Origin of the sequence: Rhodopseudomonas pseudopalustris (assembly GCF_900110435.1) — a bacterium.
Lineage (GTDB): Bacteria > Pseudomonadota > Alphaproteobacteria > Rhizobiales > Xanthobacteraceae > Rhodopseudomonas > Rhodopseudomonas pseudopalustris.
In genome coordinates this window covers 56,471-170,358 of record NZ_FODT01000009.1, presented here as the reverse complement: position 1 = coordinate 170,358, position 113,888 = coordinate 56,471, and the positions used below count along the sequence as shown (strand labels likewise).

The window sequence follows — 113,888 nt, the reverse complement described above, 5'->3', positions numbered from 1 at the left end:
CGGGCAGGTTCAGGATCACCATCCGATCTGCGGTTCGGAAGTCGATCGGTACCGAGCCGCGCAGCACCGGATGGCCGTCGTCGACCATGGCGGTGCTCTGCAGTCGGCCGATGGTCTGGTTGCGGTCGGTGTGCAACTCGATCTGGGCGTCGCGGCCGAGCGCGGCGAAGGCCGAGGCGGGCAACCGGATCTCGAACTCCACCGCGGGTTTGGAACCGTTGAGACCGAGATAGTCCAGCGCCGCGTGCCGCATGTCGTAGGCGACGAAGCAAACGAGCCCGATCACGACACTGATCGTCGCGCCATCCCTGAGGATGTCGCGCGTGGTGCGCTCGCGGCGGCTGAAATACAGTTTGAGCGCGATCGCCAGAGCAAGCGCAGCGGCGGCGCCAGCCAATGCCGAGGTTGTGAGACCGGCCGCGCCGTCCGGGGCGTCCGAGGTCAGCCCGAACAACTGCACGGCTGCGCTCACGACAGCGGTGACGCCGCCGCCCATCGTCTCGATCACAGCCGTCACACCCGCCCAAAAATACGACATGACACCGTTACTCGGCTCGAATGGACCGGAACCTCGTCAGGCGTGGGTCTCCGATGCAGCCATGCAGGTTCAAACCGGCCGATCGATTGTCATGATGGGGTGCGGTCGCTATAGCGAAGCAGGCCAATCAGGGGAGGGCTCCGCCATGTCGGTCCAGATGGTGCTGCTGCCGGTGTTCGTCCTGATCGGGCTGACCTTCGCGCTGATGTTAGGCACCTTCGCCGCCCGCACCAAGGCAATCGCCTCCGGCCAGACCAAAATGCGGGACGTCGCGCTCGGCCAGCAGGCGTGGCCGGACCGCGTCACCCAGTTCGGCAATTGCTTGCGCAACCAGTTCGAGCTGCCGGTGCTGTTCTATCTGCTGATTGCGCTGGCGCTGCCGTTGCGGCACGTCGATCTGGTGATGGTGCTGCTGTCCTGGGTGTTCGTGGTCGCGCGCTTCGCCCATGCCGGCGTCTTCGTCACCTCGAACGACATCCGGCGCCGCGGCCCGGTGTGGCTGGCAGGAGCGCTGGTGCTGATGGCGATGTGGATCTACTTCGCCCTGCGTATCCTGCTGCTGATCTGACCGCTGATTGCTACTCGAACTGAAAGATCTGAATGACCCCCGCCGCACGGCTGTCCGCAGCCATCGACCTGATCGCCACCATCGACGGCCAGCGGATTCCCGCCGCCAAGGCCCTGAAGGAATGGGGGACCGCGCATCGCTACGCCGGCTCCGGCGATCGTGCTGCGATCGCCGGCCTGGTCTGGGACGTGCTGCGCCGCCGCGCCTCCAGCGCCTTCATCATGGACGACGACAGCGCGCGCTCGCGCGTCCTCGGGATGCTCAAGGTCGAGCGCGCCATGACGCCTGACGCGATCGCGGCGCTGTGCGACGGCGGCCGGTTTTCGCCGCAGCCATTGTCCGACGTCGAGCATGCCGCCTTGTCCGGGCGCACGCTGGACGGCGCGCCGCCGCACGTCGCTGGCGATTATCCCGAATGGCTCGACGGCGCCTTCATCGAAATGTTCGGCGACGACCGCGTGGCGGAGGCCACCGCCATGGCGAGCCGGGCGCCGCTCGATCTGCGGGTCAATACGCTGAGGGCGAAGCGGGAGAAGGTTCTGGCGTCGTTGGCGCATCTCGGCGCCAGCGAGACGCCGTGGTCGCCGCTGGGGCTGCGGATCGAACTCGGCGCCGACGCCCGCAATCCGGGCGTGCAGGCCGAGCAGGACTTCATCAAGGGTGCGGTCGAGGTCCAGGACGAGGGCTCGCAGCTCGCGACGCTGCTGTCGGCCGCAAAGCCCGGCGAGCAGGTGATCGACCTCTGCGCCGGCGCCGGCGGCAAGACCCTGGCGCTGGCGGCGATGATGCAGGGCAAGGGGCGGCTGATCGCGACCGACTCCGACAAGCGCCAGCTCGCGCCGATCCACGAGCGGCTGTCGCGCGCCGGCGTGCATAATTGCGATATCCGCGCCCCGAAGGGGCCGGCCGACCCGCTGGCCGACATCCACGCCTCCGCCGATCTGGTGCTGGTCGACGCGCCGTGCACCGGCACCGGCACCTGGCGGCGCAACCCGGACGCGAAATGGCGGATGCGGCCGGGCGCGCTGGAAATCCGGCTGAAGGACCAGGCCGAGGTGCTGGCCCGGGCCGCCACTTTGGTGAAGCCGGGGGGGCGGATCGCCTATGTCACCTGTTCGGTGCTGCCGGCGGAGAATGGCGGGCAGGTCAAGGCCTTCGTCGCCGGCCACCCGGAGTTTGCCGTGACCCCGCCCGCCGAGGTCGCCGCCGCGTTGTGGGACAAGGCTGAGGATTTCCTGGCCGCCACCCGGACCACGCCCGAGGGCCTGCTGATGACCCCGCTGCGGACCGGCACCGACGGGTTCTTTGTGAGCGTGCTGCGCAAATCGGGCGCTTGATAGCCGTCACCTTGAGGGGAGAGCGCTGAGCGCCTTGCGCACGGCTGGAGCCTCGAAGGGCGACGGCGTCGCGGGCTCGGGGCGCAGGCCAGCATCCGTCGAGGCCGCCGCTTCGCGGCGGCGCCTCAGGACGACGGGGTGAACGAGGCTGGCAATGGATGTCGGCCGCTGCGCCTGTTTTTCCCGGTTGCGAGCCGGGCTGCGGTCGCGTATCTGCTGCCCATGACAGCCCCCAGCACATTCTCCGCTTCCGCCGCCGATTCCTCGCCGCACGTCGCCGCGATCCACGAAAAAATCCTGATCGTCGATTTCGGCTCGCAGGTCACGCAATTGATCGCCCGCCGCGTCCGCGAGGAGGGGGTCTATTCCGAGATCGTACCGTTCCAGAAGGCCGAAGCCGCCTTCGCCGAGATGAAGCCGAAGGCCGTGATCCTGTCCGGCGGGCCGGCCTCGGTGCTGGACGCCGACGCGCCCAAGGCGCCGATGGCGATCCTTCAGGCCGGCGTCCCGGTGCTCGGCATCTGCTACGGCGAGCAGACCATGGCGGCGCAGCTCGGCGGCACCGTCGAGGGCGGGCATCATCGTGAATTCGGCCGCGCCACGATCGAGATCACCGACGACTGCGCGCTGTTCGACGGCGTCTGGCAGAAGGGCGGCCAGTACGACGTCTGGATGAGCCACGGCGACCGCGTCACCAAACTGCCCGAGGGCTTCCGCGGCGTCGCCAAGGCGGCGGGCTCGCCGATCGCGGTGATCGCCGACGATTCGCGCAAGTTCTACGCGATGCAGTTTCATCCCGAGGTGGTGCATACGCCGGACGGCGCGAAAATCCTGCGCAACTTCGTCCGCAAGGTGGCGGGCCTTACCGGCGACTGGACGATGCGCGCCTTCCGCGAGGAGGCGGTCGAGAAGATCCGCGCTCAGGTCGGGCAGGGCAAGGTGATCTGCGGCCTGTCCGGCGGCGTCGACTCGGCGGTCGCCGCGGTGCTGATCCACGAGGCGATCGGCGATCAGCTCACTTGCGTGTTCGTCGATCACGGGTTGCTGCGCAAGGACGAGGGCAAGTCCGTCGTCGACCTGTTCCGCCACCACTACAACATCCCGCTGGTGCATGTGGACGCGGCTGATACGTTCCTCGGCGCGCTCAAAGGCGTCACCGACCCGGAGCAGAAGCGCAAGATCATCGGCAAATTGTTCATCGACGTGTTCGACGCCGAGGCCAAGGTGGTCGGCGGCGCGGATTTTCTGGCGCAGGGCACGCTGTATCCCGACGTGATCGAGAGCGTGTCGTTCACCGGCGGGCCTTCGGTGACGATCAAGTCGCACCACAATGTCGGCGGTCTGCCCGAACGCATGAACATGAAGCTGGTCGAACCCTTGCGCGAATTGTTCAAGGACGAGGTCCGCGCGCTCGGCCGCGAGCTCGGCCTGCCGGACGTGTTCGTCGGCCGCCATCCGTTCCCGGGTCCCGGGCTGGCGATCCGCTGCCCCGGCGAGATCACCTCGGAAAAGCTGGAGATTCTGCGCAACGCCGACGCGATCTATATCGATCAGATCCGCAAGGCCGGTCTGTACGACACGATCTGGCAGGCGTTCGCGGTGCTGCTGCCGGTGAAGACCGTCGGCGTGATGGGCGACGGCCGCACCTACGAATACGTCGTCGGGCTGCGCGCCGTGACCTCGACCGACGGCATGACCGCCGACTTCTACGCCTTCGACATGAACTTCCTCGGCGCCACCGCCACCCGCATCATCAACGAGGTCAAGGGCGTCAACCGCGTAGTCTACGACATCACGAGCAAGCCGCCGGGGACGATCGAGTGGGAATAATTTTTGCCCATCCGAGGCTATCCGAAACTACGCCAGAATACGACGTAACCACCTGAAAAACAAAAATATTTCAGCCGAGACCTATCGAGAGCTATCGGTGGGCATCAAACGCGTCTGTCGTGCCCGCTGACGGACCCTGCCCCCGTTGATCATCCGGAAAATCGAAAGTACCGTCATAGCGACCGAGGCTAATGACGGTACTTTTTTCAGCCTAACACGCTGAACATAAACAGATATTCCCGTCAAAAGCCTTCAAAAACCGCGTGACGGTACTTTTCCGCGAGGAGGCCCAGAATGTTGACGGATGCGGCACTCAAGTGCCTGAAACCAAAAGCCAAAATGTACAAGGTGACCGATCGTGACGGCATGTATGTGCGTGTCGCGCCGACAGGCGGCATCTCGTTCAGGCTCGACTATCGGCTGAACGGCAGGCGGGAGACCGTCCATCTCGGCAAGTACGCCCGAGATGGGATCTCGCTCGCCCGGGCGCGGGAATTGTGCCTGGACGCGAAACGCATGATTGCCGAGGGGCAGTCCCCCGCCATCGAGAAGCAGCGGGAGAAGCGCCGGATCAAGGAGGCCAAGAGCTTCGGCGAGTTCGGCGAGAAGTGGCTGACGGGCGCGCCCATGGCGGACAGTACGCGCGCCATGCGCCGCGCCATATTCGAGCGTGAACTCAAGCCGGTCTGGCAGAACCGTTTGCTGACCGAAATCACGCCTGATGACCTGCGCGCCCACTGCGCCAAGATCGTGGAACGGGGCGCGCCCGCGACGGCCATCCATGTGCGGGATATCCTGAAGCAGATCTACGCCTTCGCCATCCTCCACGGCGAGAAGGTCGCGAACCCGGCCGATGACGTTGGTCCGGCTTCGATTGCCACGTTCACGCCCAAGGACCGGGCGCTTTCGCCGACCGAGATCCGCATCATGCTCAAGCAACTGGAGCATGTCGCGACGCTGCCGACGATCCGGCTCGGCATGAAGCTCTACCTCCTCACCATGGTCCGGAAGAGCGAACTGCAGGACGCGGTCTGGGATGAAGTCGATTTCGAAAACGCCGTCTGGACGATCCCGAAGGAGCGCATGAAGCGATCGAAGCCGCACAACGTCTACCTGTGCCGGCAGACCCTCGACATCATGATCGCGCTCAAGACCTGCGCCGGTAATTCCCGGTATCTGCTGCCTTCCCGCTACGATGCGGATGCGCCGATGTCGCGGGCGACCTTCAACCGGGTCACTTACGCTGTCGTCGAACAGGCCAAGAAGGAGGGGCTGCCGCTGGAGCCGTTCACCGTGCATGACCTGCGCCGCACGGGCTCGACGCTCCTCAATGAGCTGGGCTTCAACCGCGACTGGATCGAAAAGTGCCTGGCGCACGAGGACGGGCGTTCATCACGCGGCGTCTACAACAAGGCCGAATACGAGGTTCAGCGTCGCCACATGATGCAGGAATGGGCCGACACCGTCGATGCCTGGGTCGAGGGGCGGAAGTATGTTCCGACGCTGCTGCCGACAATCATGCCGTCTATCGCGCTCGATCCTGCCCTTTGACTGGGCGGGACTTGCGCTTGGTGACATCGGGATGCTGTGCGCGAGGGATTGGCTTCGCGCGCCGCGCCAGCAACCAGGCGTGGACCTCGGCGAGGTCCCAGACGATGCAGCGCGGCGACAGCGCGAAGCGGCGTGGGAATTCGCCGCGCTGCTCCATCTCGTAGATTGTGCTGTCAGCCAGGGGCACCATCTCGCGCAGTTGGTGCCGCCGGATGGTCTTCCTGATCTCCAAAGGCTCGCTCTGACCCATACCCAATCTCCTCAGCGGCTGTCGCTGGCGATTGAGAACGATAGGTGCCGATGCCGGAAGTCCCTCCCGAGTGGCGTGCGGCAATTTCGGGCTCTGGCGTAGAAATCGGCGGGTCATTTTCAGTCCTGACAGCGCGGCCGGACATCCGTCAGCCCACAGAATCTGCACGACTCGCCGCACGCGTTCCGCGCCTTAATTGCGCTGTTCAGATCACGCACCATTTACTGCTTGCACCGGCGAGATGCGATCCGGAAGTCCGCTAGCGACGTAGCAACAGTCGATGTGTGACACTTAAGGATTTCGTGGGCGGCGGTAGCGAGGAGACGGAGAAGACCCATAATCTGATCGGAACAGTTCTCGGGGGCTGACGGGGCTACGTTTGCAAAGACCTTTGCATCTTGGGGAACCATCGTGCCGAGATCGAAGATCGAGCTGCGCCATGTGCGCTACATCATCGCCGCCGCGGAAAGCGGCAGCTTCCGGCGCGCGGCGCAAGATCTCGGTGTCGAGCAGTCGGCGATCAGCCGCCGCATCCGGGATGTCGAGGATGAGATCGGCGCACAGCTGTTCCGCCGTCATCCTGCCGGCGTCGACCTGACGGACATCGGCAAACAATTCCTGAATCAGGCCGCCCCTGGGGCTCGCCAGATCGGATCGGCGCTCGACGGCGCAAGAACGGTGGCGAACAGAGGACGGCATCTTCGGATCGGCGTGTTCGGGCCTCTGACCATGGGCTTTCTGTCTGAGCTCTTCGGGGCCTTTCGGGGTGACCGCCCGGGGGTCAAGCTGCGGTTCAGCGAGGGCAGCTGTCCCGAACTTATCGCGGCCGTGCGGCGGGGGCAGCTTGATGTCGGTGTCGTCGCCGAAGCTTCGCCCGGGAAGGGCTTTGACGTGACGCATTTGTGGGCCGAGCCCGTGTACGCGGCATTGCCGGACGGCGACCCACTCGCCGATCAGAAGGCGCTCCGTTGGGATGACCTGCGTGATCGGCACTTTGTGGTGACTGATTTACCGACCGGCGATTTCGCGAAGGGTTACCTGATGCGAAACCTCCAGACTTCGCCCGGAGACCTCCAGATCGAGCAATTGTCCGTCACTCGGGAATCTCTGATGCAGATCGTCGCGCATGGGGACGGCGTCACCATCGCAGGTAGCGCGCATGTACGTCACGGAGTGCCAGGCATCACTTTTCGCCTGATCGAGGATGCAGTTCTCCGCTATGGTGCTGTCCACCCGCGAGGGGCGCTCAATCGGAACCTCGAGCGCCTGCTGGCGCTGGCAAAGTCTTTCTCGGAGCGAGATGACGCTTGGTTCGCCCGGCAACGGCTCATGCGCCCTGAGCATCGGCGCGTGCCGCACGTTGACTGCCATCGCGGCGCGCGCGGGCGAACCCCCGATCGGTTGCAATGAAGCGCTCGAGCATGGGCACAATCAGCTTCATCGGGTCGCCGATGGTCTGGCCTTGTTCGCGGCCGAGTGCTGCGGCGTAGGCGACGAGGTCCCGATGCAGCGGCGCAGGGAGTTCAATCGTCACCTTGACCGGCTTGTCGTCGATGATCGGGCCGAGCTTCAGCTTGGTCATCACAACCCTCCATAAGGTTCGAGCACGAGGTCGCGGGTGACGATGACGCGCACGGGGAACCCCGGTCTGATCGTCAGGGTCGGCGCGACATTGAGTTGCCGACGGATGATCTGCTGCCCTGCATCGTTGATGGTGTCCTGCCCGCCGTTGCGGATCGCCCGGAGCAGCCGATCCTGATCGTCAACGGCGAGTTCGGCGCCGACCGACAGCAGTGTCGACAGGCCGGCAGCCTTGGCGAGATCCCACCAGTGATAGTCGACGCCATCCTGGAGACCCGCATAGCCTTGCGCGTCGGCTCCGGGTTGACGTTCCAGGACGATCGAACGGCCATTCGGGAGGATGAGCCGCTTCCAGACGAGCAGCACCCGGCGCTGACCGAAGCCGACATCGTTGCTGTACTCGCCGATCAGCCGCGTGCCCTGTGGGACGAGCAGGATGCGCCCGGTCGGGCTGTCGTAGACATGCTCCGTGACCTGCGCAGTGATCTGGCCCGGCAGGTCGGATCGGATGCCGGTGATGAGGGCCGCGGCGATGACGGCGCCGGTCTGAAGCACATAGGGCGACGCCGGACCCATCACGCGATCTGGCGAGACCGTGCGGCGGTCCACGCCCGCATTCAGGAACGCGAGCTGGCGATCCTGCGCCGTCGCTGCCCCCGGCTGGCCCGGAAGACCTAGCCCAGAGAGGCTCGGGCTGCCTGGTCCGCCAGCTGTCGCAATCGGAGCTGCGACGCGCGCCTCCGTCTGAAAGAAGACGCGGCTCGTTAGGGCAGCTTCTTCTTCCGCGCGCCTGCGCTGCTCAACCGGATCGACGGTGGGCGCTGCCGCCATCGGCGGCGTGACGGGCTGGCCACGATTCTGCGCATCGAGGATGGGTCGCCCCAGATCTCCGGGCAGCGGAGGCCCGAGCACCGGGCCGGTGTAGTCGCGTGGCAGGCCGGCAAGCCCGTCCGCGGTTCGCCGATTTTGCGTGGAGTAAAGCTCCTCACTGCCAGGGCCGATACTGCGCGTCTGAAGCGCATAGATGAGCGCGCCACCGACCCCGAGGGCGGCGACGAGACTGATACCGCCCAGCACCTTTCGCGACAGTCGGGTGACCCGGGGCGGTTCGGCGCGCAGCCGCATGGGCGCAGCGGCATCGTCGGGCGGTGTGCCGACCAGCGGTGCGTCGGCTTCGTTGGGCGTGTCGCGCTCGCTCATGACGCGGGCCTCCCATCGGTGCGAACGATCCGGACCGTCTGCTGGCGCTCGCCACTGCCGAGACGGAGCTCGGCGGCGCCGAACAGGCGGTCGACGATCAGTATGTTCTGGTGGATCCTGCTGTTGGCGATCTGCGGTTCGCCATCTGCGCCGATGACGAAGAGCGGCGGCATCTCGCCCTGAACGATCCCACGCGGGAACTCGACATAGACGCGGCGCCCGTCGTCGTAGACCGAGATTGGCCGCCACGGCGGCGTGTCGCCCGTGAGGCCGTAGCGATAGTTCCGTGCCGCAACGGCCGGGAGCACTGGCGTAGCGGGCACTGCCTGTCTCTGCGAGGCGGGCGGCTGGGGATAGGCCCAAGCGACGGCCGGCATATAAGGGCGTTCGCCCGAGCGCAGCTCGATCATGTAGATGCGACGGTCGGTGGTCACGACCAGATTGGTCGTGATATCTGGCCGTGTCGGCTTCACGAGAACATGGACGCGGCGAGTGATCCCCGAGCCGCTCTCGGTGTCGCCGATGATCCAGCGCGCTGTGTCGCCCGCAGCGATCGGGCCGGCGCCGGTCAGGCTCTCGCCTGGTTCCAGCGCGATGTTGGTGATCTGCCCGGGAGCGGCATAGACCTGATAGAGCGCGCCCTCGCTCCAGGGATAGATCTGGATCGAGTTGTAATACCCCTCGCGGCGTGGTTCGACGCGCGCGGCGGCGTTGGCATTCTCCACGCGGCCCGCCGGCGTCCCTGCGGCAGCGCCACCGCGCGCGGGTGTCCAGGCGGGCGGTGTGTGAAGCGGCCTTGGTGGCGCCTCCGTGACGGCAGCCGGCACAGGGGGAAGCGGCGGCACATCGGCGTCGTAGCTGACCTGTGGCGGCCGGTTGGTCGCGCAGCCGGCCAGCGCCAATCCGGAGATCAGCAAAAGCGCAGAGCCGGATAGACGGAAGCTGCGGCTCGCGGATCGGCGGAGATGATCTCTCATTGCCCCATCTCCCGAGACCAGTTGATGGCGTTGACGTAGATTCCGAGCGGATTGGCCCGCAGCCGCTCTGCGTCGCGTGGGGGTTGGATCACGATGGTCAGGATGGCTGTCCAGCGTTGTGTCGTGGAGAGCTGGCCGTTCTCGTATTGGCGTTCGGTCCAGGCGACGCGGAAGCTGTCAGGCGACGCGCGGATAACGCTCGACACTTCGATCGACACCTGCTGCTTCCCGACGCGGGTGAACGGATCGTTGGCGCGGGCGAAGTCATTGAGGGCCGCCGCGCCGCGATCGGTCGTGAACTCGTAGGCGCGCAGCCAATTCTGCCGCACGACGATGGCGTCGGCCGGGATCGAGCGGACCTGCTCGATGAACCGCGCCAGATGCCAGGCCACCTGCGGGTCGGTGGGGCGGTAGTCGGCCTGCGCTGGCGCGACCGCCTGCGCCTGGCCGAGATTGTCGACCTGCACCACCCACGGGACGATGGTCCCGCGCGCCGACTGCCAGACCAGCGCGGCAGCGAAGCCGGCGGAGAGGATCAGGCAGCCGAAGGCCATGAGCCGCCAGTTTCGGGCCTGGACACGCGCTGAGCCGATTCGATCATCCCAGATCTGCGCCGCGCGCTGATACGGCGTCTCGGGCCCGGGCGTCTTTCCATAGTGGGTTGCGGGTCGCTTGAAGAAGCTCATGTGCGGTCGCCTCCGGAGAGATTGATGGAAGAGCCGCCGCCGTGGCTGTCGCCCGATCGGATCGCGTGTGCCGCGAGCGTGACGCCGTGGCTCATGGTCTGCCCACGTCGCATGCGCTGCGCCCAAGCCGGCGGGCTGGCGGCAGAGCCTGTGGCTGCCGGTGCGGCCGAACCGGCATCATTCGCGACCGTTCCCATGCTCGAGGAACCGCCGGTGGCTCCGAAGCCGCTTTTGACGCCGTCGGCGAAGCTCGAGCGAACGCTTTGCGCGGCCCGGCGCAGCGGAGAGGCTGCCGCGCCGCCGGCCGCTCGTGCGACGCCGCCGAGGCCCGACGCGACGCCGGCAGCGCCCGACTGGCCGAGGGAACCGAGACTGTAGGCAGCAGAGGCGGCTCCCGCCGCGGTGGCTCCACCGCGCATGGCGGCGGCGCCGCCGGAAATGGCGCTCGCGCCACCGCGCAGGGCGAGCCCGGCCGCGCCGCCGGCAGCCATGGCTGCGCCGCCCGCGACGAGGCCGGTGCCGATGGCGGAGCCTGCGCCGAGTTGCGGGCCGCCGGAAACGATGCCGTTGGCGATACCCGGACCGAATATGCCGAGACCGAGAAGCGACAGCGCCGCCAATACGACGGCCATCGCGTCGTCGATGGTCGGTGGCTGACCGCCGAATCCTGCCGTGAACTGACTGAACAGAGTCGAGCCGATGCCGATGATGACGGCGAGCACCAGTACCTTGATCCCTGACGAGATGACGTTTCCCAGCACGCGCTCGGCCATGAAGGCGGTCTTCCCGAACAGGCCGAACGGGATCAGGACAAAGCCGGCCAGGGTGGTCAGCTTGAATTCGATCAGCGTGATGAAGAGCTGGATGGCGAGGATGAAGAAGGCGAGCAGCACCAGCGCCCAGGCGAAGAGCAGGCAGGCGATCTGGATGAAGTTTTCGAAGAAGGCGATCCAGCCCATCAGGTTTGAGATGGATTCGAGCAGCGGCCTCGCCGCATCGAGACCCGTCTGCGCGACCCGGCCCGGGCGCATCAGGTCCTGGATGGAAAACCCGGTGCCAGACGCCTGAAGTCCGAGGCCGGCGAAGCTTTCGAAGACGATCCGCGCGAGGTTGTTCCAGTTGCCGATGATGTAGGCGAAGACGCCCACAAACAGCGTCTTCTTCACAAGGCGTGCGATGATGTCGCCGTCCGCGCCCCAGCTCCAGAACAGGGCGGCCAGCGTGACGTCGATGACGATCAGCGTCGTCGCGATGAACGCCACCTCGCCGCCGAGCAGGCCGAATCCGCTGTCGATGTAGGAGGTGAAGACCCCGAGGAAATTGTCGATGACGCCGCTGCCGCCCATGGCTCACCGCCCTTCGTCGGCGCGTCGCGGCGCGGTGCGGGTGCCAAGGAAACGGTCGCGGGTTTCGGCCCAGATGCGCAGACACTCGCCGTCCCTTGCGGCGGCTTCCCCCATCTGCTGGCACCGACGCTGGCCCTCGCGCAGCGGGTCCGGCGCCTCCTCAAGCACGGGCGTCGGCCGAGCCGCTGGCCTTTCCTCTTTCCGGGTCATCTCGATCGCCGTTGCCGTGATCGCGACGGAGACGAAGATGATTGCGCCCAGGCGGGCCAGCGTCTTGCCGTCCATCCTGCTGTCCTCAGTTGCCGTTCGGGAACATCCGGGCGTTGCCGGGCTGATAGCCGGAGCCGGGCGTCAAGAACCGGCGGCGCTGTTCACGGCCTTGTTCGGCGGCTGCGGCTCGCTCGGCATCGACAAGCGCCTGCGCTCGGCCGTTCGCAGCGACCACAGCGACCAGGTCTGCGAGTTGCTGCGCCTGCAATGCGAGCAACTGGTTGCCGGCCTGGGTTGCCTGAAGCGCGCCGGTCGCACCCTGGCTCTGCCCGACCAGAGCCGCCATCTCGGCGCGGTTGGTGTCGATATTGCCGACGACACCGGCCTGCACGCGCAGCGCGTCCTGAAGGCCGCCGACCGTGTTCTGCCAGCGCGATCGTGCATCGGAGACGAGACGCTGATCCGAAGTGGACAGCGAGATGTTGCTGTACTGGCTCTGAAAGGCTTGGTCGATCTGCTGCACGTCGAAGGCGATGCGCTGTGCCTGACCCAGAAGCGCTTGCGTGCGCTGCACCGATTGCTGGAGCTGCTGAAGCGAGGAATAGGGCAGGCTCGCGAGATTGCGGGCCTGGTTGATCAGCATCTGCGCTTCGTTCTGGAGGCTCTGGATCTGGTTGTTGATCTGCTCGAGCGCCCGCGCGGCCGATAGGACATTCTGGACGTAGTTGGTCGGATCATAAACGACCCACTGCGCCGCTGCCGGGGTCACGAACACGGGCGAGAAGGCGACGGGCAGCGACAGGATGGTTGCGGCGAACAGCGCCGCGCGAGAGCGTCGGATCATCATGGCTTGGGCTCCAGGTTGGTGAGATCGGGAATGAGGTCGGCGGCCCATCCGACATCGCGGGCGCGCAGCCAGGCGGACAGGAAGCCGTCGCGGCCATGCTCGGCGAGGATCGCCTCGATGGCGGCCTGATCAGTTTTCGAGGATGCCGCGCAGAGCGCGAGGGCGACTTCGGAGAGCCCCAACTCGAACAGCCGGTTGCCGCGCCGCGACTGGCAGTAATAGTCGCGCTTGGGTGTGGCCCGGCTGAGGATCTCGATCTGGCGGTCGTTCAAGCCGAAGCGCCGGTAGATCGTGGTGATCTGGGGTTCGATCGCGCGTTCGTTCGGCAGCAAAAGGCGCGTCTGGCAGCTTTCGATGATGGCCGGAGCGATCGCGCTCCCATCGATGTCGGCCAGCGATTGCGTGGCGAAGACGACCGACGCGTTCTTCTTGCGCAGCGTCTTCAGCCATTCGCGCAGTTGCGCCGCGAAGCCTTCATCGTCGAGCGCGAGCCAGCCTTCGTCGACGATCAGGAGCGTGGGCCGTCCATCCAGACGGTCGCCGATCCGATGGAAGAGATAGGCGAGGACCGCCGGCGCCGCGCCGCCGCCGATCAGCCCCTCGGTTTCAAAGGCCTGGACCGCAGCTTCCCCTAGCTGCTCGCCTTCGGCGTCCAGCAGCCGTCCGTAGGCACCGCCGACGCAAAAGGGGCGCAGCGCTTGCTTGAGATCGTTCGACTGGAGGAGGACGGCGAGGCCCGTCAGCGTGCGCTCTGTGATCGGCGCGGACGCCAGCGAGGTCAGCGCCGTCCAGAGATGTTCTTTCACTTCCGGCGTGATCGTGACGCTCTCGCGGGCAAGGATGGCGGCAATCCAGTCGGCTGCCCAGGCACGCTCATGGGTCTCGTGAACGCGTGCGAGTGGCTGGAGGGAGACCGACGACGCGGCGCCGTCCGTCAGGCTGCCACCGAGGTCGTGCCAATCGCCTCCCATGGCGAGCGCGGCCGCGCGAATGGAGCCGCCGAAGTCGAAGGCGAAGACTTGGCTGCCCGGATAGCGCCGGAACTGAAGTGCGATGAGCGCGAGCAGCACGGACTTGCCCGCGCCTGTCGGCCCGACGACCAGTGTGTGGCCGACGTCGCCGACATGCAGCGAAAAGCGGAACGGCGTGCTCCCTTCGGTCTTGCCGTACAGCAGCGGCGGCGCTCCGAAATGCTCGTCCCGTTCCGGCCCGGCCCAGACCGCCGAGAGCGGAATCATGTGGGCGAGGTTTAGAGTGGAGATCGGTGGCTGGCGGACGTTGGCGTAGACATGGCCGGGCAGCGAACCGAGCCAGGCATCGACGGCATTGATGGTCTCGGACATCGCGGTGAAGTCGCGGCCCTGGATCACCTTTTCCACGAGGCGCAACTTCTCGTCGGCGGTGCGCGGATCGGCGTCCCAGACTGTGACCGTGGCGGTCACATAGGCCTGACCGGCATAGTCGGCCCCAAGCTCCTGCAGGGCCATGTCGGCATCGGCGGCCTTGTTCGCAGCGTCCGTATCGACGAGTGCGGAGGCCTCGTTGGTCATTACCTCCTTCAGGATTGCGGCGATCGACTTGCGCTTGGCGAACCACTGCCGCCGGATGCGCGTCAGCAGTTTCGTGGCGTCCGTCTTGTCGAGGAGGATCGCCCGCGTGGACCAGCGATAGGGAAAGGCGAGCCGGTTGAGATCGTCGAGAATCCCTGGCGTCGTCGCCGTCGGAAAGCCGTTGATCGTCAGCACGCGCAGATGAGCGGCGCCGAGCCGTGGCTCGAGGCCGCCGGTCAACGGCTCAACGGCGAGAAGCGCATCGAGGTAGATCGGCGTTTCGGGCACGCGGACGCGGTGGCGCTTCGTCGAGACGGTCGAGTGCAGGTAAGTCAGGGTCTCGGCGTCATCGAGCCACCGGCATTCCGGCATGAAGCCATCGACGAGCTGGAGGACGCGGTTTGTGCGGTCAATGAAGGCCGCGAGGGCTTCATGGGGATCGACGCCGGACTGTTGGCGACCCTCGTAGAGCCAGGTTTCCGCCCGCGCGGCGTCCTCGGCAGGCGGGAGATAGAGAAAGGTCAAGAAGTAGCTCGACTCGTAATGCGCGTCCGCTTCCTCGAAGTCGGCCTTGCGCTCCGCATCAACGAGGGCGGAGGCGGCGTCCGCGAAGCGGCTTGCCGGATAGGAGGCGGCTTCGTGGCGCTGCGCTTCGACGAAGATCGCCCAGCCCGAGCCCAGACGCCGGAAGGCGTTGTTGAGGCGACTGGCGACTGCCACCAGTTCGGCGGCCACAGCAGAGTCGAGATCGGGACCACGAAAGCGCGCGGTGCGCTGGAAGCTGCCGTCCTTGTTCAGCACGACCCCTTCGCCGACCAGCGCCGCCCAGGGCAGGAAATCTGCAAGGCGGGTCGCGGTTCGGCGATATTCGGCGAGGTTCATCATGGCCACGCCTCACACCGAGAGATGGCCCGGAATGCGCAGATGCCGGCGGCCCACTTCGACAAAGAGCGGATCGCGCTTTGCTGCCCAAACGGCGGCGAAATGGCCGATCGCCCAGATGAGGAGACCAACCAGCCATAGCCGCAATCCGAGACCGACAGCGCCGGCGAGTGTGCCGTTCATGATGGCGATGCTGCGCGGTGCGCCGCCCAGCAGGATCTGCTCGGTCAGCGCGCGGTGGACCGGAACCGAGAAGCCCGCGACTTCATCGGGATGATGCAGGAGGCCCGCCATCAGACGAGCGCCCCGCCGCCGAACGAGAAGAACGACAGGAAGAAGCTGGACGCCGCGAAGGCGATCGACAGGCCGAAGACGATCTGGATGAGGCGCCGAAATCCTCCGCTCGTGTCGCCGAACGCCAGCGTCAGGCCGGTGACGATGATGATGATCACCGCGATGATCTTGGCGACCGGCCCCTCGATCGACTGCAGGATGGACTGCAGCGGCGCTTCCCAGGGCATCGAGGAGCCGGATGCATGGGCGGCGGGCGCCAGAAGAAAGCTCAGGGTCAGCGCCGTGGCGGCGGTTGCGAGGCGCTGATGGCCGCGCGCGATAGGTTGGATCATGCGGGTTCTCCTTGTGGGTCGGGAGGCTGGGTTGCGGGGGAAAGGCGGTAGTCGGTGTCCGTCCCGAGCCCTTCGACGCGCGCGAGTTCGGCGAGACGCCGCGCTGCGCCGCGGCCGGAGAGCACGGCCACCAGATCGATGGTCTCGGCGATCAGCGCCCGGGGGACGGTGACGACAGCTTCCTGGATGAGCTGCTCGAGGCGGCGCAGCGCACCGAGCGCGGTGCCCGCGTGGATCGTGCCGATCCCGCCGGGATGGCCGGTGCCCCAGGCCTTCAGGAGATCGAGCGCCTCAGCCCCACGCACCTCGCCGATCGGGATCCGATCCGGCCGCAGCCGCAGCGAGGAGCGCACCAGGTCGGACAGGGTCGCGACGCCGTCCTTGGTGCGCATGGCGATGATGTTCTGCGCCCTGCATTGCAGCTCGCGGGTGTCTTCGATGACGATGACGCGGTCGGTTGTCTTCGCGACCTCGGCCAGCAGGGCATTGGTCAGCGTGGTCTTGCCGGTGCTGGTTCCGCCGGCAACGAGGACGTTGGCGCGCGCTGCGACCGCCTGCCGGAGGATGGCGGCCTGGTCGGCCGTCATGATGCCCGCGGCGACATAGTCGTCGAGCGTGAAGACGGCGACGGCAGGCTTGCGAATCGCAAAGACCGGAGCCGTCACGACCGGCGGCAGCAGGCCTTCGAAGCGCTCGCCGGTTTCGGGCAGTTCAGCCGAGACACGCGGCCGTCGGTCATGCACCTCGGCACCGACATGATGGGCGACGAGGCGGATGATGCGTTCGCCATCGGCGGCCGAAAGTCGTTCCCCCGTATCGGACAGGCCGTCAGAGAGCCGGTCGACCCAGAGCCGCCCATCGGGGTTGAGCATGACCTCGACGATCGCGGGGTCTTCCAGGAATCGGGCGACCGCAGGCCCCAGCGCGGTGCGCAGCATGCGTGCACCGCGTGAGGCTGCTTCCGATTGCTGATGGTTGACCGCCACGTCGTCCCCGTTCGCTTGCGGGCCCGCGCGATGCGCGGCCCTGGATCGGGGATGAGTAAGAAAGGCAGGAATTGGGGCGTTGCAACAACGCTCAGGGGGTCATCGTACTGTGGCGAAGAAAGACAGGTGATCGGCGGACTGGCGTCGAGCCGCGGCAGCATCTGAGACTCCCGACCGGCGCGTTTTCCCGAGCGGGAATAATTCAGACCTAGGAGCTACCCCGAGGCGCAAGCTTTCCCGAGCGGGAAATTCTTATAGACATTCTTCAGAAATCCATGATACTTTCCCGTTCGGTAAATATCATGGCCAGACGCAACCTCACCACCGCCGAGATCGGCGACATTGTCCGGACAACCCGCAAGGCCGCTGGCCTGCGGCAGGACGAGCTTGCCGGCGCAGCTGGCGTCGGCCTGCGCTTCATCGTCGATCTCGAAGCGGGCAAGCCGACCGCGCAGATCGGCAAGACACTTCAGGTCCTAGCCGCGTTGGGCTGCTCGCTCGATATCACACCGCCGCCCGATCCCAAAGGAGCGCGGAAGGGATGACGCGCACCCTCGATATCTGGTGGGACGGGCGCCTGGTGGGTCAGCTGACGCAGGACAAGCATGGTGAACTCGGCTTCGCCTATGCGCGGGCTTGGCTCGACGACGAGGCGGCGCAGCCCTTGTCAGCCTCACTGCCAAAGCGGACGGAGCCGTTCAGTCGTCGCGAGTGCCGCCCATTTTTCGGCGGTCTCTTGCCGGAGGAAAGCCAGCGCGACGCCGCGGCTCAGGCACTCGGCGTGTCGCGCGCCAATGATTTCGCCCTTCTTGATCGCCTCGGCGGCGATGTGGCGGGCGCGCTCCAGCTTCTGCCGCCCGGCGAAGGTCCGACCGCTCCTGCCCCCGATCAACGGCCAATCCCGCTTGACGATGAGGGCCTGATCCGGGTGCTGGACGCGCTGCCCGTCCGCCCATTGCTCGCGGGCGAGGAAGGCTTGCGGCTCTCTCTCGCTGGCGCCCAATCGAAGGTGCCGGTGGTTCTGGTGGAAGGCGCAGTGGCGTTGCCTGCTCCGGGCCAGCCCACGACGCATATTCTCAAGCCCCCGATATCCCGCTTCGCGGCCACGACCGAGAACGAGGCCTTCGTGATGCGCCTTGCTGCCGCCATCGGCCTCGATGTCGCGCCGGTAGAAGCCCGCATCGTTCAGGATCGAACGTTTCTGCTGGTCCAGCGCTATGACCGCCTCATTGGCGACGATGGCTTTGTGCGCCGCATCCATCAGGAGGATTTCTGCCAGGCGCTCGGCGTGCCACCGGAGACCAAATATGCGAGCGAAGGCGGGCCGACCTTCAAGGATTGCTTCGCGCTGCTCCGCCGCGTCGCCGCAAGGCCCGCTGTCGATGTGCTGAAGCTTCTCGATGCGGTGATCTTAAATGTGATCGCCGGGAACGCCGACGCACACGGCAAGAATTTTTCGATCCTCTACGGCGACGAAGGCCCACGCCTAGCCCCGCTGTATGATTTGCTTGCGACAGTTGCCTATCCCGATCTCTCGCCGAAATTTGCCATGAAGATCGGGAAACGAGCGACGCTTGCCGAACTGGATGCGAAGGGGTGGGCAGCGTTCGCGGCGGACACAGGTCTCGGTCTGCCGCTGATACGACGACGGGTTGCGGAGATCAGCAAAGAGGTCCTCGAGAAAGCAGCCGCAGTCGCAGAGGAACTTTCGCGCCCTGAGTTGGACCGAACGGCTATCGAGCAGTTTGCCAACATGATCCGTGACCGCGCCGATCGCTGTGCTTTGACGATCGCGGGAGCCATGCGATGACGCGGTCGATAAAGAGCCGCCCATCGTCGGTTAAACCCGGGGAGTAATACGCGCTGCGGTACGGATATCGGCGATCTGGATGCCAAGAGCCTGCAGATTTTGACGCATATCGTTGAAAACCGGTTGCTCGGCGTCTGGATCACTGATGGTCACGATCACTGTGAAGGGCACGCCTTCTTCGGGCATGACCTCGCCCGCGCGCGTCAAGTATTCAACGAAGAGACGCCAGTTCGACGAGGGACCCACGCCCTGAGGGAAGGTTTTCGCCAAGACCTTTACCGGGCTCCATTTGAGGTCATGTTCGATGCGCTCCGCCTCAATCGGAGGAGCCTCCCGCCGTGACGGGAGATAAAGTGGTTCAAGCCGTCCTTTCCACCCGCCATTGGCTTGTTCCTGCTGGAGGACAGCGTTGATGTTGACCCGAACGAACTCCGATCCAAAACGGGCGTCGAGCGGGGGGGTGGAGACGAGCGTGATCTTTGCTCGACCACGGCACTTGCCTTCGGGGCCGACCAGTGACGCCGGCCATTGGAAACGGAAGTTGATCTGTTGGTCACGTTGGATGCGCGATGCGAAAACTAGAGTAATCGTGTGGTCGCCCGTTTCCAGGATGCGATCGGCCGAAGGCGGCATTCCGAATCCGACCATATGTTTGGCGATAGGCGCCAGCGCCTTGTCCTGCAAAAGGGTCGGCATTTCGGCATGGTGAACAAGCAGACCGATCAGGGTTTCACGAGAGACCTCGCCCTCAATAGCGTGATCCAGGACAGCGGCGGTCTTCGCGGCAAGGGGCGCGGCATAGCTAGTTCCGCAGCCATCGACGATGGTGCCGTCGGGCAGGATCGAGAAGAGCCCGTGGCCAAGTTTAGGGTGCTGGGACCCTGCGCCACCGATGTGAGCCAAGTCGGGCTTAACACCTGCGCGCAGTCCGGGGCCACGTCGGCTGTAGCGCGTCGGAGCGAACGGAAGGCATCCATCATGGCCTGGCGGGTTGAGAGCTCCCACAGCGACGTTGCGCGCGCTCTCGGCCGGCGTAAGGAGGCCGTCGTTGCGTGCGGTGGCAAGGTTGCCGAGCGCCGCCGTGGCGTCAGCAGGCCATTCAGGGCGCAGGTCTTGCGGTTGTATGTTGCCAGCTGAAATGAAAACGATGGCGTTGTTGCTCTCAGCGATCTGGTCAAGCCGCGCTGCGTGGGGACTGTAACGATCTGGTGCCGCAGGCTGAAGGATGTTCAGGCTCATGTTGAACACGCGCACCCCATGTCGAGCGCGAGCGTCCGAAATGGCTGTCTCCATTTCGTCGAAGAATTGCGGCAAGCCATCGGGATAATAGGACGCAAAAGCTCCGGCTTTGCGTTCGTTCGGGAAGACTGCAACGTCGACCAACTCCGCGCCGTCGGGCTCGGGGCAAATCTCCGCGCCGTTAAGCGCGCCGCCCAGTGCGGCCAATCCGCCGATGAACGTCCCATGCGCAAGGTCGGTATCTTCCTCTGCGAGAACGTCCCACCGGTCGATGATCCAGTCTGACAGTGCTTCGCCGATTCCGCCGTCGATGATCCCAAGCCGGGGATGACTGCGGCGGCTGTCTCGGACGGGAATAGTGACATCGGTAGGCCGTGCGCGGGCGACTGCCGTGCTGGGTCTTGCGGCCCGCACGACGATGCCAGGAAGTTCGATCCGGCGCACAAGCGGATGGCTGTCAAGGAAGGCGAGCAGCCGGAGGTGTCGACCCACGTCGGGATTGAATGCGGCAAGCTCGCGCCGCCGTTCGCTGACCGGGGCATCATTCAGCCGCAGAACCGGCTGATCTCCGGACTGATCCAGTCGGACAGAGAGGATCGGCTGTTTGTGGCGACGGTTCGGCAAACGCTCGACGACGAGGCCGCGATCTAGTGCGGCGAAGCCGGCAACGAAGCTCTCGACTAGGCGCCGATGGCTCAGGTCGAGGCGGTCCCACTCCGAGCGCGGCGGCGGGCTATCAAACAGCTCGACTTGATAGCTGCTGCCCGTCATCGGATTGGAGAGCCACGCTACAGCCTCATCGACCGAGAAGCTGCGCCGATCACTTGGCCCATAGAGTTCGATCCGGTCGATGGCACCGACCTCGCTCTTTCGGGCAGACGGATAAGGTTCGTCCTTCTGCTTTTGCTCGTTGAAGCGCATTTCGGTGTGGGTTTCGGCCTTGGCAATCTCTGCTGCCACCTGGCGCAGCGTGCCAGGCCGGGCTTCGACGAGCATAACTCCGAGATCTCCGCCGCCAACTACAGGGGTGCGATCGTGCCGAAACAGGCTGGCGATCGGGCGATGGCTTTTAGCCCAAGCCTCACGACGAAGAATAACCTTCACGAAGCCGATATCGCCCTGTGCTTGCGCGCTGAGAACGCCAGCAATCGTGTCGATTTGGCCCATCAGCGCGGCGCGATGGGCGGTGAACTCCGCATCGCGGTGGGCAAAGAAGTCCTTCCGACCGCCTCCACCACCAGCGTCACGCGCTTCCTCATAGTTTTCAGGATTGAGGACGATCTGGATGGGACTAGCCATTTAGCGTCTCCGCCTCGCCAGACTTGGCCGCGCGGCCGAGCTGACGACTGACCGTCGATTTGTCCTTGCCGGCAATCTCACCGATGTCGGCCATTGAGAAGCCGAGGATCGGATCATCCCGCATCGCCCGAAACAGATTGCTGGAGTCGTCGAATAGCAACGCGCGGCGTTCGCTTTGGACCCGAGCCGCGTTCAACGTGGCGAATTGGCGAAGCGTATCGAGTAGCCCGCGCTTGTCCTCCTCACGAACGGTGGTGGCCTTCTTGTATGTGCGCACGAGAGACTCGATCTCAGCGCCAGTCGAACCTTCAGTAAACCATGCGATTAGGCGCAAGTGGATGTCCGGGGCCTTTACTGGTGGCATGAAATGCGCGGCGATCGCCTTTCGCATCTCGAAGTCCGGCTTGGGAATCTCAAGCTGAACCTCGAAACGCCGCCAGACGGCGGTGTCCAAGAGCTTCGGGTGATTGGTGATGCCAATCGTGAAGCCGACATCGCGGCGCGTATCGAGATTCTGCAGAAGTGCGTTTACGACACGCTTGATCTCGCCAACCTCCTGGGGATCGTCACGAACTTTCGCGATCGCGTCGAATTCGTCGAGTAGAAGGATGCAGCGGTGACGGTTCGCGAAGGCGAACAAGTTTCCGATATTGCGCGCGGTCGTGCCGAGGAACGACGAAACGAGCCCGTCCAGCTTCACCAGCACGACGGGGAGATCGAGCTGTTGCGCGATCCAAAGCGCCAGCCTTGTCTTTCCCGTCCCTGGAGCTCCGTAAACAAGGCAGGTTTTGGACGGCCGAATGTTGATCTCTGATAGTGCGTCGAAGTTGGCCCATTCTTCGATAACTGTCTCGATGGCACGACTGACGGTCGAGTTGAAGAGCGGCGCGGTCGGTTGAATGTCCGCCGGGAAGATAATCTCCGCCAACGGTGCGGCTGTTTCACGGTCGACCGGAACAGGCGTGTTCCGTGTCAGCGGCTCACCCGAGATCTGCGCCTTGGAGCGTTCGATCCGGCTTGGCGAAAGCTCCTTCGTCCGATCAGCGGTCGTGAGGATGCTGGTCAGAGCAGCGGACTGCTTCGCCTCCCCATCCTTAGCCAAAGCGTCGCGAAGTCGCTCGATCTGCTTACGTAGGGCAGGTGAAGCGTCGGCCATTGCCGCGCGACATAGGGCCTGAATGATCGAGAAGTGGTCCATTGGTGATTCCTGGCGGCGCGATGCGCTATCTCATTAAGATGATGCGTATAGGCCCTTTTCTGGTGCGCGTCAAGCGCGTTTGATGCGTCCAGCGCGCTATTTGTTGCATTGAAAGGCCGCGACGTTGCGTCTATGTCGGCCTCTCGCGGCGGCTAAGTGTGGAATTTCCTCTTCAATGATCGGGATCATTTGCACCGGCCACGTCTTGTGGGATCTCCCGAAGGAAACTCTGGCCCTTCTGCAGGCGCCGCCCCAGCGTTTCGATAAAGCCTTCGTAGCGCTCCCGCCCTTTGGCCTGTGCTGACGCCTGAGCATCATTCGGCAAGGGCGGCGTGATCGTCAGCCAGAACCGGACGAACAGGGCGAGTGTCTCTGCGGTGACGCCGAGGTCGCGCTCCAAGCGCTGGACCTGGCGCGACAGGCGATCGAGGCGGCGCGCGAACGCGGCCTCGCGCTTGTCCGCGCCATCAGGTGACAGGAATGACGCAACCGCCGCTTCGACGATCGCGGAGCGGGAGAGCTTCTTGCGGTCGGCGAGATCGGCGATCTGGCGGAGCATCTCGGGCGGGAAATAAACGTTCATCCGGTCGCGCATGGTTGCCTCACAGTTCGATGCCGTCATTGGGATCGAGCGCGACCTGTCTCGCCACGCCGCGCATCTGCTGGCGCAGCGCCTGACGCTGCCGCGCCGCGTCTTCCGGCTCATCGTCCAGCATGATGGAAAACTCGTCGGCCGCGGCAGGTCCGGTCGTCTCCTTGGCGATCGCGACATGGTCGGGCAGTTCGGGCTCGCGCCGCAGACCGCCATTGGCAGCGTCTTCCGCCTTGTCGAGCTCAGCCGCGAGCAATGCGTCGGGCCGCTGCGGTTTCAACTCGGACCAGGCGTCCCTTCGGGCCGAACGCCCGCATTTCGCCGGGTCGGGTGACGGCAGGATGCGCTCCTTGAAGCGGCGATCCTCGAAGTAACGGGCCTTCTTGGCTCGGATGGGATGGACACCGGCGGCCATCACGATTTCATCCGTCGCCGGTAGCTGCATCACCTCGCCAGGGGTAAGGAGCGGCCGCGCCGTCTCCGAGCGCGAGACCATCAGATGACCGAGCCAGGGGCTGAGCCGATGCCCGGCATAGTTCCGCATCGCCTTCATCTCGGTCGCCGTACCGAGGGCGTCGCTCACGCGCTTGGCGGTGCGCTCGTCATTGGTGGCGAAGCTCACGCGCACATGGCAGTTGTCGAGGATCGCATTGTTCGGGCCATAGGCCTTTTCGATCTGGTTCAATGACTGGGCTATGAGGAACGACTTCAGGCCGTAGCCCGCCATGAAGGCGAGCGCGCTCTCAAAGAAGTCGAGGCGGCCGAGAGCTGGAAACTCGTCGAGCATCATCAGCACACGATGCCGCCGGTCTCGCGCATGCAGATCCTCGGTCAGGCGTCGGCCGATCTGGTTGAGCACGAGCCGGATCAACGGCTTCGTCCGGGAGATGTCGGATGGCGGAACCACAAGGTAGAGCGTTGCTGGCTTCTCATCGGCGATGAGGTCGGCGATCCGCCAGTCGCAGCGGCGCGTCACCTCCGCCACCACCGGATCGCGGTAGAGGCCCAGGAAGGACATGGCGGTGGACAGGACGCCCGAGCGCTCGTTGTCGCTCTTGTTGAGGAGTTCGCGCGCTGTCGACGCCACGACGGGATGAGGGCCGCCAAGGCCGAGATGGGGCGTCGTCATCATCGCCTTCAGCGTGGCTTCGATCGGACGGCGCGGATCCGACAGGAAGGCGGCTACACCGGCGAGCGTCTTCTCCTCTTCCGCGTACAGCACATGCAGGATGGCACCGACGAGCAAAGAATGGCTCGTCTTCTCCCAGTGATTGCGCTTGTCGAGTGAGCCCTCGGGGTCGACGAGAACGTCGGCGACGTTTTGCACGTCGCGAACTACCCACTCTCCCCGTCGCACTTCCAGGAGCGGATTGTAGGCGGCCGACTTGGCGTTGGTGGGATCGAACAGCAGGACGCGGCCGTGCCTCGCGCGGAAGCCGGCGGTCAGCTGCCAGTTCTCGCCCTTGATATCGTGGACGATGGCGGAGCCCGGCCAGGTGAGGAGCGTCGGGACAACGAGACCGACACCCTTGCCCGATCGGGTTGGTGCGAAGCACAGGACATGCTCGGGTCCATCATGTCGGAGATAGGCGTCGCCTAGCTTTCCGAGGACGACGCCATCGGGTCCGAGCAGTCCTGCCGCCTTCACCTCCCGGATTTCAGCCCAGCGGGCCGAGCCGTAGGTCTCGACATTCTTCGCCTCACGGGCGCGCCATACCGACATTGCGATGGCGACGGCGATGGAGATGAAGCCGCCTGAGGCGGCGATCATAGCGCCTTCAACAAAGATCGGCGGGGCATAGGCGTCGTAGAAGTACCACCACCAGAAGAAGGCGGGTGGATAGTAGACCGGCCAACCCGCCAGCTCGAACCACGGCGTGCCGAGCTGCGCCTGAAAACCGAGCCGCCAGGCGGTCCATTGGGTCGCGCCCCAGGTCGTGAGCAGCACGATGAGGAACACGGTGGTGATCTGGCCCCAGAGGATTTTCGTCGCAGACATCGGCGGCGGTCCTTTCTTCCTTGTTGGCTAGAGGGCGAGCCCACGCTTGCGGCCGAGGCCCCATTCGATGCCGCCGCCATCCTTCACGGCGCCGGCGACATGCTGGCCGAGCTTGCGTTCGATCTCGCGGGACCAGGGCACGAGCTGGAAGCCGAGACCGTTGTCGATCATCGCGAACCGGCCGGAGGAGAGGTCGAGACGCTGGCGATAGATGCCCGCGACCTGATCACCGGCGGTCTGCTTCATGTGCGCAAGGCCGGTCTCGGCGGAGAGGCGCGCCCCGACCGCATCCAGTTCGCGCCGCCGCAGCGTGGCGAGGAGGTCGCGTTGCAGGATGATCCGCTGGCCTTGGCGTCGACCGAGGCCTTGGTCGGCGAGATGCTCGGCCCGTGCCTGCAGGGCTTCGCGCACCTCTCGCCCGAAGCCTCCCATCGACAGCGGCATGGGGTCCGCCTCCACAAGCCGATGGTCCAGCCAGGTGGCCCCCGGCGCCTTGATCTGCTGGCCGAGTTCGAGGTCTGACCGGTGGGCGAGAACAAGCGTCGGGCGCGCCTCATCGGCTCGGCCAAAGCGCCGAACCTCCACGATGCCGCCGATCGCAGGCGCATGCTCGAAGGCCTCGACACCGCGGAACCGGACATGGTGGGCGCGGCCGTCGGTGCCGTCGATCACCGCATAGGCTTCGCCCGTCAGCTCGTCGTGCAGGCCGCGATCGACCAGCCGCCCGATGATCGGCGCCTGTCCGCTGCCGCCTTCGATGACATAGTCGGCGACAGCGCGATCCTCACCGCGCTCGGCGAAGGCGCGGTGCATGGTCTTGATGATGTCCCCGCGAAGCCCGAGGTCGCGCAAATTGCGTTCGGCGTCGAGCCCGACCATCCACTCGCCGGGGCTGGCGGATGACGCGAGGCCCATCTTCTCTAGGTGCTGGAGCCGCCCGATCATGAGCCGGCGGGTCTGGGGATCAGTGGCGCCGGATTGCTCGGGACGAAGATCGATGAAGCCGGTCTCGTCGGCGGCGATGCGAATCTCGACATCGAGGCGCGTCCAGCGCTCGGCCGTGATTTCGCGCTCGAGCGCCGTCTTGATCTCGTGCTCCGGCTTCGGGCCGAGTTCGATCGACACAAGATCCTCGGCCCGGGATCGCAAGCCGCGGCTGATGTAGTCGCGTGAGATGACGAGGTCGGTGCCCTGGGCGTCAACGCCTCGCACCAGCAGGTGGACGTGGGGATTGTCGGTGTTCCAGTGATCGACCGCAACCCAATCGAGCCGGGTCCCGAGGTCGGCTTCCATTTGGCGCGCGAGGTCGCGCGTGAAGGCGCGCAGGTCCGTCAACTCGGCGGCGTCCTCGGGCGAGATGATGAAGCGGAAATGGTGGCGGTCGTCCTTCGAGCGCGCGGCGAAACCAGCGTCATCGGCGCGGTCGCTGTCGGCATCGAACATCACGGCCTTCTCACCGTCGCGCGTGACGCCGTCGCGCTTGAGATAAGAGAGGTGGGCATTAAGCGGCGCAGACCGGAAGGCCCGGCCCTGGTGGCGGGCGATCCGCGCCTTGACGACGACGCGGCGCGACGAGCTGAAAAGCCGCGCGCGGCTGAAGGCGATCCGTCCGCGCCCGAAGCTCGAACGGCCATAGCCGGACGCCTTGCGGCCCGGACCGCCGCCGGTGCCGACATGCCCCGAGCGCTTGGCGGCGCGCAGGACTTGGTTGATGAAGCTCTTGGGTTTCGGCGCCCGCGTCGAACCGATGCGGCCTGGCCGGACCCGGAAGTCGCTGTCGCCGTCGCTCATCGCCGGCCTCCGGCGGGCCAAACGCGGGACAGTGCCGGCAATGTCCTTGAAATATCGTGGAAAATAGCCGGAACCGGCACTGCCCCCGACCGACCGGCACGTGAAAAGCCATGCGAAAGCAATGGCTTGCACGCGAGTGGCGAGCCGCTTTTATCTCGCCATCTGTTGGTCGTGTCTGCTTCGCCCCAACGGCCCCGTGCCGCCTCTTTCCGGGAGCTCGCTACACCGCGCCGGAGTGCGATTCCGGTCATGGACGCCCCCCATCATCGGCGCGGGTCACGAAGATGCCTGCCGTCTGCGTCGAACCGGCAATTGGGGGTTGCTGCGGATCTGCGGTTCGGCTGCCGTTCCTTTGGCGATCGGGCTGCGATCGTTCTGCTGCAACGCTGCCTTCGGAGCGCGCGACGAACAACGGAGACCGAGTCCACGCGAGCGGGTCGATGGTCGCGACAGCGACGCCGGCAGCGAGCGGCTCACTGCCGATCAACGGCGCGATCGCGGCCACGTAGGCGATGGTCTCGGCGGGCAGCGCGCGGCCAGCCGAGAGATAGTCATCGTACCGCCCGGGGCCGGCATTGTAGGCCGCGAGAAAGCCCGGCGCGCCGTAGCGGTCGTGCATTTCGCGCAGATAGGCTGCGCCAGCGAGGATGTTGTCGCGAGGGTCAAAGGGATCGGCCCCCAGACCGTGGCGCGCCCGCAGATCCGCCCAGGTCGCGGGCATGATCTGCATGAGTCCCATCGCGCCTTTGGGCGAGACCGCGCGGACACGACCGCCGCTCTCGACGCGCATGACTGCCCAGATCCAGCGCTCGGGAATGCCGAACCGCTGCGCTGCCTCGGCGACCGCTTGTGTGTAGGGCGAGCCTGCAGCGGGTCGCTCGATGAGCGAGGTCTGCGCCAGAGACGGCGCGGGCATCGCGCCGGCAAAGGCCAGGCCGGAAAGGAGAATGAAGGGGAATCGGCGGGCGGCCCCTTTCGCTCCGGCAGCGGGCTGGCGATGGGAGACGCGCATCGGTCAGTCCCGCTCGCTGCGCTTGGTCGGCCGGTTCCAGTAGAGACCCCATGCTGACTTGTCGTCGGCCGACTGGAACAGGTTGGCCCGGATCGGCTGTGCGAAGGTCGGATCGTCGAGCTGCAACGACACATACTCGCCGGCCTTCTCGCCGGTGCGCTTCCATCCCGCGCCTACTTCAGGCCCATCGGCATCATCGCCGAGGTAAACGCGATAGTCGGGCGCGTTCTCGGCGTCGGAGTGCTCCGCCGGCACGAGCACCAGAGCGGCGTCGAGGGCGAGTGTGCGAATGCGGCCGCCATAGCCGCTCTTGGTGCGGGTGAATTCTCCGATCAGGCTCATGGCAACCTCCTTGGCGATGCGGTGGAACGGGTCATGGCTGCGCCGTCACCGCGTCGGCGCGCGCCAGACGAAGCGACCATCGCCGTCTTCGTCGGTGTAGAGAGGCGTGGCCCGGCCGATCACGGTGGTGACGGCGAGAGGCCCGAAGTAGCGGCCGTCCAGGCTGTCCCGGACGCCGATGTTCATGAGGAAGAGTTCGCTCGCGCCGATCCGGTGGCAGCCTCTCCAGATAGGCAGCGTGCGTCCCAGACGGTCGCGGTCGAGCGCATTGCCGACGGTGATCCCGTCGACGCTAATGTCCCCTTCCGAACGGCAGACTGTCTGCCCGGGAAGTGCGGCAACGCGCTTCAAGAGCGGTACGCCGCGCGGCAGATAACCCCGGTCCGCGAGGAATGCGGCAAGCGGCTCCGGCGCATTGACCGCGACAAGGTCGGTGACCTCGAGCGGCGTAGCCGAGCCGATCTCATAGAGGCCGACCGGGACGCTGGCCGATGCGTTCCAGACGAGCCGCGGTGCAACGTGCACCATCGCCAGCGTGATCAGCAGGAGCGCGGCGCCAGTGGCCGTCAGCAGGTAGCCGGCGCGCGTCATGGCTCGGCCCTCTGTCGCAAGTGCCAAGCGCGATGCTGCTGTCGGGAGTAGGATCGCGGGGCGTCCCCGGCGGCGAGCCGGTTATGGACATGGCGCCAATAGTCAGGCGCAGCTTCGGCGGGATCGATGTCGAGCGCTTCGATCGCGTCGATCAGAAGCAGCACCTGCTCGACGCTCGGCCAGCCGCTCGTTTGCAGCAGGATTTCACCACCGGGCCGCACCGAGGGTAGCGTCTGATAGCCGTCGCCCGCGCTGACGGCGCGCAGGATGTCGATGCGCGAGACGACGGTGCCAAAGCCATTCGATGCCCAGCGGACGAAGGCGAAGACAGCCCCGGCGGGGAAGCTGAGGACGCGGCGCCGTCGGTCGAGGATTTGCTCGTGGACCGCATGGCCGAAGCGGATCCAGTGCTCGATCTGCTTCTCGCGCCAAACCAGTTCGACCTCGGTGAGCCGACCGGGAGGTGATGACGGCCGAACGCCTGCTGCACCATGAATTGCCGGTGCGCTCATGGCGCGTCCCCCTCGGCAGGAAACGCGCCCGCGAGGAGCTCGCGCAGCATGTCCGCGACGGTTTGGCCGCGCTGGAACGCGGTAACCTTGATCCGGCCGCGCAGGTCCGGCGTGACGTCGATCGTGAGGCGCGCGGTGTAGGCGATGACGTCAGCCCTGCGGCCGCGCGGATCGTCGGCGGCCTTGATCCAGGTGTCCGGGTCGCCGGGCCGCGCGGCGAAGTTGCGCCTGGTCATGGTGCGAGCCTTCCAACTTCGGCGCAAAGCGCTGCGATCTCGCGCGTGCCGGCACGCTGGCCATCGAGCTCCGAGATCAGGCGGCCGGATTGCGCGGCATCCGCGAAGCCAACGCGTTGGCCTATCGCGCTCGCCAGCACCGGCGGATCGTGTTCGGCGAGCGCCTTCGCGGTCTCGCGTGCGATGATGGTGCGCGCGCCGCAGCGGTTGAGCACGAACCGGGCGACAAGCGACGGGCGGAACAGGCGTGCTTCGCGGAGCAGTGCCAGCATCTCGGCTGACGCCCATCCGTCGAAGGGCGACGGCTGAACCGGGATGAGGACGAGATCGGCGGCGAGCAGGGCTGAGCGCATGAGGCCGGCGACCCGCGGGGGACCATCGATCACCACATGATCGGCGCCGCGCGCCAGTTCGGGCGCTTCGCGGTGCAAGGTGTCGCGCGCCAGTCCGATGACGGCGAACCGGCGAGGCAGGCCTTCACGGGCGCGAGCTTGGGACCAGTCGAGTGCGGAACCCTGCGGATCGGCATCGATGAGCATGACGCGTTGATCGCGGCTGGCCCATTCGCCGGCGAGATGGAGAGCGAGCGTCGTTTTGCCGACGCCGCCTTTCTGATTGAGCAACGCGACGATCATGACCGCGCGCTCCGTCGGCAGCGGGGTGGTTTTCCACCGTCGCCCCGCTCCAACAAGAAGTTAGATTCGTTGTTAGATTCTAAGTTAAGGCTCGGAATCGCCGTTTCAGGCCAGAGGGTTAGTTGCGATTTCCGCGCCCGAAGTCCCGAGCCGGCAACGCCCGAAATCCCGATACCATTTGCGCCCGAAGTCCCGATCGCATCCACAACACCATCCACAGGGCCTGTGGACAAGTTGATGGGGCGGATGTGCAGGCGTTCTTGACGACCGGTGCGCTCCAGAGCCAAGCGATAGCCGGGCAGCGGCTGGCGGGCGACGATGCGGCGGATGTCGATGGCGAAGTCGGAAACACGCGCCTGGCTGCCCGATTTGGCGTGCAGGTGCGCGATTTCGAAGGTCCAGCCCGCTGGCTGACGGCCGGCATGCTTCCGGGCGACCCGGTAGAGCCAGCGCTCGATGCCGCCGGTCAGTCGGAAATAGGCGGGATCGATGGCGAGGACGAGCGAGCGGTCAATGACACCGCGATAGAGCCAGTCGGGCAGGACGAACTCCATGCCCTCTACGCGGCCGTCGCGCGTCGTGCATTCCCCCCACTCGTTGATCCAGGAGAATTGCTGACGCCGCCAATGCTCGCCGTTGCGGATCGTGGTGCGGATGACCGTCGACTGAAGGCGCGCCAGAGCGCCCTTGAGGAGCCGATAGTCGCGCGATCCCGTCTGGCGCCCGATCGCGGTCAGGAGTTGATACGGCGTGAAGCGCAGGAAGCGTGAGGTTTGGAAGCCGAGGTTTGCGGCCTCGACGATCTGGCTCGCGGCCCAGATCAGGATATCGGCATCCCAGATGGTCGCCATGCCATGCTCGGGGACCGCGAAGACTTCGACGCGGATGTCGCCGGCTTCGTAGTGGATCGGTGAAGTACGCTTGGCCTTGGCGAGCGAGAAGAAGGGCCGCTCCATCAGATCGCGCTGGTCGCGCGGACTGGCGTCGCCGGTGGCGACGACGAACGGGTCGAGCCGCGATCGTTCGCTCAAGGAGAGGGGGCGCTGCCGTGGGGACATGTCGGACGGCTCAGCGGGCTTGGCCGCCGCCGAAGGCAGGCGTGACGGCGGCATGGCGCTTGGCGGGAAGGACACTCCCGCGCGGATCGGACGTCGAGGTGACAAACCCGCGGTCAGCCCAGGCTTTCAGGTCCTCGAGCGCGTAGACGACGCGCCCGCCAAGCTTGCGATAGGCGGGACCGGTGCCGTAGGTCCGGTGCTTCTCGAGCGTGCGATCCGAGAGACCGAGGAAGCGGGCCGCTTCAGGCGTGCGGAGAAAGCGTTGCGGCACGCCGGCGCCATTGGGTGACATGATCGGGCCTCCGAGGTTGCGCGAGAGCCGCAGGGGGACAGCGGCGGTTGGCGGCTACCCTGGCGGACCGCGAAGTTGCGGAGGGAGTGGGAAGCTGGCGGGAGCAAATCCCCACACCAGGCGTGCTAGCGTCGACGGCGATGGCTCAGGAGGCGTCGATAGCCGCCGGCGATCATGGCGAGGCCGCCGCGCACAAGGTCCATGGTCGCGAACCGGCGCGAGGATGTTTTCCATGGTTCATCGGCGAGGTCGCTTGCGCCGAACAGTGCCGCCGCGATCTCGCGGTAGCTGGCGCCGCTGAGACGCCCGTCCACGGCCTGCAACATCCGTCGCGCACGTTGACGCTGCTGCTTGGTCAGCCGCGTGTCGGCAGGAATCGAGCGGCCATGGAGCGAACTCAGGAGACGGGCTACGGCCTCGAGCCGATCGAAGCCTTCGGGGCCGAGCGGGATGACGGCCGCCGTGCCTTCGTCTGCGCCTAATCCGCCGAGACGCAGGATCTGAAGCCGTTCGCCATTCGTGAGGGTGTGGACGAAGTGGGAGCCTTGCGCGTCTGATTGGCCGGGCGCCTGCGCGTCAATGTATTGTGACGTGTCGTCCTTCGGCAGGATGGCGGGCGGTGCGGTCAGTAGTACGACGCCAGTGTTCACGGTGGGTGCCCAGATGGGCGCGGCCTCTTTGGCGTCGAGGGCCGGCGACAACAGGAAATCGCAGCCCCCATCGAGACCTCGTCGCCTCGGTTGCTGCGGTGTCGGCGTTCGGTTCCAGCTGAGCGGCCTCGAAGTCGCGCTGATAGTCTCCATTCCGGCGCAGCCATTCCCAAGCGAGTTCGGGCGAGACGAGGCCTTCGACGTATTCGTAGTGCTCGGATGATCGCCAGTGCGAGATGTCGGGGGTCATGAATCCTCCGCCAGCAAACCTGCAGCAGCTTCGCTGCGCAGGATTCCGCCACGCAAGCGCAAGCGGAAGCCGGAGAAATGGAAACGGGCGATGCCGCTGCGGCATCACCCCCGCCTCAACGACGCGGGTGCTCGTGTACAAGCTCGCGGTAGCCGTGCTGGGTCATCCATTTGGCACGATCGAGATGGCTGTCATGGATGCGGCGGGCCCGCTCCGGTTCGGCGGCCGGGTCAATGCCGAACAGGATTGACACGGCCTCTTCCCAAGCAGCGCCGTCCGACGCGGCATCAAGGAGACGGAGGTAGAGCGTCATGTGCGCCCGATCATAGTCGGTGATCGACGCGCTCTCCGGCGGCCGTTCGAGGAAGTCTGCCTTGGTCACGACGCCCCACCTGGAATCACAGAGCCCCTGCGTGTCGGCATGGCGTTAACCAAGCCCGACTTCGACGGCAACTGGTATGGCTGCTGGCTCGCAACGCGGGTTGGCCGTCGTGGAACGGCGCTAGTTTCTCTTCCGCATGTCGCTGGCGGCTTTTCGGCCATGGACGAGCATCACCCCTTCACCTTGGTCGGACTGCAAGAGGACGATGCCATGCGCTTCAAATGCCCGGCGCACCTGATCGCGTGTGCTCTCGTAGACCTTCAAGTCGCTCTCCGACTCGAGGCGCTTGAGCGCGGTCAGTGATACACGGGCTTCGTCAGCGAGCGTCTCCTGTGTCCAACCCAGCAGCGCGCGTGCGGCCCGCGACAGTCGGGCGGTGATCATGCATGATCACCTCCACTCGGACCTCAGCGCACGCCAGAACTACGACTACAATAGTCGTTCTTGGCTTCTCGGGCCAGACTGAAGAGCGTCTATTGCGGTCGCTCGAGTAGTTCAGGCCGCAACCTGATTCGGATGCTTTGGTCGACGAAGGCCCCGTCCGGATCGACCGGACGGGGCGTCGCCGGAGCCTCAGTCGCCGTTGCGGCGGCTGGGGCGGGACCAGATGAGGCTGAAAGCTTCGCCATCCTCGTCGTCGAACAGGTTGGCGTAGATCGGGGCGTTGAAGCTCGGGTCGTCCAGCTTGAGACCAAGATAGTCGCGGCCCTCGTTGGAGCGCTTGGACCAGGCGGCGCCGATCTCGGCGCGACCGACCAGGACGCGGTGGCTGGGGGCGTTCTCGCCGGTGGCCCGGGTCTCGGGGACGATTCGGACGTTCTTGGCCTGAACGCTCAGGGTGACGATCTCGCCGGTGAACTCGTTCGTGCCGGTCTTCTTGAAGGTGCCGATGGTGGCCATGTCATTTCTCCTCGATCTTAAGTCTCGAGCCCGCACCATTGCGGCCTCGATGGCGATCGACGGGCCGGAGACGCTCGGCGGCGCACCCCAGCCTCGGGGCCCCAGTTCGCTGGGGTAGGCTTGGGGCCTGACAGCAAAGGAGGAACTTTCTTGTCCCGCGAGGAATGACGGCGCAGCCGGCAGGGGAAGAAAGTTGTGACGCCGCTGTTGCGCCATAGGCGAGCGAGGCGTGAGCCGGTCTTCGGCCAGATCAGGCCATTGAAGAGGCCGCTCGGGTGCGCTCGATCTGGCTAGATCCCGAGGGGATGACGTGGCGGCGCAAGGCATCGGCCGAATTGGCACGCGCGGTTCACGTGATCGGCGTTTCTGAGCTCTGAGCTGACACGTCTCGTCCTGCTGATGAGGGGCGCCTGACCGGTGACGCCCGTCAGCCTGCGTTTGGTCAGTCGGCGAATGAGCAGCCTGGGATCAGACGATCAGCGAGCCCTGCGCCATGACAGGTTGCGCGCTGACGTGCGCGCCCTTTCGCTCGATCCCACATCAGGTCGGTCGATGGTTGGTGCGTGGTGCACGTCCGCTTTCTGGTCCGGCTCTGCGGTCAGTTCGGCATTCAGGCATTGGCAACGCCCCGGCTGGTCGATTCTGGCGGGGTGAGTGACGTCACGCGGACAAAGGTCGTGACTGCAACGGCAATCGCCCCGATGACCGAGAATACGAGGTGCCAGGTTTCCGACGGCATGGTGTGCTTCACGATGCCATGGGTCGCGTGAAAGCCCGCGATGGCTGCGGGCGCGACGAAAGCCAATGCGACAAGGATTTTCAGCCACGCCGGCCGCAGGATGGCGAGCAGAAGCTGGCCGACGCCGAGTGCGATAACGGCACCAACGGCGCCGATGACGATGGCACCGAGCAGGCCGGCGCCGGTCTGATGCGCCCAGATGCCCGCGCTGACGCCGATGAAAGCTGGAAGCGCAAAGACGGCGAGCGTGAACAAAAGCCAGCAAAGCACGCCGATGGCGACGAGCGAACCGAGAATGGCGAAGACGATCATGGTGGTGGCCTCCGTGAGAATAGGTCTGACGGGTGCGCCGACCACCACCACCAAAGCGCGATGCAGAGTATAGCCAAATTCGATGCGCTTCGGGAGCGGAAATCGAACCGATCTCCGCCCGCGAAGCTGTTCCGCCAGACGTCAGACGTCGAACGGATCGATCTCGGCCACGACCTCGGCATCGCCGTCGAACTCGTTGCAGGGAGTGACAGACAGCGTGCCGTCGCCCGCTCGGAAGATGATGATGGCGACCATCAGGGTGCCAGCGAGGCTGTTTGCGAAGGCATAAGCGGCGTCGAGGGACATCGGTCCGGCTCCTGTTCCGAGCGGAGGACCATCCCCCGCTGACAGGCGCCCGAAGTGTCGGACTGAACGCTGCAATCACCGCGCAGGCGCAGCCGAAGCGGCGGCATGCTCGCATAGCCGACCCTTTACGGGTTGATGGCGTCAGGCGATCAGTCTGACCAAGGATCAGCGCAGATAAGCGGGGGTGTGTCGGCCGGTCTGAAATGGTAGCTGTGATGGTCTCAACAGCCTTGCCGCCAAGACATCAACCGGACGTCTCGCGCAGACGAGGCGACAACTTCGTCTGGGAGGAAAATGGCAAGCGGTTTCCACGTGCCGGATGGCAACGAGGCCTTGAGGTCGGATATTCCTGCCATCGTCGAACTCATCGAGCGGACGGCACGTTGGGTACATCCCGACACGTTTCGCGCGCTGCCGGTCTGGGCACCGCATACTGCGCGCGGTCGGCCGCTCTTTGATGCCGCGTGGACGCGGCGTTACACGAACACGCGCAAGCTAACCGGCGTCACGGCGGAGAAGTTCGAAGGAAATGTGGCTGCGCTGAACGCCCTTGTCGCCGCGCTCGACGTCGCGTCCCCAAGGCCGAAAAACTGGACCGTCTGTCACATCTGGGGTTACGACGATCCATCGTTCGCGCAGGGCAGCAGCGTGGTGCAGGATCCACGCTATTTCTCCTGTGTCGCGAACATGGTGTGGCTGCCCACCTCGCTGAAGGGCTTCACCGACACACTTCCTGAAATCAAAGCCATGCTGCGCGTATGCGCTTTCCATCTGTACGGATGGGCATGCGAGCACGAGGCGGTCGCCGAACAGGCTGAACAGGTGCGATCTGGCTGGACACCTCCCGACTACCCGAAGAGTTGGCCCAACGCGGATCGGCGAGGCGTCTTGCCTCCGGGGACCGCGCCGTTCACGCCGCGCATCGAACGCGAAATCGAAAAGCGAAAGTCAAAGATTCGGTCCGCTCTCGCCAGCGCCAATTTGCTTCATTATCCGAAGACTGAGGTCGAGAATGTTCTGAAGTTCTGGAAAGTCGATTTGGGATAGGCGGCGCTCACGCGCCGCCGAATCTCCAGACAGGGATGCCGAGCTTCTTCGCCTTGTCGGCCAGGTTGTCCTGGATGCCGGTGCCGGGGAAGACGATGACTCCGATTGGCAGCACGTCCAGCATCTGATCGTTGCGCTTGAACGGGGCTGAACGGCCGTGCCTGGTCCAGTCGGGGGCAAAACCGATCTGCGCGACGCCGCGGTTGTCGGCCCAGCGGGCGGCGATTTTCTCGGCCCCTTTCGGAGATTTGCCGTGCATCAGCACCATGTTGGGATGCTTCATGCGGACCTGGTCGAGCTTGGCCCAGATCAGTTGATGGTCGTTGAAGTCGAGCCCGCCGGTCAGCGCGATTTTCGGTCCGGCGGGCAGCAGCACCTCGCGATCGGAGCGTTTGCGCGCGGCGATGAAGTCGCGGCTGTCGATCATCGCAGAGGTGAGCTGGCGATGGTTGACGCGTGAGCCGTGGCGGGGAGACCAGTTCGAGCCGGTCGTCTTCCGGTAGAGGTCGGCGCCGGTGTCGCGGAGGAGTTCGAGGGCGTCGCGGCGTTCGATGAGCCGCTGGCCTGTGGCGATCAGCGCTTCGAGCTGCACGGCCTTCACCTCGGAGCCGTCCTGTTCGCGCTGCCCCTGCTTCTGCGCCTGCTCGTTGTCGTCGAGTGTGCGTTCGACCCGTTCGACGGCGCGGTGGAAGGTGTTGACCGTTGACCACAGCAGGTCGTCGAGATCTGCGTCGAGACCGGTATCGGCCATGGTGGCAATCAGCGCGTCGAAGATGTCGGCGACGGCGCCGGCGATCACGCGATCTTCCGGGATTGGTCGAGGATCGGGTTCGTCGTCGCGGGGATGGAAGCCGTAGAGCTGAAGCTCGGTCAGAACGTGTTCGGTGGGAGAAGAGATGTGGTCGGGCTCAAATTCGTCATGCTCGCTCATGGGAAGCTCCGTTCGCTGGACCGCGACCGCCGCGGCCTTCATGGCGACGAAGCCGTCGGACGGGCTGGACTGGCACCCGGAGCGAAGCGAGGGGCCGCAGCGTGAGCGAAGGACCGCAGGGGCCGGCTATTTTGTCTCGCGATGGAAAGGCCCGAGCCGGGGTCCCCGCGCGGCTTGACCGCGTGGGGTGGAGCGGGCCGCCGGAAAATAGTCGGCCACAAGGTTGCCTGGATAGACCGTCTGATGGCCGATCGCCCTCTGGAAGGCCGGGGCGCGGTCCTCTGGCGAAACGGTCATCCCGGATGCGAGCGTTGGTCGAAGTGCTCGACCGGCAGCCGCCTGCCTCCATCCCGGTTAGGCTGTGTGCTGCATGAAGCGTGCGACGTCCTGGGGCGCGATTTGGACACGGATGGCCGTCCGGAGCGCCGCGTGTCCCAGCAGCCGGAGGTCTTCATTGAAGTCGCCGAGGGTCGGAGACAGGATGACCGTCTCGATGCCCGCTTCATCCGCGCGGGTCATCAAGGTCGTCACCGCCACATCGCCAGCGGGATCGTCATCACGCGCGACATACAGCCGGTGCAGGGTGTCGGGAAACTGGATGGCAGCGAGATGCGCCGCCGACAGCGCGGCTGCCATCGGCATGGTCGGCAGGACGCAGCGCAGCGACAGCATGGTCTCGACGCCTTCGCCGGCCGCCATCACCGAGCCTGGCAGTCCGAAGCGCACGGCAGACCCGAGGAGATTGCCCATCGCCCGTCTCGGTGTCTCGACTGGCGCCTTGCCTAAGGTCGCTTCGTTGAAGCCGTCGGGGTCCAGCCAAGTGCGATGTGCGCCGGTTAGCTCGCCATTGAGATCCGTGACGGCTGCGATGATCGCCGGCCAGATCTCGGTCGGGGAATGCTCATCGGGGCGGAAGAAGCAGCGGGGATGAAAGCGCAGCGATCCGGTTTCGTGCAAAGACGTAATGCCGCGTGCGCGCAGATACGTCTCGGCGAGTGTACGACTGATCGGCTGTGCGATCGCGAAGAGACGCCTCGCGGCTTCTGACGAGCCCATGGGCGCCGCGGACGTCTTGCCTCGCCGCGGTTCTCGATTTGGCTCTGGATGCGGGAGGCTCAAGAAGCGCCGTGCCTCCTCGGCGATTTGCTTGAAGTCGGGAAGGCTGCAGGTTTCGCGAATGACATCGAGCAGATCGCCATGCTCGCCGGTGGCGGCGTCGGTCCACTTGCCGGCGGCGCCCTTACCCGTCTGCGGCCCCTTGAGCCGCACGAACATTGAGCGGCCCGGCGTGTTGCGAACGTCGCCGACCAGCCAGTAGGCTCCCTGCCTTGTGCCGTTGGACAGATAGTGCCGGCACACGGCTTCGGCCTGGCCGGCGAGGCGGGCCGCGAGATCGGATGCGTCCAAGCTGGCCATCATGCGGCCTCCCGTTCAGAGATCCGCGTGACTGGATAGCGCTCCATCACCTTGGCAAGGACGGCCACGCCGGTCGCGTCGGTGGGAACGAACATCCGGAGCTTCCAGGAGATGATCTCGTGGAACAGGCCGTAGGACCGGAGGCGATCGCGCATCGTGTCTGAGAAGCCCGATAGCTCGATGCGGTGGACGCCCATCACCCGCGCGCGATGAAGCTGGAGGCCCTCAGTGAGATCGAGGACGGTGCTGCCTGCCACCAAGGCTGCAAAGGCATCGGCAGCCGTCAGCGTGGGCGCTCCGATAGCGAGTGCGTTGGCTGCCCATGCTGGAGAAACGCGTCGCCCGATGATGCGTTCGCCGTCGTCCGTCTGGAGGCGATAGACACGCGTGCACTCATCCGGGAGACGCTTCCAGATCGGAAGCAGGAGCCCGGCGACGACATGGATCGTGCTGTCGGTGAACTCGGGGATCTGCCCCAGTTCGCGCTGCCACGCCGCCGCGAAGACCTCGCGATCGGCCGCCCGCCAATGGCTTTCCGCCATCGACGCCAGCGATGCATGGTGATGTTCCATCGGCCGGAGCAAGCGCACCCGACGTTCGATTTCGCCATCATCCAGCATGATGCTCGGGGCAGGCACCTGAACCGCCGCCCGCGCGGACCGCTCGTTAATCAGCAGAGCTGCACGTGGATCGGCGAGAAGCTCGAAGGCTTGTTCGAGCGACAAGGGCCGGTTGCGCTCGCGCTGGGTGATCGTCAGCAAGCGGGTTTCCGCGCCAGTGGCGGGATGCGTGTAGATGGTGTGCCGGTCGGTGACGACGAAGCTTTCGGCCTTCAGCGTTTCCAGCCCGATGTCATAGGTGCCGCTGGCCAGTGCTCCGGCAATCCGGGCATTGAGAAGCTGCTCGAAGGCGATGAACAATATGCCCTGCAGGTCGATCGTCAGCGCCAGCAACCTATTGAGAAAGGTCGTGATCGGCGGCAGCTCGTCGCGGATGCCCGTGTCGTCCATCAGGCTCAGGCCGGTAGCGCTCTCGAAGATTTGGAGCGGGCAGCCATCGACCTTGCCGCGGACGATCAGCAGGTAAAGTTGGCGGAGCGCGTCGCGCGCGTGGGGGCTTTCGAGATTGTCCTCGGGTCTGAAGAGGCCCTGTCCGCCGGTCTGGCGCTGGCCGCGGGTGATTGCCCCGAGCGTGTCGAGCCGGCGGGCGATGGTCGACAGGAAGCGCTTCTCGGCCTTCACGTCAGTTGCGATCGGGCGAAACAAGGGCGGCTGCGCCTGGTTGGTGCGGTTGGTGCGACCAAGGCCCTGAATGGCGGCGTCGGCTTTCCAGCCCGGCTCGAGGAGATAGTGGACGCGAAGGCGCTGGTTACGTGCCGCGAGGTCGGCGTGATAGCTGCGCCCAGTGCCGCCAGCATCACTGAACACGAGGATGCGCTTGGCATCATCCATGAAGGCGGCGGTCTCGGCGAGGTTGGCGGAGCTCGGGCGGTTCTCGACCATAAGCCGATCACCTTTGCGGATGATGCGCCGCGATCGCCCGGTCACCTCGGCAACCAAGTCCACTCCGAAGCGCTGGACGATCTGATCGAGCGCGCCAGGCACCGGCGGCAGGCTTGCGAGTTTCTCGATCAGCCGGTCACGCCGGGCGACCGCTTCACGGCTTTCGACGGGCTGGCCGTCGCGGGTGACAGGTCGCGAAGAGAGATTGCCATCCGCGTCGGTGAACGGCTCGTAGAGCTGCACCGGGAAGGAGTGTTGAAGGTAAGACAGCACATATTCGCGCGGGGTGATGTCGACGCGCACGTCGTTCCATTCCTCGGTCGGCACCTCGGCCAGTCGCCGCTCCATCAGTGCCTCGCCAGTGGAGACGATCTGGACGACAGCCGCGTGCCCGTCATCGAGATCACGCTGGATCGAGCGGATTAGCGTTGGGGTCTTCATCGAGGTCAGCAGGTGCCCGAAGAAGCGCTGCTTGGTGCCTTCGAAGGCCGAACGGGCGGCAGATTTGGCGCGCGGGTTGAGCGTGCTGGTCTCGCTGGTGATGTTCGCGGCGCGCATCGCGGCATCGAGGTTGTTGTGGATGATGGAGAACGCGCCAGCATAGGCGTCATAGATGCGGCGTTGCTCGTCGGTTAGCGCGTGCTCGATCAGCTCGTACTCGACGCCGTCATAGGACAGGGACCTGGCGGTATAGAGTCCGAGGGCACGAAGATCGCGGGCCAGCACCTCCATCGCCGCGACACCGCCGGCCTCGATGGCTGCGACGAATTCGGCCCTGGTGGCGAACGGGAAATCCTCGCCGCCCCACAGGCCGAGACGCTGGGCATAGGCGAGATTGTGGACGGTGGTGGCACCTGTCGCCGAGACGTAGACGATCCGAGCGCCGGGGAGGGCGTGCTGGAGCCGCAAGCCGGCACGGCCCTGCTGCGACGGAGCGACATCGCCTCGTTCTCCCTTGCCGCCGCCGGCGTTCTGCATGGCATGGCTCTCGTCGAAGATGATCACCCCGTCGAATTCGGAGCCCAACCAATCGACGATCTGGCGGACACGCGAAACCTTGTCGGCCTTCTCATCGGACCGCAGCGTGGCATAGGTGGTGAATAGGACGCCTTCCGGCAGTGTGATCGGCCGTCCCTGCGGGAAGCGGGATAGCGGCGTCACCAGCAGGCGCTCCATGCCCAGGGCCGACCAGTCGCGCTGCGCGTCCTCGATCAGCTTGTCCGACTTCGAGATCCAGACGGCCTTGCGCCGACCGTGCAGCCAGTTGTCGAGGATGATGGCGGCGGACTGGCGCCCCTTGCCCGCGCCCGTGCCGTCGCCGAGCATGAAACCGCGCCGGAAGCGGACGGCGGATGCCGCGTCGTCAGGTGCGGCAGAGACGACATCGAACGTCGCGTCGATGGTCCAGGCGCCGCTGAGGAAGCCCGTATGGGCCTCGCCGGCATAGATCACGGTTTCGAGCTGCGCGTCCGACAGTATGCCCTCGGTGATGAGACGTTCGGGCAGGCGTGGACGATAGCTTGGCTTGGGCGGTGCGACCGACGCCATGGCCGCCGATTGCACGAGCTTGGTCGGATGGGCTTGAGAGCCGGGAATGCGGATCGTCTGAAGTCCGTATTCCTCGTAGATGGCGTCGGTCAGCCGACCGCCCTCGGCCGGCTTCCAGTCAAGGGTCTCATAGGCGAGGTCCAGGTAAACCGGTTCCTCGAGTGATGACCTCTGCGGCGCGTTCGCGGTGCTGCGCGCAATCGGACAGGCAACCTGCTTCGGCGCCATCGCCGACGGTGCCGGCAGGGCGACCGAACCCGCCAGTGTGAGCCGTGGGGGAACGTGATCCGTGACCCAGCCCATAAGCGTCTGCGTGTCGCGTGCTTGACCCTGTGATGCGGGAAACCGGGCCGGATCGTCTGCTGGCAGCTTGTCGAAGACGGTGAGCCGTGTCTCGATGGTTGTGCCGTGCTTGGCGTAGACGGCGCCGTCGATGCTCGCGGTGAATACGACGCGCCCGCGCTCCTGCAGTCGGATGAACGCGTCGCGCCAGGCTGGATGCTCCGGGCTGACATTGGCGCCGGTGATGGCCACCAAGCGCCCGCCCTCGGCGAGGCGGGCGAGCGCGGATGCGATGTGTCGCAGAGCTGCGTCGGCCATGCGACCGGAGACGTTCGCCATCGCCGAGAATGGCGGGTTCATCAGCACGACCGACGGGACCATAGCCGGGTGCAGATGATCGTCGATCTGCGCTGCGTCGAAGCGCGTGACTGCGACCGCCGGGAAGAGGGAGGACAGGAGGCTGGCGCGGATTTCCGCCAGTTCGTTGAGGACCAAAGTAGCGCCCGCAATCTCGGACAGAATGGCGAGCAAACCGGTCCCGGCGGAAGGCTCGAGCACATGGTCGGCAGGTGTGATGCCGGCCGCGCGCGACGCGATGAATCCGAGCGGGATCGGCGTCGAGAATTGCTGGAACGTCTCGCTTTCGAGGGAGCGGCGGGTATGCGTGGGAAGCAGACCGGCGACTTTGGCGACCAGCGGCAGGGCAGCGGCCGGAGAGCCGGCTTTGTGCAAAAGCGCTTTGCCGTATTTGCGGAGGAAGAGAACGGTCGCTGCCTCGCAGGCGTCGTAGGCCAGCTTCCAGTCCCACGCTCCGGCAGCGTCGCTCGCGTTGAAGCTCGCTTCCATCGCGTCACGAAGCAGGGTGGCGTCGACTCGCCGGCCGGCTTCGAGATGGACGAGAATGGATCGGGCGGCATCGAGCAGGGCGGCCGTTAGGTCGACGCGTGGGAAATGAGTCGCCGGCCTATGTTCTTGCGCGCATGGTGCGGAACGATCGTGCATGGGGAAGACCTCGAGGAGAGCGGGAACAGGGCAAGCCCTCGGCCGCTCTCTCTCGACCGTCCGGGCTCAAACCCGTCCCGGCCCCCTCTGCCTCTCGACGTGCGAGCGGCAGGCTGAATCAGCCGAAGCGCCGGCCCGCTTCGGTGAAGGTGTAGCCGTTCGCCGCAATCGCCTCGTCGACCACCTCGTCCGAGGTCAGATGCTCGTATTCCCGTTCGAGCTGGCGGTAGAGCCAGCGGGCCAGATCGCGGAGCGCTTCCGACACGGCATCTTCTGCATCGGCGGTCATGTCCTGACCTACGGGACTGTCGCGATCGACCATGATGGCCATGCAATGCTCGTGATAGTAGCGCCCCCGGTGGGTCATCGTGGCTCGGAGCTGGTAGAAGTTGCGCCTCTGAACGGCCTGGAGGGTATCGGCGATCCGGTGAAGCGCGGTATCCGTCGGTGCATAGGCCCGGATGCGGCCGGCGGCGGATCTCGCGTGTCGGTAGTCGCCCTCGAAGCAGGCTCCGTCGCCCTGGCTCCAGAAGCCCGAAAACCAGATGCAGGGTTTCGAGCGGGTGCTACCGCCGAACAGTCGGACAGGGCGCCTCCTGAGGCTGATGCCGAGGATCATGCAAATGCGTTCGAAGTCGTCATAGGCGAACTCGAACCAGTCATAATCGAAGCTGCCGTCGCGGTACCATCCGCGCGCGGCGTCCTTCGCAGCAGCGGAGAGTTCGTCGAGGCGATAGACGGTGGTTTCGATGATCTCAGGCATCGGGATTACCTCCATCCACCGCGGCGGCGAGCCAGCCATCGGTGTCGATCCATCCGAGGGTCTCACCCGTACCGAGGTCGAGGACGTGCGCACCGCCACCGAACGCATTGAGCCGGGGCCGCGAGCAGGTATTGGCGTATTGGAAGCCCCAACGGCCCTTGAGGCTGAATTCCGCGGCGCAGAGTTTCACGAACTGGATCAGCCGTTCGGGATCGCCGGAGACGTCATCCCGTAGCCAGAGCTGCGAGCCGCCGTGCTCCGGCTGGATGGAGATAAGGAAGCCCTCCGACGGCGGTTCTTCCGACGCGCCGGCTTCGGACAGGGCATTGTAGAGATCGAGTGCGCGCGCGGCGTTCTGAGCTGTGCCGACGTCGAGCAGGCACGAGAAGTGCGTGAAAAAATCTGCCATGACAGTCTCCCACGAAAATGGAAAAGCCCGGCGTGGCGACCGGGCTTATGGAAGGGGCGTGTGAGGAAAGATGCGGGACCACCGGAGCGGTCCCGCCTGGATCGGCTACTCGGCTGCGATGGCCGGGAGCGGCTCGGGATCTTCGTCCGAAGCTTCCTCGTCACCTGAGAGAAACGCCGGCAGATCCACGGAGCTCGCCTCAGCTTCGGGTTCGGCCGGTTCGGAGGATGTGTCCGTGTCGGCGAGCCGCAGCGGCTCGGGCAGCCACCGGGCGTCGGCGAGAAGGCGTTCGGCTTCCTTGGCCATTTCAGCTTTCTTCAGATGCTCGATGAGCTGCGCAGCCCGGTCTCCCGCGCCCTCACGCACGGCCTCGACGATGCGGCGCTTCGGGACCCGGCCGAGATAATTGTCGACCGAAGGACGCCATCCGGCCTCCACCATGTCGAGACCAGTCGCCCGCGCGAGCCGGTCGGCCTGGGTGAGACGGCGTTCGAGCCCGTGCAGGGAAACGCCGTTCCCGCCGTAGGGGTTCGGCTTCTCGTAAAGCGCGTTGACGCCGAAGCTCACGCAATGAGCGAGCAGCGCGAGTCGGCGCGCATCGTCGAGTGCCGACAGCCAGTCCCAGAGCGCCTGATCGTCCTGCGGAAGATCGGCCTTCCAGGCGTCGTGACGCTCCGCGATCGCGTATGCGGAGGGGCTGTCCTTGAGGTCGGCGGCCTGCGCGGGGAAGAAGACGTGTCGCACGGACGCTTCGATGCATCCGCCGCCGGTGCTGGTGCGCTGGAATGTGTCGATGACGAGCTTGTGCAGCAGCGCCGTCAGCGCGATCTGTGGGTTGCTCGCCACGGCGTCGCGCAGCGCGAGCGTGCGATGGGCGGTCAGTTCGATCACCAGGCGCTCGGGCAACGGCTTGATCACGTCGTCCTCGTCGTCCTCGCTTTCGATCGGCTGCCCGCCGACCGTGATGACGGTGCGGGACGTGCCGCTCGGTCCGGGTTCGCCGGCATGTGCGCTGGTGGCCGCCGTAGCGCCACCGGTCTCGTCATCGGGCAGGACGAGGGGCGCCTCGTCGTCCGGGCGAACATAGCCGCGGTCGGCCACGAGCCTGCCGTCCGCGCCGATGCTCACGAAGACGCCAGCACGCGTGATATCGCAGGGATCAAAGATCACCGGCCGGGTGTCGAGCTCATCCAGCAGGGCCTCGATCTCGCCGAGCCGCGCATCGACCTCGTCTGGCAATTCGTCCGCACCTTCATACTCGGCTTCGAGCCGCTGATATTCAGCGTTGAGCGCATCGATCGTCGCCTGCTCGTCAGCCGATCGTTCGGCGGCGACACCGTCGATCTGGCGCAGACCGTGGGTGTGACCGTAGGGGAAGTCGGCAGCGACCTCGATCCACTTCCAACCTTCGGCCGCGATGACCTCGGCCTCTGTCTTCAGCTTGGCGGCAACCAGGGTATCGAGCAGGGCGACATCGGCGAGCCAGCCGCCATCGTCCTGTTGGAAAAGATCGCGCAGGACCGTGCCGCCAGCGGCTTCATAGGCATCGAGCCCGACGAACATGGCGCGGCGGTCCGACGCGCGCACCGTCTTCTCGGTGAGCATCCGGCGGATCTGATACGGCTCCTTGGACCAGGAGCCTGCGATCGTCTCCCAGACCTGTTCCTGCCTCGGATGGTCGGCGCTGACCGTGAAGGCCATCAGCTGCTCCAGCGTCATGCCGTCCTCGGCGTAGATGTCGAGAAGCTTCGGCGAGACGCCTGCAAGGCGCAGACGCTGCTTCACCACATGGGCGGAGGTGAAGAAGGCCGCGGCAATGTCTTCCTCGGACTGGCCCTTGTCGCGCAGCTTCTGGAACGCCCGAAACTGATCGAGCGGGTGGAGCGGCGCGCGCTGGATGTTCTCCGCGAGGGAGTCATCTTCGGCCAGGATCGATGTCGCGGGATCGCGCACGACGCACGGCACGGGGGCAGTCTTGGCGAGGCGCTTCTGCTTCACCAGGCGCTCGAGCGCCCGGTAGCGACGGCCGCCGGCCGGGATCTCGTAAAGGCCGGTCTCTGCGCCATCGGCATCGAGGACGGGCCGGACGTTGAGGCTCTGCAGGAGACCGCGGCGCGCGATGTCCTCGGCGAGTTCCTCGATCGAAATGCCGGCTTTGATGTGCCGGACGTTCGCCTGCGAGAGCGTGAGCTTGTTGAAGGGGATGTCGCGCGACGGCGACAGGGTGATCTTCTGAATGGCAGTGGCCATGACAGGTCTCCGCGACGGGCGGCCGGGAGCCTCTCTCCCGACCTCCAACCCGTCACGAAAATCGGCGCAGCCCTCTTCCTCTCATTGCCTCCGGAAAGCCGGAAAGCCGGAAAGCCGGAACGCCGTAGAGCCGGAAAGACGGGACTGCGCCGATGCTTGGAACGATAACGAGTCGGTCAGGCCGCCTGGCGTGCGGCCTCGGGGGTGGTGGCAATTGCCTGACCAGGTTCGCCCGCATTTGGGGCGAAGGCCAGCAACCAGTCCGCTGCCTTGCTTGCCTGACTGGCTGCACGGACGATGGCGCGATTGTCCTCGCGCAGGACCTCGGCCCAGGATCCGATGTAGTCGGCGTGGCGGACGGTCGGGGCGATGCCGAGGGCGGCGCAGCAGAAGGCCGAGGCGATTTCGGCCACCAGTTCCTCGAACGCGTATTTCTTGGAGCCGAACGATCCTGTGAGATCGCGTCCCAGCCGATGGACCGCGCCGCTGGCATGGGCGCATTCATGCAGCGCCGTGCGATGCCAGTTGATGGGCTCGAAGAATGCCTGGGGCGGCGGCACCATCACATAGTCAGGTGCCGGCGCGTAGTAAGCCCGGTCGCCGCCGATGCGAAAGTCGATCCCGCTCGCCCGGATCAGCGCGTCGACCGTGGGCTCGATCAGCCCGGGTTCGGGCGCCGGCACGGCGGCCACGAGGTCCTCAGGCAGGCCGTCACACTGAGCGACGTTGAAGACAGTGAAGCGCTTCAGGAACGGTATCGCCTGTGCCTCCTCACCGGTCTCTCGCGCACGACGGCGTTCATCGTCCGGCACGAAGCGGTCGGCATAGACGACGGTGGTGCCGCGCTCGCCCTTCCGGACATTGCCGCCGAGCGACAGGGCCTGGCGGAAGGTCAGCCAGCCTTGGCTCGGGAAGCCAAGCGAGATCACCGCGCCCCAGAGGATCAGCACATTGACGCCTGAGTAGCCGCGCCCGGTCGCAGCGTTGTTCGGCATGGCGAGTGGCGCCTTGGCCGCGGCCGTCCCCCAGGGCTGGACCCAGGGCAACCGTCCGGCCTCCAGTTCGGCCAGGATCTTGCCGGTGATTTCGTCATACAGGCTCGTCCGGTCAGCGCTCGGCCGGCCGCTTGGATCACGTTTCGACATCACGGGTCTCCGCGACGGGCGCCGGAAGCCTCTCTCCCAGCCTTCAACCCGTTACGGCACACCCGGCCTGCACTCTCACTCTCGGGGGGCGTTGCGGGGGCTCCCCGCTAAACAAGGGTCGGCAGAGACAAAGTTCAGCCGCAGGGGAAGGCTTTCCCCTCAGATCCTGGGAATGCACACGATACCAATCAGCGGACCATTGACTACAAATCTGCCGAGGCTGATGATGCCAATCAGCCGGTAGTCGGAGATGTCATGTTCCAGCGATTCGTTGAGCGGAGGGCGGAGGAGGCGCTTGCAGACACGCCGGTCGTCCTCATCGTCGGACCGCGCCGGGCCGGCAAGACGACGCTGGTGCGAAAGATGGGAGAAACCGGCTGGACCTACAGCACACTCGACGACCAGACCGTCCTTGAGGCCGCCCAGTCCGACCCGGCCGGGTTCATCCGAGGTCTGGATCGCGCCATCATCGACGAGATCCAGCGCGCGCCCAATCTGTTGCTGGCGATCAAGAAGACGGTCGACGAAGATTATCGCCCGGGCCGTTTCCTGCTGACCGGCTCGGCCAATGTGCTGACCTTGCCGCGCGTCGCTGACAGCCTCGCTGGCCGGATGGAAACCATTCGGATGCTGCCCTTGGCTCGGGCGGAAATCGAAAGCCGAGCACCGACCTTTCTGGAACGCCTGTTCGAGGGGAATTTGGAGAGTCAAAGCGCCGCCATTGTCGGCGACGAGTTGGTCCAGCTTGCGTTGCGCGGCGGCTTTCCTGAGGCGATTAGCCGCGACAGCGAACGCCGGCGACAAGACTGGGCGCGTGCGTATCTCACCTCGATCCTGACCCGTGATCTGCGCGATATCGCTGAAGTTGAGAAGCTCACCGAACTCCCCAAGTTCGTGCGTCTTCTCGCCGAACATTCCGGGCAGCTCGTCAACTATTCCCAGCTTGCGAGCGGCATCAACGTCAACCACAGGACCGGTCAGCGCTATGTCGGTCTGCTCGAACAGGTGTTCCTGATCGCGACCCTGCAGCCATGGTTCACCAATGCGCTCAAGCGCATCGTTAAGACGCCCAAGCTGCATTTCCTTGATTCCGGCATGCTGGCTGCCGCGCGCGGGCTGACTTTCGATCGGATCAAGGCGGATCGGGGGGCATTTGGCGCGCTGCTCGAGAGCTTCGTGTTCTCCGAAGTGCTGAAGCTGATGACGGCCTCAGACCTGCGTCTGACGCCACATCATTTCCGCGATCGGGACATGCGCGAGGTCGACATCGTGCTCGAGCGCGATGACGGCATGATTGCCGCCATCGAGGTGAAGGCGAGCGCAACGGTCAAGGCCAGCGACTTTTCGGGCCTGCGCGCATTGGCCGAGGCTTGTGGGGACCGCTTCGCGTTTGGCGTCGTCCTCTACGACAGCACGGATGTCGTGCCGTTCGGAGACAGCCTGGCGGCCGCGCCTCTATCGTGTCTGTGGGCGTGAGGAAAAGCCGATGAAGATAATCGACAACACCTCACTGCTTCTCGGCGATGACCTGAAGGCGACGTTGGGGCGTGGCGCTCGGATCAAAATCGCAGCGTCCTGCTTCTCGATCTATGCGTTCGAGGCCCTGAAGGCGGAGTTTTCGAAGGTCGAGAGCCTGCAGTTCATTTTCACAGCCCCAACCTTCGTCGCGACGGATGTGACTGACCGCCTCCGCAAGGAGCGGCGAGAGTTCTTCATCCCAAAGACGACGCGAGAGCGGGGGCTCTACGGCACCGAGTTCGAGATTCAGCTTCGCAACAAGCTCACGCAGCGCGCAGTCGCGCGCGAGTGCGCCGAATGGATACGAAAGAAGGCTCGCTTCAAGTCGAACAAGACTAAGGCACCGATGCAGCAGTTCATTCACGCAGGATCGGAAGCCCGCGACGTCGCCTACATGCCGATTAGCGGGTTCACGGCCGTTGACCTGGGCTATCAGAAGGGCGACGCCGTCTCGAATCTCGTTACGCGCATCGACGATGCGGCGCACACACAGGTCTATCTGCAACTGTTCAATCAGATCTGGAACGATGAGGACAAGGTCAGCGACGTCACCGCCGCCATCTGCGACCACATCGAGTCCGTCTACCAGGAAAATTCACCTGAACGGATCTACTTTCACATCCTCTACAACCTCTTCCAGGATTTCCTCGAAGAGATTGATCAGGATGCGCTGCCAAACGATCTGACCGGCTACAAGGACAGCCTCGTTTGGAACAAGCTGTTCAACTACCAGAGGGATGCTGCCACTGGTATCATCAACAAGCTGGAGATGCACAACGGGTGCATTCTGGCGGACAGCGTCGGCCTCGGGAAAACCTTCACCGCGCTCGCGGTCATCAAATATTACGAACTGCGCAATCGGTCGGTGCTCGTCCTGTGCCCGAAGAAGCTTGCGGACAATTGGCGCAACTACAACACCAATCTGACCACGAACATCTTCGCCAAGGACCGCTTCAACTACGACGTTCTGAGCCATACCGATCTCTCCCGCACATCCGGCGAGGCATTCGGAATTCCGCTGAACCGCGTGAACTGGGGCAATTACGATCTCGTCGTCATCGATGAGTCGCACAATTTCCGAAACAACGATGTCTTCAAGGATCGGGAGACGCGCTACCAAAAGCTGATGAACAAGGTCATCCGCTCCGGCGTGAAGACCAAGGTTCTGATGCTGTCGGCGACGCCGGTGAACAACCGGTTCAACGACCTGCGCAATCAGCTCGCGCTGGCCTATGAAGGGGATTCAGAAAACCTCAGCCGCAAGCTGAAAACCAAGACCGGGATCGAAGAGATTTTCCGGCGCGCCCAAAAGGCGTTCAATGCCTGGTCGGATCTGCCGCCGCACGAGCGAACCGCAGCCGCAATCCTGAAGGCCCTGGACTTCGATTTCTTCGAGATGCTCGATGCCGTGACGATCGCCCGGTCGCGCAAGCATATCGAGACTTTCTACGACACCAAGGATATCGGAAAATTCCCCCAGCGCCGAAAGCCGCTGTCGTACCAATGCCCGATCACCCATCGCTCCGATGTGCTCGGCCTCAACGACATCTTCGGCAGCCTGTCGGTGCTCAAGCTCGCTGTCTACGCGCCGATCAGCTACATCCTGCCGAGCCGGCTTCGGAAGTACGAAGAAATCTACGACACCCAGGTGGAGGGTGGTCGCGGCAAGCTGCGCCAGGCTGACCGTGAGCGGAGCCTTCAGGCTCTGATGACTACCAACCTGCTCAAGCGGTTGGAGAGTTCGGTCGAAGCCTTCCGGCTCACCCTGCGGGCGCTGAGCGGCAACATCGCGCAGACGCTAAAGGCGATCGACACCTTTGAGCGCACGGGCGCCGCCGCGAGTGTGACAGACCATCTTGGCGATCCGGGTTTTGATCCCGACGACGACGATCTGAGCGGACTGGATGAGTTCACGGTCGGCAAAAAGATTCAGATCAGTCTGTCGGACATGGACCTTCCATCGTGGAAGCACGACCTCGCCGCGGATCTCACGCTGATCGGTGACCTGATCGCCTCGATGGACAAGGTGGTTCCGGAGGATGATGCCAAGCTGCAGCATCTGAAGGACGTCATCACCCGCAAGGTCGCTGACCCGCTCAACCCCGGCAACCGCAAGGTTCTGATCTTCACCGCCTTCGCAGACACGGCGAAGTACCTCTACGCCAATTTGGCGCCGGCCTTTCTTCAGTCGCACAGCCTGCACTGCGGCATGGTCACCGGCTCCGACGCGCCGAAGAGCACGCTAAAGAAAAGCTATGACTTCCAGTCCCTGCTGACCCTGTTCTCGCCGCGCGCAAAGGAGAAGCATCTGGTCCTGCCGCACGAAACCGGCGAGATCGACATCCTTATCGGAACGGATTGCATCTCCGAGGGCCAGAACCTCCAGGATTGCGACTATCTGATCAACTACGACATTCACTGGAACCCGGTGCGGATCATCCAGCGGTTTGGCCGCATCGACCGTATCGGGTCTCCCAATGCGCAAATCCAGCTCGTCAACTATTGGCCGGAAATCTCGCTGGACGAGTACATCAATCTCAAGGAGCGCGTCGAAAACCGCATGATGATCGCCGACGTCACGGCGACCGGCGACGACAACGTGCTGACGGCCAAGAGCAGCGACATCGCCTACCGGAAGGAGCAGCTCAAGCGGCTCCAGGAAGAGGTGATCGAGCTGGAGGACGTGCGGACCGTGATTTCCATCACGGATCTCGGCCTCAACGATTTCCGTATGGACCTTCTGAATCACATCAAGGAGCACGGCGATCTCGAGCATCTGCCCAACGGCATGCACGCGGTTGTGCCGGCACAGCCGGCGCTCGGGCTGAAGCCCGGTGTGATCTTCGCGCTGAAGAACATCCATGACAGCGTGAACATCAACCAGCAGAACCGACTGCACCCTTATTACCTCGTCTATGTCGGTCACGACGGTGGGGTCATCATCGACCATACCGAGGTGAAGCGCTTGCTCGATCTGATCCGCACGAGCTGCAAGGGCCAGGCAGAGCCGATCCGGGCGGTCTGCCAGCTGTTCAACGAGCGGACGCAGGACGGCCGGAAGATGGAGCATTGCTCCGCCCTTCTGAGTGCGGCGATCCGCTCGATGATAGAGGTCAAGGAAGAGAAGGACATTGACAGCCTGTTCAGCGGTGGGCGGACCACGGCGCTGGTCCACACCATCGCCGGGCTCGACGATTTCGAGCTGATCGCCTTCCTCGTGATCGAGGAGGGGGCCACATGACGGCAGCGTTCTTCGATTATCCCAAGGCTGCAGCATTCGGCCGGGTTGTCCCCAAAAGCCGCATATACGAGCACGCTGGTGCCAGCACGGCGCTCCGGGATCTGTTCGTCACCCAGGTCGATCAGATCGTCTGGAAGTACAAGCTGGCGCCGGAAACGACCAACCTCGCGGCGACGAAGGCCGTCAGCGAGATTCAGGTGTTCGGCATCAGCATGCGCTCCAGCAAGCTCGACGAAGAGGTGTTGCGCGCGATCGACCGCGCGATCCCGTTCCCGCTGATCTTCGAGCTCACATGGTCCGGAAAGCGCAAGGCGGTGGCCGCTTTCAAGCGGCCGAGTGATGCCGATTCCACGAAGTGGGTTGTCAGCGGCTATTTCGCGACCGATTGGGCGCCTGACGACACGGCGCGTCGGCCGTTGCCGGTCGCCCTCAATCTCGGCGGTCTCTACGACTCCCTCATCACGGCGCTGATGCCGAAGTCCGCCGCCGAAGCGGAGCAAGCCGGTGAGGACATCCAGGCGCGTGTGGCGCGGATGGAGGCGATCCGGGCCAAGACGCGGGAGGTGGACCGCATCAAGGGTCGCCTGGCCCGCGAGAAGCAGTTCAACAAGCGCGTGGCGATCAACGCCGAACTGCGCGCTGCACGGCAGGAACTGGAGCGCCTCTCCGGAGGAGAACCCATGAGTGCCGCATCGAATGAGTAAGGGAAAGACGATGGACAAACTGAAGATGCATAGCCCTGACCTGAGCCAGGAGAACATCGCGAAGATCTGCGACCTGTTTCCCGGCTGCGTGACCGAGGCGCGCGACGAGGCGACGGGACAGCTGCGTCTTGCGGTGGACTTCGATCAGTTGCGTCAGGAGCTGAGCGACCATATCGTTGAGGGACCGCAGGAGCGGTATCGGCTCGATTGGCCAGGCAAGCGGGAGGCATTGGCGCTCGCGAATACACCTGTTGCCAAGTCACTCCGGCCTCATATCGACGAGAGCACGGATTTCCAAGAAACGAAGAATGTTTTCATCGAAGGCGATAATTTGGACGCCCTCAGGCTTGTTCAAGAGACCTACCTTGGTCAAGTTAAGATGATATATATTGACCCGCCTTACAACACAGGAAACGACTTCGTCTATAACGACAATTTCACTTCTGCCACCACCGAGTTCCTGGAATCTTCCAACCAAAAAGACTCGGCTGGTAATTCTCTGGTCGCCAACCCCACCTCGAACGGACGATTCCATTCTGACTGGCTGAGCATGATGTATCCGAGGCTCAAGCTGGCTCGAAATCTGCTATCAGATGATGGAGTTATTTTTATCAGTATTGACGATGGAGAAGTTCAGAACACGAGAAAAATCTGCGATGAAATCTTCGGATCTGACAAGTTTATAGCCAACTTCGTTTGGAAGAGCCGGCAAAATATCGATAATAGAACGACAACCGGTGCATCTGTCGATCATGAGTATGTACTTTGTTATGGTCGCGCAATTCGCGGTTCAGAAAGAAAGATAGAGCAATACACCAATCCAGACAATGATCCCAGGGGGGATTGGGTCAGCGCAAACATGGTTGGTATTGCTACAGCAGACAGAAGACCCAATCTTCACTATGACCTCATTGATACAGCTACGGGCATAAATTACGGGTGCCCAACTATGGGATGGCGCTATGACAGAAATACAATGGCGCGACTCATTCAAGAAGATCGTATCCTCTGGCCTTCTTCCCCGGAAGGGCGGCCGAGAAGAAAGGCCTTTCTGAGTGAGCTTGAGTCCGAGTTCACTGGCTTTTCTACTATCCTTGGTTCTGGAATCTACACCCGGGACGGAACAGCAGACATGATGGCGCTCTTCAATGAGCGCGTATTCAGCTTTCCCAAGCCAGTAGCGTTGATGAAAAAGATCGTTGAGCAAGCGACAAAAGACAACGATACCATCCTCGACTTCTTTGCGGGATCGGGAACAACAGCGCACGCCGTTATGGCCCAAAACGCCGCAGATGGAGGCAATCGAAAGTTTGTTGTTGTCCAACTTCCAGAAGCTCTGGAAAAGGGAAACAGGGAGCAGAAAACGGCGTATGATTACTGCCACGGAATTGGTAAGCCCGCCAACATTGCTGAACTAACAAAGGAGCGATTGCGCCGAGCCGGGAAAGCGGTGCTCGAAGGTGAGTGCCACCCCGACTGGAACCGCGATGTCGGCTTCCGGGTCCTGAAAGTCGACACCTCGAACATGCAGGACGTCTACTACCGCCCGGATCAAATCGATCAGAAGGACCTGCTGGCCACCGTCGACAACATCAAGCCGGACCGCAGCCCGGAAGACTTGCTGTTCCAGGTGCTCGTCGATTGGGGCGTGGACCTGACGCTGCCGATCAAGCGCGAGACGGTACAGGGCAAGACCGTGTTCTTCGTCGACGGAAGTGCACTGGCCGCGTGCTTCGAGACCGGCGTGACAGAGGAGCTGGTGAAGGAGCTCGCTGGCCGCGAGCCGCTGCGCGTCGTGTTCCGCGATAATGGATTCGTATCCGACGCGGTGAAGATCAACGTTGAGCAGGTCTTCCGCCAGATCTCGCCCGCCACCGACGTCAAGTCGATCTGAGGGGGCAGCCATGAAACTGAAATTCAAGGTCCAGCCCTATCAGACCGAGGCAGTGAATTCGGTCGTGGACTGCTTCGCCGGGCAACCAATGTCGAACGGCATCACTTATCGGATCGATCCAGGCCGAAAGGCGCAGACGAGCGCCTTCGAGGAGGGGTTCAAGAACGCCGATCTAGTACTGACCGAGCCTCAGGTGCTTACCAACATCAAAGACGTTCAGCGCCGGCAGAATCTGCCAATATCGGATAAGCTGGTTGCCAGCGCTGGGTGCAGGATCAACCTCGATACCGAGATGGAGACGGGGACCGGCAAGACCTATTGCTACATCAAGACGATCTTCGAGATGAACAAGCGCTATGGCTGGTCGAAGTTCATCATCATGGTGCCGTCGATCGCCATCCGGGAAGGCGTCCACAAATCGCTGCAGATCACCGCCGACCATTTTACCGAGAGCTACGGCAAGAAGGCGCGTTTCTTCATCTACAATTCCAAGCGCCTGCACGAGCTCGAAAGCTTCTCGTCGGACGCTGGCATCAATGTGATGGTCATCAACATCCAGGCGTTCGCGGCGCGCGGCGCCGACAACCGTCGCATCTATGAGGAGCTGGACGACTTCCAGTCGCGCAAGCCCATCGACGTGATCGCCAGCAATCGGCCGATCCTGATCCTCGATGAGCCGCAGAAGATGGAAGGCGCGGCCACGATGGAGGCGCTGCCCAAGTTCAAGCCGCTCATGATCCTGCGCTACTCGGCGACCCACAAGACGCAACACAACCGTGTTCACCGGCTCGATGCGCTCGACGCCTACAACCAGAAGCTGGTGAAAAAGATCGCGGTGCGAGGCATCCAGACGCGCGGGCTCGCCGGCACGAACGCCTACCTCTACCTCGAGGGCATTGAAATCTCGAAGAAGGCGCCGGTGGCGCGGCTCGAGATCGAGGTGAAGCTCGCGAGCGGCGAGATCAAGCGCCAGCTCAAGCGGCTGGAGTTCCGTGACGACCTGTTCGCCGAGTCCGGCGAGTTAGATCAATACCGCGACGGCTTCACGATCTCTCAGATCGACGCGCGCAACGACACGGTCGAATTTACCAACGGCCTGGTGCTCCAGGCTGGGGAGGCCACCGGTGATGTGTCCGAGCGCGACATCCGGCGCATCCAAATCCGCGAGACGATCAAGGCGCATCTCGACAAGGAGAAGCAGCTCTTCGCCCAGGGCATCAAGGTGCTGTCGCTGTTCTTCATCGACGAGGTCGTGAAGTACCGCGATTACGCACAGCCGGATGAGAAGGGCGAATATGCCCGCGTGTTCGAGGAGGAGTACGAGCTTCTCAAGGCGGAATATCTGGCTGAGCTGGCGATTGATAACGACGCCTATCGGAAGCACCTGGCGGGCATCGATGCGGCCAAGACTCACAACGGCTATTTCTCGATCGACAAGAAGACCAACCGGCTCAAGGACCCCGCCGTCGGCGCACGGTCGGTCGATTCAGATGACGTGGACGCCTACGACCTGATCCTGAAAGACAAGGAACGGCTGCTGTCTTTCGCGGAACCCACGCGGTTCATCTTCTCGCATTCCGCACTGCGCGAAGGGTGGGACAATCCCAACGTCTTCGTCATGTGCATGCTCAAGCACAGCGACAACACCGTCTCACGGCGCCAGGAAGTGGGCCGCGGCCTTCGCCTGTCGGTCGACCAGAACGGCGACCGGATGGACAACCCCGCGGTCGTCCATGACATCAACGTCCTCACGGTCGTCGCCAGCGAGAGTTACAAGAACTTCGTGGCCGGCCTCCAGAAGGAGATCGCCGACACGCTGACGTCGCGCCCGCGCAAGGCGACGGAGGCCTATTTCACCGGGAAGACCATCACGACGGATGCTGGCCCGATCGAGATCACGCCGGCCATGGCGAAGCAGATTTACCGCTACCTCGTGAAGAACGATTATTCCGACGACGCAGACCAGATCACCAGCGCCTACCACCAGGCGAAGGAGGCCGGAACCCTGGCGGCCTTGCCGGATGAGCTGAAGGCGCATGCCGATCAGATTTTCCAGATCATCGACAGCGTGTTCAGCGATGCGCAGCTCCCGAAGGTCGAGGACGGCCGCAAGCCGAAGACCAATCCGCTCAATGAGAATTTTGAGAAAAAGGAATTCCAGGAGCTCTGGCGGCGCATCAACCAAAAGGCAGTTTATCGGGTCGAGTTCGACTCCGATGAATTGGTCCGAAAATGCGTGAGCGCTCTCGATAGCCAGCTTCGCGTGACGCCGCTCCAGTACACGGTTCAGACCGGCATACAGGGCGACGGGTTAACGGACGAGCAGCTGAAGGCGGGTGATGGTTTTGCCCTGACAGGCTCAACGACCGAACGCGGCGGATCTGTCCATTCGCTCGTGAAGTACGACCTCCTCGGGAAGATCGCCGAAAACACGGAGCTCACGCGCAAGACTGCAGCGGAAATCCTGACCGGCATACAGGCCAGCGTGTTCGGGCAGTTCAAGGAGAACCCCGAGCACTTCATCGCCGAAGCGTCGCGGATCATCGCTGAGCAAAAGGCCACAATGGTAATCGAGCGGTTGGCCTATGACGGGTTGGCCGAACGCTACGACGTCGACATCTTCACCGCGAACCAGACCGGCCAGGACTTCTCGAAGGCGTCGGCGAAGCTGAAGCGGCACGTGTACGATTACGTGGTCACCGACTCCGAGATCGAACGAAAGTTTGCCGACGAGCTGGATACAGCGAGCGAGGTGGTTGTCTACGCCAAGCTGCCGCGCGGTTTCCTGATCCCGACGCCGGTTGGCGATTACAACCCCGATTGGGCGATCTCCTTCAAGGAGGGAAGCGTCAAACACATCTACTTCGTCGCCGAGACCAAGGGCACCATGTCCTCGATGAAGCTCCGCGAGATCGAGAACACCAAGATCGCTTGCGCCCGGAAATTCTTCGACGAGATCAGTCAGCGAGTGTCCGAGGAACGGGTCAAGTATGACGTGGTGACGAGTTACGAGAAGCTCATGGATATCGTGGGTCGCGCGACGGCCTGACGCCGGTATGAGTTGAGGGAGCAGCTATGCGGGTACGACGCCTCAAGATCACGAATTTTAGGGGCGTCTCCCAAGGATGCATCGATTTTTCCGGCCATACGCTTCTTGTCGGCGGCAACAACGTCGGCAAATCGACAGTATGCGAAGCCCTCGACCTCGTATTGGGGCCGGAACGCCTCTTTCGCAGGCCGGTCGTTGACGAGCATGATTTTCACTGCGGACGATATTTAACTGAGGATGGAGCGCCCGTCGAAATACGCATTGAGGCTATTCTTGTCGATCTCTCCGAAGAGGCAACGCGTCGGTTCGGCGGGCATCTGCGGCGGTGGGACGATCAGGCCGGCACTTTCATCGACGAGCGGGAAAATGGGCTCGACCAAGCCGACGCGCCTGGCGTGGTCTGGGCCCTGCCTTTGCTGTTCGTCGGCCGCTACGACCGGGACGAGGATGATTTCGTCGGGAATACCTTCTTCGACCATCCGACCAAGGAGCTGGATGCACTCGACGAGGAGACCGAGATAAAGCTCGGCCAGGGACGCGTACCTTTCACGCGCGTTCACAAGCGGCTTTGCGGCTTTGTGTTTTTGCGGACCCTCCGGACGGGGTCCCGAGCGCTGAGCCTTCAGCGGGGGTCGTTACTCGATTCGGTCCTGAAGCTCGGCGGGTCTGGCGCAGTTGAGATGTGGCAGGACACTCTGGGCCGGCTGCAAGCGCTCGACCCCGCGATTGGTGAGATCGAGCAATTGAAGCAGATTCGTGCCGAAGTGCGTTCGCGCATGGGTCGCTTCGTCAATCTTGCGCCAGGCGATAACTCGACAGCGTTCTTCGCGTCGGACCTGACGCGCGAGCATCTGCGCGAGGTCGTGCGCCTTTTCATCGCAGCACAGCCGGGGCAGCATCTCGTGCCGTTCGGCCGGCTTGGCACTGGCTCGATCAATCTGTTGGTCTTTGCGCTGCTGACCTTCATCGCTGAGTTGAAGGACAAGCAGTCTGTGATCTTCGCGATGGAGGAGCCGGAGATTGCGCTGCCACCGCATACGCAGCGCCGCGTCACACGCTTCGTGCTGGCCGAGATGGGGCAATCTATCGTTACGTCGCATTCGCCCTATGTGATTGAGCAATTCGATGCATCGCAGATCGTCATCCTTAACCGCGACGAAGGTGGGGCGCTGACAGGCAAGCCAATCGACGCTCAGGCGGTTAAGCCAAAGACCTACCGGACGGAACGGCGCCAGTTCGCCGAAGCGATCCTGAGCCGGGCGGTGCTGGTGGTTGAGGGCTCGACCGAGGCGTCGCTGTTTCCGGTCGCATCTTCGATCATGGAAGATTCGCTGCCGGCGGACTCTTACATGCATTTCGATCTTGCCGGCGTCAGCGTCTTCGACGCCGGCGCGGACAATGCAGTGCCGCGTCATGGCCCGATTTTCTCGGCTCTAGGCAAGCTCGCCTTCGGCTTTTACGACAAGCCGAACGCCGCGTTTGGTCAAGATTCCCTCGAAAAGCTGAAGAGCTACACTCAGGTCTGGGAGTCACCCGAGAAGGGAATCGAGAACGTCCTTGTCAAGCAGATGCCGATCGCGGTCGTGCGGCGCTTTCTCAACGAGGTGAAAGATCGGTCCGATTATCCCGCTGTCGGGGCCTATGATCCGGCGGCCGGCGATGCCGACGCAGCGGCGTTGGCGACCAAAGTGCTTAAGGCTCGCAAGGGCGAGGCTTATGGCTATGCGGCGATGCTGATCGCGCAGTGCCAGACCGCGGCGGAACTGCCCGCGACGATCCGCGAGATCCTGGAGGCGATTCATAAGACCCTCAGCGCCATGCCCGAAGAGATTGCCGCACCTGTGCCCGGCGATTTCGAGGACTTGCCGGGATGAAACTGGAGCTGTGCGACAAGCGAAAGGCGATCATCGCGCAGACCGGGCACCTGCTGGTGCTCGGTGGACCGGGCTCAGGCAAGACGACGATCGCGCTTTTCAAGGCACAAGGCCGCTTCGCGACGCTCAAGCCCGGTCAGGAAGTTCTGTTCCTGAGCTTCTCTCGCGCGGCGATCCGTCAGGTCCTCCTACGCTGCAAAGAAATCCTGACGCCGAGCCAGCGCCGGGCCGTCGTGGTCCAGACCTACCACGCTTTCTGCATGGAGATGCTGGAAGCACATGGGCGGCTGTTGCATGGGCGGTCGGTGCGTTTTCTTTACCCTGGCGAGGAACGGCTTCAGAAGTCCGCGTTCGACGGGGACTGGAGTGTCGAGCGCAAGCGTCAGGCAGCAGAAATGGGGCTTTATTGCTTTGACCTATTTGCGGCGGGCACGGCCGATCTGCTCGAAGGCTGCGCGGCGCTACGCGGGCTAGTCGCTGATCGGTTCCCAATGATTATCGTCGATGAGTTCCAGGACACCGACGATAATCAGTGGCGGATCGTGCGGGCGCTCGCCCAAGTGACCGACGTATTCTGTCTGGCGGATCCGGAGCAGCGGATCTTCGATTATCGGGACGACATCGATCCTCGCCGGCTGGACATTCTGCGCGAGGCTGTCGCGATCGCCGAATTCGATCTCGGTGGCGAAAACCACAGGAGTCCGAACGCCGGCATCCTCCATTTTGCCGATGCGGTGTTGCGTAATCAAGGTCCGCTGCCGGTGACACCTGACGTCAAACAGGTGAGCTATTGGGGGAACGCTTTCTCCGCGACGGTTCATACGGCGGTAATCTGGACTTTCAGTGCGTTGCGAAGAAAAGGTGTCGAGAAGCCGAGTGTCGCGGTGCTGTCGCGGAGCAACTCGCTGATCTCTGACCTTTCGGTTATCCTTTCCGAGCCTCACACCTACAACAACCAGCTGCTCTCCGTCATTGAGCATGATGTAGTGTGGGATGCGGAGCTATCGGCTGCGGCGGCAATCGTGGTCGCATCGATCCTGGAGTGGCCGACGGGGTTGGCCGCGGAGAGCTTGGCGCGGACGCTTCTGGCGATCGCCGGCTTCTACAAGCTGAAGAACGCGGAAGAGCAAACCAACACGGCAGCCGAGAACGCTCGCAAATATGACGAGGCTGCGGCCAAGGTGGCGAAGGGTGAGGAACCGCGGATCAAAGCCGCGAAGGCATTGGTCGCCGCTCATGCAGCCGGTGTCGCGTTGATCGGCGAGCCGGTGGCGGACTGGAAGGTGGCGCGTCGCCTGCTTCAGGACATCCCTGCGCTCAGCGAATTATTCCGCGAAGTGCGGCTTGTCCGCCTCTTCAGGGCGACGGATGCCCTGGCATCGGGCCTTAGTGAACGCTGGCTTGCATCAGGCAGTTACCGGGGTGCGAGTGACCTCGTGAAGCGCATCCTTGAACAGGAGCGGCTCATCGCTGCCGAGCGCGATTCACAGTTCGGCTGCATTCTGATGAATATGCACAAGGCCAAAGGCAAAGAGTTCGATGGCGTGGTGCTTGTTGAAGGTGCCTTCAAGTCGGGGTTCTTTGACGAAAGGACTGAGCAACCCCCATTTGAGCGCAGCCGCCGGTTATTGCGAGTGGGTTTGACGCGGGCGCGGACACTGGTGACGATTGTTCGACCTCAAAATGCGAGGCCTTTGGTCGACTAGGCTCTTCACGTCCAAGCGGCCGATAATCTGAAGAAGGTGTCCATGGCGAGGCTCACCCTCAACTACGTCTGGAAGCAGAAGACCACGCCAGTCATCCTGCGCCGGACTGGGCCTCGTGAGAAGCTTCGAGTGCGACTGCCGTTTGCCGATGACAACCGGCAATGGTTGCAGGACGGCCGGCGAACAGCACCGGATTGGATCGGCGGCAATCACGCTTATTGGGAGCTGCCGAAAGCCTGGTTCAACGACTTCGTCGATCGGGCGCTGCAGCGGTACGGCAAGGTCTACATCATCCAGCCTTATCGCGAACAAGAAATCTGCGCGCGCTCGTGCCAGGAGGCACAGGGGCACGAATGCCAGTGCTCCTGCATGGGCGCCAACCATGGCATCGGCAACGACGGTTCCTGGTTTGAGGTCTCCGACACTTTTTCGACCCGTTGGGGCGAGCGCGAGCTCGCCTGTCGTTTGCTCACGGCCCGGTAGGGAACATGCGAAATTAGAAGCCTACGTTATCGGACACCGGATATACTGCTCGACCTCGCCGTCCAGAAATACCCGCTCGATATGGTGCCCGGCGCCTTCAACAAGACTGCGCGCTACCATCGGCAGTTCCCGAATTGAGCGTTGCACGTCGTCCATTGCGATTGGCGCATCGCTTTCCGGCACGTCGATACGTGTGACGTTGTTTTTGCCGATCAGCAGATAGGCCTGGCCGAGGGCATTTCGGGACTGTGCGCGTGCCGCCGCATTGAAAGAGCGCAGGAACGCCCAATCCTTGATCCCACCGTTGCGCGCCCGCTCATCGACAGTGAAGGTGGACTCACCCGTTCCCAGGCTCAGGATACGTACGTCCTCACGCGCGATGTCGAAGCAGGCCAGGGCGTCTACCAGGGCGTTCATGACCGGATTGTTTGCCCAGATGCCGCCATCAATCATGATGTAACCGTCGTCCTCAACGCCAGGGTAATAGGACGGGGCTGCCGTCGTGTGGAGCGCCACATGGGCAAACTTCTTGTGGCGATCCTTCTGGTAGTCCGGGTGGTGCGGCGTCTTGTAGAGGAATGGCTCGCCGTGGCGACCTTCGAAGCTCGGGATCACCAGCCGGGTAATGGCATCATCGAGCACTTTGCCACCAAAGATCCGCAGTAACTCGTCCTTGAGGGCGGTCTGGTCGTGCTTCGGTTTGAACACCCAGCGCAGCGCTCTCGACACCTTGCCGAGGCCAGCCGCCGGCGGAAAGATGCGATCGCCGCGCTCAAGATAGATGTTCAATGCCTGTCGAGCCGTCATCCCATGGGCAAGGGCGAGCGCGATGATGCCGCCCGTTGACGTGCCCGCGATCATGTCGAAGTGATTTGCGATGGATGCGCCGCCCAGGAAGCGGCTTTCTAGTTCCGCCAGGACTGCCGCCGGAAAGACGCCACGAATTCCGCCGCCGTCGATCGACAGGATGCGGAACGGGCGGCCCCGCGGCCATGGCTGCTTTAAGCGTGCGTGTTGGATGGTGCCGTCCGATCGCCGCGGCGGGACATAGTTCATCCTGTTGTCTCCCTTGCATGGTTGACCAACTGGCCGGCGTGGCGTCCGCCGCCGGTCCAGCGCCCGGTCATCAACCAAAGTTCGTAGCAAGCGAGCCAGTCGAGCGCCCATGGGACGGTCGTGCTCGCGATGGTCATGGCCGCTGTCCATTCCCTTTCGCTGGGGTCGAACAAACAAAGGGTCGGATCGTCGGCCGGTGGGTAAACGTGGGGCAGCTGGCCCTCGGAATTGCCGGGCAACCGAACCAGTTCGGGTGAAAGCACTCGCACCTTGGGGAACGACCCGAGCTCATAGCGGATCTCCAGCGAGTAGCTTGCAAATTGCGGCCTCACGCTCCCCGCCCACCGCGCGGACTGCGCGCGGCGATCGATCCGGCGCGCCGTGAACTGCGGCCAGGCCGCCTTCATCGTGGCGATCTGCTCATCGATGGAGAGGATCGCCGCCGTCATCAGATCTTGCGCCCGAAGAAGGTGTGAGGCCGAGCAACAGAAACCGACGGATTGATGATCGGCGCCGCGACCCCAGCGGCAGAAGGTAACAGGAGGCCGCCGCGCCGCGTGTAGAGCTGACGGGATTGCTGGATGCCGCCACCGATCTCGGTGGCGATCTGGTCGGCGGCCCGGGTCACGACGCGATCCCCGAAGTTTCCGCGCAACACATCCATCATCGTGTCGGGGAACATCTCGCCCTTGCGCATCGCCTCGAGCGAACGAGTCAGTACGCGAAGATGCCCGGCGAATTCGTCCTGCTGAGCGATGGATTCCGGCCAGCGGTCGGTGAAGACATCAGCCTCGCAGATCGGATTGGCGACATGCAACAGCCGCCCGTAGAGCGAAGCCTGCTCGATGTCGCGGATGATCCAGCTCGCAAGGCGAACGAGCATGGCGCTGAGCGACATGTTCGGCTGCGCGGCGAGCCCCGCGTAGTAGGAGAGCATCACCGACGGCGGAATGCGGCCCGCGTAGCTGGCGTAGCGAATGTTGCGGAAGCGCTTGAGGAGCTGGAGGGCGAGAGTTGCAGTGTTCTTGACGATGAAGTCGCACTGATCGGGAACATCGTCCACATCGGCGTCGGCGCGAGCCGCAAGGCCAGCATGGTCAAGCCACCGCCGGTGGAACTCCTTCGCCATCCGCAATTCGAGCGGCGTCCTGTTCGCATACCACTGCGCGAAGCCATAGGCGTTCATGTCGACGAACCGGTCGTCGACCGACCGGCGCGGACCCTTTGCGTGAGTGATCAGGCTTTCGCGATCTAGCTTGCTGTAGACGCGCAGCGACGGCGTGACGTCGAGATGCATCTTATCGGCGTAGAACAGGGTAACGCAGCGCGTTTGCCGCAACACTCGCTGGACAGGATAGTCCGCGAGGGCGGCTTCGAGCTCGGTCAAGATTTCGAGAGGCGTCATGCCACGAAAGCGGCCGCCGAGCTGCGAGACGATGTCGAGATCGTACTCGTCGTCGGTCCCCCGCGTGGAAATCGTGGCGTCGATCGCCATGGAGCCCTGCGGGTAGAAGTGCTCGATCTGGTCGAAGAAGGCGGTCGTGGCCTCGAGATGACGCCGCACCGCCTCGTAACGCGACTTCGCCTTGTCATGCAGGGAGGGCGGCAGCTGAACGCTAAGCGCGATCTCGGCGAGGATGCGGTCGAGAGGGTCGTCGAAGGGATTGAGGCCGGTCGGCGTAGGCTGGATGTTCACATCGATCTCCACGGCGGGCTTGGCTGCATCTCGCCACCGCCCGCGCGATGTTCGGGATGATATCAGTCGTTATACGTCTACTCCGAACAAAATGGGGAGCTTGAATGCGCCTGTCAAGGCACTTATGATATGGCTACTCCGAACGCGGGATTGAGCGGCTCAAGCGGAAGGACCGACTATGAAATTTGGAGAGCGAATCAAGGACTTACGTACGAAGAAAGGCTTCACGCTCGATCATCTCGCACAGGAGACCGGCTCGTCGAAGAGCTACATCTGGGAGCTCGAAAACAAGAATCCACCGCGCCCTTCCGCCGAGAAGCTGTCCGCTATTGCCAGCGCGCTCGGGGTGACAGTCGACTATCTGTTCGGGGCAGATGCACAAACGCTTGGTGAAGCGGAGGATACTGCCTTCTTCCGGCAGTATAGCGGTCTGCCAGAGGAAACACGCCGACAGATTAGAGAGATGGCTCGTATCCTCGACTCGAAGAGCCGTAAATGAGCGAGCCGACCCGCCTCCGGCCGCTAAGGGAGGCGTCCCGAATCACGCAGATGCTCGATCTGGTGCTTGGAGTAGATCGATTTGATCGCGCACCGGTCGATATAATCAATTTGGCATTAGAGTACTCCCGTCAGATCGCGCCAGAGAGCCCGATCCACGAGGTAGTGGAGCGCAACCTCCCGGGCTGCGTGGGCGCATTGGTATATGGAAAGGCCAGTCCACGCCAATGGGCAATCATGTACCATGCCGGCCAGTCGAACGGACGGCGTTCGTTCACGGTGGGGCACGAGTTCGCCCACTACCTCCTGCACCGTCAGCTGATAGAGCAGGACAAAGGCCTGAAGGGCGGCATTTACTGTGACGAGAACTCGGTGGACCGCCGCGGGGGAGCCGGTATCGAACAGGAGGCCGATGAGTTCACCGCGGCTCTGCTGATGCCACTCCACGATTTTCGCCGACAGCAGCCAGCCAAAGAACGGGTGGATTTTGACAAGCTCAGCCGCCTCGCCAAGCGTTACGGCGTGTCGTTAACTGCGGCGATCCTTCGCTGGCTTGAATACACTGAAACACGGGCGATGATGGTGGTCTCGAACGAAGGCTTTGCCCACTGGGCGAAACCAAGTGGTCCCGCGCTGAAGTCGGGGAGATTCATTAGGACCAAGAGCACAGTCTATGAGTTACCCTCGCAAGCGTTGGCGGCAAGGCGCGACTACTCCGACAGTGCGCTGATCGGTATCACGCAACAAGCTGGCGTCTGGTTTGATGAACCCGTCCATGAAATGTGCTTTCGCTCCGATCGGTATGACCAGGAAATAACCGTGCTGCAATTTGAGGCAGATGGCCCACGCTTTCAGGAGGAAGAAGAAGAGGGTGATGCTTTCGATCATCTGATACGGAACGGATAGGCTCTCACTTCTTGACGGTGGGAGGTGTCGAAACGTACCAGGCTTGGGCAGCGGCAATTCCAGCCAGGACAATGTTCGATCTCGGCCCGTTCGATGCAGCAAGCGGAGATGTTCTTAGTCGGTGCCGAGACAAAGATGTTGGGCTCGCGTTGGCGGCTCAGATCTGATACCCGATGCGAGGTGACGGTACTTTTCGAGCGCTGTTTGAACGCTCGCAGGGACGCTCTAAAGTGCAACCTGACGGCAAATGATGCCGATAGATACAGAAACTACAAAAATATTTTTTTGGGCGATTTCTCAATGAAATCAAAAGCGTAGCATTTTGACGGCCTCGCAGTCGGAGAATGACCGTCAGACCGGGCACTTACCATCGGGTTTTCAAACACTTATGCGGGATTCGGACAATCGAGTGGGAATGATCCTTCCTGCTGATGGCTACGACCGATGATGCACGAAGAAGCCCAACCAATCGGTGGGCTTTTTCATGGTTGGTTGGTGCTACGCGTTGCAGCCTAAGGCGGGTTAGCGCCGTGCGTAACCCGCCGTGAGTTTCGGACTCTACTGATTGTTCACTTGGAACAACGCGGTTGCCGCCTGTTATCGGCCGCCATCGCCTCGATCTCCGCTGCGATGAGCGGCCAGCTTGCCTCGAGATTGCCTTCGATGGCGGGCGCCCAGATCGGGTGACGGCCGAGCCGGCGCGAGGTCTCGAAATCGACGCTGCCGGGTGGGCCTGCAAGATCGATGATGATGGCAGATTCCGGCAGCCGGGCCACCACGGTGGCGCCGAGATGCCGAGCGAAGCTAGTCGAAATCAGCAGATCGACCTTGGCCGCGACCGCAGGCATGTCCTCGAAGCGATGGGGGATCGCGCCCGCGCTGCGCAGCGCGACATAGTCATCGATGGTATCGGCGGTGGCGTGCACGCGAACGCCGAGTTCGACCAGACGGTGAATGAGCGGGGTGATCGCGTGACCATGACCGACCACGCCGACCGAGATGCCCTCGCTCTGTTGCACCTGATCATCTCCCATATTGATGGCGTTGATCGAAGGCGTCGCTAAATCCGGTCCGGAGCAGCCATGACCGATGCTGAGCTGTCGCCGCCATGGATCGTCGCTTTCCTGACTGAGCGGGGGCGCGGCAGCGGATCGCAGCTCGTTTGGACGAGGCCTCTCGCGCACCACCGCGATCCGCAGCAACATCTCCATGGCGCGTAGCACATGAAATTGCAGTCGCCATAAGCGCACCCGCCAACCCCGCGGCCGCGAGCCTGGCGTTGCTTCCGCTGCTATCGACGCTGCAACGCCGAGACCTTGCGCGGACGACGACGCGCAAGAACCTGCGTGATCGAACGAAGCCGTCAGCGGGGGCGTGTGATCACCGCGCGGCGGCCGCGCTATTGCTGCGGACGCTACTAGATCGTGGTGCTGTTCAATGGGCGCGGCAGCGCGCGGGCTTGAAGCGACCCGATGCGAATGAGGGGACTTCACCTCGGAAAATCCCGATTGAGCGTAGCGCAGCGCGTGGCGGTGCAGAGATGATCGGCGCGGCGATCTGCGATCGGCGCCTGTGGCGGCTGACACGACGAGACGCCCGCAGTCGATGCCGGCGGTGCCGCGTGACGCGCGGCGCAAGCAGTGTTGGTTTTGAACGACATCACCCAAGACCCCGGGGTTGCTGGGGCAGGGGCCGAGCGGAGACGCGCGCAGCGCTGTGGCCATGAGGACCGCGACAGCTGTCATGCGACCCACCGGGACACCCCGCCCAGGGACGATTGCGACTGTCGCGGCAGGTCTCCTGGCTCGCGGGTCTTAGCGTCGGTCCTGCCTTCCCGGGTCCAATGGACCCAGTGGCGACTATCGGACCGCAGCTCGCCGCTGACAGTTGCGGGGGCAGCGCCGGCTTTGCACCGGCTTCCCTCTTAGCTCTCGGATCGCGTGCAGATACGACTCGAAAGACCGTGACAGGCGAGTATTCTAGATGGCAGCCGAAATCGGTCAATCGATCGTGTCGATCTTTTGCGGCGTTTATTGTGGGCGGTCCGCAATGCGGGGCTCGCCCCGTTGAGAGACGGCGTCCGTGGAGGGATGGCCTCCTGCCGCAGGAAGCGGCGGCGCTGCGATGGTGTGGAGGCCCCGCGCTGGATTCGAACCAGCGCTGCAAGGATTTGCAGTCCTTTGCGTATCCACTCCGCCACGGCGCCGGGTTGTGATGTCTGCTACGCCGCGCGCTTGAAGAGATGCGCAAGGGTCTCGTCGCAGCGCTCGGCGAACAGGTGGATCTCCTCGTCGGTGACGATCAGCGGCGGCAGCACCCGGGTCACATTGTCGCCGGCCGCAATGGTCAGCACCTTTGCCTGTGCGCGCAACGCCTCGACCACTTGCGGCGATGGCAGCGTGGTTTTAATGCCGAGCATCAGGCCACGGCCGCGCAGCTCGACAATGCTATCCGGATAGCGCCCAGCCAGGGCCTGCAACAGCCCAAATAGCAAGGCGCCCTTGCGCCGGATTTCTCCGAGCAGCGCATCATCCATCACGACGTCGAGCACCGCGTTGGCGACGGCCCCGGCAAGCGGATTGCCGCCGAAGGTCGAGCCATGCGAGCCGGGCGTCATGCCGAAAGCTGCGTTGCGGGTGGCAAGGCACGCGCCGATTGGAAAGCCGCCGCCGAGTCCCTTGGCGAGACTCATGATGTCGGGGACGACGCCGGATTCCTGATGCGCGAACAGATAGCCGGTACGGCCCATGCCGCATTGTATTTCGTCGAAGATCAGAAGAAGGCCGTGCGCGTCGCAAAGCGCGCGGAGCTGGCGCAGGAAGCTGTGGCTCACTGGCCTGAGTCCGCCTTCACCCTGAATGGGCTCGATCATGATCGCGGCGGTGTGCGGGCCGATGCGGGCGCGGACAGCCTCGATGTCTTCGAGCGGGCACTGATCGAAGGCATCGACTGTGGGGCCAAAGCCGTCGAGATATTTACGGTTTCCGCCAGCGGCCATTGTCGCCAGCGTTCGTCCGTGAAACGCGCCCTCAAAGGTGATGATGCGCCAGCGGTCGGGGAGGCCGTGAGCGTCGTGGTGCCGGCGCGCGATCTTGATGGCGCATTCATTGGCTTCGGCCCCTGAATTCGCAAAGAATGCAATGTCGGCGAAACAGGAGGCGGTCAGGCGTTCGGCCAGCCGCTCGGTTTCGGCGATCCGATAGACATTGGACAGATGCCACAGCTTGCGGCCTTGCCGTTCCAGCGCCTCGATCAGATGCGGATGGGAGTAGCCAAGCGCATTGACGGCGATGCCTGCGCCGAAATCGAGATAGCGGTCACCGTTGACTGTCGTCAGCCACGCGCCTTCGCCACGGTCGAACAGCATGGATGCCGGCTGGTACACCGGAAGCAGTGCATTGGTCATGTCACGCCCTCCACAATGGGGACGGCGCTGTCCGGTTGCGTCGCCTGCGCCAGTTCCCGCCAGCGCGAAGATTGCCGGCGTATCGCGACCAGCGCCGCGACAAGGGCGTTCTCGTCCTCGTCGGTATGCAGTGGAGTCGGCGTAATGCGCAGCCGCTCGGTGCCGCGCGGCACGGTCGGGTAGTTCACCGGCTGAATGTAGATACCGAATTCGGCCATCAATTGGTCGGTAATCGCCTTTGCCAGCGTCGCATCGCCGATCATCACCGGCAGGATGTGGCTGGGGCTCGGCAGCACCGGGATATCATTGGCCAACATCTTCGCCTTCAGCGATGCCGTCCGCATGGCAAGCATCAGCCGGGATGATCCGTCTTCCTTCAGATGGCGCAGGGCCGCGCGAATTCCGGCGACGACGGACGGCGGCAGCGCGGTGCTGAAAATGAAGCCCGGCGCAAAGCTGCGAACGAAATCGACCGCATCTCGGCTGCCGGCGATGTAGCCTCCGATCGAACCGAAGCCCTTGCTGAGCGTCCCCTGAAACATATCGATGCGGTCGAGAAGGCCATCGCGCTCGGCGATGCCGGCGCCACGCGCGCCGTAAAGTCCGACGGCATGGACCTCATCGACATAGGTGAACGCATTGTGCTCCTCGGCGAGATCGCAGATCGCTGCCATCGGCGCGAAGTCGCCATCCATCGAATAGCAGCTCTCGAAGCAGATCAGCTTCGGCCGCGATGTGCTGACTGAGGCGAGCTGCCGTTCGAGGTCGCGCCAGTCGTTATGCGCGAACACGCGTTTTTCCGCGCCCGATCGACGAATGCCTTCGATCATCGAGGCATGGTTCAGCGCGTCGGAAAAAATCACGCAGCCGGGCAACAAGCGGCCGAGCGATGAAAGCGCGGCGTCGTTGGCGACATAGCCCGATGTGAACAGCAAAGCGGATTGCTTGCCGTGCAGGTCGGCAAGCTCACGCTCGAGCAGGACATGTTCGTGACTGGTGCCGGAGATGTTGCGCGTGCCGCCGGCGCCCGCGCCATATTGGTCCAAGGCCACACGCGCCGCGGCAATGACCTCCGGGTGAACGCCCATCGACAGATAGTCGTTGGAACACCAGATCGTAATACGCCTGCCGGCCCGATGATCGAATGCACGAATGCCGCTGTGGGCTTCCCGTTCGAGATCGGCGAAGACGCGATAGCGCCCTTCTTGGTGCAATTGCGCCAGTTCGCTGGTGAAGAAGTCCCGATAGTTATACATGGTCATTGCGAAGGCTCCTTGCAGGCGGGGCCAAGCGTATCGATGACGCTGGCGAGTTGCATTTCGTGTTCGTCGGCCGCCATGGTCTGTCCCAGAACTTTGAGCACGGTGGCGGCGGCTTGGCGCGCGGCTTCAACCAACGTGTCGCCGCGTGCGAGCTTGGCTGTCAGAAGGCCGGTGTAGAGATCGCCAGTCCCGACCGGCGCCATCGGCAGGCGCGGCGATGTCAGCCGCGTACTCGACTTGTCCTCGAACACGATGTTCTCCAGCGTGCCTTCCGGCGTATCGCTAAGCTTGCAACTGGTGACGACCAGCCGGGCGCCGCGCGCTGCCTGGATCTGCAGCGCCGCCGTCTCGAGTTCGTCCCATGTCGATAGCTGACGGCCCGCAATCAGCCCGATTTCGAACTGGTTGGGCGTCAAGAGGTCGGCGAGCGGGACCAGCGCGTCGCACAGGCATTCGACGACCTGATCGGCGACGAACACCCCGAGATGGGCGTCTCCCATCACCGGATCGCAGATATAGGTGATGGCCGGATTGATCTGCCGCGCCCGTTTGATAAAGGCTGCTACCACTTCGCCATTGGCGCGCGAGCCGAGATAGCCGGAGACGATATAGCGGCTGGTCTCGAGCAGGCCGCGTTCCTCAACGCCTCGCAACAGATCGCCGACAAGTTCGGGCTCCAACACCCGGCCGCGCATGGTTGCGAAGCCTGGCGGGTTGGAGAGCAGCGTCGTCGGCACCGCCGCCACGTTCAGCCCGTGCGCCTGCATGGGCAGCACGGCGGCGCTGTTGCCGACATGCCCATGCACGACTTGGCTCTGGATCGAGATGATGGAGGTCGTCATCGGCAACGTCCGAGGTTTCATTTCGTAGCTCCTTCGCTCACGGACAGGTCGCTGCGCTCGCGGCGCGGCGGGCGACCGTTGAGGACGAGGTAGGCGAAGAGGCCGATCAGCAGGCCCCAGAACGCCCCGCCGATGCCGAGCAGCTTGATATTGGCGGCTGAGGCAAGGAAGGTGATCAGCGCCGCCTCGCGGGAGGTCGGGTCGGCCATCGCCGCGGCAAGGCTGCCGCCGATGGTGCCAAGCAGCGCCAGGCCGGCGAGGGTGGTGATGAAGGTCGCGGGAAACGCCATGAACATTGCGGCCAGTGTCACGCCGAACACGCCGACGAGCACGTAGAAGCAACCCGCCGCGATGCCGGCAATCCAGCGTTTGGAGGGATCCTCGTGGGCTTCCTTGCCTGTAGCGATCGCTGCGGTGATGGCCGCGATGTTGAAGGCATGGGAGCCGAACGGAGCCATGATCAGCGAGCCGAGACCGGTCACGGTCACGATCGGATTGGCGCTCGTCTTGAATCCATCGTTCCGCAACACCAGCATTCCCGGCATGTATTGGCCGGTCAACGTAATCAGGAACAGCGGCAGAGCGACGGAGAGGAGCGCGTTCAGCGAGAACTCCGGAGCGGTGAAGACCGGAGCTGCGAATTCCAGCTTCAGCCCCGACAGGTCGAGGCGACCTTGCGTCAGCAGGACGGCAAGCCCGATAACAAGAATACCGACCACGGCGTATCTGGCGGAGAAACGCTTCAGCGCCACATAGGCGACGATCAGCAAGCCGACCAGCAGCGGATCGACACTTGCGCCGCCGAAAGCGCCGATGCCGAACTGCAGCAGGATGCCGGCGAGAAGGCCCGCGGCGATGCCGGGCGGAATCAGGCGGATCACCTTCTCGAAAGAGCCCGACATGCCGAGCGCGACGAAGGCCGCCGCCGAGATCATGTAAGCGCCGACCGCCTCCGCATAGGGCGTCGTCGCAAGTGCTGTGACCAGAAACGCCGCTGCCGGAGTGGACCAGGCCGTGATCACCGGCTCGCGATAGCGCCAGCTCAGGAACAGCCCGGTCAAACCGACGCCGATCGACACCGACCAGACCCAGGAGGCCGTCAGTTCAGGGCTGAGGCCCGCGACCTTCGCGGCCTGAAACACCAGGATGAAAGTGCCGCCGTAATTGACGATGACGGAGATCAGACCCGCGACAATGGGGTGGGCGAGATCGTTCAGGCGGATGGCTGAATGCGAGGAACCGGACGACATGATCCTGAAAGGTCTCCTGAAGGGCATTGACATCTAGCCAATGAATGGCCTGACATGCCCATCCACTTTGAACGATAGAGACAGACCATTTGTTCAAGCACTCGCAACTTGAATCCGTAAAGGCATGGATCGCCCATCCCGCCCATGCGGCGATGCCGCTTCATGCGCGGATTCAACGGGCGATCCGGCAGCTGATCGTCGACGGTGCTCTTGGCCCGGGCAAGCCGCTGCCCGCGTCACGCGTACTCGCGAAATCGCTGGGCGTGTCGCGCGACACGATTGAAGCGGCCTATGCCCAGCTTCATGCCGAAGGCTTCATCGACCGGCGCGTGGGGAGCGGCAGCTTCGTCGCGGAAATGACCGAGTTCACGCCCGGTCGCCGGCTGTCGCAGCGGGACGCGCTGTCGCGCAATCAGGCGCCCAATCTCAGCAAGCGCGGAGCCGCCATGTTCCACAGCGGCGGCGTTCGCGAGATGCTTTCGCCGCGGCCCTTCGCCCATGGCGTGCCGGAAACCCGGACCTTTCCGCTTCAGCTCTGGGAACGTCTGGAGCGGCAGGTTCGGAAAGAAGTCGGCGTGCAGACGCTGCTTCATGGCGATCCGCAGGGGACCGAACCGCTGCGCCGCGCCATCGCCGACTATGTGAATCTGGAGCGCGGCGCGCGCGCCACCGCTGACCGCGTCTTGGTGCTGACCAGTTCGCAGCAGGCGATGTCGCTGTGCGCCAACATGCTGCTCGATCCTGGCGAGCGGATCTTCATCGAAGACCCTGCTTATTACGGCGCGCGCAAGGCGTTCGATGCGGCGGGGCTGGAATGCGTTCCGATCCGTGTCGATCGGCAGGGCATCGTCGTCGATCAGATCATCGCCGAACCGCGCAGGGCCAAGGCGGTTTTCCTGACGCCGTCCCACCAGTTTCCGACCGGTGCAACGCTGACGCTGGACCGCCGCCTGGCGCTGATCGAATGGGCGACCCGGCATCAGGCCTGGATCATCGAAGACGATTACGACAGCGAGTTCCACTACGCGGGCAAGCCGACCGCCTGCGTGCAAGGTCTCGATCCGCATGACCGCACCATCTATATCGGCACCTTCACCAAATCGCTGTTTCCGGGGTTGCGGATTGGCTACGTCGTGTTGCCGCCGCAGCTGGTCAAACCGATGACGGTGGCGCGCACGCTGCTGGACGGCCATACCGCGCCGATGGCGCAATTGACGCTGGCGCGCTTCATGGAGGGCGGACATTTCGGCGCGCATGTTCGCACCATGCGCGGCGTCTACGCCGAACGCCTCGACGTGCTGGCGCGCCTCGTCAGCAAACATCTGTCGGATGTCGTCGAGCCGCGCGTGCCTAGCGGCGGGCTGCAAATGCCCTGCCTATTGAGCTGCGCTGTTTCGGAGCGCGTCGCGATCGACGCGGCGCGACGTGTCGGAATCGATCTTCTTGGACTGTCGGCGCTGCACGCGGGCGGCGATGGCAAGGCCGGCTTCCTGGTGGGCTTTGCGGCCTACACGCCCCTGGAAATCGAGATGGCCGTCAAGAAACTGGCGAATGCGCTTCGGGCGGTGATGAAGCCGTAGCCGGACGTGGGTCTCGTCGAATCTAATGGTCTGGATAGCTCGTTAGAAGTGGAGGGGAGAAGCAGACCGCCTTCATGTTAGGTGCTGACGGACAATGCCGCGCGAACGCTGCGTGACGGCGAACAACGATCAGCATCTTGAAGGAGATCGGCAATGAGCACATCGGCCGCGCTGCAGGCAGTTCAGAACATCGGGAACTCAGGCGTGAGCGCTGCCGGCTTGTCCGCGGCCGACGCCGCCGTTGCTGTTGCGATCTCCAACGAGAGAGTCCGCCAGCGCGAGTCCATCGAACTGATCGCCTCGGAGAATTTCGTCAGCCAGGCGGTGCTCGACGCGCAGGGCTCGGTGCTTACCAACAAATACGCCGAAGGCTATCCGCACCGCCGCTACTATGGCGGCTGCGTCAATGTGGATGTGGTCGAGGATCTGGCGATCGCGCGCGTGAACCAGCTGTTCGGCAGCGCTTACGCCAATGTCCAGCCGCATTCGGGCAGCCAGGCCAATCAGGCGGTGTTTCTCGCGCTGCTGACGCCGGGCGACACGATTCTCGGCCTGGACTTGAAGGCCGGTGGACACCTGACCCATGGCGCGCCGGTCAACATGTCCGGCCGCTGGTTTAATGTCGTCAGCTATGGCGTCGACCCCAAAACCCATCTCATCGACATGGATCAGGTGGCGGAGCTGGCTCGCCGGTATCGGCCGAAGCTGCTGATTGCCGGAGGCTCAGCCTATCCGCGTATCCTGGACTTTGCGCGCTTCCGTAAGATCGCCGACGAGGTCGGCGCGAGCCTGATGGTCGATATGGCGCATTTCGCCGGGCTGGTGGCTGGCGGCGCCTATCCGTCGCCGGTTGCTTTCGCCGATGTCGTCACCTCGACCACGCATAAGACGCTGCGCGGCCCGCGCGGCGGTTTTGTTCTGACTAACGACGCGGAGCTGTCGAAGAAGATCAATTCCGCGACGTTCCCCGGCCTTCAGGGCGGTCCGCTGATGCATGTCATCGCCGCGAAGGCGGTGGCGTTCGGCGAAGCGCTGCAACCGTCATTCAAGACCTATGCGCAGGCCGTGGTCGAGAATTGCCGCGTCTTGGCGCAGGCGCTGACCGATGGCGGCTTGACGATCACCTCCGGCGGCACCGATTGCCATTTGGCAGTGGTCGATCTGCGCCCGTTCGGCATCACCGGCAATGTCGCAGAGAAGGCGCTGGAGTCGGTCGGCATCACGCTCAACAAGAATGCGGTCCCGAACGATCCGGAAAAGCCGATGGTGACCTCCGGCATCCGCGTCGGGACGGCCGCAGGCACGTCGCGTGGATTTGGCGTGGACGAGTATCGTGAGATCGCCACGCTCATTCTCGATACGCTCCAAGCCGTCCGCGCCGGAACGCTCGATGCGGATCGGCAAGGGATCAACGCGCGCGTACGCCAGCTGGTGGCGCGCTTTCCATTGCCTTACTGATCGAAAGGCGGGACTGCGATGAATATCCCTGCCGCCGTTGAACTCGCGCCGGACGAGATTGAGCGCTTCGGCCGCGATCCCACCACTTCCTTTGCCGCAAACCTGAAAACGGTTTTGGAGCGCATCGCCGCCGCCTGTGATCGCTGCGGCCGGAACGTAAATGACGTACGCCTGCTACCTGTCACCAAAACGGTTCCGGCCCGTGTGCTGCGGCTCGCCTACGCCGCCGGCATTACTGACTTTGCAGAAAACAAGCTCCAGGAGGCCCGCGACAAGTTCGCCATTCTCGGCGATCTACCGATCCGCTGGAGCATTATCGGCCACCTGCAGACCAACAAGGTGAAGTACCTGGTACGCTTCGCCTCCGAATTCCATGCGCTGGACAGCTTGCGGCTCGCCGACGAGCTGAACCGTCGCTTGCAGGCGGAAGGCCGGGACCTCGACGTGTTCGTGCAGGTCAATACCTCGGGTGAAGCCAGCAAATACGGGCTGCATCCCAACGATGTCATTGCCTTCATTGAACGTCTGGCCGAATTTCCAAGGCTCAAGCCGCGCGGTCTGATGACGCTGGCGATCTTCAGCGCCGATACCGCGCGCGTGCGCGCCTGCTTCCGGCTGCTACGCGATCTGCGCGACCGGGCCGTCTCGATCCACCCCGGACTGACCCAGCTTTCGATGGGCATGTCGGGTGATTTCGAGGTCGCCATCGAAGAGGGCGCCAATGTGGTGCGGGTCGGACAGGCGATCTTTGGCGCTCGCCCGACCAGCGACGCGTTTTATTGGCCGGGGCTGATACCGGGCACCGATGGGGGAGGCTCAGATAACAGCGCGTGATGATGATGGTCGCGAACAACTTGGACGTGGCTAATCCAAAGCTGATTTTCGAAAGCCGGTGGGTCTGCAATTGCTCAAGCCACGAGGGCCGACAACGAGCGAACCGAACTCATCTCGCTGGTCATCCGATTGTCGGCAAACATCATCACTGCGTGTGGTCGGATCGCGATAGTCCGTCGAGGATCGGGCAGTCAGGGCGGCTATCGCCGTGGCAGTTGCGGACAAGATGGCGAAGGGTGTCGCGCAACTCGGCGAGCTCCACCAGCTTGCGGTCGATCTCGGCGAGCTTTGCCTCGGCCAGCGCCTTTACGTCGGCGCTCTCGCGCTCTTTGTCGTGATAGAGCGAAAGCAGTTGTCGGCATTCCTCGACCGAAAAGCCGAGGTGGCGCGAGCGTTGGATGAAGCGCATGCGATGCACGTCAGCTATCGAATAATCGCGATAGCCATTGCTGGCGCGGTCAGCCGTCAGCAGGCCGATATCCTCGTAGTAACGAATGGTCTTGGCCGGCAATCCGGACTTTTCTGATGCGGCGCCAATGTTCATCTCGTTCTCCCTGGCGTGTACGGACAATATATAATGTTTCCAGTTACTGGAAGCTCAAGTGCCTTCATGGGCGGGAAAGGTCCGCCAGAATGATTTCCGGACCGGATGCGCTCATTCGGCCGGAGCCAGTGAAACCGCAGCGATGTCGCCAGTTTCGCGGACGGGTGCCCGGAAGCGCTTCAGGCGCATTGCGTTGCCGAGGACGAAGACACTCGACAGCGCCATCGCCCCGGCCGCCAGCATCGGCGACAGCAGGGTGCCGCTGACGGGATAGAGGGCGCCGGCCGCAACCGGGATCAGGGCTGCGTTATAGGCGAAGGCCCAGAACAGGTTCTGCTGGATGTTGCGGATCGTCGCCTTCGACAGCGCGATCGCATTGGCGACACCGAGCAGATCGCCAGACATCAACACCACATCGGCGCTCTCGATCGCAACGTCGGTGCCGGTGCCGATCGCGACGCCGACGTCAGCCTCGGCGAGGGCCGGCGCATCGTTGATGCCGTCGCCGACGAAGGTGACAGTGCGGCTGCCGTCCCGCAGCCGCTTGATTGCGTCGACCTTGCCGTTGGGCAGCACTTCGGCAACGACCTCATCGATGCCGAGTTGGGCTGCAATCGCTTCTGCGGTTCGGCGGTTGTCGCCGGTGATCATTGCGACTTTCAAACCCATGGCATGCAGTGCTCGAATGGCTTGCGGGGTCGAGCGCTTGATCGGATCGGAAACCGCGATCACAGCAGCGAGCTTGCCGTCGATTGCGGCATAGAGCGGCGTCTTGGCCTGCTTGCCCATGCGGCTTGCGGTGTCGGCGAAGCTGTCGACCGCAATGCCCAGCTTAGCCATGTAGCGGTCGGCGCCCACAGCAACCTGGTGCTGACCAACTTGTGCGCTGACACCGAAACCGGGTTCGGCTTCGAAGGCGGTGACTTCAACCAATGAACAGCCTTCATCCTTGGCGGCAGTTGCGATGGCCGCTGCAACCGGGTGTTCGGACTGAGCCTCGACCGAAGCAACGAGTGCCAGAACCTTCGCACGCTTGAAATCGCCGATGACGTCGAGATCGGTCATCACCGGCCTGCCGGCCGTGAGCGTGCCGGTCTTGTCGAAGGCGATGACCTGCGTGGACTTCAGGGATTGCAGTGCATCGCCATTGCGGAACAGCACGCCGAGTTCGGCGGCGCGGCCGGTGCCGACCATGATCGAGGTCGGGGTGGCGAGCCCCATAGCGCAGGGGCAAGCGATGATCAGCACTGCGACCGCATTGACCAGCGCGAAGGTGACGGCTGGTTCAGGACCCAAGAACAGCCAGACCACGAAGGTGATCGCGGCAGCGGCCATGACGGCTGGTACGAACCAAGCCGTCACCTTGTCGACGACTGCCTGGATCGGCAGCTTCGAACCTTGTGCGGATTCCACCATACGGATGATCTGGGAAAGCAGTGAGTCGGCGCCGACCTTGGTCGCGCGATAGGTGAAGCTGCCGGTCTTGTTGATCGTGCCGCCGACGACCTCGGCGCCTTCGCGCTTGCCGACCGGGATCGGCTCGCCCGAGATCATCGACTCGTCCACGAACGACGAGCCCGACACGACGACACCATCGACCGGCAATTTGTCGCCCGGCCGCACCTGGACGACATCACCAGCGACCACCTTATCGAGCATGATTTCAACGAAATGACCGTCACGCTCGACGCGGGCCGACTTGGCCTGCAAGCTCATCAACCGTTTGATCGCTTCACTGGTGCGGCCCTTGGCCTTGGCTTCCAGCACGCGGCCGAGCAGGATCAGCGTGATGATGACCGCCGAGGCCTCGTAATAGACATTGGCCGTACCTTCCGGCAGTACGCCGGGCGCGAAGGTCGCGACGACGGAATATGCCCAGGCCGCGGTCGAGCCCAGCACGACCAGTGAGTTCATGTCCGGGGCGAGGCGCAGCAGTGCCGGCACGCCCTTCTTGTAGAAGCGTAGGCCGGGGCCGAACTGGACGATGGTCGCGAGGACAAAGAAGGCGATGTAGCGCGGCTGATCGTCAAAATGTGACATCAACCAGTGATGCAGCGGCGGGTAGGCGTGCGCGCCCATTTCCAGAACGAAGATCGGCAGCGTAAGCACTGCAGCGATAGCAAGATCGCGCTTCAGGTGAGAGAATTCGCGGTTGCGGGCGTCCTCGCGACTATTGCTTCCGGCCTCCGCGTCGTCGCTGCGGCGCGGCTCGTAACCTGCCTTGCGGATGGCGGCGTCGATCGCCGTGCGTGGCGTGGAACCCGCGAGCAGCTCGACGGTCGCGCGTTCGGTGGCGAGATTGACAGAGACCGATTTTACGCCTGGAACGGCGGCGATGGTCTTTTCGACACGGTTCACACACGACGCGCAGGTCATGCCCTCGATGTCGACTTCAATTCTCTCGACCGGGACGTCGTAGCCGGCGCCGCGGATAGCGGCGATGATCGCGCCGGAATCGACGGCGCCGCTGTAGGTGACTTCGGCGCTTTCCGTGGCGAGGTTGACGGCCGCCGCCGTCACGCCCGGCACCTTGGTGATGGCGCCTTCGACGCGGCGCACACAGGATGCGCAGGTCATGCCCTCGATCGGGAAGATCTGTCTGGCAACTGCGGATCTGGCTTGCGGTGCGGCGTTCATCGTTTCAGTCCTTGCTCGAATGAGTTGAGCAGAGGCTAATGCTTCCAGTAACGGGAAGGTCAATAGCGATGGCAGAAAACTCTGTGGCCACTCAAGCTATTGTTTTGTATGCAGTCTTTGGTCTGATCCGGTCGGCGCGCACTTAAGGGTATGGAAAAAACCTGCTTGACGTTCCACTGGCAGGAACCTGCAGCCTCAAGAGACGGCGCTTGTGCCGATGCCAATCAGGAGTTTCGAATGCTGACGTTGAACATACCCGACATGACCTGCGGCCACTGCGCCGGGGCCGTCACCAAGGCCATTCAGAGCGTCGACGCGGGCGCTAAGGTCGGTATCGATCTCAATACCAAGACCGTAACCATCGACGCCGCCTCTGACGACTCCGCTTTCACACAAGCACTTGAAGTGGCGGGCTACCCCGCCACTGTCAGCGCCGCGTAATAGCGATATCTTAGGGGGCGGAGCTTTCATCTCCGTCCCCAGCGCAACACCCTTCCCGAACTCTCCCAGACGCACTTGCGCGGAAACCGCGCTGAGATGAGACCTGACCACGTCCCGACAAGGTCCAGAACCGGGATGGACGCTTGAACGCTCACGGCGTGATGTGTCTGGGGGCTGGGGGCTGGGACTGTTCGGATCCTGCCCCCGCACGTTAGCCCAGCGGCTCCCCTTCGACTGGCGTCAATCGGCTAGCCCCGGAATTGGTTTCTCGCCGCAGGACTAGCCGTCGGATGACGACATAAAAGACGGGCGTCAGGATCAACCCGAAGAAGGTCACGCCAACCATGCCGGCGAACACGGCGATGCCCATCGCATGGCGCATCTCTGCACCGGCTCCCGTTGCAATGACCAGTGGCACAACACCAGCGATGAATGCGAGCGACGTCATCAGAATTGGCCTCAGACGCAGTCGCGCGGATTCGAGCACCGCGGCAAGTGGCTCGCGGCCATCCTTCTCCTCTTTGTAGGCGAACTCCACAATCAGGATCGCATTCTTGGCCGCGAGACCGACCAACACGACAAAGGCGATCTGGGTGAAGATGTTGTTATCTCCGTTGGAGAGCCAGACGCCGATGATGGCAGACAGCAACGCCAACGGCGCGATGAGGAGGACGGTGAAGGGCAATGACCAGCTGTTGTATTGCGCCGCGAGAATCAAGAACGCGAGCAAGACTGCGAGCGGAAAAACGATCATGGCCGTGTTCCCAGCCTGTTTCTCCTGGAAGGTCAGATCAGTCCACTCGAACATCATACCGTCTGGCAGCGTCTCAACGACGATCCGCTCAATTGCCGCTGTCGCTTGCCCGGACGAATAACCCGGTGCCGGACCTCCTGTGATGTCGACCGAGGGATAGCCATTGTAGTGCATCACCCGATCTGGTCCTGAACTGGTAACCACAGTTGCAAGAGCCGCCAGGGGGACCATCTCGCCCGAGGCATTTCGAACCTTCAGGCGCGCAATATCGTCTATTTGTGCGCGGAATCGCTCCTCCGCCTGGGCGATCACGCGATAGGTGCGACCGAAACGGTTAAAATCGTTTGCGTAGAAGGAACCCAGATTAACCTGCAATGTCTCGAAGATCGCCGTCAGCGGAACGCCTTGCGCCTTGGCCTTGACCCGATCGAGTTCGACCTGAACCTGTGGCGCGTTCATCTGGAAGCTCGCCATCATGCCGGCAAGCTCCGGCGCGTTCGAAGCTTTCGTCATGATCTCGCCCTGCGCCTTGGCAAGGGCCTCGAGGCCTGCGCCGGCGCGATCCTCGATCTGGAGCTTGAAGCCACCGATCGTTCCGAGCCCCGGAACCGGCGGCGGCGGGAAAATGCCGACGAAGCCGTCAGGGATCTGGCTGTACTTGCCCATCAGCCGGCCAGCGATCGCATTAGCCGAGAGAGACGGATCCTTGCGCTGCTCGAATGGATCGAGCATCGCGAAGACGACGGCTGCATTTGGCAGGTTGACGAAGCCGTTCACGGACAGGCCCGGAAAGGCCACGATGCTTTCGACGCCCGGTTCCGCTGCCGCGATCCTGGACATCTCTTTGACGACAGCCTCCGTCCGATCGAGCGACGCCCCGGACGGCAGTTGGGCAATGCCGACGAGATAGTATTTGTCCTGAGCAGGCACGAAACCGGTCGGGATGCTCTGGAATCCCACCCACGTCATTCCAACAAGTGCTGCATAGAGTATCAGGATTACGCCGCTGATGCGGATGGCGCCGCGTGCCGCGCCGACATAGGCGCTCGATGCCCTGTCGAAGAAGCGATTGAACAGACGGAAAAACCAGCCGAGCGCGAAATCGATGCCGCGGGTAAGCCAGTCGCGGTTTGATCCTGAGTGGTGCGATTTCAAGAGCATGCCTGCCAGCGCCGGCGAAAGCGTCAGGGAGTTGATCGCCGAAAGAACCGTCGAGATCGCAATCGTGACTGCGAACTGGCGGTAGAACTCGCCCATAAGGCCCGACAGAAATGCGGACGGAATGAACACTGCAGCCAGAACGGAAGTGATCGCGATGATCGGCGCAGTCACCTCATCCATCGCCTTGCGGGCCGCTTCCTTCGGCGTTTCGCCAAGACCGATATGCCGTTCGACATTCTCGACGACAACGATGGCGTCATCGACGACGATTCCGATCGAAAGAACCAGGCCGAACAGCGATAAAGTGTTCAGCGAAAAACCCAAAAGATACATCACCGCAAGCGTGCCGACGAGCGATACGGGCACGGCCACCAACGGAATGATGGAAGCGCGCCACGTCTGCAGGAACAGGACGACGACGACGACGACGAGAACGATCGCTTCGAGCAACGTCATCATGACGGCGGCCAGGGACGCGCGCACGAAGACGGTTGGATCGTAAGCGATCCGGTACTCCAGGCCTTCCGGAAAATCCCGCCGCAACCGCTCCATCTCGGCGTGCACCGCGTTCGAGACGTCCAGTGCATTTGCACCTGGTCGTTGAATGATCTGCATGGCAACGGCCGGATCACCGTTGAGCAGGCTTCGTAACGCGTAGGCATCAGCACCGAGGCCAACCCGCGCAACATCGCGCAGACGTACGATCTGCCCGTCATCGCCGGTCTTGATCACGATCTCGCCGAATTGTTCTTCGCTGGACAGTCGCCCCAGCGTACTGACCGTAACCTGATAGCTGGCAGCCTCCGAAGGCTGTTGGCCGACCGAACCGGCTGCGACCTGGACGTTTTGTTCGCGAATTGCGGTGACGACATCGCCAGCCGTCAGACCGCGTGCAGCGACCTTGGCGGGGTCCAGCCATACGCGCATGGCGTATTCGCCGGCGCCCCATACGACGACATCGCCGATCCCCGGCAGTCGGGCGAGCGTGTCGCGAATCTGGAGGGTCGCGTAGTTGGAGATGTAGAGCGGATCGTAGCGCTTGCCGGGCGATACAAGATGCACCACCATCAGGATGTCGGGCGAGGTCTTTTGGGTGACGACGCCAATGCGTTGAACCTCTTCGGGCAGCCGCGGCAGGGCGCGCGACACGCGGTTCTGCACTTGAATCTGGGCGATGTCCGCATCGGTGCCTTGAGCGAACGTGACGGTGAGCGTCATCCTGCCGTCGGTCGCAGCCTGCGAGCTCATATAGAGCATGCCCTCGACGCCGTTGATCGATTGCTCGAGCGGGGAGGCCACTGTCTCGGCGATCACCTGCGGGTTCGCGCCCGGATAGCTAGCGGTCACCTGCACGGTCGGCGGGGTGATGGACGGGTATTCGCTCAACGAGAGTCGGAATAGCGCTATCGCACCGGCGATCAGCATGAGGGCGGAAAGAACGATCGCAAAGATCGGGCGATTGATAAAGAAGCGTGGCAGGCTCATCGACGCGCTTCCTGCGAGCTGCTATTGGCAACGCCGTTGACCGAGCGCTGATCGGGCGCCATCGCGATCCGGTTCGGCGTAACCTGCATGCCGGGTCGGACGAGCCCCTTGATGATGATCGTGTCACCAGGATTGAGGCCGTTATCAACGACGCGCAGTCCCTCGTTCATCGCCCCCAATTCAACCGGCCGGTACTCGACCTTGTTGCCGGCCCCCAGCACCAGAACGTATCGGCGGCCTTGATCGGTCCCGACCGCTTGATCATCGATGAGAACGGTTTCCCGGGGCGCGCTCGTGGCGAGTTTCACCCGTGCGAACAGGCCAGGTGTCAGCCTGCCGTCGGGATTTGCCAGCACTGCGCGGGCGCGGATCGTCCCGGTGCCGCGATCGACGCGATTTCCAAGGAAGTCCAAGGCGCCGGAATGCGGGTAGCCGTTCTCGGTGGCGAGCCCGACTTCCACCGGGAACGGGGTGCCCTGGCGTCCGACGGCCTCCGGGCGGGTCTGGCCCAGAAAGCCCAGATATGTGGCTTCATCGATATCGAAATAGACATAGACAGGGTCGACCGAAACGATCGTGGTGAGCAATGTCGCCGTGGCCCCGGAGGCTCCGGTGACGAGGTTTCCTTCTGTCACAAGTACCTTGTCGACCCGTCCGGCGATCGGGGCGGTCAGGCGTGAATAGGAAAGGTCGAGCGCGGCAGCAGCTACTGCAGCTTTCGCCTCCAGCATCTGCGCTTGCCGTTCCTGTTTCCTGGACAGGGCGTCATCAAAGGTCTTCGTGGAGATGGATCCGCTCGGGACCAACCGCTGCGATCGATCGAGATCCGTTTCGCCTTGTGAGAACAGAACCTCGGCCCGTTGCAGCCGCGCTTCCGCATTCTGCAGCGCGATCTCGAACGGGCGAGGATCGATCTGAAACAACAACTGGCCTCGTTCAACGAGACCACCTTCCGGCACCGTGACGGATTCAAGTGTGCCACCGACACGCGGCCGTAGCTCGACCGTTTTGACGGCGGCGATGACGCCAGTGAACTCCGACGATCGTGCGGCCACCCGTGTGACGACCTGACCGACAGGCACCTGGGGCGGTGGCGAGGGCTTCGGGGCGATCTTGATCGTTTCACCCGAGGTCAGCACCCTGCTGACAATGGAAGGCACACCATTGAGATAGACGAGCAATGCGCCACCGGCCGCTGCCGCTAAAGCGAAAAGAAAGATCCGGGACGTCCTCGTCATCTGAGCTACCTCGTCGTCAGAATGCGCGATGTCTCCGATGACACCGCTGCAATATTCTGGCGACGCTAGTGCTTCCAGTGACAGGAAGGTCAACAGCAGCTTTTGGAGCGTTGCGATCCGGATCAAAGAACAGGACTGGAGGCGATCCGGTTGTCGGGCCTCGGAGTATCTGAATCGCATCCAATGGTCGGCGAAGTTTGATTCGTCCGACCTCGATTCTGATTCAATCAGAACCGAAAAAGCGCTGTGAGCATCAGGCTTCCGCGAGCGCGGCGCCGTAGAGGATGATGCACGGTCCCGATGGACGATCGATGGTGAGGCGGGCGGCGATCTCCGCGATGGTTCCCCGCAGAATTTTCGTCGTCTCCGATCCCAGGCTTTCCACGATCACGGCGGGCGTTGCCGCACTCAGCCCGTGGGCGATGAGTTGCTCGGTGAGTCCGGGGAAGGTCGCCTTGCCCATATAGACGCAGGTCGTCGCGGTGGGGTCCGCCAGCGCGGCGAGGTCGAGATCGCGGGGCAGCCGGCCATCGACGTCGTGACCGGTGACGAATTGCACCCGGCGGGCGACGCCGCGCTTGGTCAGCGACGCCCCGATCGCCGCCGCCGCGGCCGTGGCGGTCGTGATCCCCGGGACGATCTCGACGGCGATGCCCGCGTCGCGCGCCGCGCGGAGTTCCTCGTCGGCGCGAGCGAACAGCGTTGGATCGCCGGCTTTCAGCCGCACAACGTTCTTGCCGAGGAGCGCGTGGGCGATCGCGAGGCGACTGACTTCGTCCTGGCGCGGCGAGGGGTGCCCCGCGCGTTTGCCGACAGCGATCAGTTCGGCGTCCGGGTGCAGATAGGCCATGAAGTCTTCGCCGGCGAGATCGTCGTACAGCACGATGTCGGCGGTCTGCAGGCGCTTGATCGCGCGCAGGGTCAGCAGATCGGCATCGCCCGGACCGGCGCCGACCAGCGCGATGCTCCCGGTCGCGCCCGCGCCGTGATGATCGGAGGATTTCGGCATCAGCAAACAGTCTCCTCGGCGGCATCGATCAGGTGAAAGAACGTTCCGGTGACGAGCCCGCGCCGGCTGCCGGTCTCGCTGGTGACCACGCCGCCGGGATCGCGAATCTCGGCGAGCGCATCGTCGGCGACGGTGACGACGCGGGCGTAGTGATACTCGTGGCCGCGCAGCACGCTTCCCGCGGCGTGGCCGGCGGCGGGCGCGTGCAACGTCGCCAGCCGATAGCCGAGATGCAGCTTGCGGGTCGCGAAATCGGTTTCGAGGCCGAGCAGCCCGGCCATCGCGTGACGGCAACCTGCGGCGTCGATCAGTCCGGCGCCGAGGGTCATGTAGCCGCCGCACTCGCCATGCAGCGGCCGGGTGCGCGCGAACGCTGCGAGCTTAGTTTTGAAGTTTGTCGCTGCCGCAAGCCGGCCGGCGTGCAGCTCGGGATAGCCGCCCGGCAGCCAGGCGGCGTCGCAGCCGTCGTCGGGGCCTTCGTCGTTGAGCGGCGAGAACGGGACGATCTCGGCGCCGGCGGCGCGCCATCCGGCGACCAGGTGGGGATAGATGAAGGAGAAGGCGTCGTCGCTGGCCAGCGCGATGCGTTGCCCGGGTGGAACCAGCGGCCGCAGCGTCGGCGCATCGAGACGCGCCGGCTGCGCCGCGCGGATCAGCGCGTCGAGGTCGATGCCGCGCTCGGCGCTCACGGCGAGTTGTTGCAGCCGGTCGTCGAGGCGAAGCGTCTCGCGCGCCTGCACCAGCCCGAGGTGGCGGTTCTTCAACGCAAAGTCGCTTTGCCGGTCGAGCACGCCGAGCACGGCGATATCGGATGCTGCGAAACCGTCGCGCACCAGCGCTTCGTGACGCGGGCTCGCGACATTGTTGAGGATGACGCCGGCGAGCATCACGTCGCCACGATAGCGCGCAAAGCCGAGCGCCAGTGCGGCGGCGGATTGCGACTGACCGGCGACGTTGATCACCAGCACTACCGGCCAGCCGGTCGCGGCGGCGATGTCAGCGGTCGCGCCGTTGCCCCAGGCGCCGACGGCGCTGCCGCCGTCGAACAGCCCCATCACCCCTTCGGTGATACACAGCTCGGCGCCGGCTGCGGCGTCGAGCAGCGCCGCGATCCGGCCGCGGCTGAACGCCCAGGAATCCAGATTGAAGCACGGCCGTCCGGCCGCGATTTCATGGAAGGCCGGATCGATGTAGTCCGGGCCGCATTTGTAGGGCTGCACGCTCAGACCGCGACGGCGCAGCGCCGCGAGCAGCGCCAGCGTCACCGTGGTCTTGCCGCTGCTGGTCGCCGGCGCCGCGATGATCAGCCCGGGCGGCCGGCCTGTCGTCGCAACATCAGGGAGGCGGTCAGTCGTGATCACGGCCGTCCTCCGCCGAGCGGCGATAGCGGCGGTCGTAGCCGCGGTCATACAGCGCGCTGTCTCTGAAGTCGGAGGCAGCGAGCGCCGGCCCAACCAGGATCAGCGCGGTCCGGTCGATGCCGGTGGCGGCGACCTGCGCGGCGATCGTGTTCAAGGTGCCGCGGATCACCTGTTGTTCGGGCCAGCTCGCGCGCACCACCACGGCCACCGCGCCGTCGTCGCCGTAATGCGGACGGAGCCGCTCGACCACGTCATCGATCACGTGGATCGACAGATGAATCGCCAGCGTCGCGCCGGTCGCCGCATAGGCCTCGAGCGTTTCGCGCGGCGGCATCGCCGAGGCGCGGCCGGAGGTGCGGGTCAGCACCACGGTCTGCGCCACTTCGGGCAAGGTCAGCTCGCGGCCGAGCAACGCCGCCGCCGCGGCGAATGACGGCACGCCGGGCGTGACCGTGTAGGGAATGCCGTGCTGTTCGAGCCGCCGGATCTGTTCGCCCATCGCGCTCCATACCGACAGATCGCCGGAATGCAGCCGCGCCACGTCGTGGCCGGCTGCGGCGGCCGCGACGAATTCCGCGGTGATGGCGTCGAGATCGAGCGGCGCGGTGTCGATTACCCGCGCGTCCGGCGGACACAGCGCGACGATCTCGCGCGGCACCAGCGAGCCGGCGTAGAGACAGACCGGGCAGCGCACCACCAGATCGCGGCCGCGCACGGTGATCAGGTCGGGCGCGCCGGGCCCGGCACCGATGAAATGGACGGTCATGGTGTGGGCTCCTCGATGGCGACGGCGGCGGTCGCAAGGCGATCCTGGGAAATCAGGCGGGGAACGAGCAGGCGCGCGGCGGGGCCCGTGGCGGCGAGCGCCGCGGCCTCGCAGACGCTGCCGACGCCGCGGTGGCGCGTGACCAGCGGCGACGACGTGGCGACGCGACCGCCGCTCTGCCGGAGAGCTGCGTCGTCGATGGAACGCACCGGCAGGGACGCGGCGCTTGCCGCTTCGAGCAGCGCGGTGTGACCGGCCTTGTCGGCGGGCGTCGCCAACGCCGTCGGCCGCCGCGGCGCGACGGCGCGGGACGCGGCCTCGATCACGTCGGTGATCGACGATGCTCGTGCGGCCGAGCGAAATCCGACGCCGATCACCACAGCGGTCATTTGCGAACGCTCCATTGCACCACCGGCATCGCGGCGCGCCAAGCTGTCAGCCCGCCGACAGGCGATGCGCGTTCGACCGCGAGCCGCAGCAGCTCGCCGCCATGGCGGCCGTGCCAGTCGATCAGCAATGCTTCGGTCTCGAGCGTCACGGCGTTGACCACCAGTCGGCCACCGGCGGGCAGGGCCTGCCACACCGTCTCCATCACCCCGGGACGGCTGGCGCCGCCGCCGATGAACACCGCATCGGGCGGAGGAAGCGCGGTGAGCGCGTCGGGAGCCTGGCCGAGCCGCAGATCGAAATGCGGCACGCCGAGCGCTTCGGCATTGGCGCGGGCGGTGGCGAGCCGGTCCGGCCGCGCCTCGATCCCGATCGCGCGATTGCTTCGCGCCGCCAGCAGCCATTCGATCCCGATCGAGCCTGAGCCGGCGCCGATGTCCCAGAGTAGTTCGTGGCCGCGCGGCGCCAGCGTCGACAGCGTCACCGCGCGGATCTCGCGCTTGGTCAATTGGCCGTCGTGCTGGAACAGATCGTCCGGCAGGCCGCCGGCGCACGGGATGATCGTCGCGCCGGGTTCGGCGACAGCGACGATGCCGAGTGCGACCGGCGCGGCGACGTCCGCATAGGCGTAGTTGCTCGCGGTCGTGCGCCGGATGCGCTCGTGCGGGCCGCCGAGCGCTTCGAGCACGACGATTTCGGAGGCGCCGAAACCGGAGGTCGTGAGATAAGCGGCGACATCCGCGACCGCTGCGCCGTCGCGCAGCAGCACGAGTAGCTGCGCGCCGTCGCGAAGATGCGGCCGCAGCGTCGCGATCGGCCGCGCGTGCAGGCCGAGCGGGACCACATCCTCCAGCCGCCAGCCGAGCTTGGCTGCGGCCCATGAAAACGTCGACGGCGCGGGCAGGGCGGTCCATTCCTGCGGCGCCAGGTGATCGGCGAGCACCGCGCCCGCGCCGTGCCAGAACGGATCGCCGGAGCACAGCACGACGACATGTCGTCCCCGCTGCGCCAGCACCTCGGGCAGCGAGGCGGAAAACGGCACGCGCCAGGGCAGCGACGGCTTGTTCAGCGCGGCGACCAGCGCGAGATGGCGGTCGCCGCCGACCACGAGATCGGCCGCGGCGAGCAGCGCGCGCGCCCGCTCGGACAGGCCGGCGACGCCGTCCTCGCCGATTCCGACGATGGACAGCCAGGGCCGCGTCGTGTCATCGGTCCGGATCATGACGCTCCCTCTCACCCAGCGCCTGCGCCTGTTGATCCTCGGCGGCACCGCCGATGCCTCGGCGCTCGCCGCGACGCTCGCCGCCGACGCACCCGTCGACGCGGTGCTGTCGTTCGCCGGCCGCACCGACAATCCGAAGCTGCCGCCGATCCCGTGGCGCATCGGCGGGTTCGGTGGCGTCGACGGTCTGATCAATTACTTGCGCGACGAGAAGATCGATCGCGTCGTCGATGCGACCCATCCGTTCGCGGCGCAGATGAGCCGCCACGCGGTGATCGCCTGCAACGCCGCCGGCGTGCCGCTGCTCGCGCTCGAGCGCGCGCCGTGGCGGCCGGTCGCCGGTGATCGCTGGATCGAGGTCGACGATCTGCCTCAGGCCGCGGATGCGCTCGGCGCGCAGCCGCGCCGGGTGTTTCTCGGCATCGGTCGGCAGAACCTCGATATCTTCGCGGCGTATCCGCAGCACGCCTATCTGGTGCGGCTGGTCGATCCGCCGCGCGGGCCGTTGCCGCTGCCGAATGTCGAGTTGGTGGTGGCGCGCGGGCCGTTCGATCTTGCCGGCGATCGGGCGATGCTCGAGGCGCATCGCACCGAGATCGTCGTCGCCAAGAACGCCGGCGGCGACGCGGCGGTGGCGAAGATCACCGCAGCGCGCGAACTCGGTCTGCCGGTGGTGATGGTTCGGCGTCCGGCCGTGCCCGCGCGACGGACAGTCGCTACGGTCGCCGAGGTGCTGGCCTGGCTCGGTCACGACGCTGCTCCGGAGAAACGCGGCGTGTAGACGTAAGCGCCGCCGCTTGCGCGTGCGATCGTGCGGGTCTGCGACGATCCAATCATCACCAGCGTGCGCATGTCGGCGCGGCTCCCAACCGCCTCGCCGAGCGCAACGACATCGATGCGCTCGCGGGGATCGCTCACTGCGGTCGCGAACACCACCGGCACCGAAGCCGGGTGAATGCCGCGCAACAACGCGAACGCCTTGTCGAGTTGCCATTGCCGCGCTTTCGAGATCGGATTGTACAGCGCGATGACGAAATCGGCCTCGGCCGCGGCGCGCAGCCGGCGCTCCACCGTCTCCCAAGGCTTGAGATTGTCGGAGAGATTGATCGCGCAGAAATCGTGGCCGAGCGGTGCGCCGATCCGCGCCGCCGCCGCGAACATCGCGCTGATGCCGGGCAGCACGCGGATGTCGAGATCGCGCCAGGACGGCTCGCCGGCCTCGATCGCCTCGAACAGCGCCGCCGCCATCGCGAACACGCCGGGATCGCCGGAGGAGACGATCACGACATGATGTCCCTCCGCGGCGAGGCGCAGCGCGAAGGCGGCGCGGTCGAGCTCAACGCGATTGTCCGAGCCGTGCCGGCGCAGGCCGGGACGCTCGGCGACCCGCGCAACATAAGGCGCGTAGCCGACGAGGTCGGTCGCGTGCGCGAGCGCGGCGTTGACTTCGGGCGTGATCAGTTCCTGCGCGCCGGGCCCGAGACCGGCAACCACCAGCGATCCGGTCATGGCCGTCGTCCCTGTCCGTGCACCAGAATGATCGAGAAATACGGCGCGTCGTCGTCGGTCTTGGCGGCCAGCGGCATCACGACCTGATCGGCCATCGCGCCGCGCTCGACATAGACCGCGCGGTCGAGCAGCCCGGCCGCGGCGAGCGCGCTGCGGACTTTCGCCAGATTGCGGCCGAGCTTCATGATCACCACGGCATCGCTGGTCGCCAGCGCCTCGGCGATCCGCGCCGCATCCAGCGTCGCCGGCACGACGCAAAGCACGTCGTCGCCATAGGTGATCGGCGTGCCGCTCGCCGTCCAGCACGCCGCCATGCCGGAGATGCCGGGCACCACCACCACCGGCACCCGCGCCGCGAGGCGGCTGTGCAGATGCATGAACGAGCCGTACAGGAACGGGTCGCCTTCGCACAGCACGACGACATCGCGGTCTTGCGCGACGTGGTGCGCGAGGCGCGCGACGCAATCCTCGTAGAAGCTGCGCAACGTTGCGGCATAGGCCGGATCATCGAGCGCGATCTCGGTGGTCACCGGATAGTCCATCGGTTCTTCGACCACGCCGTCTACCAGCAGGCCGTCGACGATGCTGCGCGCATGTCCGGGTCGGCCGGCCTTGCGGAAATAGGCGACGACCTTTGCATCGCCGACGAGGCGCGCGGCGCGGACGCTCATCAGATCTGGGGCGCCGGGACCGACGCCGACGCCGTAGACTGTTGCGGCGCTCATTCGCGTTCGCTCGCGAGCGCGTTGATTGCGGCCGCCGTCATCGCGCTGCCGCCGCGCCGGCCGCGAACGATGACGCAAGGCGCCGGCAAATCCTGCAACAGCGCGTCCTTGGATTCAGCGGCGCCGACGAAGCCGACCGGGATGCCGATGATGGCAGCGGGACGGGGCGCGCCGGGCTCGGCGAGAATCTCGAGGAGGCGAAACAGCGCGGTCGGAGCGTTGCCGATCGCGACCACGGCGCCGTCGAGCCGATCGCGCCACAGCTCGATCGCGGCCGCGGAGCGCGTGGTGCCGAGCCGCGCGGCGAGCGCCGGCACGGCGGGATCGTTCAACGTGCAGATCACCTCGTTGTCGGCCGGCAGCCGCGCGCGGGTGACGCCGTTAGCGACCATCTGGGCGTCGCACAGGATCGGCGCGCCGGCCTGAAGCGCGGCGCGTCCGGCCGTCACGAAGCCGGGAGTGAACGCGATGTCCGCGGCGATCTCGACCATGCCGCTGGCGTGGATGATGCGCACCGCGATCGTCTCTTCGTCGCGATCGAAGCGATCGAGCGCGGCTTCAGCTCGGATGATGGCGAAGGAGTGACGATAGATCGCGTCGCCGTGCTTCTCATAAGTGTAGTTCATCGCGTGGCGTCCTCGATCAGGTCGCGGAGAATGGGAGTGCTTGACGCGCATTCCGGCGGATGCGAGTTCCGCTGCGGACGATCGTCGCTGTCGATGTCGTGGGACAGGCCGGCGGCAAGCGATAACTGCGCCAGGATGTTTCGCGCGGCGTTGCTGCCGTGCTGCCGATACAGTCTGATCAGACGCCGCAGGGTCGAGGGCGGCAGATTAGTGGCAAGTTCGCTCGGCAACTCGCCGGCATCGTTCGAGGCGATCACCGCGAAAGCGATCCGGCGATTGCGCGCGATCGTTGCAATGTCTTCGGCTGCTTCACGCCATGGGGCGAGGCCGTTCGGCAGCGTGATCAGGATTGCGCCAGCGGTCGCAATCAACTGATCGGCCTGGCGATCCGACCCGTGCCGCTGCGCGACAGTCGCGATGTTGATCGGATGAATTGAAGACCCGCGCCGATCGCGCCATTCGGTTGCGAACGCGGCCAACTCGTCGTCGGACGGGGACAGCACGATGATATCGGCCCTGATTGCGGATACGACCGATGGCAGAGAGTCAGCGAACCCGCTGGAGTTAGGTGCAGTGCGCGGCATGGCGCCGATCCGTCAGTTGGCCGCCATCACGAACGATGGCTCAGAACCGGCGAACGGACCTGCACTCCGGGCCGCCGAAAGACACTCCGGGGCACCCCGCCCGAAATGGGTCAACACAGCAGGCGATGGCAGGTCTCCTGGCTCACGGGTCGTCGCAGGCGCAGCCTTCCCGGAGAAACATCCAGTGGCGTGTTGCGTCGGCTCGCCGTTTACAGTTGCGGGGGCAGCTCCGGCTCGGTCTCTGCTCGCATCAATGCGGGCAGCGACTTCCGGCATTCCCTTTTCGTCCCGTCCAAAGACGGGACACCATCGGCGCGTGATGTTTGGGATGGAAAAGGAGAACTGTCAATCGGCCTTGGCCACCGTCGCCACCGCGCCCGGCAGCGATCAACTTGATGTGGATCATGGCGACGTCAACTTGCCGTCTGCCGTTCGGGTCTCGAAATCAGCCTGCATCAGCGTCACGCCGTGCTGCCGCCTGTTGTTTGTCGATCGCCGCGCGCAGCAGCGCCGCCGCGCGGAACGGGGCGTGCAGCGCCTTGGTGAAGGGCAACGCGGCGAACATCCCGAAGACCAGTCCGAGATGTCCGACGAGCAGCAGGCCCATCGCGGGCGTGCTGCGGAATGCGAGTACTGCGAGCCCGCTGACCGCGACCAGTCCCAGCAGCAGCAGGAACGCGACGTTGAGCCTGGCTTCTCGCCGGTTCGAGGGCTGGCGATCCGCGATGTATTCCAGCCGGAGCAGCCCGGCCGATCCGGCCGTCAAGGCGACGCCGCCGACCAGTCCCAGCATCACCGGAAGGCTGATGATCGGGTAGGGCGCCGCAATGCCGAGCAGGTGGTGATAGGCGGCGGCTGCGACCGTCGACAGCGCGCTCAGCAGGAAGCCGCCAGCCGTCAGATGATGAAGGATGCGACGACGATGTGAGGTTCGGTCGCCCTCATCGTGGCAGCCCGGCCCGCCGCCGCCGAGGTGGCGCAAGGTGACGATGTCGCGGAGGGCAGGCGGCAGGGCGCGCATGATCTCGCCGGCCGAGGCACGCGGCGCGATCGCACGCCAGTATTGCACCGTCGCCAGCGTCAACGTCGCGACCGCCCACAGCAGCGTTGCGCCGGCGATCCCCGCCATCGCCGGCCAGGGCAGCACCCGATAGAACGCGCCTTCGCTCGAATCCGCTGAAAACAACTGCGCCGGCGAAGCGGTGATCAGGACGGTCGCAAAGGTGACGGACATGGCAAGCACGACAATCGCCGGCACGACGATGCCCGAGGCGCGAAACGCGCGGCCGAGCAGGGGCGGCCACAGATAGTCGGCATAAGAGCGCTGTCGGAGATCGGCGAGCGTCGCCGGCAGATTGACAGCGAAGGCGTGCGGCGGCGCGTATTGGCAGTCGTGCCAGCAACCCTGGCAGTTGTGGCACAGGTTCGACAGATAGTTCAGGTCGGCGAGGTCGAATCCATGCTTGCCGTCGATCGCCGGAAACACCGGGCAGAGACCGTCGCAATACATGCAGGCCGCGCAAATGCGCAACACGCGATCGGCCTCTTCGATTGGATCAGCCTGTGACATAGCGCGCCGCCTCCTCGCCCGCGCGCCGTCCGAACACCGCCGACAGCGTGATGCCAAGTCCGGCGAGATAGCCGCGGCGGAGCACATTGGCCGTCATGATCATGCCGGCCGCGAACAGATTGTCATGACGGCTTCCATCCGCTTGCACCACGCGCATCGTGTCGTCGACCTTGATGCCGTAATGCACGAAGGTCAGCCCCGGCCGCATCGGATAGGCAGCGAGCGGCGGCGCGACGATCGGGCGAGCGCTCGGCGGAGGAACCGCGTTGAAGCCGTCGACGCTGCCCGCGAACGCGACCGGATCGAGCCCGAGCGCGACAGCCAGGTCGGCGCGGCTTTGCGCTGTGATCGGCGGAAACGCGGACGGCGCGGCGCGCGCCATCCCGCGCGCATCGAGAATGAGAAAGGCGAGCTGATCGGCGCAGGCGGCGATCCGCGGTCCCCATTTTGCATAATGCGTCGGCTGGGCGCCGGCGTCGGTCACATCGACGCGTCGGCCCGATCGATCCACGACGAGGCCGTAGGGGATCGCGGTGATGCGGGTGACGATGCCGCCGTCCATTCGCGGTCCGCGCGCGTCCACCGGAACGATATGGCCGGTTGCGGGATCGCCGACCGGGCAGGCCCCTGAGTCGATCAAGAGGGTCAGGATGCGTCCGTTGGCGTAGGGGACGCCGCGGATCATCATTCCTTCGGCCGCGATTCCGAAATGCGTGCGCAGCCAGTCCGGGTCGGCGCCAGCGCCACCGGCGCAGGCGATCACGCTACGCGCTTCGATTGTTTCGCATGTCGCGTTGCTGCAAGCCTCGATCGTCCAGCCCGGACGGCCCTTCCTAACCAGCGCGCGGGCTTCGCTGTCGTAGCTGATCACAACTCCGAGCTTGGCGGCGGTCGCATACAACGCGTTCATCATCGCCTTGCCGCCGCCGAGCGGAAAGGCGGTCCGGCGGGAATAGGGCATCACACCGGTGCCGGGCGGCTGTAGATGCACGCCGTTGCCGATCAACCACGGCGCAATCGTTTCGGATCCGTCGATCAGCAACTGCGCGAGCGACGGATCCGTTCCGGCTCCGGTGACGCCGTGCAGTTCGTCGAGGAACTCGTTGGCGTCATATCGGTCCGGCACATAGCAGAGCGGCGATGCGTGCATCAGGCGGAAGTTGCGGCCATGACGCGCATTGCCGCCGCGCAAGCTCTGTGGGGCTGCTTCGAGCAGGCGGACCGATGCGCCGGATCGCCGCGCCGCGATCGCCGCGCTGAGGCCGGCGATGCCGCCGCCGATCACTGTGACATCCCAGAGCAATGGAGGACAATCCGATCATGACGACGCACCGGACCGATGCCGCTGCGACGACCTGATAAATCCGGTTTCTTTGCACCTTCGTCTTAGAGGCGGCGACATCAGCCTTGTCAATCTTGCGTTCGTCACGGTGCCATGCTGTTGTCGCGCATCTTCGGTGCCCTTCGTCGGAAGGGTGAAACGGGAATGCGGTGAGGCGAGTGATCGCCCAATCCGCGGCTGCCCCCGCAACTGTAAGCGGATTGTCTTCGATCACATGCGCCACTGAGTTCGGCACCAGCCGCTCGGGAAGGCGATCAGGACAACATCCGCAAGCCAGGAGACCGGCCGAAGACCGTAGCAACGCCATTCGACGGTGGGTCGAAGAAGGACACTTACATGCACCGACGACGATACGCGTAGCGCGCGCGGTTCCGCACTTGCGGAAGCAAGTCGCATCGACGGCCAGCGCGATCGTTCGCGACATCCGTCATCCCTGCGTCTGACCGCATCATCGATGCCCCGCGTCCGCGGCGGCAAACCTCTCTCTATTTCCGAGCCTCTCATGCACGCCCCGATGCGCGATCCAATCACTCTGTCCATTGCTGCGGTCGATCGTTCCCGCGAACCCGATCTGCGGGCGCGTCTCGATGCCAAGGCGAAGCCGCCGGGGTCGTTGGGACGGCTCGAGGACCTCGCGGTCCAACTCGGCTTGATCTGGCATCCGGCCCCGCCACGCGCGGACCGCGCGATGGTGTTCGTGTTCGCGGGTGATCACGGCATCGCGGAAGAGAGTATCTCGCCCTATCCGGCAAGCGTCACACGGCTGATGGTCGGTGCGTATCTCGCGGGCCGCGCCGGGTTGAACGTCTTGGCGCGGGCGGCCTCTGCCGAAATCCGTGTCGTCGATGCCGGAGTTGATGCCGATCTTGCGCCTCATCCCGAACTGATCGACCGCAAGATCCGGCGCGGCAGCCGCAACTCGGTTCGTGAGGCGGCGCTGACGCCAAGCGAGGCGATGGGTGCGATCGCCGCCGCAGCCAGGCTGGTTTCGGACGAGATCGCGAGCGGGGTCGATATCGTGGCGATCGGCGAGATGGGGATCGGCAACACCACGGCAGCCGCGCTGATCACGCATTGTCTGACCGGAGCGCCGATCGACGATTGCGTCGGCCGCGGCGCGGGGATGGACGACGCCGGTCTGGCGCACAAGCGGGCCGTTGTCGCGACAGCGGCGGCGCGTGCGCAGCCGACCGAGCCGCTCGACGTGCTGACCGAATTCGGCGGCTATGACATTGCGATGATGGCCGGCGCCGTGCTCGGCGCCGCAGCGTCGCAGCGTCCGGTGGTGATCGATGGCTTCATCGCAAGTGCGGCCGCGCTGGTGGCCGTGCGGTTGCATCCGGCGGCGCGCGATTACTGCGTGTTCTCGCACCGCTCCGCCGAGCGGGGACACCGGGTTCTGCTGGAGGCGATGGAGGCGACGCCTTACCTCGATCTCGGTTTGCGCCTGGGTGAAGGCACCGGCGCCTTGACGACGGTACCGCTGTTGCGCGCCGCTGCCGGGATCCTCAACGATCTGGCCGATCTGTCCGACGTGCTCGCGGGCAATTTCGGACCGCAAGCGTGATCCGGCCGCTGCAACCGCTGCTGAACGCCATTCAGTTCATGACGATCGTGCCGACGCCAGGGGCGGATCGGCTCGACGATGACTGGCTGCTCAGCGCGGCCAAGTACTTTCCGCTGGTCGGCGCGCTGATCGGTCTTGCTTCTGCCGCCGTCCTGCTGGCCGGTTCGGCGATCTGGACCGGCATCGTCCCCGCCGTTCTGGCGATCTTGACCGGCACGATCCTCACCGGCGCATTGCACGAAGACGGCATCGCCGACACGGCTGATGGCCTGTTCGGCGGAAGAACGCGCGAGCAGCGCCTGCTGATCATCAAGGACAGCCGCATCGGAACTTACGGCGCGATCGCGTTGGTCTCGAGCCTGGTGCTTCGCATCGCGCTGCTCGCGAGTCTGCCTGGCTGGCTGGGCGCGGCGGCTTTGGTCGCCGCTCACAGCCTGGGACGGAGCGGAATTTTGTTGACGATGTCGGCGATCCCCTATGCCGGCAATGTCGCGACCGCCAAGCTGAACTACCCGACCACCCGGATCGACCAGATCGGACGGATGTGGGCGTCGGCTTTCACCGTGCTTGGTGTGCTATGGCTCGCCACGACCGATGTTTGGGCGGCAGGATGTGGATTGGCTGTCGCCGTGGTCTTGGGGGTGCTGCCGCCGCTCGCGGCGCGTCGCCTTCTGGGCGGCTACACCGGCGATGTGCTCGGCGCCACGGAGCAGATGATCGAGATCGGCCTCCTGCTCGGCGTCGCGGCGGCGGTCGGTCACGGCCCGATCTGATGCGCGGGCGCGAAGTCGAGCGCCAAGCTCGCTTGAATGACACCGACGTGCCACGAGGAGCGTGAGTGATGCGAAAGATCCTGCTGATCGGTATCGGTCCGGGCGACCCGGACTACCTGACGGTTCAGGCGATCAACGCCCTGAACCGAGCAGACGTGTTCTTCATTCCCGATAAGGGCGCCGAAAAGGCGGAGCTTCGCCAGTTGCGCGAGCAGATCTGCAAGCGGTTCATCACCAACGCTGATTATCGCACCGTCACCATCGATATCCCGAAGCGCGACGCGCACCCGGAGGACTATCAGGCGACCGTCGACGATTGGCACGCGCGGATCGCCGAACGCTATCAGAGCGTCCTGACCGAGTCGCTGCCCGATGGCGGCTGCGGCGCGTTCCTGGTGTGGGGAGACCCGAGCCTTTACGACAGCACGATGAGGATCCTGGACCGATTGCAGGCGCAAGGATCAGACATCGCCTATGAAATCATCCCCGGGATCACCGCGGTCCAGGCGCTGACCGCACGTCACCGAATCCCGCTCAACCGAATTGGCCAATCGGTCACGATTACGACCGGGCGGAAGCTGGGCGCAGCGGGTCAACTCACTGACGACACCATTGTCGTTCTGCTGGATGGTGATGAGACCTTCGCCAAGATCGATGCGCGCGACGTCTCGATCTACTGGGGTGCGAATCTTGGGATGGATGACGAGATCCTCGTCGCCGGAAAGCTGGACGAGGTCGCTTCCGAGATTCAGCGCGTCCGACGCGAAGCGCGGAGCGCCAAGGGTTGGATCATGGATGCGTATCTGCTCAGATCGGACGGAAACGAATGAGGGCGGCTCGGCGACCGATCGTTGCTTGGTGACGCGCGCTCAGCCCCAGCTCTGCAGCTTGCGGAGTTGCGGCGTCTTCTTGTGCTGGTGGTCGGCCATCCGGCCGAGCAGGGTGTCGAGCTCGGTAATCGCCTTGAACAAATAGGGGCCCTTGTTCAGCATCACGCATTCGGCGCGCGCGGCCATTGCCGCGTCGGTCATCTCGCCGCGCGAGGGCGTGCCCTTCTTGACCAGTTGCTCCAGTACCTGCGTCGCCCAGATCACCGGGATATGCGCAGCCTCGCCGAGCCACAGGATCTCCTCCTGCATCTCGGCAAGTCGCGCGAAGCCGATCTCGACGGCGAGGTCGCCGCGCGCGATCATCACCGCGGTCGGCTGTTGTCCCGCCGCCTGCATCAGAATGTCCGGCAGGTTGGCGACCGCTTCCGGCGTCTCGATCTTCAACACCAACGACAGCTTGCGCCAATCGTCCGGCCGGCGTTCGGCGAGCGCTGCCTGCAGCGTTTCGACATCGGCGACCGATTGCACGAAGGAGAACTCGATGCCGTCGGCGTGTTCGGCGACGAAGTCGAGATCGGTGCGATCCTTCGCGGTCAGCGCCGGGATGTCGAGCAGCGTGTCGGGGAAGTTGAGACCCTTCTCCGGCTTCAGCCGCAGGCCCTTGTCCGAGGTCGAAGTGACGCGTCCGATCAGGCCCCACGGCGTCTTGCGCTCGATGCGGATACAGAGCTTGCCGTCGTCGACGAAGACCCGCGCGCCGACCGCACTGTTGATCAGCGGATCGCTCAGCGTGCACTCCACCGAGAAGTGATCCTCGGCGAGGTCGATGCGATCGAGCGCGCCGGCCGCGACGATCGCGATCAGGTCGCCGGTGAGAATGCGTTCACGGCCTTGCGGCGCGCGCGCCGCGCCGGTGCGGATTTTCGGACCGGCAATGTCCATCAGGATCTTCATCCGATGGCCGGTGGTTTGCTCGGCGACGTGAAGGTGATTGATCATGCGCTGCCAGGCGTCGGCGTCATCGTGGGCGCAATTGATCCGCACCGCCTCGACTTTTCGCTCGGCGAGCCGCAGCATGAACGAGGGATCGTCGGCGGCTTCGCTCGGGCAGGTGACCAGCAGCGCGGTCGCGCGACCGCTCGACAGCGTACCGAACAACTCCTCGCTGCGTTGGGCGAGGTCGTGCTCGCCTGCAAAGAACTGCCGTGGGGACGGCCGCAGAGTTTCCGGTTCGCCGCACAGCGCGGTCAGGGTGGCGCGGACGGCGAGCAGCGTCGGCATCACCCGGCTTTCCAGCCGCCCCAGCGACGACAGGCCGAGCGTCATGAGTCCACGCTGCAGCGGCCGCAGATCGTGCTGCCGCAGCGCCAGATAATGCGCGAGATTGGCCGCGCTCGCGGCGAAGCCGGGGCGTCCGATCCGACCGCTCCAGGCGCCGATGCGCGGCCTGCTGTCGGCTTCGATCTCGGCGATCAGCCGGTCGAGTTTCTGCTTCAGGCGGACGATCTCGGTCGACATCGCTGCGGGCTCTCTGGATCGCGGGCGGCCGCCATCGGCGGCATCCTGCCTGCTTTAGGGGGCGGCTATGTAACTGCTGTGACAGCGAAGCGGTCTCCGCTTACGATTTGACGATCATCAGGGGCGGCGGGGGGCGTCTGCCGCAGTTCACAGCCGCCGGCTGCTTGACGGCGATGCAACGGGCCGCCTGAATGCGCCCCTCAGCTCGAACGCGAGGCCCGCATGTCCGTCACCATCTTCGGCATTAAGAACTGCGACACCATGAAGAAGGCGCGGGCCTGGCTCGATAGCCATGGCGTCGCATACGACTTCCACGACTACAAGACTGCGGGCATCGACAAGGCGCATCTCGCGCGCTGGTTGAAACAGGTAGGCTGGGAGACGCTGCTCAATCGCGCCGGAACCACTTTCCGCAAACTACCTGATGCCGAAAAAGAGGGGCTGACCGAAGCCAAGGCAATGGCGTTGATGCTGGCGCAACCGTCGATGATCAAGCGTCCGGTACTGCAGACGGGCGCGACATTGCTGGTGGGCTTTCGGCCCGAGGCCTATGCCGAGGCGTTCGGATGAATTCAGGGCGCGTGAGGTGATCGCGCGTTGTTGCCGCCGCCTGTTTTCCACACCCGGGCGCTGATAAACGCGGGCCTGCTTTGCATCTTGCGCGCGGCTGCGGAATAGCGGCATAGTCCCGAGAAGAACGAAGGGTCGGAGCCAGCCGAGGCGCCCGCACCCAAATAGCAACAAAAGATCGGCCGTGCGCGTGGCTCCGCCGCGGGACCGACAGGGGGGGAAGAGTTTCTTGGCTGATGACATCATCCTTGAGACGCAAGGTCTGACGAAGGAGTTTTCGGGCTTCTTCGCGGTCCGTGACGTCAATCTGCGTGTAAAGCGTGGGCATATTCACGCGCTGATCGGTCCCAACGGAGCCGGCAAGACCACGTGTTTCAATCTGCTCACGAAGTTCCTGCAGCCTTCGGCCGGCAAAATTCTCTACAAGGGACAGGACATCAGCGCGATGGCGCCGGCCGATGTGGCGCGGCTCGGGCTGGTGCGATCGTTCCAGATTTCGGCTGTTTTCCCGCATCTGACGGCGCTGGAGAACGTCCGCGTCGCGCTGCAGCGCCAGCACGGCCACTCGTTCGATTTCTGGCGCTCCAAGAGCGTGCTCGACCGCTTCAATCATCGCGCTCGTGAACTGCTCGACGACGTCGGCCTCAGCGAGTTTTCGGACACCCCCGCGGTCGAGATGCCCTATGGCCGCAAGCGCGCGCTGGAGATCGCCACCACGCTGGCGCTCGATCCGGAGATGATGCTGCTCGACGAGCCGATGGCCGGCATGGGCCACGAGGACATCGACAAGATCGCCGCGCTGATCAAGCGGATCTCGGCGAAGTACACCATCCTGATGGTCGAGCATAATCTCAGCGTCGTCGCCAATCTGTCCGATATCATCACGGTGCTGACCCGCGGTCAGGTGTTGGCCGAAGGCCATTACAATGACCTCACTCAGGACGATCGCGTCAAGGAAGCCTATCTCGGAGCGGGTCATGGTTGAGACGACGACTTTGGACCGCACCAAGGCGGCATCGGCCGGCAATGCGTTGTTGAGCGTGCGCGATCTGCAGGCGTGGTACGGCGAGTCCCACATTCTGCACGGTATGGACTTCGAGGTCCGCACCGGCGAGGTGGTGACGCTGCTGGGCCGCAACGGCGCTGGCAAAACCACCACGCTGAAATCGGTGATGGGCATCATCGGCAAGCGCACCGGCGCCATCACCTTCGACGGTCACGACATCAGCCGGGCCTCGTCGGACAAGATCGCGCGGCGCGGCATCGCGTTCTGCCCGGAGGAGCGTGGTATCTTCGCCAGCCTCGACGTCCGCGAGAACCTGATGCTGCCGCCGCAGGTCCGGCCCGGCGGGCTGTCGCAGGAGCAGATCTTCGAACTGTTCCCGAACCTGCGCGAGCGGCTGAAAAGCCAGGGCACCAAGCTGTCGGGCGGCGAGCAGCAAATGCTGGCGATCGCACGCATCCTGCGCACCGGCGCGCGCTTCCTGATGCTCGACGAGCCGACCGAGGGCCTTGCTCCGGTGATCATCCAGCAGATCGGCCGCACCATCGCGCGGCTGAAGACGGAAGGCTTCACCATCCTGCTGGTGGAGCAGAACTTCCGCTTCGCTGCGACGGTGGCCGATCGCTACTACGTGGTCGAGCACGGCAAGATCATCGACGGCTTCGCCAATTCGGAGCTCGAGGCCAACATGGACAAGCTTCACACCTATCTCGGCGTGTGAGCGCGTGCCCTTCGAAATCTGCTGAGATCTGGAAACCCTATGTCGATCAATATCCAGGCCCTGTTGGCGCAGCTTCTGGTCGGGCTGATCAACGGTTCGTTCTACGCCTTGCTGAGTCTCGGCCTCGCCGTGATCTTCGGCATGCTCAACATCATCAACTTCGCCCACGGCGCGTTGTATATGATGGGCGCGTTCTGCGCCTATTTCCTGCTGAACCTGTTCGGCATCGGCTATTGGTGGGCGCTGATCCTGGCGCCGCTCACGGTCGGCCTGTTCGGGATGCTGATGGAGCGCACGCTGCTGCAATGGCTGTCCGGGCTCGACCATCTCTACGGACTGCTGCTGACCTTCGGCGTGGCGCTGATCATCCAGGGCGTGTTCCAGAATTATTTCGGCTCGTCGGGTCTGCCTTATGCGATCCCCGACGAACTCAAGGGCGGCGTCAATCTCGGCTTCATGTTCCTACCGATCTATCGCGGCTGGGTGGTGGCGTTCTCGCTCGTGATCTGCCTGTTGACCTGGTACCTGATCGAGCGCACCCGGCTCGGCGCCAATCTGCGCGCCGCCACGGAGAATCCGACATTGGTGCGCGCCTTCGGCATCAACGTGCCGCGGATGATCACGCTGACCTACGGGCTCGGCGTCGGTCTCGCCGCGCTCGCCGGTGTGCTGTCGGCGCCGATCAACCAGGTGCGGCCGCTGATGGGCGCCGACCTGATCATCGTGGTGTTCGCGGTGGTGGTGATCGGCGGCATGGGCTCGATCATGGGCTCGATCATTACCGGCTTTGCGCTGGGCGTGATCGAAGGCCTGACCAAATATTTTTACCCCGAGGCCTCCAATACCGTGGTGTTCGTGCTGATGGTGCTGGTGCTGCTTGTAAAACCCTCGGGCCTGACGGGACGGGCAACCTGACATGAGCACGATTACGCAAAACTCCGTTCCGACCCCGACGACGCGGCGTCCGATGCGCGACGAGATGATCGCTTTCGCGCTGATGACGATCGTGCTGGCGGTGGTGCCGTTCACCGGCGTCTATCCGTTTTTCGTGATGCAGGGGCTGTGCTTCGCGCTGCTGGCCTGCGCCTTCAATCTGCTGATCGGCTATGGCGGCCTGCTGTCGTTCGGTCACGCGATGTTCCTCGGCACGGCGGGCTATGTCAGCGCCCACGCGCTGAAGGTGTGGGAACTGCCGCCCGAGCTCGCGATCGTGGCCGGCACTGCGGCGGCGTTCGGGCTCTCGGTCATCACCGGCCTGATCGCGATCCGCCGCCAGGGCATCTACTTCGCGATGATCACCCTGGCGCTGTCGCAGCTGTTGTACTTCATCTATCTGCAGGCGCCGTTCACCCACGGCGAAGACGGCATCCAGGGCATCCCGCAGGGCAAGATGTTCGGCGTGATCGACCTTCAGAACACCACGACGCTGTATTTCGTGGTGCTGGCGGGCTTCCTGCTGGGCTTCTTGATCATCTATCGCGCCATCAACTCGCCGTTCGGCGAGGTGCTGAAGGCGATCCGCGAGAACGAGCCGCGCGCGATCTCGCTCGGCTACAAGACCGACCACTACAAGCTGATGGCTTTCATCCTGTCCGGCACGCTGGCGGGGTTCGCCGGCGCGCTCAAAGTGTTCGTGGCGCAGAACGCCTCGCTGACCGACGTGCACTGGTCGATGTCCGGTGAAATCGTGCTGATGACGCTGGTCGGCGGGCTCGGCACCGTGTTCGGTCCGGTGGTCGGCGCCTTCGTGATCATCGCCATGCAGCAGTATCTTGCGGGCTTCGGCCAATGGGTGACGGTGATCCAGGGTGTGATCTTCGTCGCCTGCGTGCTGACCTTCCGCCGGGGCATCGTCGGCGAGATCGGGCACTACTTCAAACGCTCGCTGTAAGGGCCTGAGCCGAGCTTCGCGCCGCCATGGCGGCGCGAAGCTCGCGCTGCCTTCGGGCAATTCCCGTAGACCGCGGCGGGCGACAATCCCCCATAGCGTTTTCGAGCGAAGGGGTGCCGGTTCGCGTGAAGACAACGCGTCAGAACAAAAAGTTAGAGCTCCGGTTCTGATTCGATCAGAACCGGAAAAGCTCCAGTCCGCTTTGGGGTTCAGCTTTTTGATGCCGGAACAGGCGGCCTCGTAAAAAACGAGCCCGAAAAGCAATTCGCCGCGTCGGTTCTGGGGCAAATCAGAACCGACGCGGCGAACCATCGAGACGTTGTGAAGCGGCAGGTCGCGCGAGCGGGGCTACGCCCGTCCGCAATCGCGCCTATTGCTTCGGAAAGATCTCGTACTGGACCTTGTTGTCCAGAGGCAATTCGGCGTCGCCCTCGTGGTGATGGTCGCGCCGCGGATGTGCCGCCTTCTTTCTGGCGCGCGATAGTTCCATCGCCTCGGTCATCAGCTTCTCGACGTCGGCGCTGTATTTCTGAACCGGGCCGACGATTTCACTGGGCGGAGCCGCAACCTCTTCGGTTGCGTGCGGCGCGGGAGGCGCCGCCTCGGCCGGTGAGTTTTCGCCGCTGGATCCGTGATTCTTTTTCCCGAGAAATGTCGGAATCACATCCGGCTCTGCGGCCGCTTCGGCCTCGACGACTGGCTGAGCTGGCGCGTCAGCGACGACAGGCTGCGCGGTCGCGTCAGCGGGGATCGGCGCATCCTCGGAAACCGGCGGCGGCGTGTCCGCAATTGCGGCCATCTGCTTGCGCTCCGGCTCGGCGCGCGGGCCGGTTTCGGCATCTGCGAGCACCTGCCGCAGCAGTTCCCGGGTGTTCAGATCGTCCACCGGCAGGCCGTCCGGCCAGCGCAGATTGCGCTCGGCGTTCGCGGCGGGCCGCGCGGCGTGGTCCGGCGTGGCGGGCGCGTCGTCCTTCACGGTAAATCGGATTCTGCTGCCCGGCTGTTGGTCCGCGGTGTCATACCGCGGCGCACCCTTCCGCGGCACGATCAGATTGCGGACGTCGATCTCGCTCGTATCGAACTCCGGCTCGCCGTAGCTGCTCGCGCCGAAATTTCGAGCTGCATAGTCGTGCGCCGCATAGTCCTGGGCGGCGAATTGCGGCGTCCGTCGGCGCACCGGCGCCGTCCGCGGCCGATCGTAGTCGCGTTCGTCGTCGTAGCGGGGATGCAGGTCACGACGCTCGAAACTCCTGCGATCGAAGTCGTCATACCCGGCATAGTCGTCCCGCGCGCCGTAGCGTCGCGGATCGTCGTGACGCCGGCCATAGCCGCGCGGATCGGCGTCGCGCTCGGCATATTCGCGCGGCCTGTAGTCGGGGAGGCGGTCGTCGCGGTCGCGGGCCGGTCGCCGCGGCAGTTCGTGCTGGTCTTCCTCATAATATTGTCGCTCGGGCTGTCGGGCCGGCTGTTTCGGCGGCTCGGCCTTCGGCTGCGGCGCAGGTTTCACAACAACCGGGTCGAGGCTCATTGCCGGCAGCGGCATCGCCGCCATCGCCAGCACGGGGGCGGGCTCCGCCGGCTTGTCGTCGTCCAGATCCTCGTTGTTCTCGATCCGCTGCCGTGCGCGCTCGACCTGGGCCTGGATCTTGGCGGCATAGACGCTCGGCGGCGAGAAGAAGATTTTCGCAACGACTGGAACGATTTCGAGGAAGATGATGAAGAAGCGCGTCATCCACGAGAACAGCGTCATGGTGCCGCCGTCCTTGGGGTCGTTCTTCAACTCCTGATAGGCTGCGATCCGTGTCAGCGGGTCGACCAGCTCCCTCTTGTCCTGGTAGTACGACTCGGCCAGCGCCTTGCTGCGGAACTCGGCGACGCTGGCGACCTTGGCCGTTTCAAACGACTTGAGCTCGGCGCGGGCGGCATCGATCCGGGTCTGCAGCGCATCGGCCTTGGCCTTGATTGCGGCGCGCTCCTGATCGCGCGCGACCAGCGCCTCGGCGCCGATCTTGGATTGCGCCGCGCGCAGTTCGTCGCGCTTGACGTGGAGCTGGGCGATCTCGGCTTCGCGCGCGGCGCGCTGGACCAGGAACGCCTCTTTCTGCTTCTTGGCGAATTCATAGCGCGGCCCCGCGCCGGGGCGGCCCGAATTGTTCGGCGAGGCCTTCATCCCGAACTCTTCGGCGTTCATGTCGGCGATGTAGCGCTGGATGGTGCGGTCGATCTGACCAATATCGGCGCGGATTTCGCTCTCGCGGACAACCAGCGCCTTGATCTGTTGTTCGATGTCGTCGTTGCGGGTCTGGAGGTTCGGCTCCGGCGCCGGCGCCTCGGTAAGTGCGTCGCGGTGCAGGGCCTCCAGCGCATCAATGCTGGCCTGCCGGCGGGCGACCTCGGCGTTCAGCCCCGACTCGTATTGCGCGATCTTGTTGTAGATCGGCTGATTGGCGGCGACGCGGTCCGCCTCGATCTTCTCGTTGATGGTGCCGGAGAAGATCGCGAGTTCCAGGAACATCGCGATCACCCAGGCGAGCCCGAACGACATCAGCAGCCGGATCCCGACGCGCACGAACCGCCAGGCGGTCTGCTTTGCTTCGGCGCTCGACTGGATCGGCGCGGTATCCCAGAGCGTCCCCTGATAGAACCAATCCGACTGGCACAGCGCGCGATCGAACATCAGCACGGTGAGCGCGATCACGCCGGAGACCAGCAACCGCGTCGAGACGCTCTCGATCATGTAGCCGGTGGCGTGATACGAAACGCCGAGCACGACGATGAAGGAGAGGCAGAGCGACGCGCCGAGATGCGCGGCCCACAGCTTGTCGGAGGCCGGGCAGGTCGAGAGGGTCTTGCGATCGACGCCTGCGATGACACCAAGTGCGCTTTGAATCATGGCCGCCCAATTCTGCGGTGATGTGCGCCGCGGTTGGAAAGTGACAAGTCTGCCTGACTTTAACAGAGCGTTAGCGAATTCAATACGCGGCGCTGCTCTCAGGTCGATTCAACAGCCTCTCAGTTCAGCTCAGCAATGGCCGCTAAGTGTTGATAGTCAGGAGAGAAGTTCGGCGTCTCGCCGGGCTCGGACGCAGCTTGTACTGTCCTCAAAAATTTTCCGGGGTCGGGCGTTGACAGGGGGGTGATCTGTTTCTGGGTACCGCTGCGACTCACAGGTTCGCGCAGCTCGAATCGACCTCAGCGTGTTCAAGTGATTCGCGAAGGGCGCTTGCGCGGTGATTTCGATTGCGACGCAATATTGGCCCGCGTGTATTTCTGTGGATGACCGGGGAGCGTCAATCGTTGGCGTTGTAGTGTGTCGCTGCGTTGCATCGGCCGGCCGGCCCGCCAGGAACCCCTGATACGCGTCGATGGGGGAGGTGTTCTTCGAATGGGCGGTTGCCTGCCATCGCCCGAGGTGATTTATGACGCTCCTGTGACGCGGGCCGACGCCCGGGCCCAGCCCCGTCAATCGGATAACTCCCAATGCTTCGCTACTTTCGAGCCTTTCTGCCCAGGGAGGAGAGGTTTTTCGACCTGTTCGCCCGGCATGCCCAGACCGTCGTCCAAGGTGGGCAAGCGCTGCAGGACATGCTTCGGGGAGGCGACGAGACGCCGGTGCATTGCCAGCGGGTCAGCCATTTCGAGGCCGAGGCAGACGGAATTACCCGTGAGGTGCTGATGGCGGTGCGCCGGACCTTCATCACCCCGTTCGACCGCGTCGACATCAAGAATCTGATCACCGCGATGGACGACGCCATCGATCAGATGCAGCAGACCGCCAAGGCGGTGATCCTGTTCGAAGTTCGCGAATTCGAGCCGCCAATGCGCGAGATCGGCTCATTGCTGGTCGAGAGCGCCAATCTGGTCGGCAAGGCGCTGCCGCTGATGAAGTCGATCGGGCCGAATTTGCAGATGCTGACTGCGATGACCGAGGAGATCGGCAAGCTCGAGGGCCGGGTCGACGATTTGCACGATATCGGCCTGAAGGAGCTGTTCCTCAAGCACCGCAACGCCAACACGATGGACTTTATCGTCGGCGCCGAGATCTACGACCATCTCGAGAAGGTTGCCGACCGGTTCGACGACGTCGCGAACGAGATCAACAGCATCGTCATCGAGCAAGTCTAGGGCAGGGGCCGGATTGTGGACGCTTCGCTCGGGCTGCCTATTCTGGTCGGATTGATCGCCGTCGCGCTGCTGTTCGACTTTCTGAACGGCCTGCACGACGCCGCCAATTCGATCGCCACCATCGTGTCGACCCGGGTGCTGCGCCCGCAATATGCGGTGTTGTGGGCTGCGTTCTTCAATTTCGTGGCGTTCCTGGTGTTCGGCCTGCACGTCGCCAACACCATCGGCACCGGCATCATCAATCCCAGCGTGATCGACGCGTCGGTGATCTTCGCGGCACTGTGCGGCGCGATCGTCTGGAACATCGTCACCTGGGCGCTCGGCATCCCGTCGAGTTCGTCGCATGCGCTGATCGGCGGGCTGCTCGGTGCCGGGCTTGCCAAGGCCGGGCTGTCGGCGGCGGTGTGGAGCGGGCTGTCGAAGGCATTGCTGGCGATCGTGCTGTCGCCGGTGGTCGGCTTCCTGCTGGCGCTGGTGCTGGTCGCGATCGTGTCCTGGGCCGCGGTGCGCTCGACGCCGTTCGCCGTGGACCGCGCCTTCCGCATCCTGCAATTCGTCTCCGCCTCGCTGTATTCGCTCGGCCATGGCGGCAACGACGCCCAGAAGACCATGGGCATCATCGCGGTACTTTTGTACTCGCAGGGCTATCTCGGCAGCGAATTCTCGGTGCCATTCTGGGTGGTGCTGTCGTGCCAGGCGGCGATGGCGCTCGGCACCCTGATGGGCGGCTGGCGGATCGTTCGCACCATGGGGCTGCGGATCACCAAGCTGACGCCGATGCAGGGGTTCTGCGCCGAGACCGGCGGCGCGGCGACGCTGTTCATGGCGACCTTCCTCGGCGTGCCGGTCTCGACCACCCACACCATCACCGGCGCGATCGTCGGCGTCGGCGCGGCGCGGCGGATGTCGGCGGTGCGCTGGAACGTGGCGAGCTCGATCGTCTACGCCTGGGTAATCACGATCCCGGCCTCCGCCATCGTCGCCGCTTTGGCCTATTGGGCGACGAGACTGCTACCGACGTTCTGAGGGCGGCCAGAGCCTGTCCCCGAAGGTGGATGCTGACTCTCGGAAAGTCATCCTCAAACAAAGGGATGGAGCAGGATGAGAATGCGAAGATTGAAGTCGTCCTGCTCCAGACACGCGATGGCGAGTGGAGCCAAGCAACTCAGCTCGATGCACCGGGGCTGGTTTGCTTCGTTACCGCACTCCGCGCCATGACGGTCAGCCCGGTCGGTTTTCGGGAACTCAGGTCACGACCTTCAGCCCGATGATGCCGGCGACGATCAGGCCGATGCAGGCCAGCCGTGCCACCGTCGCGGGATCCCCGAACAGCGCGATGCCGAGCAAGGCGGTGCCGACTGCGCCGATTCCGGTCCAGATCGCATAGGCGGTGCCGATCGGCAGTGTCTTCAGCGCCAGCCCGAGCAGCACCATGCTCGCCGCCATAGCCGCAATCGTCAGCAGCGAGGGCATCAGCCTCGTGAAACCTTCGGTGTATTTAAGGCCGATCGCCCAGCCGATTTCGAGCAATCCGGCAAAGAAAAGATAAAGCCAAGCCATGAGGGCCTCCTTGCGCATGATTCGGGCGCTGCGAAGCGGCGCGGAACATGCGCAGTCTCGGGAAGCCGGGTCGTCCCGGCCGAAAGGGTGATTGGGAGGTCGTCCTCGAGCACCTATATGAGACACCCAAGGGCAGCCTGCAAGCCGTCGCGCGCCCCGAAATCCGCTTGATTACGCCCGTTTTCCCTGCCACAGGCTCCGCATGTCCGATCTCGCCATTCCGGCCGAAGCGCCGTCCTCGACCCCGACTTCGCTCGCCCAGGAAGTGGCGCGGCGGCGCACCTTTGCGATCATCTCGCATCCCGACGCCGGCAAGACCACGCTGACCGAAAAGCTGCTGCTGTTCGGTGGCGCGATCAATCTCGCCGGCCAGGTCAAGGCCAAGGGCGAGCGCCGCAACACCCGGTCGGACTGGATGAAGATCGAGCGCGACCGCGGCATCTCGGTGGTCACCTCGGTGATGACCTTCGAATTCGACGGCCTCGTCTTCAACCTGCTCGACACGCCGGGCCACGAGGACTTCTCGGAGGACACCTACCGCACGCTGACCGCGGTCGACTCGGCGGTGATGGTGATCGACGCCGCCAAGGGCATCGAGGCGCGGACGCGAAAGCTGTTCGAGGTCTGCCGGCTGCGCGATATTCCGATCATCACCTTCATCAACAAGATGGACCGCGAAAGCCGCGACGTGTTCGATCTGTTGGACGAGATCGAGAAGACGCTGGCGCTCGACACCACGCCGATGACCTGGCCGGTCGGGCGCGGCCGCGACTTCCTCGGCACCTACGACATTCTCAACGGCGGCGTGCGACTGCTGGATGGCGGCGGCGCCAAGACCGGTGCGGCCGAGCAGATCGCGATCGAGGACCTCGGCAAGCGCAGCGCCAGCCTCGACGTCGCCGCGGTGAAGGACGAACTCGAGCTGGTGACCGAGGCCTGCAAGCCGTTCGAATTGGAGGCGTTTCGCGAGGGGCACCTCACGCCGGTGTATTTCGGCTCGGCGCTGCGCAATTTCGGCGTCGGCGATCTGCTGGAAGGGCTCGGCCGCTATGCGCCGCCGCCGCGGGCGCAGGACAGCAATCTGCGCAAGATCGAGGCCGACGAGCCGAAGATGAGCGCCTTCGTCTTCAAGATTCAGGCGAACATGGATCCCAACCACCGTGATCGCATCGCCTTTGCAAGGCTTTGCTCCGGCAAGCTGACACGCGGAATGAAGGCGCGGCTGGTCCGCACCGGCAAGAATATGAGTCTGTCGGCGCCGCAATTCTTCTTCGCCCAGGACCGCTCGGTGGCGGACGAGGCGTTCGCCGGCGACGTCGTCGGCATCCCCAACCACGGCACGCTGCGGATCGGCGACACCCTGACCGAGGGCGAGGACGTCACCTTCGTCGGCGTGCCGAGCTTCGCGCCGGAAATCGTCCGCCGGGTTCGGCTGGGCGACGCGATGAAGGCCAAGAAGCTGAAGGAAGCGCTGCAGCAGATGTCCGAAGAGGGCGTCGTGCAGGTGTTCCGCCCGCGCGACGGCGCGCCCGCTTTGGTCGGCGTCGTCGGTCCGCTGCAGCTCGACGTGCTGAAGGCCCGGCTCGAGGCCGAATATCAATTGCCGGTGGATTTCGAAGTGTCCGAGTTTCAACTGGCGCGCTGGATCTCGTCGGAGGACCGCAAGACACTCGATACCTTCCTCACCGCCAACAATTCCTCGATCGCCGACGACGTCGACGGCGACCCGGTCTATCTCGCCAAGAACGAATTCTACCTCGGCTACACCCGCGACCGCGCCGAAGGCATCGTGTTCTCCGAGATCAAGGACGTGAAGAAGGTCGGGTGAGGCCGGTCGGGTTCCTCCTCCGATCGTCATCCCCGCGCATGCGGGGATCCAGTATCCCCGAGCGCTGCTGATCCGGGACGTCGTCTCGCCGCGTCACACCCTCCAGACGCCAGTGGCGGCTGTGGTGCGGGCATAGTCAGCAAAATCGCGCGGCGGACGGCCGAGCGCCCGCGCGACGCCGTCCATGACCCGGCTGTTGCGGCCGTCGAGCACGACGGTCAGCAGCTCGTTCAATATTTTGATCAGTTCGGCCGGGACGCCGGCCTGCTGCAAGCCCTCGGCGAAGTCGTGCGGAGAAATCTGGGTGTAGCGGATCGGCCGTCCGCTCGCCTGGGCGATTTCCGCGACCGCCTGCGCGAATGTCAGCGCCCGCGGGCCGGTGACCTCGTAGATCTGGCCGATGTGGCGCGGATCGGTCAGCGCCGCTGCGACCACGTCGGCGATGTCGTCGGCGTCGACGAACGGCTCGGGAACGCTGCCCGCCGGGAGGGCGATCTCGCCCGCCAGCACACCATCGAGCAGATAGCTCTCGGAGAAATTCTGGTGGAACCAGCTCGCCCGCACGATGGTCCACGGCACGGCGGACGCCTGGAGCACCGCTTCCGCAGCCTGTGCGCCGGGCTCGCCGCGGCCGGACAGCAGCACCAGATGGCGCAGCCCTTTGCGATGCGCCTGCCGGCCGAGTTTCGCGATGGCGTCCGTCGCGCCATCGGCCCCGAGGTCGGGCTGATAGGTGACATAGGCGCTCGACGCGCCGTCGAGGGCAGCGGCCCAGCCGTCGGGCCTGGTCCAGTCGAACGGCGTCGGGCTGGACCGCGACGCCAGCCGGGTGACGATTCCGCGCGCCGCGAGACGGGCCTGGACGCGGCTACCGGTCTTGCCGGCGCCGCCGATGATCAGAACGGGAGTGTCGGTCATGTCGATCTCTCTGGTTCTTAATGCGAGGGATTCTCGCATTTGATAAATGCGATAAACTCTCGTATTGAGATCGTCAAGCGATGCGAGGGGATGCGGCGATGGCGGGATCGACGACAGGCGGCAAGCAGGCGGCGGCGCCGCCGGGTTCCGGCGTGGCGCGGCTGGTGCCCTCGCAGGCGCGCAGCCGCGAGCGGTTCGAGCGCATCCTGACCTGCGCCGCCGAGGTGATGGCGGAGAAGGGCAGCGAGGATTTCCGGATGAGCGACATCGTGGCGCGCACCGGCATCGCGTTCGGCTCGCTGTATCAGTACTTCCCCGACAAAACCGCGATCATCGCCACGCTCGCCGAGCGCCTCAACGCCGAAGGCCACGATTGCATCCGCCGCGAACTCGCGGCGCTGAAGCGGACCGAGGATCTGCACGACGTGCTCGGCGCGATCACCGACGGCTACTATCAGTTCTTCCACGACGAGCCGGTGGTGCGCTGCGTCTGGCAGGCGACGCAGGCCGACCGCGCGTTGCAGCAGCTCGACGCTGATGACGGCGCATTTCTCGCCGGCC

102 protein-coding genes, 1 tRNA gene and 3 riboswitches (2 of these 106 running past the window's edge) are annotated in these 113,888 nt (G+C 64.4%); of the genes, 35 read left to right on the top strand and 68 right to left on the bottom strand.

From position 1 onward, the window contains the following. Positions 1-538, bottom strand: the 5' portion of a protein-coding gene (locus tag BMY71_RS17940; protein WP_244526097.1) for an acriflavin resistance protein. It extends 152 nt beyond the left edge of the window; only the first 538 of its 690 coding nucleotides appear in the window; its start codon is at positions 536-538; its stop codon lies off the left edge, out of view. 145 nt (positions 539-683) lie between these two features. Between BMY71_RS17940 and BMY71_RS17935 the strand changes: the two genes are divergently transcribed. From BMY71_RS17935 to BMY71_RS17920, 4 genes are all read left to right on the top strand, one after another. Beyond that, positions 684-1,106, top strand: a complete 423-nt coding sequence (locus BMY71_RS17935; RefSeq protein WP_092685518.1) for an MAPEG family protein — start codon at positions 684-686, stop codon at positions 1,104-1,106. 32 nt (positions 1,107-1,138) lie between these two features. Next, on the top strand, positions 1,139-2,443 hold the full coding sequence (locus BMY71_RS17930; protein WP_092685516.1) for an RsmB/NOP family class I SAM-dependent RNA methyltransferase: 1,305 nt from the start codon (positions 1,139-1,141) through the stop codon (positions 2,441-2,443). Positions 2,444-2,665: 222 nt separating this feature from the next. Beyond that, entirely contained in the window at positions 2,666-4,273 is a 1,608-nt protein-coding gene (gene guaA / locus BMY71_RS17925; RefSeq protein ID WP_092685607.1) for a glutamine-hydrolyzing GMP synthase, read from the top strand. A 294-nt stretch (positions 4,274-4,567) separates the two neighbouring features. Beyond that, complete coding sequence (locus BMY71_RS17920) at positions 4,568-5,824, top strand: tyrosine-type recombinase/integrase (protein WP_011579842.1); 1,257 nt, start codon at positions 4,568-4,570, stop codon at positions 5,822-5,824. On the opposite strand, the gene BMY71_RS17915 is transcribed toward BMY71_RS17920, so the two are convergent. Next, entirely contained in the window at positions 5,799-6,074 is a 276-nt protein-coding gene (locus BMY71_RS17915) for a helix-turn-helix transcriptional regulator (RefSeq protein WP_011579843.1), read from the bottom strand. The two genes, BMY71_RS17920 and BMY71_RS17915, sit on opposite strands and share 26 nt — an antisense overlap. 411 nt (positions 6,075-6,485) lie before the next feature. Between BMY71_RS17915 and BMY71_RS17910 the strand changes: the two genes are divergently transcribed. Next, complete coding sequence (locus BMY71_RS17910) at positions 6,486-7,484, top strand: LysR family transcriptional regulator (protein WP_011579844.1); 999 nt, start codon at positions 6,486-6,488, stop codon at positions 7,482-7,484. Here the strand turns inward: BMY71_RS17910 and BMY71_RS17905 are convergent. From BMY71_RS17905 to trbB, 11 genes are read right to left on the bottom strand one after another with little or no spacing between them, the layout of a single operon-like run. Then, entirely contained in the window at positions 7,402-7,656 is a 255-nt protein-coding gene (locus BMY71_RS17905) for a DUF2274 domain-containing protein (RefSeq protein ID WP_092685514.1), read from the bottom strand. The genes BMY71_RS17910 and BMY71_RS17905 overlap by 83 nt on opposite strands. Beyond that, on the bottom strand, positions 7,656-8,855 hold the full coding sequence (locus BMY71_RS17900) for a TraB/TrbI/VirB10 family type IV secretion system protein (RefSeq protein ID WP_011579846.1): 1,200 nt from the start codon (positions 8,853-8,855) through the stop codon (positions 7,656-7,658). Before BMY71_RS17900 ends, BMY71_RS17905 begins: the two co-directional genes overlap by 1 nt. Then, complete coding sequence (gene trbG / locus BMY71_RS17895; RefSeq protein ID WP_092685512.1) at positions 8,852-9,832, bottom strand: P-type conjugative transfer protein TrbG; 981 nt, start codon at positions 9,830-9,832, stop codon at positions 8,852-8,854. The genes BMY71_RS17900 and trbG overlap by 4 nt, the downstream gene beginning before the upstream one ends. Continuing rightward, positions 9,829-10,518, bottom strand: a complete 690-nt coding sequence (gene trbF, locus BMY71_RS17890) for a conjugal transfer protein TrbF (protein ID WP_011579848.1) — start codon at positions 10,516-10,518, stop codon at positions 9,829-9,831. Before trbF ends, trbG begins: the two co-directional genes overlap by 4 nt. Next, a complete protein-coding gene (trbL, locus tag BMY71_RS17885; RefSeq protein ID WP_011579849.1) occupies positions 10,515-11,864 on the bottom strand; it encodes a P-type conjugative transfer protein TrbL in 1,350 nt (449 codons plus the stop codon). The genes trbF and trbL overlap by 4 nt, the downstream gene beginning before the upstream one ends. 3 nt (positions 11,865-11,867) lie before the next feature. After that, positions 11,868-12,149: a putative entry exclusion protein TrbK-alt gene (gene trbK-alt, locus BMY71_RS17880; protein WP_011579850.1), complete on the bottom strand. Its 282-nt coding sequence runs from the start codon at positions 12,147-12,149 to the stop codon at positions 11,868-11,870. Between the two features lie 10 nt (positions 12,150-12,159). Then, entirely contained in the window at positions 12,160-12,921 is a 762-nt protein-coding gene (trbJ, locus tag BMY71_RS17875) for a P-type conjugative transfer protein TrbJ (RefSeq protein ID WP_086117941.1), read from the bottom strand. Beyond that, positions 12,918-15,356: a conjugal transfer protein TrbE gene (trbE, locus tag BMY71_RS17870; protein WP_011579852.1), complete on the bottom strand. Its 2,439-nt coding sequence runs from the start codon at positions 15,354-15,356 to the stop codon at positions 12,918-12,920. Before trbE ends, trbJ begins: the two co-directional genes overlap by 4 nt. Before the next feature lie 9 nt (positions 15,357-15,365). Continuing rightward, positions 15,366-15,647 carry a VirB3 family type IV secretion system protein gene (locus BMY71_RS17865; RefSeq protein WP_011579853.1) on the bottom strand — a complete coding sequence of 94 codons (282 nt, stop codon included), beginning with the start codon at positions 15,645-15,647 and terminating at the stop codon, positions 15,366-15,368. After that, positions 15,647-15,979, bottom strand: a complete 333-nt coding sequence (locus BMY71_RS17860; RefSeq protein WP_011579854.1) for a TrbC/VirB2 family type IV secretion system protein — start codon at positions 15,977-15,979, stop codon at positions 15,647-15,649. Before BMY71_RS17860 ends, BMY71_RS17865 begins: the two co-directional genes overlap by 1 nt. Beyond that, positions 15,976-16,965, bottom strand: a complete 990-nt coding sequence (gene trbB / locus BMY71_RS17855; protein ID WP_011579855.1) for a P-type conjugative transfer ATPase TrbB — start codon at positions 16,963-16,965, stop codon at positions 15,976-15,978. The genes BMY71_RS17860 and trbB overlap by 4 nt, the downstream gene beginning before the upstream one ends. 302 nt (positions 16,966-17,267) lie before the next feature. Here trbB and BMY71_RS17850 point away from each other — a divergent pair, with 302 nt between their 5' ends. Together BMY71_RS17850 and BMY71_RS17845 are read left to right on the top strand one after the other, a co-directional pair. Then, positions 17,268-17,510, top strand: a complete 243-nt coding sequence (locus BMY71_RS17850) for a helix-turn-helix transcriptional regulator (RefSeq protein ID WP_035600045.1) — start codon at positions 17,268-17,270, stop codon at positions 17,508-17,510. Beyond that, positions 17,507-18,775: a type II toxin-antitoxin system HipA family toxin gene (locus BMY71_RS17845; RefSeq protein ID WP_092685510.1), complete on the top strand. Its 1,269-nt coding sequence runs from the start codon at positions 17,507-17,509 to the stop codon at positions 18,773-18,775. The genes BMY71_RS17850 and BMY71_RS17845 overlap by 4 nt, the downstream gene beginning before the upstream one ends. Positions 18,776-18,805: 30 nt before the next feature. Here the strand turns inward: BMY71_RS17845 and BMY71_RS17840 are convergent, their stop codons facing one another. The 20 genes from BMY71_RS17840 to BMY71_RS24980 all read right to left on the bottom strand — a co-directional run bounded on the left by BMY71_RS17840 (position 18,806) and on the right by BMY71_RS24980 (position 35,110). Beyond that, the gene (locus BMY71_RS17840; RefSeq protein ID WP_092685508.1) at positions 18,806-21,313 is read right to left on the bottom strand and encodes a S8 family serine peptidase; all 2,508 of its coding nucleotides are present in this window, start codon (positions 21,311-21,313) and stop codon (positions 18,806-18,808) included. Continuing rightward, positions 21,306-22,511, bottom strand: coding sequence for an AAA family ATPase (locus BMY71_RS17835; RefSeq protein WP_011579859.1), 1,206 nt, complete (start codon positions 22,509-22,511; stop codon positions 21,306-21,308). Before BMY71_RS17835 ends, BMY71_RS17840 begins: the two co-directional genes overlap by 8 nt. A gap of 172 nt (positions 22,512-22,683) precedes the next feature. After that, a complete protein-coding gene (locus BMY71_RS17830) occupies positions 22,684-23,106 on the bottom strand; it encodes a CopG family transcriptional regulator (protein ID WP_011579860.1) in 423 nt (140 codons plus the stop codon). A 7-nt stretch (positions 23,107-23,113) separates the two neighbouring features. Continuing rightward, positions 23,114-25,102, bottom strand: coding sequence for a conjugal transfer protein TraG (locus tag BMY71_RS17825; RefSeq protein WP_092685506.1), 1,989 nt, complete (start codon positions 25,100-25,102; stop codon positions 23,114-23,116). Between the two features lie 27 nt (positions 25,103-25,129). Then, positions 25,130-26,893: a relaxase/mobilization nuclease domain-containing protein gene (locus BMY71_RS17820; protein WP_011579862.1), complete on the bottom strand. Its 1,764-nt coding sequence runs from the start codon at positions 26,891-26,893 to the stop codon at positions 25,130-25,132. 247 nt (positions 26,894-27,140) lie between these two features. Then, a complete protein-coding gene (locus BMY71_RS17815; protein ID WP_092685504.1) occupies positions 27,141-27,905 on the bottom strand; it encodes a lytic transglycosylase domain-containing protein in 765 nt (254 codons plus the stop codon). 3 nt (positions 27,906-27,908) lie between these two features. Further along, the gene (locus BMY71_RS17810) at positions 27,909-28,247 is read right to left on the bottom strand and encodes a DUF736 domain-containing protein (protein ID WP_011579864.1); all 339 of its coding nucleotides are present in this window, start codon (positions 28,245-28,247) and stop codon (positions 27,909-27,911) included. A gap of 45 nt (positions 28,248-28,292) precedes the next feature. Further along, on the bottom strand, positions 28,293-28,838 hold the full coding sequence (locus BMY71_RS17805) for a S26 family signal peptidase (protein WP_011579865.1): 546 nt from the start codon (positions 28,836-28,838) through the stop codon (positions 28,293-28,295). Continuing rightward, positions 28,835-29,350 carry a DUF2840 domain-containing protein gene (locus tag BMY71_RS17800; protein WP_092685502.1) on the bottom strand — a complete coding sequence of 172 codons (516 nt, stop codon included), beginning with the start codon at positions 29,348-29,350 and terminating at the stop codon, positions 28,835-28,837. The genes BMY71_RS17805 and BMY71_RS17800 overlap by 4 nt, the downstream gene beginning before the upstream one ends. Further along, positions 29,347-29,586 carry a ribbon-helix-helix protein gene (locus BMY71_RS17795; RefSeq protein WP_092685500.1) on the bottom strand — a complete coding sequence of 80 codons (240 nt, stop codon included), beginning with the start codon at positions 29,584-29,586 and terminating at the stop codon, positions 29,347-29,349. Before BMY71_RS17795 ends, BMY71_RS17800 begins: the two co-directional genes overlap by 4 nt. Further along, positions 29,583-30,221: a ParA family partition ATPase gene (gene parA / locus BMY71_RS17790; protein ID WP_011579868.1), complete on the bottom strand. Its 639-nt coding sequence runs from the start codon at positions 30,219-30,221 to the stop codon at positions 29,583-29,585. Before parA ends, BMY71_RS17795 begins: the two co-directional genes overlap by 4 nt. After that, complete coding sequence (locus tag BMY71_RS17785) at positions 30,218-31,279, bottom strand: replication initiator protein A (RefSeq protein WP_011579869.1); 1,062 nt, start codon at positions 31,277-31,279, stop codon at positions 30,218-30,220. Before BMY71_RS17785 ends, parA begins: the two co-directional genes overlap by 4 nt. Before the next feature lie 10 nt (positions 31,280-31,289). Beyond that, the gene (locus BMY71_RS17780; RefSeq protein WP_011579870.1) at positions 31,290-31,571 is read right to left on the bottom strand and encodes a helix-turn-helix transcriptional regulator; all 282 of its coding nucleotides are present in this window, start codon (positions 31,569-31,571) and stop codon (positions 31,290-31,292) included. Positions 31,572-31,696: 125 nt separating this feature from the next. Further along, on the bottom strand, positions 31,697-32,221 hold the full coding sequence (locus BMY71_RS17775; protein ID WP_011579871.1) for a DUF2285 domain-containing protein: 525 nt from the start codon (positions 32,219-32,221) through the stop codon (positions 31,697-31,699). Next, positions 32,148-32,471 carry a transcriptional regulator domain-containing protein gene (locus BMY71_RS25330; RefSeq protein ID WP_244526096.1) on the bottom strand — a complete coding sequence of 108 codons (324 nt, stop codon included), beginning with the start codon at positions 32,469-32,471 and terminating at the stop codon, positions 32,148-32,150. The genes BMY71_RS17775 and BMY71_RS25330 overlap by 74 nt, the downstream gene beginning before the upstream one ends. 115 nt (positions 32,472-32,586) lie before the next feature. Further along, a complete protein-coding gene (locus BMY71_RS17770; protein ID WP_011579873.1) occupies positions 32,587-32,853 on the bottom strand; it encodes a DNA -binding domain-containing protein in 267 nt (88 codons plus the stop codon). Positions 32,854-32,973: 120 nt separating this feature from the next. After that, positions 32,974-33,237, bottom strand: a complete 264-nt coding sequence (locus BMY71_RS17765; RefSeq protein WP_011579874.1) for a helix-turn-helix domain-containing protein — start codon at positions 33,235-33,237, stop codon at positions 32,974-32,976. Positions 33,238-33,426: 189 nt separating this feature from the next. Beyond that, the gene (locus tag BMY71_RS17760; protein ID WP_011579875.1) at positions 33,427-33,753 is read right to left on the bottom strand and encodes a DUF736 domain-containing protein; all 327 of its coding nucleotides are present in this window, start codon (positions 33,751-33,753) and stop codon (positions 33,427-33,429) included. 610 nt (positions 33,754-34,363) lie between these two features. Continuing rightward, positions 34,364-34,804, bottom strand: coding sequence for a hypothetical protein (locus tag BMY71_RS17755; RefSeq protein WP_011579876.1), 441 nt, complete (start codon positions 34,802-34,804; stop codon positions 34,364-34,366). A 141-nt stretch (positions 34,805-34,945) separates the two neighbouring features. Beyond that, positions 34,946-35,110 (bottom strand): hypothetical protein, encoded by a 165-nt coding sequence (locus tag BMY71_RS24980; protein WP_011579877.1) that lies wholly within the window; start codon positions 35,108-35,110, stop codon positions 34,946-34,948. 294 nt (positions 35,111-35,404) lie between these two features. Between BMY71_RS24980 and BMY71_RS17750 the strand changes: the two genes are divergently transcribed. Beyond that, complete coding sequence (locus tag BMY71_RS17750; protein WP_011579878.1) at positions 35,405-36,157, top strand: hypothetical protein; 753 nt, start codon at positions 35,405-35,407, stop codon at positions 36,155-36,157. Between the two features lie 7 nt (positions 36,158-36,164). Here BMY71_RS17750 and BMY71_RS17745 read toward each other — a convergent pair whose 3' ends face one another. The 7 genes from BMY71_RS17745 to BMY71_RS17715 form a co-directional block, all read right to left on the bottom strand. Beyond that, entirely contained in the window at positions 36,165-37,088 is a 924-nt protein-coding gene (locus BMY71_RS17745; protein WP_011579879.1) for a DUF2493 domain-containing protein, read from the bottom strand. Positions 37,089-37,442: 354 nt separating this feature from the next. Further along, positions 37,443-38,504, bottom strand: a complete 1,062-nt coding sequence (locus BMY71_RS17740) for a DUF7146 domain-containing protein (protein ID WP_175557707.1) — start codon at positions 38,502-38,504, stop codon at positions 37,443-37,445. Further along, entirely contained in the window at positions 38,504-42,838 is a 4,335-nt protein-coding gene (locus BMY71_RS17735) for a strawberry notch family protein (protein ID WP_011579881.1), read from the bottom strand. The genes BMY71_RS17740 and BMY71_RS17735 overlap by 1 nt, the downstream gene beginning before the upstream one ends. Before the next feature lie 118 nt (positions 42,839-42,956). Further along, positions 42,957-43,601 carry a hypothetical protein gene (locus tag BMY71_RS17730; protein ID WP_011579882.1) on the bottom strand — a complete coding sequence of 215 codons (645 nt, stop codon included), beginning with the start codon at positions 43,599-43,601 and terminating at the stop codon, positions 42,957-42,959. Then, positions 43,594-44,010 carry a hypothetical protein gene (locus BMY71_RS17725; RefSeq protein WP_011579883.1) on the bottom strand — a complete coding sequence of 139 codons (417 nt, stop codon included), beginning with the start codon at positions 44,008-44,010 and terminating at the stop codon, positions 43,594-43,596. The genes BMY71_RS17730 and BMY71_RS17725 overlap by 8 nt, the downstream gene beginning before the upstream one ends. A gap of 105 nt (positions 44,011-44,115) precedes the next feature. Continuing rightward, positions 44,116-46,260: a ParB/RepB/Spo0J family partition protein gene (locus tag BMY71_RS17720; protein ID WP_092685496.1), complete on the bottom strand. Its 2,145-nt coding sequence runs from the start codon at positions 46,258-46,260 to the stop codon at positions 44,116-44,118. A gap of 176 nt (positions 46,261-46,436) precedes the next feature. Further along, entirely contained in the window at positions 46,437-47,405 is a 969-nt protein-coding gene (locus tag BMY71_RS17715) for an ArdC family protein (protein WP_092685494.1), read from the bottom strand. A gap of 255 nt (positions 47,406-47,660) precedes the next feature. Between BMY71_RS17715 and BMY71_RS17710 the strand changes: the two genes are divergently transcribed. From BMY71_RS17710 to BMY71_RS17675, 8 genes are read left to right on the top strand one after another with little or no spacing between them, the layout of a single operon-like run. Continuing rightward, entirely contained in the window at positions 47,661-48,881 is a 1,221-nt protein-coding gene (locus BMY71_RS17710) for an ATP-binding protein (RefSeq protein ID WP_092685492.1), read from the top strand. A gap of 10 nt (positions 48,882-48,891) precedes the next feature. Further along, positions 48,892-52,164, top strand: a complete 3,273-nt coding sequence (locus BMY71_RS17705; RefSeq protein ID WP_092685490.1) for a helicase-related protein — start codon at positions 48,892-48,894, stop codon at positions 52,162-52,164. Continuing rightward, positions 52,161-52,868, top strand: a complete 708-nt coding sequence (locus tag BMY71_RS17700; protein ID WP_092685488.1) for a DUF4391 domain-containing protein — start codon at positions 52,161-52,163, stop codon at positions 52,866-52,868. Before BMY71_RS17705 ends, BMY71_RS17700 begins: the two co-directional genes overlap by 4 nt. Before the next feature lie 10 nt (positions 52,869-52,878). After that, positions 52,879-54,762: a site-specific DNA-methyltransferase gene (locus BMY71_RS17695; protein ID WP_092685486.1), complete on the top strand. Its 1,884-nt coding sequence runs from the start codon at positions 52,879-52,881 to the stop codon at positions 54,760-54,762. 10 nt (positions 54,763-54,772) lie between these two features. Then, positions 54,773-57,811, top strand: a complete 3,039-nt coding sequence (locus BMY71_RS17690; protein ID WP_092685484.1) for a type III restriction-modification system endonuclease — start codon at positions 54,773-54,775, stop codon at positions 57,809-57,811. A 26-nt stretch (positions 57,812-57,837) separates the two neighbouring features. Beyond that, positions 57,838-59,685 carry an ATP-dependent nuclease gene (locus tag BMY71_RS17685; protein ID WP_011579891.1) on the top strand — a complete coding sequence of 616 codons (1,848 nt, stop codon included), beginning with the start codon at positions 57,838-57,840 and terminating at the stop codon, positions 59,683-59,685. Further along, complete coding sequence (locus BMY71_RS17680; protein ID WP_092685482.1) at positions 59,682-61,391, top strand: ATP-dependent helicase; 1,710 nt, start codon at positions 59,682-59,684, stop codon at positions 61,389-61,391. Before BMY71_RS17685 ends, BMY71_RS17680 begins: the two co-directional genes overlap by 4 nt. A 42-nt stretch (positions 61,392-61,433) precedes the next feature. After that, entirely contained in the window at positions 61,434-61,874 is a 441-nt protein-coding gene (locus BMY71_RS17675; protein ID WP_011579893.1) for a hypothetical protein, read from the top strand. Between the two features lie 21 nt (positions 61,875-61,895). Here the strand turns inward: BMY71_RS17675 and BMY71_RS17670 are convergent, their stop codons facing one another. The 3 genes from BMY71_RS17670 to BMY71_RS17660 are packed head-to-tail and all read right to left on the bottom strand — an operon-like array spanning position 61,896 to position 64,638. Continuing rightward, entirely contained in the window at positions 61,896-62,930 is a 1,035-nt protein-coding gene (locus BMY71_RS17670) for a CBASS cGAMP-activated phospholipase (protein WP_011579894.1), read from the bottom strand. Further along, positions 62,927-63,379: a type II CBASS E2 protein gene (locus BMY71_RS17665; RefSeq protein WP_011579895.1), complete on the bottom strand. Its 453-nt coding sequence runs from the start codon at positions 63,377-63,379 to the stop codon at positions 62,927-62,929. Before BMY71_RS17665 ends, BMY71_RS17670 begins: the two co-directional genes overlap by 4 nt. Next, positions 63,379-64,638, bottom strand: coding sequence for a nucleotidyltransferase domain-containing protein (locus BMY71_RS17660; RefSeq protein WP_244526095.1), 1,260 nt, complete (start codon positions 64,636-64,638; stop codon positions 63,379-63,381). The genes BMY71_RS17665 and BMY71_RS17660 overlap by 1 nt, the downstream gene beginning before the upstream one ends. A 166-nt stretch (positions 64,639-64,804) precedes the next feature. Between BMY71_RS17660 and BMY71_RS17655 the strand changes: the two genes are divergently transcribed. Both BMY71_RS17655 and BMY71_RS17650 read left to right on the top strand, forming a co-directional pair. After that, positions 64,805-65,125: a helix-turn-helix domain-containing protein gene (locus BMY71_RS17655; RefSeq protein ID WP_092685480.1), complete on the top strand. Its 321-nt coding sequence runs from the start codon at positions 64,805-64,807 to the stop codon at positions 65,123-65,125. Continuing rightward, positions 65,122-66,030, top strand: a complete 909-nt coding sequence (locus tag BMY71_RS17650; RefSeq protein WP_011579898.1) for an ImmA/IrrE family metallo-endopeptidase — start codon at positions 65,122-65,124, stop codon at positions 66,028-66,030. The genes BMY71_RS17655 and BMY71_RS17650 overlap by 4 nt, the downstream gene beginning before the upstream one ends. A 569-nt stretch (positions 66,031-66,599) precedes the next feature. Here the strand turns inward: BMY71_RS17650 and BMY71_RS24475 are convergent. From BMY71_RS24475 to BMY71_RS17620, 6 genes are all read right to left on the bottom strand, one after another. Then, on the bottom strand, positions 66,600-67,775 hold the full coding sequence (locus BMY71_RS24475; RefSeq protein ID WP_139202669.1) for a hypothetical protein: 1,176 nt from the start codon (positions 67,773-67,775) through the stop codon (positions 66,600-66,602). A 28-nt stretch (positions 67,776-67,803) separates the two neighbouring features. After that, a riboswitch (cobalamin riboswitch) is annotated at positions 67,804-68,011 on the bottom strand. Positions 68,012-68,160: 149 nt separating this feature from the next. Continuing rightward, a tRNA-Cys gene (locus BMY71_RS17640) sits at positions 68,161-68,236 on the bottom strand. A gap of 15 nt (positions 68,237-68,251) precedes the next feature. After that, positions 68,252-69,436 (bottom strand): aspartate aminotransferase family protein, encoded by a 1,185-nt coding sequence (locus BMY71_RS17635; RefSeq protein WP_092685476.1) that lies wholly within the window; start codon positions 69,434-69,436, stop codon positions 68,252-68,254. Further along, a complete protein-coding gene (gene hemA, locus BMY71_RS17630; RefSeq protein ID WP_092685474.1) occupies positions 69,433-70,698 on the bottom strand; it encodes a 5-aminolevulinate synthase in 1,266 nt (421 codons plus the stop codon). Before hemA ends, BMY71_RS17635 begins: the two co-directional genes overlap by 4 nt. Further along, on the bottom strand, positions 70,695-71,561 hold the full coding sequence (gene pdxY, locus BMY71_RS17625) for a pyridoxal kinase (RefSeq protein ID WP_175557706.1): 867 nt from the start codon (positions 71,559-71,561) through the stop codon (positions 70,695-70,697). The genes hemA and pdxY overlap by 4 nt, the downstream gene beginning before the upstream one ends. Next, positions 71,558-72,790 (bottom strand): benzoate/H(+) symporter BenE family transporter, encoded by a 1,233-nt coding sequence (locus BMY71_RS17620; protein ID WP_092685470.1) that lies wholly within the window; start codon positions 72,788-72,790, stop codon positions 71,558-71,560. Before BMY71_RS17620 ends, pdxY begins: the two co-directional genes overlap by 4 nt. 89 nt (positions 72,791-72,879) lie before the next feature. Here BMY71_RS17620 and pdxR point away from each other — a divergent pair, with 89 nt between their 5' ends. The 3 genes from pdxR (at position 72,880) to BMY71_RS17605 (ending at position 76,662) form a co-directional block, all read left to right on the top strand. Further along, positions 72,880-74,370, top strand: a complete 1,491-nt coding sequence (gene pdxR / locus BMY71_RS17615) for a MocR-like pyridoxine biosynthesis transcription factor PdxR (protein WP_092685468.1) — start codon at positions 72,880-72,882, stop codon at positions 74,368-74,370. 153 nt (positions 74,371-74,523) lie between these two features. Beyond that, entirely contained in the window at positions 74,524-75,828 is a 1,305-nt protein-coding gene (glyA, locus tag BMY71_RS17610; RefSeq protein WP_092685466.1) for a serine hydroxymethyltransferase, read from the top strand. Between the two features lie 18 nt (positions 75,829-75,846). Further along, entirely contained in the window at positions 75,847-76,662 is an 816-nt protein-coding gene (locus BMY71_RS17605; RefSeq protein ID WP_092685464.1) for a YggS family pyridoxal phosphate-dependent enzyme, read from the top strand. 145 nt (positions 76,663-76,807) lie between these two features. On the opposite strand, the gene cueR is transcribed toward BMY71_RS17605, so the two are convergent. Together cueR and BMY71_RS17595 are read right to left on the bottom strand one after the other, a co-directional pair. Then, positions 76,808-77,206, bottom strand: coding sequence for a Cu(I)-responsive transcriptional regulator (gene cueR / locus BMY71_RS17600; RefSeq protein WP_011502721.1), 399 nt, complete (start codon positions 77,204-77,206; stop codon positions 76,808-76,810). 111 nt (positions 77,207-77,317) lie between these two features. Then, a complete protein-coding gene (locus BMY71_RS17595; protein ID WP_092685462.1) occupies positions 77,318-79,843 on the bottom strand; it encodes a heavy metal translocating P-type ATPase in 2,526 nt (841 codons plus the stop codon). Between the two features lie 237 nt (positions 79,844-80,080). Between BMY71_RS17595 and BMY71_RS17590 the strand changes: the two genes are divergently transcribed. Further along, positions 80,081-80,284 carry a heavy-metal-associated domain-containing protein gene (locus BMY71_RS17590; protein WP_092685605.1) on the top strand — a complete coding sequence of 68 codons (204 nt, stop codon included), beginning with the start codon at positions 80,081-80,083 and terminating at the stop codon, positions 80,282-80,284. Positions 80,285-80,495: 211 nt separating this feature from the next. Here the strand turns inward: BMY71_RS17590 and BMY71_RS17585 are convergent, their stop codons facing one another. The 7 genes from BMY71_RS17585 to cbiE form a co-directional block, all read right to left on the bottom strand. After that, on the bottom strand, positions 80,496-83,684 hold the full coding sequence (locus BMY71_RS17585; protein ID WP_092685460.1) for an efflux RND transporter permease subunit: 3,189 nt from the start codon (positions 83,682-83,684) through the stop codon (positions 80,496-80,498). Continuing rightward, on the bottom strand, positions 83,681-85,015 hold the full coding sequence (locus BMY71_RS17580; RefSeq protein ID WP_430715343.1) for an efflux RND transporter periplasmic adaptor subunit: 1,335 nt from the start codon (positions 85,013-85,015) through the stop codon (positions 83,681-83,683). The genes BMY71_RS17585 and BMY71_RS17580 overlap by 4 nt, the downstream gene beginning before the upstream one ends. 160 nt (positions 85,016-85,175) lie before the next feature. After that, positions 85,176-85,931 (bottom strand): uroporphyrinogen-III C-methyltransferase, encoded by a 756-nt coding sequence (gene cobA, locus BMY71_RS17575; RefSeq protein WP_011502726.1) that lies wholly within the window; start codon positions 85,929-85,931, stop codon positions 85,176-85,178. Beyond that, entirely contained in the window at positions 85,931-87,292 is a 1,362-nt protein-coding gene (locus BMY71_RS17570; RefSeq protein WP_092685458.1) for a cobyrinic acid a,c-diamide synthase CobB, read from the bottom strand. Before BMY71_RS17570 ends, cobA begins: the two co-directional genes overlap by 1 nt. Beyond that, positions 87,279-88,058, bottom strand: coding sequence for a precorrin-4 C(11)-methyltransferase (gene cobM / locus BMY71_RS17565; protein WP_092685456.1), 780 nt, complete (start codon positions 88,056-88,058; stop codon positions 87,279-87,281). Before cobM ends, BMY71_RS17570 begins: the two co-directional genes overlap by 14 nt. After that, positions 88,055-88,447 (bottom strand): cobalamin biosynthesis protein, encoded by a 393-nt coding sequence (locus tag BMY71_RS17560; RefSeq protein WP_092685454.1) that lies wholly within the window; start codon positions 88,445-88,447, stop codon positions 88,055-88,057. The genes cobM and BMY71_RS17560 overlap by 4 nt, the downstream gene beginning before the upstream one ends. After that, entirely contained in the window at positions 88,444-89,667 is a 1,224-nt protein-coding gene (cbiE, locus tag BMY71_RS17555) for a precorrin-6y C5,15-methyltransferase (decarboxylating) subunit CbiE (RefSeq protein ID WP_092685452.1), read from the bottom strand. The genes BMY71_RS17560 and cbiE overlap by 4 nt, the downstream gene beginning before the upstream one ends. Here cbiE and BMY71_RS17550 point away from each other — a divergent pair. Beyond that, entirely contained in the window at positions 89,666-90,448 is a 783-nt protein-coding gene (locus BMY71_RS17550) for a cobalt-precorrin-6A reductase (RefSeq protein WP_175557705.1), read from the top strand. The two genes, cbiE and BMY71_RS17550, sit on opposite strands and share 2 nt — an antisense overlap. Here the strand turns inward: BMY71_RS17550 and cobJ are convergent. From cobJ to tcuA, 6 genes are all read right to left on the bottom strand, one after another. Next, entirely contained in the window at positions 90,415-91,176 is a 762-nt protein-coding gene (gene cobJ, locus BMY71_RS17545) for a precorrin-3B C(17)-methyltransferase (protein ID WP_092685450.1), read from the bottom strand. The genes BMY71_RS17550 and cobJ overlap by 34 nt on opposite strands. Continuing rightward, a complete protein-coding gene (locus tag BMY71_RS17540; protein ID WP_092685448.1) occupies positions 91,173-91,901 on the bottom strand; it encodes a precorrin-2 C(20)-methyltransferase in 729 nt (242 codons plus the stop codon). The genes cobJ and BMY71_RS17540 overlap by 4 nt, the downstream gene beginning before the upstream one ends. Beyond that, complete coding sequence (locus BMY71_RS17535; protein ID WP_092685446.1) at positions 91,898-92,527, bottom strand: precorrin-8X methylmutase; 630 nt, start codon at positions 92,525-92,527, stop codon at positions 91,898-91,900. The genes BMY71_RS17540 and BMY71_RS17535 overlap by 4 nt, the downstream gene beginning before the upstream one ends. Further along, positions 92,524-93,030 (bottom strand): hypothetical protein, encoded by a 507-nt coding sequence (locus BMY71_RS17530; RefSeq protein WP_092685444.1) that lies wholly within the window; start codon positions 93,028-93,030, stop codon positions 92,524-92,526. Before BMY71_RS17530 ends, BMY71_RS17535 begins: the two co-directional genes overlap by 4 nt. A gap of 191 nt (positions 93,031-93,221) precedes the next feature. Further along, positions 93,222-93,437: riboswitch (cobalamin riboswitch) on the bottom strand. Positions 93,438-93,556: 119 nt separating this feature from the next. Then, positions 93,557-94,681: a tricarballylate utilization 4Fe-4S protein TcuB gene (gene tcuB, locus BMY71_RS17525; protein WP_092685442.1), complete on the bottom strand. Its 1,125-nt coding sequence runs from the start codon at positions 94,679-94,681 to the stop codon at positions 93,557-93,559. Continuing rightward, entirely contained in the window at positions 94,668-95,984 is a 1,317-nt protein-coding gene (gene tcuA, locus BMY71_RS17520; RefSeq protein ID WP_244526093.1) for an FAD-dependent tricarballylate dehydrogenase TcuA, read from the bottom strand. Before tcuA ends, tcuB begins: the two co-directional genes overlap by 14 nt. 135 nt (positions 95,985-96,119) lie before the next feature. Further along, a riboswitch (cobalamin riboswitch) is annotated at positions 96,120-96,327 on the top strand. A 198-nt stretch (positions 96,328-96,525) separates the two neighbouring features. On the opposite strand from tcuA, the gene cobT reads away from it, so the two are divergent. The 3 genes from cobT to cobF all read left to right on the top strand — a co-directional run bounded on the left by cobT (position 96,526) and on the right by cobF (position 99,193). Continuing rightward, positions 96,526-97,590, top strand: coding sequence for a nicotinate-nucleotide--dimethylbenzimidazole phosphoribosyltransferase (gene cobT, locus BMY71_RS17515; protein WP_092685440.1), 1,065 nt, complete (start codon positions 96,526-96,528; stop codon positions 97,588-97,590). Further along, positions 97,587-98,363: an adenosylcobinamide-GDP ribazoletransferase gene (gene cobS / locus BMY71_RS17510; protein WP_092685439.1), complete on the top strand. Its 777-nt coding sequence runs from the start codon at positions 97,587-97,589 to the stop codon at positions 98,361-98,363. The genes cobT and cobS overlap by 4 nt, the downstream gene beginning before the upstream one ends. Before the next feature lie 68 nt (positions 98,364-98,431). After that, the gene (cobF, locus tag BMY71_RS17505; RefSeq protein ID WP_092685437.1) at positions 98,432-99,193 is read left to right on the top strand and encodes a precorrin-6A synthase (deacetylating); all 762 of its coding nucleotides are present in this window, start codon (positions 98,432-98,434) and stop codon (positions 99,191-99,193) included. A 39-nt stretch (positions 99,194-99,232) separates the two neighbouring features. Here cobF and BMY71_RS17500 read toward each other — a convergent pair whose 3' ends face one another. Beyond that, entirely contained in the window at positions 99,233-100,711 is a 1,479-nt protein-coding gene (locus tag BMY71_RS17500; protein ID WP_092685435.1) for a pyruvate kinase, read from the bottom strand. Positions 100,712-100,933: 222 nt separating this feature from the next. Here BMY71_RS17500 and BMY71_RS17495 point away from each other — a divergent pair, with 222 nt between their 5' ends. The 5 genes from BMY71_RS17495 to BMY71_RS17475 all read left to right on the top strand — a co-directional run bounded on the left by BMY71_RS17495 (position 100,934) and on the right by BMY71_RS17475 (position 104,896). Continuing rightward, on the top strand, positions 100,934-101,281 hold the full coding sequence (locus BMY71_RS17495; RefSeq protein WP_011502742.1) for an ArsC family reductase: 348 nt from the start codon (positions 100,934-100,936) through the stop codon (positions 101,279-101,281). A 229-nt stretch (positions 101,282-101,510) separates the two neighbouring features. Continuing rightward, the gene (locus BMY71_RS17490) at positions 101,511-102,266 is read left to right on the top strand and encodes an ABC transporter ATP-binding protein (RefSeq protein ID WP_092685433.1); all 756 of its coding nucleotides are present in this window, start codon (positions 101,511-101,513) and stop codon (positions 102,264-102,266) included. Further along, positions 102,259-103,005, top strand: a complete 747-nt coding sequence (locus BMY71_RS17485; RefSeq protein ID WP_011502744.1) for an ABC transporter ATP-binding protein — start codon at positions 102,259-102,261, stop codon at positions 103,003-103,005. Before BMY71_RS17490 ends, BMY71_RS17485 begins: the two co-directional genes overlap by 8 nt. A 51-nt stretch (positions 103,006-103,056) precedes the next feature. Then, positions 103,057-103,920 carry a branched-chain amino acid ABC transporter permease gene (locus BMY71_RS17480; protein WP_092685597.1) on the top strand — a complete coding sequence of 288 codons (864 nt, stop codon included), beginning with the start codon at positions 103,057-103,059 and terminating at the stop codon, positions 103,918-103,920. Position 103,921: 1 nt separating this feature from the next. Continuing rightward, on the top strand, positions 103,922-104,896 hold the full coding sequence (locus BMY71_RS17475) for a branched-chain amino acid ABC transporter permease (protein ID WP_011502746.1): 975 nt from the start codon (positions 103,922-103,924) through the stop codon (positions 104,894-104,896). Between the two features lie 370 nt (positions 104,897-105,266). On the opposite strand, the gene BMY71_RS17470 is transcribed toward BMY71_RS17475, so the two are convergent. After that, a complete protein-coding gene (locus tag BMY71_RS17470; RefSeq protein ID WP_092685431.1) occupies positions 105,267-107,789 on the bottom strand; it encodes a DUF4407 domain-containing protein in 2,523 nt (840 codons plus the stop codon). 587 nt (positions 107,790-108,376) lie between these two features. On the opposite strand from BMY71_RS17470, the gene BMY71_RS17465 reads away from it, so the two are divergent. Both BMY71_RS17465 and BMY71_RS17460 read left to right on the top strand, forming a co-directional pair. Continuing rightward, positions 108,377-109,021 (top strand): DUF47 domain-containing protein, encoded by a 645-nt coding sequence (locus BMY71_RS17465; RefSeq protein ID WP_092685429.1) that lies wholly within the window; start codon positions 108,377-108,379, stop codon positions 109,019-109,021. A gap of 15 nt (positions 109,022-109,036) precedes the next feature. Further along, positions 109,037-110,047 carry an inorganic phosphate transporter gene (locus BMY71_RS17460; protein WP_092685427.1) on the top strand — a complete coding sequence of 337 codons (1,011 nt, stop codon included), beginning with the start codon at positions 109,037-109,039 and terminating at the stop codon, positions 110,045-110,047. 219 nt (positions 110,048-110,266) lie between these two features. Here the strand turns inward: BMY71_RS17460 and sugE are convergent, their stop codons facing one another. Next, entirely contained in the window at positions 110,267-110,581 is a 315-nt protein-coding gene (gene sugE, locus BMY71_RS17455) for a quaternary ammonium compound efflux SMR transporter SugE (RefSeq protein WP_011502750.1), read from the bottom strand. 202 nt (positions 110,582-110,783) lie between these two features. On the opposite strand from sugE, the gene BMY71_RS17450 reads away from it, so the two are divergent. Beyond that, positions 110,784-112,409, top strand: a complete 1,626-nt coding sequence (locus BMY71_RS17450) for a peptide chain release factor 3 (protein WP_011502751.1) — start codon at positions 110,784-110,786, stop codon at positions 112,407-112,409. A 93-nt stretch (positions 112,410-112,502) separates the two neighbouring features. Here BMY71_RS17450 and BMY71_RS17445 read toward each other — a convergent pair whose 3' ends face one another. After that, positions 112,503-113,327 carry an NmrA family NAD(P)-binding protein gene (locus BMY71_RS17445; protein WP_092685425.1) on the bottom strand — a complete coding sequence of 275 codons (825 nt, stop codon included), beginning with the start codon at positions 113,325-113,327 and terminating at the stop codon, positions 112,503-112,505. Between the two features lie 98 nt (positions 113,328-113,425). On the opposite strand from BMY71_RS17445, the gene BMY71_RS17440 reads away from it, so the two are divergent. After that, positions 113,426-113,888, top strand: the 5' portion of a protein-coding gene (locus BMY71_RS17440) for a TetR/AcrR family transcriptional regulator (RefSeq protein WP_092685423.1). Its footprint extends 188 nt past the window's final position; only the first 463 of its 651 coding nucleotides appear in the window; it begins with the start codon at positions 113,426-113,428; its stop codon lies beyond the right edge, outside the window.

Excerpts from the sequence above, each read along its gene's own strand:
- BMY71_RS17935 (WP_092685518.1), top strand. The coding sequence starts at position 684 with ATGTCGGTCCAGATGGTGCTGCTGCCGGTGTTCGTCCTGATCGGGCTG.
- BMY71_RS17930 (WP_092685516.1), top strand. The coding sequence starts at position 1,139 with ATGACCCCCGCCGCACGGCTGTCCGCAGCCATCGACCTGATCGCCACC.
- guaA (WP_092685607.1), top strand. The coding sequence starts at position 2,666 with ATGACAGCCCCCAGCACATTCTCCGCTTCCGCCGCCGATTCCTCGCCG.
- BMY71_RS17920 (WP_011579842.1), top strand. The coding sequence starts at position 4,568 with ATGTTGACGGATGCGGCACTCAAGTGCCTGAAACCAAAAGCCAAAATG.
- BMY71_RS17915 (WP_011579843.1), bottom strand. The coding sequence starts at position 6,074 with ATGGGTCAGAGCGAGCCTTTGGAGATCAGGAAGACCATCCGGCGGCAC.
- BMY71_RS17905 (WP_092685514.1), bottom strand. The coding sequence starts at position 7,656 with ATGACCAAGCTGAAGCTCGGCCCGATCATCGACGACAAGCCGGTCAAG.
- BMY71_RS17900 (WP_011579846.1), bottom strand. The coding sequence starts at position 8,855 with ATGAGCGAGCGCGACACGCCCAACGAAGCCGACGCACCGCTGGTCGGC.
- trbG (WP_092685512.1), bottom strand. The coding sequence starts at position 9,832 with ATGAGAGATCATCTCCGCCGATCCGCGAGCCGCAGCTTCCGTCTATCC.
- trbF (WP_011579848.1), bottom strand. The coding sequence starts at position 10,518 with ATGAGCTTCTTCAAGCGACCCGCAACCCACTATGGAAAGACGCCCGGG.
- trbL (WP_011579849.1), bottom strand. The coding sequence starts at position 11,864 with ATGGGCGGCAGCGGCGTCATCGACAATTTCCTCGGGGTCTTCACCTCC.
- trbK-alt (WP_011579850.1), bottom strand. The coding sequence starts at position 12,149 with ATGGACGGCAAGACGCTGGCCCGCCTGGGCGCAATCATCTTCGTCTCC.
- trbJ (WP_086117941.1), bottom strand. The coding sequence starts at position 12,921 with ATGATGATCCGACGCTCTCGCGCGGCGCTGTTCGCCGCAACCATCCTG.
- trbE (WP_011579852.1), bottom strand. The coding sequence starts at position 15,356 with ATGATGAACCTCGCCGAATATCGCCGAACCGCGACCCGCCTTGCAGAT.
- BMY71_RS17865 (WP_011579853.1), bottom strand. The coding sequence starts at position 15,647 with ATGGCGGGCCTCCTGCATCATCCCGATGAAGTCGCGGGCTTCTCGGTT.
- BMY71_RS17860 (WP_011579854.1), bottom strand. The coding sequence starts at position 15,979 with ATGATCCAACCTATCGCGCGCGGCCATCAGCGCCTCGCAACCGCCGCC.
- BMY71_RS17850 (WP_035600045.1), top strand. The coding sequence starts at position 17,268 with ATGGCCAGACGCAACCTCACCACCGCCGAGATCGGCGACATTGTCCGG.
- BMY71_RS17845 (WP_092685510.1), top strand. The coding sequence starts at position 17,507 with ATGACGCGCACCCTCGATATCTGGTGGGACGGGCGCCTGGTGGGTCAG.
- BMY71_RS17840 (WP_092685508.1), bottom strand. The coding sequence starts at position 21,313 with ATGGCTAGTCCCATCCAGATCGTCCTCAATCCTGAAAACTATGAGGAA.
- BMY71_RS17835 (WP_011579859.1), bottom strand. The coding sequence starts at position 22,511 with ATGGACCACTTCTCGATCATTCAGGCCCTATGTCGCGCGGCAATGGCC.
- BMY71_RS17830 (WP_011579860.1), bottom strand. The coding sequence starts at position 23,106 with ATGCGCGACCGGATGAACGTTTATTTCCCGCCCGAGATGCTCCGCCAG.
- BMY71_RS17825 (WP_092685506.1), bottom strand. The coding sequence starts at position 25,102 with ATGTCTGCGACGAAAATCCTCTGGGGCCAGATCACCACCGTGTTCCTC.
- BMY71_RS17820 (WP_011579862.1), bottom strand. The coding sequence starts at position 26,893 with ATGAGCGACGGCGACAGCGACTTCCGGGTCCGGCCAGGCCGCATCGGT.
- BMY71_RS17815 (WP_092685504.1), bottom strand. The coding sequence starts at position 27,905 with ATGCGCGTCTCCCATCGCCAGCCCGCTGCCGGAGCGAAAGGGGCCGCC.
- BMY71_RS17810 (WP_011579864.1), bottom strand. The coding sequence starts at position 28,247 with ATGAGCCTGATCGGAGAATTCACCCGCACCAAGAGCGGCTATGGCGGC.
- BMY71_RS17805 (WP_011579865.1), bottom strand. The coding sequence starts at position 28,838 with ATGACGCGCGCCGGCTACCTGCTGACGGCCACTGGCGCCGCGCTCCTG.
- BMY71_RS17800 (WP_092685502.1), bottom strand. The coding sequence starts at position 29,350 with ATGAGCGCACCGGCAATTCATGGTGCAGCAGGCGTTCGGCCGTCATCA.
- BMY71_RS17795 (WP_092685500.1), bottom strand. The coding sequence starts at position 29,586 with ATGACCAGGCGCAACTTCGCCGCGCGGCCCGGCGACCCGGACACCTGG.
- parA (WP_011579868.1), bottom strand. The coding sequence starts at position 30,221 with ATGATCGTCGCGTTGCTCAATCAGAAAGGCGGCGTCGGCAAAACGACG.
- BMY71_RS17785 (WP_011579869.1), bottom strand. The coding sequence starts at position 31,279 with ATGTCCCCACGGCAGCGCCCCCTCTCCTTGAGCGAACGATCGCGGCTC.
- BMY71_RS17780 (WP_011579870.1), bottom strand. The coding sequence starts at position 31,571 with ATGTCACCCAATGGCGCCGGCGTGCCGCAACGCTTTCTCCGCACGCCT.
- BMY71_RS25330 (WP_244526096.1), bottom strand. The coding sequence starts at position 32,471 with ATGACCCCCGACATCTCGCACTGGCGATCATCCGAGCACTACGAATAC.
- BMY71_RS17765 (WP_011579874.1), bottom strand. The coding sequence starts at position 33,237 with ATGATCACCGCCCGACTGTCGCGGGCCGCACGCGCGCTGCTGGGTTGG.
- BMY71_RS17760 (WP_011579875.1), bottom strand. The coding sequence starts at position 33,753 with ATGGCCACCATCGGCACCTTCAAGAAGACCGGCACGAACGAGTTCACC.
- BMY71_RS17755 (WP_011579876.1), bottom strand. The coding sequence starts at position 34,804 with ATGATCGTCTTCGCCATTCTCGGTTCGCTCGTCGCCATCGGCGTGCTT.
- BMY71_RS24980 (WP_011579877.1), bottom strand. The coding sequence starts at position 35,110 with ATGTCCCTCGACGCCGCTTATGCCTTCGCAAACAGCCTCGCTGGCACC.
- BMY71_RS17750 (WP_011579878.1), top strand. The coding sequence starts at position 35,405 with ATGGCAAGCGGTTTCCACGTGCCGGATGGCAACGAGGCCTTGAGGTCG.
- BMY71_RS17745 (WP_011579879.1), bottom strand. The coding sequence starts at position 37,088 with ATGAGCGAGCATGACGAATTTGAGCCCGACCACATCTCTTCTCCCACC.
- BMY71_RS17740 (WP_175557707.1), bottom strand. The coding sequence starts at position 38,504 with ATGGCCAGCTTGGACGCATCCGATCTCGCGGCCCGCCTCGCCGGCCAG.
- BMY71_RS17735 (WP_011579881.1), bottom strand. The coding sequence starts at position 42,838 with ATGCACGATCGTTCCGCACCATGCGCGCAAGAACATAGGCCGGCGACT.
- BMY71_RS17730 (WP_011579882.1), bottom strand. The coding sequence starts at position 43,601 with ATGCCTGAGATCATCGAAACCACCGTCTATCGCCTCGACGAACTCTCC.
- BMY71_RS17725 (WP_011579883.1), bottom strand. The coding sequence starts at position 44,010 with ATGGCAGATTTTTTCACGCACTTCTCGTGCCTGCTCGACGTCGGCACA.
- BMY71_RS17720 (WP_092685496.1), bottom strand. The coding sequence starts at position 46,260 with ATGGCCACTGCCATTCAGAAGATCACCCTGTCGCCGTCGCGCGACATC.
- BMY71_RS17715 (WP_092685494.1), bottom strand. The coding sequence starts at position 47,405 with ATGTCGAAACGTGATCCAAGCGGCCGGCCGAGCGCTGACCGGACGAGC.
- BMY71_RS17710 (WP_092685492.1), top strand. The coding sequence starts at position 47,661 with ATGTTCCAGCGATTCGTTGAGCGGAGGGCGGAGGAGGCGCTTGCAGAC.
- BMY71_RS17705 (WP_092685490.1), top strand. The coding sequence starts at position 48,892 with ATGAAGATAATCGACAACACCTCACTGCTTCTCGGCGATGACCTGAAG.
- BMY71_RS17700 (WP_092685488.1), top strand. The coding sequence starts at position 52,161 with ATGACGGCAGCGTTCTTCGATTATCCCAAGGCTGCAGCATTCGGCCGG.
- BMY71_RS17695 (WP_092685486.1), top strand. The coding sequence starts at position 52,879 with ATGGACAAACTGAAGATGCATAGCCCTGACCTGAGCCAGGAGAACATC.
- BMY71_RS17690 (WP_092685484.1), top strand. The coding sequence starts at position 54,773 with ATGAAACTGAAATTCAAGGTCCAGCCCTATCAGACCGAGGCAGTGAAT.
- BMY71_RS17685 (WP_011579891.1), top strand. The coding sequence starts at position 57,838 with ATGCGGGTACGACGCCTCAAGATCACGAATTTTAGGGGCGTCTCCCAA.
- BMY71_RS17680 (WP_092685482.1), top strand. The coding sequence starts at position 59,682 with ATGAAACTGGAGCTGTGCGACAAGCGAAAGGCGATCATCGCGCAGACC.
- BMY71_RS17675 (WP_011579893.1), top strand. The coding sequence starts at position 61,434 with ATGGCGAGGCTCACCCTCAACTACGTCTGGAAGCAGAAGACCACGCCA.
- BMY71_RS17670 (WP_011579894.1), bottom strand. The coding sequence starts at position 62,930 with ATGAACTATGTCCCGCCGCGGCGATCGGACGGCACCATCCAACACGCA.
- BMY71_RS17665 (WP_011579895.1), bottom strand. The coding sequence starts at position 63,379 with ATGACGGCGGCGATCCTCTCCATCGATGAGCAGATCGCCACGATGAAG.
- BMY71_RS17655 (WP_092685480.1), top strand. The coding sequence starts at position 64,805 with ATGAAATTTGGAGAGCGAATCAAGGACTTACGTACGAAGAAAGGCTTC.
- BMY71_RS17650 (WP_011579898.1), top strand. The coding sequence starts at position 65,122 with ATGAGCGAGCCGACCCGCCTCCGGCCGCTAAGGGAGGCGTCCCGAATC.
- BMY71_RS24475 (WP_139202669.1), bottom strand. The coding sequence starts at position 67,775 with ATGACAGCTGTCGCGGTCCTCATGGCCACAGCGCTGCGCGCGTCTCCG.
- BMY71_RS17635 (WP_092685476.1), bottom strand. The coding sequence starts at position 69,436 with ATGACCAATGCACTGCTTCCGGTGTACCAGCCGGCATCCATGCTGTTC.
- hemA (WP_092685474.1), bottom strand. The coding sequence starts at position 70,698 with ATGACCATGTATAACTATCGGGACTTCTTCACCAGCGAACTGGCGCAA.
- pdxY (WP_175557706.1), bottom strand. The coding sequence starts at position 71,561 with ATGAAACCTCGGACGTTGCCGATGACGACCTCCATCATCTCGATCCAG.
- BMY71_RS17620 (WP_092685470.1), bottom strand. The coding sequence starts at position 72,790 with ATGTCGTCCGGTTCCTCGCATTCAGCCATCCGCCTGAACGATCTCGCC.
- glyA (WP_092685466.1), top strand. The coding sequence starts at position 74,524 with ATGAGCACATCGGCCGCGCTGCAGGCAGTTCAGAACATCGGGAACTCA.
- BMY71_RS17605 (WP_092685464.1), top strand. The coding sequence starts at position 75,847 with ATGAATATCCCTGCCGCCGTTGAACTCGCGCCGGACGAGATTGAGCGC.
- cueR (WP_011502721.1), bottom strand. The coding sequence starts at position 77,206 with ATGAACATTGGCGCCGCATCAGAAAAGTCCGGATTGCCGGCCAAGACC.
- BMY71_RS17595 (WP_092685462.1), bottom strand. The coding sequence starts at position 79,843 with ATGAACGCCGCACCGCAAGCCAGATCCGCAGTTGCCAGACAGATCTTC.
- BMY71_RS17590 (WP_092685605.1), top strand. The coding sequence starts at position 80,081 with ATGCTGACGTTGAACATACCCGACATGACCTGCGGCCACTGCGCCGGG.
- BMY71_RS17585 (WP_092685460.1), bottom strand. The coding sequence starts at position 83,684 with ATGAGCCTGCCACGCTTCTTTATCAATCGCCCGATCTTTGCGATCGTT.
- cobA (WP_011502726.1), bottom strand. The coding sequence starts at position 85,931 with ATGCCGAAATCCTCCGATCATCACGGCGCGGGCGCGACCGGGAGCATC.
- cobM (WP_092685456.1), bottom strand. The coding sequence starts at position 88,058 with ATGACCGTCCATTTCATCGGTGCCGGGCCCGGCGCGCCCGACCTGATC.
- BMY71_RS17560 (WP_092685454.1), bottom strand. The coding sequence starts at position 88,447 with ATGACCGCTGTGGTGATCGGCGTCGGATTTCGCTCGGCCGCACGAGCA.
- BMY71_RS17550 (WP_175557705.1), top strand. The coding sequence starts at position 89,666 with ATGACGCTCCCTCTCACCCAGCGCCTGCGCCTGTTGATCCTCGGCGGC.
- cbiE (WP_092685452.1), bottom strand. The coding sequence starts at position 89,667 with ATGATCCGGACCGATGACACGACGCGGCCCTGGCTGTCCATCGTCGGA.
- cobJ (WP_092685450.1), bottom strand. The coding sequence starts at position 91,176 with ATGACCGGATCGCTGGTGGTTGCCGGTCTCGGGCCCGGCGCGCAGGAA.
- BMY71_RS17540 (WP_092685448.1), bottom strand. The coding sequence starts at position 91,901 with ATGAGCGCCGCAACAGTCTACGGCGTCGGCGTCGGTCCCGGCGCCCCA.
- BMY71_RS17535 (WP_092685446.1), bottom strand. The coding sequence starts at position 92,527 with ATGAACTACACTTATGAGAAGCACGGCGACGCGATCTATCGTCACTCC.
- tcuB (WP_092685442.1), bottom strand. The coding sequence starts at position 94,681 with ATGTCACAGGCTGATCCAATCGAAGAGGCCGATCGCGTGTTGCGCATT.
- cobT (WP_092685440.1), top strand. The coding sequence starts at position 96,526 with ATGCACGCCCCGATGCGCGATCCAATCACTCTGTCCATTGCTGCGGTC.
- cobF (WP_092685437.1), top strand. The coding sequence starts at position 98,432 with ATGCGAAAGATCCTGCTGATCGGTATCGGTCCGGGCGACCCGGACTAC.
- BMY71_RS17500 (WP_092685435.1), bottom strand. The coding sequence starts at position 100,711 with ATGTCGACCGAGATCGTCCGCCTGAAGCAGAAACTCGACCGGCTGATC.
- BMY71_RS17495 (WP_011502742.1), top strand. The coding sequence starts at position 100,934 with ATGTCCGTCACCATCTTCGGCATTAAGAACTGCGACACCATGAAGAAG.
- BMY71_RS17485 (WP_011502744.1), top strand. The coding sequence starts at position 102,259 with ATGGTTGAGACGACGACTTTGGACCGCACCAAGGCGGCATCGGCCGGC.
- BMY71_RS17475 (WP_011502746.1), top strand. The coding sequence starts at position 103,922 with ATGAGCACGATTACGCAAAACTCCGTTCCGACCCCGACGACGCGGCGT.
- BMY71_RS17470 (WP_092685431.1), bottom strand. The coding sequence starts at position 107,789 with ATGATTCAAAGCGCACTTGGTGTCATCGCAGGCGTCGATCGCAAGACC.
- BMY71_RS17465 (WP_092685429.1), top strand. The coding sequence starts at position 108,377 with ATGCTTCGCTACTTTCGAGCCTTTCTGCCCAGGGAGGAGAGGTTTTTC.
- sugE (WP_011502750.1), bottom strand. The coding sequence starts at position 110,581 with ATGGCTTGGCTTTATCTTTTCTTTGCCGGATTGCTCGAAATCGGCTGG.
- BMY71_RS17450 (WP_011502751.1), top strand. The coding sequence starts at position 110,784 with ATGTCCGATCTCGCCATTCCGGCCGAAGCGCCGTCCTCGACCCCGACT.
- BMY71_RS17445 (WP_092685425.1), bottom strand. The coding sequence starts at position 113,327 with ATGACCGACACTCCCGTTCTGATCATCGGCGGCGCCGGCAAGACCGGT.